The 112505-nt window shown below is 71.6% G+C and carries 103 protein-coding genes and 1 pseudogene (1 of these 104 running past the window's edge); 55 read left to right on the top strand and 49 right to left on the bottom strand.

What is annotated here, in order from left to right:
• On the top strand, positions 1-2286 hold the 3' portion of the coding sequence (locus tag FHS38_RS05545; RefSeq protein ID WP_184731363.1) for a right-handed parallel beta-helix repeat-containing protein. Its footprint begins 138 nt before the window's first position; only the last 2286 of its 2424 coding nucleotides appear in the window; the start codon falls outside the window, past its left edge; its stop codon occupies positions 2284-2286.
• Here FHS38_RS05545 and FHS38_RS05540 read toward each other — a convergent pair.
• Positions 2256-4589, bottom strand: a complete 2334-nt coding sequence (locus tag FHS38_RS05540; RefSeq protein ID WP_311775268.1) for a hypothetical protein — start codon at positions 4587-4589, stop codon at positions 2256-2258. The two genes, FHS38_RS05545 and FHS38_RS05540, sit on opposite strands and share 31 nt — an antisense overlap.
• A gap of 296 nt (positions 4590-4885) precedes the next feature.
• On the opposite strand from FHS38_RS05540, the gene FHS38_RS05535 reads away from it, so the two are divergent.
• A complete protein-coding gene (locus tag FHS38_RS05535) occupies positions 4886-5731 on the top strand; it encodes a DeoR/GlpR family DNA-binding transcription regulator (protein ID WP_184731361.1) in 846 nt (281 codons plus the stop codon).
• Between the two features lie 198 nt (positions 5732-5929).
• Entirely contained in the window at positions 5930-6424 is a 495-nt protein-coding gene (locus FHS38_RS05530; protein WP_184731359.1) for an SRPBCC family protein, read from the top strand.
• Between the two features lie 7 nt (positions 6425-6431).
• Here the strand turns inward: FHS38_RS05530 and cds1 are convergent, their stop codons facing one another.
• A complete protein-coding gene (gene cds1 / locus FHS38_RS05525) occupies positions 6432-7547 on the bottom strand; it encodes an L-cysteine desulfhydrase Cds1 (protein WP_184732183.1) in 1116 nt (371 codons plus the stop codon).
• A gap of 192 nt (positions 7548-7739) precedes the next feature.
• On the opposite strand from cds1, the gene FHS38_RS05520 reads away from it, so the two are divergent.
• Together FHS38_RS05520 and FHS38_RS05515 are read left to right on the top strand one after the other, a co-directional pair.
• Positions 7740-8069, top strand: coding sequence for a hypothetical protein (locus FHS38_RS05520; protein ID WP_184731358.1), 330 nt, complete (start codon positions 7740-7742; stop codon positions 8067-8069).
• 197 nt (positions 8070-8266) lie between these two features.
• Positions 8267-8842 (top strand): ATP-binding protein, encoded by a 576-nt coding sequence (locus FHS38_RS05515; RefSeq protein ID WP_184731356.1) that lies wholly within the window; start codon positions 8267-8269, stop codon positions 8840-8842.
• Positions 8843-8946: 104 nt separating this feature from the next.
• Here the strand turns inward: FHS38_RS05515 and FHS38_RS05510 are convergent, their stop codons facing one another.
• Together FHS38_RS05510 and FHS38_RS05505 are read right to left on the bottom strand one after the other, a co-directional pair.
• Entirely contained in the window at positions 8947-9237 is a 291-nt protein-coding gene (locus FHS38_RS05510) for an SHOCT domain-containing protein (protein ID WP_184731354.1), read from the bottom strand.
• A 142-nt stretch (positions 9238-9379) separates the two neighbouring features.
• Positions 9380-10603 carry an ROK family protein gene (locus FHS38_RS05505; RefSeq protein ID WP_184731352.1) on the bottom strand — a complete coding sequence of 408 codons (1224 nt, stop codon included), beginning with the start codon at positions 10601-10603 and terminating at the stop codon, positions 9380-9382.
• 464 nt (positions 10604-11067) lie between these two features.
• Here FHS38_RS05505 and FHS38_RS05500 point away from each other — a divergent pair, with 464 nt between their 5' ends.
• The 4 genes from FHS38_RS05500 to FHS38_RS05485 all read left to right on the top strand — a co-directional run bounded on the left by FHS38_RS05500 (position 11068) and on the right by FHS38_RS05485 (position 14910).
• Complete coding sequence (locus FHS38_RS05500) at positions 11068-11847, top strand: maleylpyruvate isomerase family mycothiol-dependent enzyme (RefSeq protein ID WP_184731350.1); 780 nt, start codon at positions 11068-11070, stop codon at positions 11845-11847.
• Between the two features lie 98 nt (positions 11848-11945).
• Positions 11946-12833: a DUF2797 domain-containing protein gene (locus FHS38_RS05495; RefSeq protein WP_184732181.1), complete on the top strand. Its 888-nt coding sequence runs from the start codon at positions 11946-11948 to the stop codon at positions 12831-12833.
• Between the two features lie 146 nt (positions 12834-12979).
• Positions 12980-13582, top strand: a complete 603-nt coding sequence (locus FHS38_RS05490) for a winged helix-turn-helix domain-containing protein (protein WP_184731348.1) — start codon at positions 12980-12982, stop codon at positions 13580-13582.
• On the top strand, positions 13579-14910 hold the full coding sequence (locus FHS38_RS05485; protein ID WP_184731346.1) for an MFS transporter: 1332 nt from the start codon (positions 13579-13581) through the stop codon (positions 14908-14910). Before FHS38_RS05490 ends, FHS38_RS05485 begins: the two co-directional genes overlap by 4 nt.
• Here the strand turns inward: FHS38_RS05485 and FHS38_RS05480 are convergent.
• The 3 genes from FHS38_RS05480 to FHS38_RS05470 form a co-directional block, all read right to left on the bottom strand.
• Entirely contained in the window at positions 14871-15533 is a 663-nt protein-coding gene (locus FHS38_RS05480; protein ID WP_184731344.1) for a response regulator, read from the bottom strand. The genes FHS38_RS05485 and FHS38_RS05480 overlap by 40 nt on opposite strands.
• A 112-nt stretch (positions 15534-15645) precedes the next feature.
• On the bottom strand, positions 15646-16869 hold the full coding sequence (locus FHS38_RS05475; protein ID WP_184731343.1) for a sensor histidine kinase: 1224 nt from the start codon (positions 16867-16869) through the stop codon (positions 15646-15648).
• Between the two features lie 401 nt (positions 16870-17270).
• Positions 17271-18503 (bottom strand): geranylgeranyl reductase family protein, encoded by a 1233-nt coding sequence (locus FHS38_RS05470; RefSeq protein ID WP_184731341.1) that lies wholly within the window; start codon positions 18501-18503, stop codon positions 17271-17273.
• Positions 18504-18680: 177 nt separating this feature from the next.
• Here FHS38_RS05470 and FHS38_RS05465 point away from each other — a divergent pair, with 177 nt between their 5' ends.
• Positions 18681-20066, top strand: coding sequence for a dipeptidase (locus FHS38_RS05465; RefSeq protein WP_184731339.1), 1386 nt, complete (start codon positions 18681-18683; stop codon positions 20064-20066).
• A 159-nt stretch (positions 20067-20225) separates the two neighbouring features.
• Here FHS38_RS05465 and FHS38_RS05460 read toward each other — a convergent pair whose 3' ends face one another.
• Together FHS38_RS05460 and FHS38_RS05455 are read right to left on the bottom strand one after the other, a co-directional pair.
• Positions 20226-21263, bottom strand: a complete 1038-nt coding sequence (locus tag FHS38_RS05460) for an NUDIX hydrolase (RefSeq protein ID WP_184731337.1) — start codon at positions 21261-21263, stop codon at positions 20226-20228.
• Between the two features lie 158 nt (positions 21264-21421).
• A complete protein-coding gene (locus FHS38_RS05455; RefSeq protein ID WP_184731336.1) occupies positions 21422-22387 on the bottom strand; it encodes an ROK family protein in 966 nt (321 codons plus the stop codon).
• Positions 22388-22574: 187 nt separating this feature from the next.
• Here FHS38_RS05455 and FHS38_RS05450 point away from each other — a divergent pair, with 187 nt between their 5' ends.
• The gene (locus FHS38_RS05450; protein WP_260420619.1) at positions 22575-23564 is read left to right on the top strand and encodes a LacI family DNA-binding transcriptional regulator; all 990 of its coding nucleotides are present in this window, start codon (positions 22575-22577) and stop codon (positions 23562-23564) included.
• Positions 23565-23603: 39 nt separating this feature from the next.
• Here the strand turns inward: FHS38_RS05450 and FHS38_RS05445 are convergent, their stop codons facing one another.
• From FHS38_RS05445 to FHS38_RS05425, 5 genes are all read right to left on the bottom strand, one after another.
• Positions 23604-24884 carry a DUF6986 family protein gene (locus FHS38_RS05445; protein ID WP_184731334.1) on the bottom strand — a complete coding sequence of 427 codons (1281 nt, stop codon included), beginning with the start codon at positions 24882-24884 and terminating at the stop codon, positions 23604-23606.
• 158 nt (positions 24885-25042) lie between these two features.
• Positions 25043-26005, bottom strand: a complete 963-nt coding sequence (locus FHS38_RS05440) for an electron transfer flavoprotein subunit alpha/FixB family protein (RefSeq protein ID WP_184731333.1) — start codon at positions 26003-26005, stop codon at positions 25043-25045.
• Between the two features lie 130 nt (positions 26006-26135).
• Entirely contained in the window at positions 26136-26921 is a 786-nt protein-coding gene (locus tag FHS38_RS05435) for an electron transfer flavoprotein subunit beta/FixA family protein (RefSeq protein ID WP_184731332.1), read from the bottom strand.
• A gap of 189 nt (positions 26922-27110) precedes the next feature.
• Positions 27111-27617: a flavin reductase family protein gene (locus FHS38_RS05430; protein ID WP_184731331.1), complete on the bottom strand. Its 507-nt coding sequence runs from the start codon at positions 27615-27617 to the stop codon at positions 27111-27113.
• Positions 27618-27819: 202 nt separating this feature from the next.
• Positions 27820-28155 (bottom strand): TlpA family protein disulfide reductase, encoded by a 336-nt coding sequence (locus tag FHS38_RS05425; protein ID WP_184731329.1) that lies wholly within the window; start codon positions 28153-28155, stop codon positions 27820-27822.
• Positions 28156-28503: 348 nt separating this feature from the next.
• Between FHS38_RS05425 and FHS38_RS05420 the strand changes: the two genes are divergently transcribed.
• Positions 28504-29235, top strand: a complete 732-nt coding sequence (locus FHS38_RS05420; RefSeq protein ID WP_184731327.1) for a lysophospholipid acyltransferase family protein — start codon at positions 28504-28506, stop codon at positions 29233-29235.
• Positions 29236-29364: 129 nt separating this feature from the next.
• Here FHS38_RS05420 and FHS38_RS05415 read toward each other — a convergent pair whose 3' ends face one another.
• The 3 genes from FHS38_RS05415 to FHS38_RS05405 are packed head-to-tail and all read right to left on the bottom strand — an operon-like array spanning position 29365 to position 32611.
• Complete coding sequence (locus FHS38_RS05415; protein WP_229822512.1) at positions 29365-30450, bottom strand: threonine aldolase family protein; 1086 nt, start codon at positions 30448-30450, stop codon at positions 29365-29367.
• Positions 30429-31190, bottom strand: a complete 762-nt coding sequence (locus FHS38_RS05410; RefSeq protein ID WP_130881888.1) for an SDR family NAD(P)-dependent oxidoreductase — start codon at positions 31188-31190, stop codon at positions 30429-30431. Before FHS38_RS05410 ends, FHS38_RS05415 begins: the two co-directional genes overlap by 22 nt.
• A gap of 26 nt (positions 31191-31216) precedes the next feature.
• The gene (locus FHS38_RS05405; RefSeq protein ID WP_184731325.1) at positions 31217-32611 is read right to left on the bottom strand and encodes a DUF6421 family protein; all 1395 of its coding nucleotides are present in this window, start codon (positions 32609-32611) and stop codon (positions 31217-31219) included.
• 349 nt (positions 32612-32960) lie between these two features.
• Between FHS38_RS05405 and FHS38_RS05400 the strand changes: the two genes are divergently transcribed.
• The 3 genes from FHS38_RS05400 to FHS38_RS05390 are packed head-to-tail and all read left to right on the top strand — an operon-like array spanning position 32961 to position 35607.
• Positions 32961-33872 (top strand): ABC transporter substrate-binding protein, encoded by a 912-nt coding sequence (locus FHS38_RS05400; protein ID WP_229822562.1) that lies wholly within the window; start codon positions 32961-32963, stop codon positions 33870-33872.
• Positions 33873-33910: 38 nt separating this feature from the next.
• Positions 33911-34825 (top strand): amino acid ABC transporter permease, encoded by a 915-nt coding sequence (locus FHS38_RS05395; protein ID WP_184732177.1) that lies wholly within the window; start codon positions 33911-33913, stop codon positions 34823-34825.
• Positions 34822-35607, top strand: coding sequence for an amino acid ABC transporter ATP-binding protein (locus tag FHS38_RS05390; protein WP_184731321.1), 786 nt, complete (start codon positions 34822-34824; stop codon positions 35605-35607). Before FHS38_RS05395 ends, FHS38_RS05390 begins: the two co-directional genes overlap by 4 nt.
• An 89-nt stretch (positions 35608-35696) precedes the next feature.
• Here FHS38_RS05390 and FHS38_RS05385 read toward each other — a convergent pair whose 3' ends face one another.
• Positions 35697-36245 carry a GNAT family N-acetyltransferase gene (locus FHS38_RS05385; RefSeq protein ID WP_184732175.1) on the bottom strand — a complete coding sequence of 183 codons (549 nt, stop codon included), beginning with the start codon at positions 36243-36245 and terminating at the stop codon, positions 35697-35699.
• A 77-nt stretch (positions 36246-36322) separates the two neighbouring features.
• Between FHS38_RS05385 and FHS38_RS05380 the strand changes: the two genes are divergently transcribed.
• The 8 genes from FHS38_RS05380 to FHS38_RS05345 all read left to right on the top strand — a co-directional run bounded on the left by FHS38_RS05380 (position 36323) and on the right by FHS38_RS05345 (position 43253).
• On the top strand, positions 36323-36715 hold the full coding sequence (locus FHS38_RS05380; RefSeq protein ID WP_184731319.1) for a VOC family protein: 393 nt from the start codon (positions 36323-36325) through the stop codon (positions 36713-36715).
• Between the two features lie 149 nt (positions 36716-36864).
• Positions 36865-37449, top strand: a complete 585-nt coding sequence (locus tag FHS38_RS05375; protein ID WP_184731318.1) for a DUF5134 domain-containing protein — start codon at positions 36865-36867, stop codon at positions 37447-37449.
• Between the two features lie 147 nt (positions 37450-37596).
• Entirely contained in the window at positions 37597-38550 is a 954-nt protein-coding gene (locus FHS38_RS05370) for a M56 family metallopeptidase (protein WP_184731317.1), read from the top strand.
• Positions 38551-38668: 118 nt separating this feature from the next.
• Complete coding sequence (locus FHS38_RS05365; RefSeq protein WP_184731316.1) at positions 38669-39400, top strand: phosphatase PAP2 family protein; 732 nt, start codon at positions 38669-38671, stop codon at positions 39398-39400.
• Between the two features lie 41 nt (positions 39401-39441).
• Complete coding sequence (locus tag FHS38_RS05360) at positions 39442-39849, top strand: tetratricopeptide repeat protein (RefSeq protein ID WP_184731315.1); 408 nt, start codon at positions 39442-39444, stop codon at positions 39847-39849.
• Positions 39850-39874: 25 nt separating this feature from the next.
• Positions 39875-40840, top strand: a complete 966-nt coding sequence (locus FHS38_RS05355) for a pirin family protein (RefSeq protein WP_184731314.1) — start codon at positions 39875-39877, stop codon at positions 40838-40840.
• A gap of 28 nt (positions 40841-40868) precedes the next feature.
• Positions 40869-41564 carry an HAD family hydrolase gene (locus FHS38_RS05350; RefSeq protein ID WP_184731313.1) on the top strand — a complete coding sequence of 232 codons (696 nt, stop codon included), beginning with the start codon at positions 40869-40871 and terminating at the stop codon, positions 41562-41564.
• A 339-nt stretch (positions 41565-41903) separates the two neighbouring features.
• On the top strand, positions 41904-43253 hold the full coding sequence (locus tag FHS38_RS05345) for an FAD-dependent oxidoreductase (RefSeq protein WP_184731312.1): 1350 nt from the start codon (positions 41904-41906) through the stop codon (positions 43251-43253).
• Between the two features lie 34 nt (positions 43254-43287).
• Here FHS38_RS05345 and FHS38_RS05340 read toward each other — a convergent pair whose 3' ends face one another.
• Positions 43288-43653, bottom strand: a complete 366-nt coding sequence (locus tag FHS38_RS05340; protein WP_229822510.1) for an ArsR/SmtB family transcription factor — start codon at positions 43651-43653, stop codon at positions 43288-43290.
• Positions 43654-43808: 155 nt separating this feature from the next.
• Here FHS38_RS05340 and FHS38_RS05335 point away from each other — a divergent pair, with 155 nt between their 5' ends.
• From FHS38_RS05335 to FHS38_RS05315, 5 genes are all read left to right on the top strand, one after another.
• The gene (locus FHS38_RS05335) at positions 43809-44903 is read left to right on the top strand and encodes an NADH:flavin oxidoreductase/NADH oxidase (RefSeq protein WP_184731311.1); all 1095 of its coding nucleotides are present in this window, start codon (positions 43809-43811) and stop codon (positions 44901-44903) included.
• Between the two features lie 227 nt (positions 44904-45130).
• Positions 45131-45808: a uracil-DNA glycosylase gene (locus tag FHS38_RS05330; RefSeq protein WP_184731309.1), complete on the top strand. Its 678-nt coding sequence runs from the start codon at positions 45131-45133 to the stop codon at positions 45806-45808.
• 23 nt (positions 45809-45831) lie between these two features.
• Positions 45832-45999 carry a hypothetical protein gene (locus FHS38_RS05325; RefSeq protein ID WP_184731307.1) on the top strand — a complete coding sequence of 56 codons (168 nt, stop codon included), beginning with the start codon at positions 45832-45834 and terminating at the stop codon, positions 45997-45999.
• Between the two features lie 4 nt (positions 46000-46003).
• Complete coding sequence (locus FHS38_RS05320) at positions 46004-47089, top strand: N-acetylglucosamine kinase (protein ID WP_184731305.1); 1086 nt, start codon at positions 46004-46006, stop codon at positions 47087-47089.
• Positions 47090-47195: 106 nt separating this feature from the next.
• Entirely contained in the window at positions 47196-48140 is a 945-nt protein-coding gene (locus FHS38_RS05315; protein WP_184731303.1) for a sirohydrochlorin chelatase family protein, read from the top strand.
• Positions 48141-48302: 162 nt separating this feature from the next.
• Here the strand turns inward: FHS38_RS05315 and FHS38_RS05310 are convergent, their stop codons facing one another.
• Positions 48303-49382: a lactonase family protein gene (locus tag FHS38_RS05310; RefSeq protein WP_184731301.1), complete on the bottom strand. Its 1080-nt coding sequence runs from the start codon at positions 49380-49382 to the stop codon at positions 48303-48305.
• Between the two features lie 103 nt (positions 49383-49485).
• Entirely contained in the window at positions 49486-50991 is a 1506-nt protein-coding gene (locus FHS38_RS05305; protein ID WP_184731299.1) for an FUSC family protein, read from the bottom strand.
• A 282-nt stretch (positions 50992-51273) separates the two neighbouring features.
• Between FHS38_RS05305 and FHS38_RS05300 the strand changes: the two genes are divergently transcribed.
• Positions 51274-51756, top strand: a complete 483-nt coding sequence (locus FHS38_RS05300) for an Lrp/AsnC family transcriptional regulator (RefSeq protein WP_130881118.1) — start codon at positions 51274-51276, stop codon at positions 51754-51756.
• A gap of 117 nt (positions 51757-51873) precedes the next feature.
• Entirely contained in the window at positions 51874-52797 is a 924-nt protein-coding gene (locus FHS38_RS05295) for a D-alanyl-D-alanine carboxypeptidase family protein (RefSeq protein WP_184731297.1), read from the top strand.
• Between the two features lie 39 nt (positions 52798-52836).
• On the opposite strand, the gene FHS38_RS05290 is transcribed toward FHS38_RS05295, so the two are convergent.
• Both FHS38_RS05290 and FHS38_RS05285 read right to left on the bottom strand, forming a co-directional pair.
• On the bottom strand, positions 52837-53259 hold the full coding sequence (locus tag FHS38_RS05290) for a YjbQ family protein (RefSeq protein WP_184731295.1): 423 nt from the start codon (positions 53257-53259) through the stop codon (positions 52837-52839).
• Positions 53260-53351: 92 nt separating this feature from the next.
• On the bottom strand, positions 53352-53996 hold the full coding sequence (locus FHS38_RS05285; protein WP_184731293.1) for a hypothetical protein: 645 nt from the start codon (positions 53994-53996) through the stop codon (positions 53352-53354).
• Between the two features lie 267 nt (positions 53997-54263).
• On the opposite strand from FHS38_RS05285, the gene FHS38_RS05280 reads away from it, so the two are divergent.
• The 7 genes from FHS38_RS05280 to FHS38_RS05250 all read left to right on the top strand — a co-directional run bounded on the left by FHS38_RS05280 (position 54264) and on the right by FHS38_RS05250 (position 64362).
• Positions 54264-55409, top strand: a complete 1146-nt coding sequence (locus FHS38_RS05280) for an NAD(P)-binding domain-containing protein (protein WP_184731291.1) — start codon at positions 54264-54266, stop codon at positions 55407-55409.
• Between the two features lie 18 nt (positions 55410-55427).
• The gene (locus FHS38_RS05275) at positions 55428-56180 is read left to right on the top strand and encodes a (Fe-S)-binding protein (protein ID WP_184731289.1); all 753 of its coding nucleotides are present in this window, start codon (positions 55428-55430) and stop codon (positions 56178-56180) included.
• Positions 56181-56230: 50 nt separating this feature from the next.
• Positions 56231-57706, top strand: a complete 1476-nt coding sequence (locus FHS38_RS05270; protein ID WP_184731287.1) for a lactate utilization protein B — start codon at positions 56231-56233, stop codon at positions 57704-57706.
• Complete coding sequence (locus tag FHS38_RS05265) at positions 57703-58392, top strand: LutC/YkgG family protein (protein ID WP_184731286.1); 690 nt, start codon at positions 57703-57705, stop codon at positions 58390-58392. The genes FHS38_RS05270 and FHS38_RS05265 overlap by 4 nt, the downstream gene beginning before the upstream one ends.
• Positions 58393-58537: 145 nt before the next feature.
• On the top strand, positions 58538-61651 hold the full coding sequence (lacZ, locus tag FHS38_RS05260; RefSeq protein ID WP_184731284.1) for a beta-galactosidase, LacZ type: 3114 nt from the start codon (positions 58538-58540) through the stop codon (positions 61649-61651).
• Positions 61652-61791: 140 nt separating this feature from the next.
• Positions 61792-63051 carry a CaiB/BaiF CoA transferase family protein gene (locus FHS38_RS05255; protein ID WP_184731281.1) on the top strand — a complete coding sequence of 420 codons (1260 nt, stop codon included), beginning with the start codon at positions 61792-61794 and terminating at the stop codon, positions 63049-63051.
• A 45-nt stretch (positions 63052-63096) separates the two neighbouring features.
• Complete coding sequence (locus FHS38_RS05250; RefSeq protein ID WP_184731280.1) at positions 63097-64362, top strand: SGNH/GDSL hydrolase family protein; 1266 nt, start codon at positions 63097-63099, stop codon at positions 64360-64362.
• Between the two features lie 7 nt (positions 64363-64369).
• Here the strand turns inward: FHS38_RS05250 and FHS38_RS05245 are convergent, their stop codons facing one another.
• Entirely contained in the window at positions 64370-66166 is a 1797-nt protein-coding gene (locus tag FHS38_RS05245; RefSeq protein WP_184731278.1) for an ABC transporter ATP-binding protein, read from the bottom strand.
• A 111-nt stretch (positions 66167-66277) separates the two neighbouring features.
• Here FHS38_RS05245 and FHS38_RS05240 point away from each other — a divergent pair, with 111 nt between their 5' ends.
• On the top strand, positions 66278-66718 hold the full coding sequence (locus FHS38_RS05240) for a MarR family winged helix-turn-helix transcriptional regulator (RefSeq protein WP_184731276.1): 441 nt from the start codon (positions 66278-66280) through the stop codon (positions 66716-66718).
• 100 nt (positions 66719-66818) lie between these two features.
• Here FHS38_RS05240 and FHS38_RS05235 read toward each other — a convergent pair whose 3' ends face one another.
• A complete protein-coding gene (locus FHS38_RS05235) occupies positions 66819-68441 on the bottom strand; it encodes a peptide-N4-asparagine amidase (RefSeq protein ID WP_184731274.1) in 1623 nt (540 codons plus the stop codon).
• A 147-nt stretch (positions 68442-68588) separates the two neighbouring features.
• On the opposite strand from FHS38_RS05235, the gene FHS38_RS05230 reads away from it, so the two are divergent.
• The gene (locus FHS38_RS05230; protein ID WP_184731272.1) at positions 68589-70394 is read left to right on the top strand and encodes an ABC transporter transmembrane domain-containing protein; all 1806 of its coding nucleotides are present in this window, start codon (positions 68589-68591) and stop codon (positions 70392-70394) included.
• Positions 70391-72172 (top strand): ABC transporter ATP-binding protein, encoded by a 1782-nt coding sequence (locus FHS38_RS05225; protein ID WP_184731270.1) that lies wholly within the window; start codon positions 70391-70393, stop codon positions 72170-72172. The genes FHS38_RS05230 and FHS38_RS05225 overlap by 4 nt, the downstream gene beginning before the upstream one ends.
• Before the next feature lie 71 nt (positions 72173-72243).
• Here the strand turns inward: FHS38_RS05225 and FHS38_RS05220 are convergent, their stop codons facing one another.
• Complete coding sequence (locus FHS38_RS05220) at positions 72244-73035, bottom strand: metal-dependent hydrolase (protein WP_184731268.1); 792 nt, start codon at positions 73033-73035, stop codon at positions 72244-72246.
• Positions 73036-73177: 142 nt separating this feature from the next.
• Between FHS38_RS05220 and FHS38_RS05215 the strand changes: the two genes are divergently transcribed.
• Both FHS38_RS05215 and FHS38_RS05210 read left to right on the top strand, forming a co-directional pair.
• Entirely contained in the window at positions 73178-75691 is a 2514-nt protein-coding gene (locus tag FHS38_RS05215) for a DEAD/DEAH box helicase (protein WP_184731266.1), read from the top strand.
• 49 nt (positions 75692-75740) lie between these two features.
• Positions 75741-76604 (top strand): acyl-CoA thioesterase, encoded by an 864-nt coding sequence (locus tag FHS38_RS05210; protein WP_184731264.1) that lies wholly within the window; start codon positions 75741-75743, stop codon positions 76602-76604.
• Positions 76605-76640: 36 nt separating this feature from the next.
• On the opposite strand, the gene FHS38_RS05205 is transcribed toward FHS38_RS05210, so the two are convergent.
• Both FHS38_RS05205 and FHS38_RS05200 read right to left on the bottom strand, forming a co-directional pair.
• Positions 76641-77597 carry a DUF6397 family protein gene (locus FHS38_RS05205; protein ID WP_184731262.1) on the bottom strand — a complete coding sequence of 319 codons (957 nt, stop codon included), beginning with the start codon at positions 77595-77597 and terminating at the stop codon, positions 76641-76643.
• A 119-nt stretch (positions 77598-77716) separates the two neighbouring features.
• Positions 77717-78139, bottom strand: a complete 423-nt coding sequence (locus FHS38_RS05200) for a roadblock/LC7 domain-containing protein (protein ID WP_184731260.1) — start codon at positions 78137-78139, stop codon at positions 77717-77719.
• Positions 78140-78267: 128 nt separating this feature from the next.
• Here FHS38_RS05200 and FHS38_RS05195 point away from each other — a divergent pair, with 128 nt between their 5' ends.
• From FHS38_RS05195 to FHS38_RS35080, 3 genes are all read left to right on the top strand, one after another.
• Entirely contained in the window at positions 78268-78696 is a 429-nt protein-coding gene (locus FHS38_RS05195; RefSeq protein ID WP_184731258.1) for a PPOX class F420-dependent oxidoreductase, read from the top strand.
• A gap of 66 nt (positions 78697-78762) precedes the next feature.
• Positions 78763-79362, top strand: coding sequence for a class I SAM-dependent methyltransferase (locus FHS38_RS05190; protein ID WP_184731256.1), 600 nt, complete (start codon positions 78763-78765; stop codon positions 79360-79362).
• Between the two features lie 214 nt (positions 79363-79576).
• Entirely contained in the window at positions 79577-79813 is a 237-nt protein-coding gene (locus tag FHS38_RS35080) for a hypothetical protein (protein WP_338933409.1), read from the top strand.
• Between the two features lie 87 nt (positions 79814-79900).
• Here FHS38_RS35080 and FHS38_RS05185 read toward each other — a convergent pair whose 3' ends face one another.
• A complete protein-coding gene (locus tag FHS38_RS05185) occupies positions 79901-80092 on the bottom strand; it encodes a tail-anchor membrane protein (protein ID WP_184731254.1) in 192 nt (63 codons plus the stop codon).
• 80 nt (positions 80093-80172) lie between these two features.
• A complete protein-coding gene (locus FHS38_RS05180; RefSeq protein ID WP_184731253.1) occupies positions 80173-81204 on the bottom strand; it encodes a fatty acid desaturase family protein in 1032 nt (343 codons plus the stop codon).
• A 285-nt stretch (positions 81205-81489) separates the two neighbouring features.
• On the opposite strand from FHS38_RS05180, the gene FHS38_RS05175 reads away from it, so the two are divergent.
• The 3 genes from FHS38_RS05175 (at position 81490) to FHS38_RS05165 (ending at position 86719) form a co-directional block, all read left to right on the top strand.
• Positions 81490-84426 carry an SCO1167/SCO6262 family helicase gene (locus FHS38_RS05175; protein ID WP_221494661.1) on the top strand — a complete coding sequence of 979 codons (2937 nt, stop codon included), beginning with the start codon at positions 81490-81492 and terminating at the stop codon, positions 84424-84426.
• On the top strand, positions 84423-85709 hold the full coding sequence (locus FHS38_RS05170; RefSeq protein ID WP_184731251.1) for an SWIM zinc finger family protein: 1287 nt from the start codon (positions 84423-84425) through the stop codon (positions 85707-85709). The genes FHS38_RS05175 and FHS38_RS05170 overlap by 4 nt, the downstream gene beginning before the upstream one ends.
• Positions 85710-85849: 140 nt before the next feature.
• Positions 85850-86719, top strand: a complete 870-nt coding sequence (locus tag FHS38_RS05165) for a YceI family protein (protein WP_184731249.1) — start codon at positions 85850-85852, stop codon at positions 86717-86719.
• A 58-nt stretch (positions 86720-86777) separates the two neighbouring features.
• Here the strand turns inward: FHS38_RS05165 and FHS38_RS05160 are convergent, their stop codons facing one another.
• On the bottom strand, positions 86778-87605 hold the full coding sequence (locus FHS38_RS05160; RefSeq protein ID WP_184731247.1) for a hypothetical protein: 828 nt from the start codon (positions 87603-87605) through the stop codon (positions 86778-86780).
• Positions 87606-87738: 133 nt separating this feature from the next.
• Here FHS38_RS05160 and FHS38_RS05155 point away from each other — a divergent pair, with 133 nt between their 5' ends.
• Positions 87739-88236 carry a hypothetical protein gene (locus FHS38_RS05155; protein ID WP_184731245.1) on the top strand — a complete coding sequence of 166 codons (498 nt, stop codon included), beginning with the start codon at positions 87739-87741 and terminating at the stop codon, positions 88234-88236.
• Here the strand turns inward: FHS38_RS05155 and FHS38_RS05150 are convergent.
• The gene (locus tag FHS38_RS05150; RefSeq protein ID WP_184731243.1) at positions 88184-89065 is read right to left on the bottom strand and encodes a phosphatidylinositol-specific phospholipase C/glycerophosphodiester phosphodiesterase family protein; all 882 of its coding nucleotides are present in this window, start codon (positions 89063-89065) and stop codon (positions 88184-88186) included. The genes FHS38_RS05155 and FHS38_RS05150 overlap by 53 nt on opposite strands.
• 218 nt (positions 89066-89283) lie before the next feature.
• On the opposite strand from FHS38_RS05150, the gene FHS38_RS05145 reads away from it, so the two are divergent.
• From FHS38_RS05145 to FHS38_RS05135, 3 genes are all read left to right on the top strand, one after another.
• Positions 89284-90504, top strand: coding sequence for a phosphodiester glycosidase family protein (locus FHS38_RS05145; RefSeq protein ID WP_184731241.1), 1221 nt, complete (start codon positions 89284-89286; stop codon positions 90502-90504).
• A 136-nt stretch (positions 90505-90640) separates the two neighbouring features.
• Positions 90641-92053: a family 2B encapsulin nanocompartment shell protein gene (locus FHS38_RS05140; protein WP_184731239.1), complete on the top strand. Its 1413-nt coding sequence runs from the start codon at positions 90641-90643 to the stop codon at positions 92051-92053.
• 96 nt (positions 92054-92149) lie between these two features.
• A complete protein-coding gene (locus FHS38_RS05135; RefSeq protein WP_184731237.1) occupies positions 92150-93559 on the top strand; it encodes a family 2B encapsulin nanocompartment shell protein in 1410 nt (469 codons plus the stop codon).
• Between the two features lie 63 nt (positions 93560-93622).
• Here FHS38_RS05135 and FHS38_RS05130 read toward each other — a convergent pair whose 3' ends face one another.
• Positions 93623-94093, bottom strand: coding sequence for a DUF2269 family protein (locus FHS38_RS05130; protein WP_184731235.1), 471 nt, complete (start codon positions 94091-94093; stop codon positions 93623-93625).
• 286 nt (positions 94094-94379) lie between these two features.
• Between FHS38_RS05130 and FHS38_RS05125 the strand changes: the two genes are divergently transcribed.
• A complete protein-coding gene (locus tag FHS38_RS05125; RefSeq protein ID WP_184731233.1) occupies positions 94380-95402 on the top strand; it encodes a GlxA family transcriptional regulator in 1023 nt (340 codons plus the stop codon).
• Here FHS38_RS05125 and FHS38_RS05120 read toward each other — a convergent pair.
• The gene (locus FHS38_RS05120; RefSeq protein WP_130881150.1) at positions 95375-95569 is read right to left on the bottom strand and encodes a hypothetical protein; all 195 of its coding nucleotides are present in this window, start codon (positions 95567-95569) and stop codon (positions 95375-95377) included. The two genes, FHS38_RS05125 and FHS38_RS05120, sit on opposite strands and share 28 nt — an antisense overlap.
• Before the next feature lie 225 nt (positions 95570-95794).
• On the opposite strand from FHS38_RS05120, the gene lysX reads away from it, so the two are divergent.
• Both lysX and FHS38_RS05110 read left to right on the top strand, forming a co-directional pair.
• Positions 95795-99154 (top strand): bifunctional lysylphosphatidylglycerol synthetase/lysine--tRNA ligase LysX, encoded by a 3360-nt coding sequence (gene lysX, locus FHS38_RS05115; RefSeq protein WP_184731231.1) that lies wholly within the window; start codon positions 95795-95797, stop codon positions 99152-99154.
• 200 nt (positions 99155-99354) lie between these two features.
• Positions 99355-99777, top strand: a complete 423-nt coding sequence (locus tag FHS38_RS05110) for a spore germination protein GerW family protein (protein WP_184731229.1) — start codon at positions 99355-99357, stop codon at positions 99775-99777.
• An 18-nt stretch (positions 99778-99795) separates the two neighbouring features.
• Here the strand turns inward: FHS38_RS05110 and FHS38_RS05105 are convergent, their stop codons facing one another.
• From FHS38_RS05105 to FHS38_RS05035, 15 genes and pseudogenes are all read right to left on the bottom strand, one after another.
• Positions 99796-100494 carry an ABC transporter ATP-binding protein gene (locus tag FHS38_RS05105; protein ID WP_184731227.1) on the bottom strand — a complete coding sequence of 233 codons (699 nt, stop codon included), beginning with the start codon at positions 100492-100494 and terminating at the stop codon, positions 99796-99798.
• Complete coding sequence (locus FHS38_RS05100) at positions 100487-101386, bottom strand: ABC transporter ATP-binding protein (protein WP_184732169.1); 900 nt, start codon at positions 101384-101386, stop codon at positions 100487-100489. The genes FHS38_RS05105 and FHS38_RS05100 overlap by 8 nt, the downstream gene beginning before the upstream one ends.
• Positions 101387-101502: 116 nt before the next feature.
• On the bottom strand, positions 101503-102465 hold the full coding sequence (locus FHS38_RS05095; RefSeq protein ID WP_184731225.1) for an ABC transporter permease: 963 nt from the start codon (positions 102463-102465) through the stop codon (positions 101503-101505).
• Positions 102458-103423 carry an ABC transporter permease gene (locus tag FHS38_RS05090; RefSeq protein ID WP_184731224.1) on the bottom strand — a complete coding sequence of 322 codons (966 nt, stop codon included), beginning with the start codon at positions 103421-103423 and terminating at the stop codon, positions 102458-102460. The genes FHS38_RS05095 and FHS38_RS05090 overlap by 8 nt, the downstream gene beginning before the upstream one ends.
• 23 nt (positions 103424-103446) lie before the next feature.
• Positions 103447-105054 carry an ABC transporter substrate-binding protein gene (locus tag FHS38_RS05085; protein WP_184731222.1) on the bottom strand — a complete coding sequence of 536 codons (1608 nt, stop codon included), beginning with the start codon at positions 105052-105054 and terminating at the stop codon, positions 103447-103449.
• 185 nt (positions 105055-105239) lie between these two features.
• Positions 105240-106412 (bottom strand): site-specific integrase, encoded by a 1173-nt coding sequence (locus tag FHS38_RS05080; protein ID WP_184731220.1) that lies wholly within the window; start codon positions 106410-106412, stop codon positions 105240-105242.
• Between the two features lie 68 nt (positions 106413-106480).
• On the bottom strand, positions 106481-106696 hold the full coding sequence (locus FHS38_RS05075) for a helix-turn-helix domain-containing protein (protein ID WP_184731218.1): 216 nt from the start codon (positions 106694-106696) through the stop codon (positions 106481-106483).
• Between the two features lie 143 nt (positions 106697-106839).
• Positions 106840-108088: pseudogene (locus FHS38_RS05070) on the bottom strand (DUF3631 domain-containing protein).
• Between the two features lie 355 nt (positions 108089-108443).
• Positions 108444-109346, bottom strand: a complete 903-nt coding sequence (locus tag FHS38_RS05065) for a bifunctional DNA primase/polymerase (RefSeq protein WP_184731216.1) — start codon at positions 109344-109346, stop codon at positions 108444-108446.
• Positions 109343-110029 (bottom strand): DNA cytosine methyltransferase, encoded by a 687-nt coding sequence (locus FHS38_RS05060; RefSeq protein ID WP_184731214.1) that lies wholly within the window; start codon positions 110027-110029, stop codon positions 109343-109345. The genes FHS38_RS05065 and FHS38_RS05060 overlap by 4 nt, the downstream gene beginning before the upstream one ends.
• An 89-nt stretch (positions 110030-110118) precedes the next feature.
• A complete protein-coding gene (locus tag FHS38_RS05055) occupies positions 110119-110733 on the bottom strand; it encodes a hypothetical protein (protein ID WP_184731212.1) in 615 nt (204 codons plus the stop codon).
• Between the two features lie 23 nt (positions 110734-110756).
• A complete protein-coding gene (locus FHS38_RS05050) occupies positions 110757-111086 on the bottom strand; it encodes a hypothetical protein (RefSeq protein ID WP_184731210.1) in 330 nt (109 codons plus the stop codon).
• Positions 111083-111244, bottom strand: coding sequence for a hypothetical protein (locus FHS38_RS05045; RefSeq protein WP_184731208.1), 162 nt, complete (start codon positions 111242-111244; stop codon positions 111083-111085). Before FHS38_RS05045 ends, FHS38_RS05050 begins: the two co-directional genes overlap by 4 nt.
• A gap of 22 nt (positions 111245-111266) precedes the next feature.
• On the bottom strand, positions 111267-111581 hold the full coding sequence (locus FHS38_RS05040; protein WP_184731206.1) for a hypothetical protein: 315 nt from the start codon (positions 111579-111581) through the stop codon (positions 111267-111269).
• A 420-nt stretch (positions 111582-112001) separates the two neighbouring features.
• A partial coding sequence (locus tag FHS38_RS05035) for a hypothetical protein (protein WP_221494659.1) occupies positions 112002-112505 on the bottom strand: 504 nt, incomplete at its 5' end.

Raw genomic sequence — 112505 nt, 5'->3', positions numbered from 1 at the left:
CGGGAGAACGTGGTCGTCGCGCGGGACGTGACCCTGCGCGGCGCCGAGGGAGCCGTCGGGCCGGTGCGGATCGCACCGGCCGAGGGCGTCGCCCTGACCGTCCGGGCCTCCGCGACGGTGATCGATCTGCACATCGAGGGCCAGGACTCGGCCGCGCCCGCCCTCGTCGTCGAGGACGGGGCGCCGGACCTGGCCGACCTGCGGATCACGACCCGTTCCGCGGTGGGCATCGAGGTGCGCGGCCGGGGCTCCCGGCCGACCGTGCGCCGCTGCGCGGTCGACAACCCGGGCGGGATCGGCATCAGCGTCCTGGACGGCGCGGGTGGCGTGTTCGAGGACTGCGAGGTGGTGGCCGCGGGGCAGTCGGGGGTGGCCGTGCACGGCGGTGGCCATCCGCGGCTGGAGCGCTGCCGGGTCCATCACACCTCGGGCGCGGGCCTGTCGCTGACCGGCGAGGGCAGCACCCTGGACGCGGTCGACTGCGAGGTGTACGAGATCAGGGGTGCCGGTGTGCAGGTGGCGGCGCGCGCCGCCGGCCGGCTCACCGGCTGCCAGGTGCACCGTACGTCCGGGGACGGCGTCGTCCTCGACACCGACGCGGTGCTCGCCCTCGACGGCTGCGACATCCACGACGTCCCGGAGAACGGGGTCGATCTGCGCTCGCGGTCCGTGCTGACGCTGACGCGCTCGACGGTGCGCCGCTTCGGGCGCAACGGGCTGTCGGTGTGGGACCCGGGCACGCGGGCGGAGGCGGAGGACTGCGAGATCCGCGACAGCACGGGCGACTATCCGGCCGTGTGGGTGAGTGACGGCGCGACCGCCGCGCTCGGCTCCTGCCGGGTCCGCGAGGTCCCGGACGCGCTGTTCGTCCTGGACCGCGGCTCGCGGCTCGACGTCGTCGACAGCGACCTCTCCCAGGTCCGCAACACCGCCGTCTCGGTGCGGGACGGGGCGACGGCGCAGCTCGAGGACTGCCGCGTCCGCGAGGCGGCGACCGGGGCCTGGTTCCGTGACCACGGCAGCGGCGGCACGCTGACGGGCTGCACCTTCGACGCGACGGCGACCGGTGTCATCGTCACCAAGGGCGCCGACCCCACCGCCCTCGGCTGCACGGTGAGTTCACCGGTGGAGGCGGGGTTCTACGTGTCGGCGGGCGGCCGGGGCACGTTCGACGACTGCCGGGTGACGGGCAGCGCCGGCTACGGCTTCCATGTCATCGACGGCTGCCGTACGACGTTGACCCGGTGCCGTACGGAACGGTGCGCGCGCGGTGGGTACCAGTTCGCCGAGGACGGCCCGGTCAGCGAGGGCTGCACGAGCGACGAGAGCGCTGTCCTGCTGGCGGGGGTCTCGCGGGCGGTGCCGGGGCCGGCGGCCACCGCCCCGGCCGTCCGCCCGTCGGTGCCGCGGGTGGCGGTGCCGGCGCAGCGCTCCCCCGAGGCGTCCGGGCCCGCGGGCGGCGCCTCCGGGTCCGTCCGCGGCTCGACGACCGTGCTGGGCGAACTCGACGCGCTGGTGGGCCTGGAGAGCGTCAAGCGTGAGGTCCGCGCGCTCACCGACATGATCGAGGTCGGGCGGCGCCGTCAGGAGGCGGGCCTCAAGGCCGCCTCCGTCCGCCGGCATCTGGTCTTCACCGGCTCCCCCGGCACCGGCAAGACCACGGTGGCCCGCCTCTACGGCGAGATCCTCGCCTCCCTGGGCGTGCTGGAGCGCGGCCATCTGGTGGAGGTGTCGCGGGTGGACCTGGTCGGCGAGCACATCGGCTCCACCGCCATCCGCACCCAGGAGGCCTTCGACCGGGCGCGCGGCGGGGTGCTGTTCATCGACGAGGCGTACGCCCTGTCGCCGGAGGACTCGGGCCGGGACTTCGGCCGGGAGGCCATCGACACCCTGGTGAAGCTGATGGAGGACCACCGGGAGGCGGTCGTGGTGATCGTCGCCGGGTACACCGCCGAGATGGAACGCTTCCTGACCGTCAACCCCGGGGTGGCCTCGCGCTTCTCACGCACCATCACCTTCGGCGACTACACGCCCCGGGAACTGCTGCGGATCGTGGAGCAGCAGGCGGACGAGCACGAGTACCGCATCGGCGAGGGTGCCGCCGATGCGCTGCTCACGTATTTCACGGCCATCCCGAAGGGGCCGGCGTTCGGCAACGGCCGGACCGCCCGGCAGACCTTCGAGGCGATGGTCGAACGGCACGCGGGCCGGGTCGCGCAGCTGCGCGACCCGAGCACCGACGACCTCACCCTGCTCTACCCGGAGGATCTGCCCGAGCTGCCCTGAGGCTGCGTCGGCATCCACATCGCCAGCCGGGCCAGCAGCATGGTGCGCTCCTGGGTGAAGGCGGGGTCCGTCTGATAGTCGGAATGGCCGAGGATCGGCGCGGGCAGCGGGTGGTCGACCGTGCGCCCGTAGGCCAGGGGGTCCTTGAGGGGGCCGCAGTCGACCTCGGTGCCCGTGCCCTCCGGGAGGCGGATCGGGCCGCCGATGGGGTCGGTGAGCCGCCACAGATTGCGCCAGCAGTGTATTTCGCCGTGCAGCGCGGTGAGTTGGGCCGGGCCGAAGTACGCCGGGAACCAGCGCCCGTAGAGCCGCTCGATGGGTGAGCCGTAGGTGAGCAGGGCCACGCACCGGCGGGTTTCGGGGTCGAGTTGCCAGACGGCGGCGGCCGCGAGGACGCTGCCCTGGGAATGCCCGGAGATGACGAGCCGGCCTCCGGTGCGCTCGGTCCAGCTCTGCATGCGCCAGGTGAGGTCGGGGACGGCGCGCTCCGCGTAGCACGGGGGTGCGAAGGGATGGGCGGCGCGCGGCCAGAACGTCCCGACGTCCCAGAGGATGCCGATGGTGCGGCGGGCGGCGGGGTCGCGGTAGGCGCGTCGGCCCCACGTGAGCAGCAGCACGAAGCCCACCCCCACGAACCACGAGCCGAGGGCCTGCACGGCCTGTGCCCCGTCCTCGACGACCCCGGGGCTGCCTTCGGCGGCCTGGCCGGGCACATCGCTGGTGAGCCAGGCGCCGGCCACGGCGCAGCCACCGAGGAGGAGGGTCAGCGCGGAGACCGCGCCGAGCACCCAGGGGGCGGAGTCGGTGAGTCCCGCGCGGGCGATGACGCTCGCGATGGTGCGCGTACGGGCGTTGTCGGGGCGCTCGCCGGGGTAGCCGTCGGGGACCGTGCGGAGCAGCCGTCGGCGCACCACGAGGGTCTGCGCGGCGAAGTAGAGCAGCAGCACGAGCAGCGCGGCGAGCAGCACCGGGATGACGGACGCCTGCCAGGAGAGCACCACCGGGGGCCCGGGCATCGGTCCCTCCCCCATGCCGGGGGTCGCGTCGCCGTCGAGCCAGTCGGCGATGCGCTGGGCCGCGCCGCCGGCCATGACGCCGCCCAGCGCGCAGGCGAGCATCGCGACGGCGGGACCGGCGAGGCCGCGCAGCGGGGTCCGTTCGACGGGGGCTGCGCGGTGCAGGCGCAGGGCGGCGAGCGACAGCAGGACGACCAGGGCGCCTTGGGTGAGGGCGATCAGGCCGAACGTCCTGTTTCCGGGCAGCATGCCGTCGGAGGTCCAGCCGGGCCGGCTCCATGCCGTGTGCAGGGCGGCGAGCAGCAGGAGGGCGAGGGCGGTGCCGGGCAGCAGCCGCGTGGTGAAGCGGTCGAGGGTGTCGTCGGCCCTGTTCTCGCTGCGGCCCCGGCGGCAGACCACGAGGACCACGCATCCGGCGGCGGCCGCCAGCGCCGCGTCGAGCGCCCAGCCCGCGGTGTCCAGCGTGGTGCTGCCGCCGGGGCGGCGGTCGTAGCGGCCGGAGGCCTGGCAGAGGACGGCGGCGATGGTCAGGAACCCGGCCGCGGTGTGGGCGGCGCGCAGCCGGGCCACGATCCGCCGGCCGTACCAGAAGCCCGGCAGGCACAGGGCGGGGCGGCCGGTCGCCCGCCGGTCGCCCTCGACGACGGTGCGGCCGGTGGGCTGCTGGGACTCGTACGCGCTCCACGTGCGGTGGGAGAGCAACCACAGCGTCGCGATCAAGGCGGTGGGGATGACGGCGGCGAGCGCGAGCCGGCGTCCCGGCCCGCTCCACCAGCCGCCGCGCCCGGCCGACATGAAGCCGAGCCATGACTTCTGCGCGGAGCACGCGCGCGTGCCCGCGCACTGCCACGCCGTCAGATCGAGGGCGACCTCGCAGACGGCGGCGGTGAGCAACACGGTGAGACTGAGCGCGATCAAGCGCACCAGCACGCCGTACACCCGCACGGTCCTGCCGCGGTCCCGTGCCGTGGGCCGCATCCAGTGCGCGAGGTTGACGACCATGAAGGGCAGGAGCAGCAGCCACAGGGCGCGCGTGCCGTTGCCGGAGGTGAGGTTGGACCAGACGTACGCCTCGCGGACCGGCTGTTCGCGGTAGTCGTGCGGCCGGTCCTCCGCGTCGCGGTCCTCGACGCGGCGGTGGATGCCGGCGATGTCGTCGCCCGCGACGCGGTCGGTGCGGGGGTCGGTCAGCATGCCCTGCGCGGTGGCGCCGCCGACGCCGTGCACGAGGAGTTCCAGCGCGAGCCGCGCGTCCGCGCACGGATCGGTCTCGGCCTCCACGTCCACGGGTTCCGCGGCGGGCGCGCGCGTGACCGCCGCGTCGGGGCGGTCCGCCCCGGCGGTCCGGCCGAGCGGGCCGCCCGTCTGTTCCTTCGCGTCCGGTTGTTCGGTCGATGCCACCGTGTCCCCCGATCCCGGTGTGGTGTCACGCTCCAAGGATTGTCCCGGCGGGCGCGGACGACACCTCGTCCGCGGGGAGCGAAGCGCAATCGTGATCGAGCGCAGCGAACGTGTCGCTGTCGGATACGCGTGGGAGGATGTGCGCGCACCGTCGGCGGCGGCTGATCGAAAGGACGGGCCGGGTGGGCGACAACCAGAATCTCCTGGCGGAACAGCGGCGCGCCCTGATCCTCGACGAGGTCAGACGGCGTGGCGGTGTGCGGGTCAACGAGCTGACGCGCAAGCTCAACGTCTCGGACATGACGGTCCGTCGCGACCTGGACGCGCTGGCCCGGCAGGGTGCCGTGGAGAAGGTGCACGGCGGCGCGGTGCCGGTCGCGGAGGCGACCACGCACGAGCCCGGTTTCGAGGCGAAGTCGACCCTGGAGCTGAGCGCCAAGGAGGACATCGCGCGGGCGGCGGCGAGGATGGCCGCGCCGGGCAGTGCGATCGCCCTGGCCGGTGGGACGACGGTGTTCGCGCTAGCGCAGCAGTTGGTCGAGGTCCCGGATCTGACGGTGGTGACCAACTCGGTCCGGGTCGCCGATGTCTTCCACAGCGCCCAGCGGTCGATGACGGCCGTCGGCCCCGCGGCCCGTCCGGGCGCGGCGACGGTGGTGCTGACGGGCGGTGTGCGGACGCCGTCGGACACGCTGGTGGGGCCGGTGGCGGACGCTGCCATCCGCTCGCTGCACTTCGATGTGCTGTTCATCGGGGTGCACGGCATATCCCCGGAAGCGGGTCTGTCGACGCCCAATCTCGCGGAGTCCGAGACCAACCGGCACTTCGTGCGGTCCGCCCGGCGGGTCGTGGTGCTCGCGGACCACACCAAGTGGGGCACGGTGGGTCTGAGCTCCTTCGCCACCCTGGAGGAGGTCGACGCGTTGGTGACGGACGCGGGGCTGCCGGCCACGGCACGCGCGGAGATCTCCGAGCGGCTTCCGGAGCTGGTAGTCGCGGGCCCTTCCGGCGACGTCACCGACATCTGAGGGCACGGGCTCGGGCAGCCCCGTCAGGCTTCGTCCCGCCCGCACCGAACCGGTCGGGGCCGAAAGCCCCGCCGCACCTCGTCGGCGAGCCGCGGAGCTCGATGACACCCATGCACGGCGCCGCAGACATCCCGCGGCGCGCGGACTAGGGTGTACGGCGCCCGCTCGATCAGCCGACCCCGCCGGGGGTGTATTGCGATGGCGCACGGACTCCGACCCGTGGGGCTGGACTTCACCGAGACCGCACCCCTGCGACTGGTCTTCGCCGCCCACGCGGCCGCGGCGCCCGGGGAGGTCTACCGCGCGCTGGCCGCCGAGGTGGAGGCGTGGCCGCAGTGGTTCCGCGCGGTGACGTGGGCGCGGCCGGTGGAGCGGGAAGGCCGGGCGGGCCGGGAGGTCCTGCTGCGGGGCGGGGGCCGGTTCCTCGAGACGGTGATAGCGGCGGAGCCCGTGACGCGGTACGCCTATCGGACCGATGAGACGAACGCGCCGGGTCTGCGCGCCCTGTTGGAGGACTGGCTGCTCATCCCCACCGGGAGCGGCACGATCGTCCGGTGGACGGTGGCCGTGGACGCCCCGGCGCCGGTACGACTCGCGCTCGGCCTGGCGCGGCCGGGGCTGGGGCACGCGTTCCGCGGGGCGGTGCGGTCACTGGACCGGCGTCTCGCGGAGGCCCGGAGGCGTGCGGGTTGATCCCGTGTCAGTCCGGCCAGCGGCCGGTCGCCAGGAAGCGGCTGATCGCCATGGCGTAGGGGGTGATGTCCAGGCCCTGCTCGGCGAGCCACGCGTCGGAGTAGTACTTGTCGAGGTAGCGGTCGCCCGGGTCGCAGATGAGGGTGACGACGCTGCCCGCGCGCCCCTGGTCGGCCATCTCCGCGACGATCTTGAGCGCGGCCCACAGACCGGTGCCGGTGGAGCCGCCCGCCTTGCGGCCGATCGCCGCCTCCAGGGCGCGGACGGCCGCGACGCTCGCCGCGTCCGGGACCTTCATCATGCGGTCGATCGCGCCCGTCACGAAGCTCGGTTCCATCCGCGGCCGCCCGATGCCCTCGATGCGGGAACCCCGCTCGCTGCTCGCGGCCGGGTCGCGGTCCTTCCAGCCGTCGAAGAAGCAGGAGTTCTCGGGGTCGGCGACGCAGACCCGGGTGTCGTGCTGCATGTAGCGCACGTAGCGGGCGATGGTCGCCGAGGTGCCGCCCGTACCGGCGGTGGCGACGATCCACGCGGGCTCCGGGTGGCGTTCGAGGCGGAGCTGGTGGTGGATCGATTCGGCGATGTTGTTGTTGCCCCGCCAGTCCGTGGCCCGCTCGGCGTAGGTGAACTGGTCCATGTAGTGGCCCCCGGACCGCGCGGCGAGGGCGGCCGCCTCCTCGTAGATCTTCCGCGAGTCGTCCACGAAGTGGCACTGCCCGCCGTGGAACTCGATGAGCCGGCACTTCTCGCGACTGGTCGTGCGCGGCATGACGGCGATGAACGGCACGCCGACGAGTTTGGCGAAGTACGCCTCGGAGACGGCCGTGGAGCCGCTGGACGCCTCGACGACGGGGGCTTCGGGGCGGACCCAGCCGTTGCACAGCCCGTACAGGAACAACGAGCGGGCGAGACGGTGCTTGAGGCTTCCCGTCGGATGGGTGGACTCGTCCTTCAGGTAGAGGTCGACGCCCCACTCGTCCGGCAGCGGGAACCGGAGCAGATGGGTGTCCGCGGAGCGGTTCGCGTCGGCCTGGACCTTGCGGACCGCCTCCTTGAGCCAGGCGCGGTAGGGCGGGTCGCTGCGGTCCACGTCGACGGTCGGGACGGCGGCGCCCGCCGGCATCCGCCCCTTGGGTCCGTCCCCCGCGTTCGTCGCCCCCGTGTTCGCTGTGCTGTTCACGCCGCTCCTCACGATGTCCCTCGGGCCGATGCGGAGCACTCGGACGTTTCGATCATAAATGGGCACTGGTGCCGGGGCCGCCTCACGGGCAGACTGCGCACCAGACAGACAATTCGGCCGGGAAGGCGGTGCGTCGTGGCGGAAACGGAGTTCAACGCGACAGGGGTGCGGATCGAGCGGTTTCTGCGCTCGCTCACCCGGGCCGGCCAGGTGAAGATCAAGGACGGCAGGTTCGAGCTGCTGACCAGCTACGGCCGGGAGATCGACAGTGCGCCCGTCGATTCGGTCCATGCGAGCAAGCCCTGGTTCGCCGCCCGGGACCGGGCCCTGGCGACGGTGAACGGCACCCGCTACGTACTCACCCTGGGCCAGCGCGACCCCGCCGCCCGGGACTCCGGAGCAGCCGCCGTCCGCCGCTTCCTGGACGCGGTCCGTTCCGCGCACGGCAGCGACGCAAGGGGCTGAAGGTACAGGAGTTGCGCATTCGGTCGCAGGAGTCGACCCTGGACTCGTACCAGCTTCACCGAGGGTTCATCGGCGGTTACGCACTGATCTGTATCCGCCGGCCGGCTCGAGCAGCCACCGTCGCTGGACCGGAACAGACGCGTATCGAGACGCGTATCTGCATCAGGCTAGCCCTACTTCTTCAGGGAGTCGCAGCCGTGATCAGCCGAATGAACAAGCACTGCACCGTAGAGCTCCAAGCTCTCCCCCCGCGCATCGGCCAGGTCCGCAGAATCGTATCTGCGCAACTGCGCTACTGGCATCTCGACCCTCTCATCGATCCCGCGGCGCTCGGCGTCACCGAGCTCCTGACCAACGTGCACCAACACGCGGAACCCGACAAACGCTGCACCGTGGAGATCGACCTCGTGGTGGACCGGCTCACGGTCTCGGTGCGGGACCACGATCCGCGCCTTCCGCGCGTTCTCGAACCCGACGTCGCCAGCACCCACGGGCGCGGTCTCGCCCTCGTCGCCGCCGTCAGCGCGAGCTGGGGCGTCGAGGAGCGCCTCGACGGCGGGAAAGTCGTCTGGTTTACGCTCCCCGTGCCCCAGTGCGCCCCCGCTGCCTCCCCTCGGCTTGTAAGGGCCTCGGAAACCACCGCCGTCTTCGAACAGTCCGTCCTCGAACTGTCGGCGCTGGAGAAGCATCCGCTCTTCGGCGGACCCCACCCGACCCGGCGGCCGGCCGCGCTGCGCGAGCCCGCCCCGGCCCGGTCCGCCGCCCTCGGCTGACCGCCCCGGGCGCGCCCGGGGCGGGTACGGCGGTGCGGGAGGCACCGAAGGCCTTTGCCCGCACCGACGCCCCGGGCCGGACGGCCGGCCCGAGGAGGCCGCTGTCATGTCGCCGCGCCCTTACCGCCGGTGCCGAAGCGTTCCTCCAGGACGGACAGGCGCCGCCGGTACTCGTCCTCGTCGATCTCGCCGGCCGCGAACCGGCGGCCGAGGAGCGTCAGCGGTGCGTGCTCGGACCGCTCGGCGCGGGCCTGCCAGGGGTTGCGGCCGTGGCGCCACACGGTGCGGCGCAGGACGATGACGACGCCGATGACGACGACGGCCCAGAACAGCGGGAAGAGCAGGATCCAGGGGCCGGGTCCACCGTCGGCCCAGGTCTGCGCGAGGGTGTTCATGAGGGTTCAGCTCCTCGGTGGTGACGTTCGTTCCGGTCACCACCGAGCCTCGTCGTCGTGACGCCCCGGGTCGTCGTCCGCCCGGCGGCCGTTCGAGTACCGCGCGGAGAGTACGCGGCGGCGGTGGAGCGGGCGCGGCTGGTCAGCCGAGTGTGGCCAAGGGGTCGTCGAGGACCGGCTGCCAGGCCGCTTCGGCCGCCCCGACGAGGCTGTTGTGGTCGAGGCTCGCGGCCAGGATCGGCACGCTGCCGCTGCGGCCCCAGAGGCTGCGGTCCGCGACGACGGCCCGCAGCCGCTCCGGATCGGCGTCCAGCAGCTCGCGGTGGAGTCCGCCCAGGACCACCCGGTCCGGGTTGAGGATGTTGACCAGGCCGGCGAGACCGAGGCCGAGCCGATCGACGATCAGATCGGCGGCGGCACGGACGGTCGGGTCCGCGTACTCCGAACGGAGCAGGTCGCGGGACTGCTGGAGGAGGGAGACCTCCGGGCCCGGCTCACGGCCGGCGGCGGTGAGGAAGGCGAGGGGGTCGGTCTCGACGTCGAGGCAGCCGCGGCTGCCGCAGTGACAGGGCAGACCCGCGGGGTTGACGGTGAGATGGCCGACCTCCAGCGCGAGACCGGAGCTGCCGGTGTGCAGCCGGCCGTCGAGGACGAGCGCGCCGCCGACGCCGCGGTGGCCGGTGGCGACGCACAGCAGGTGCTGGGCACCGCGGCCGGCGCCGTGGCGGTGCTCGGCGAGGGCGGCGAGGTTGACGTCGTTGCCGGCGACACCGCTGACGGGGCTGCCGTCCGGGCCGTGGACGCCCGACTTGGCGAGGGCCTCGACGAAGAGCGCGCGGACCGGCGCGCCCGCCGGCCAGGACAGGTGCAGCGGGTTCAGAGCCGTACCGTCCGGCTCGGCCACGGCCGAGGGAACGGCGAGACCCGCGCCGAGGCAGCGACGGCCGGTCTCGCGCAGCAGACCGGCCCCGGCCTCCACGACGGCGTCGATGATGTGGGCGGGGTCGGCGGGCACCGTCATGCAGCCGGGGGCGGTGGCGACCATCCGGCCACCGAGCCCGACGAGGGCGGCCCGGAATCCGTCGGCGTGGATCTGCGCGGCGAGGACGACAGGGCCGTCGGGGGCGATGGCGAGCCGGTGCGAGGGGCGCCCCTGGGAGCCGGCGGGCGCCGCGGGGCGCGCGTCGACCTGGATCAACCCGAGCGCCTCGAGCTCGGCGGCCACGGCGCCGGCGGTCGCGCGGGTCACGCCGAGTTCGGCGGTGAGCACGGCACGGGTGGGGGCACGGCCGGTGTGTACGAGCGCCAAGGCCGGGCCGAGGGCGCTCCGGCCCCGCTCCAGGCGGGGAGTCCGAGTCTGGGTCACATACCTATTCTGACTTTGTGCCGACGCTGAACAAAACGGGATCGGTCAATTCCGGGAACAGTACCCGCCTCCGGCCGCTCCACGGCGCCGCGCCGGTCACCGTTCACCGTCGCGCCCTCGGAGGCTTCCGCCCGGTCGGCACCATGCGCCGCCACGAGCGGGGGCGGGCGGCGGGCGGCACGACGCCCTGCCGACGGATCCGCTCCCGCGTCCCGGCCGGGGCCCCGTCACGCGACTACCGCACCTCGTGGACCTTCGGCGAACGCGGCGATCCGCTCATCGGAGAGGTGCCCGGCCGGGTCCGCGTCGCCGGTCATGCCGACGAGGCGTCTGCCTCGTGCCCGTGCCCGCGCGGAGCCGCCCCTGGACGTGGGCCGGCCCGTGCAGCAGCCTCGTGCCCGCGCGGAGCCGAAGTCGGCGCCTGTGAAGCCGCGTTGTCAGTGGTGGCTGCCACACTTCGGGACATGGATACTTCCGATCTCATCACCGCTCTCGACCGCGACGGACAGCTGCTCGCGGAGGCCGCCGCGCGGGCCGGCCTCGACACCCCCGTGCCGACCTGTCCGGAGTGGCGGGTGCGCGAGTTGGTCACCCATACCGGGGCCGTGCACCGGTGGGCGGCCCGGATCGTCGGAGAATCGCTCACCGAGCCGATCGGGCTGCCGGCGGCCCCCGAGGGGGACGGGCCGGAGCTCGTCGAATGGTTCCGGGAAGGCCACCGTCAGCTGGTCAAGACGCTGACCACCGCCGAGCCGGACCTGAGGTGCTGGACCTTCATGCCGGCCCCCTCACCCCTCTCCTTCTGGATCCGGCGCCAGGCCCACGAGACCGCGGTGCACCGTGTCGACGCCGAGGCCGCGCTCGATGGAGGCGGCGCCTCCGCCGCGGGCTCCTCCTCTGACTCCTCAGCGGGCTTCTCCCCCATCGACGCCGAGTTCGCCGCGGACGGTGTGGAGGAACTGCTCGTGAAGTTCCACGGCGGAGAGCGGAGCCGGGTGCGCACGGACACCCCTCGGACGCTGCGCGTGCGGGCCACGGACTCCGGCGCGGTGTGGACGGTCCGCCTGTCGGACGGGCCGCCGCGCACCGAGCGCACAGCCGAGGGCCCGGCGGACTGCGAGCTGGCGGGTCCGGTGTCCGACCTGTATCTGGCCCTGTGGAACCGACTGCCCCTCGACGCGTTGGGCAGCACGGGTGACGCCTCGCTCGCACGACTGTGGCGGGAGCGGTCGGTCATCGGGTGAGACGAGGCAGGCAGGCCCCCGGGCGCTCGCGCGGGGCGGGAGCGCCCGGGGAAGGATGATGCGAAGCGACGGGACAGGACGGGACGGGACGGGTGAGCGTGTCGGGTGACAGCTGGCAGTGCGCCGGGCTGCGGTGGAGCCATGCGGGGCCGGCGCTGGCCTGGCTGCATCCGGTGCATGGCGCCCGCACCTCGCCCTTGCCCCCGGGGCGGGCCCTGGCCTTCACGACGGGGACCCGGCGGGCTTGCGTCGGGGTGCGCAGAGGCGGTCGGCACACCGCGTGCCCGCTGGGCGCGGAGGTGCCGGGCACAGCGGTCTCCGCCCAGTGCCCCGACTGCGCGCGGCTGGACCGCTCGCACTCCGTGGCCGCCGACACCGCCCTGGACGACCCGCGCCCCTACGACGTCTATCTGGCCTGGTTCGGGCCGGGAGTGATCAAGGTCGGCATCACGGCCGCGGAGCGCGAGGGTGTCCGGCTGCTCGAGCAGGCGGCGCTGTCGTACGCGCTGCTCGGGCGGGGCCCGCTGATGGCAGCACGTCGCGCGGAGGCCGTGCTGGGCGCGGCCCTCGACGTCCCGGACCGCTTCCCGTACGCGGCCAAGCGCGCCGCCCGGTACCCGCTGCCGCCCCAGGCGCTGCGGACCGCCGAACTCGCCGCATTGCACGAACGGGCCCGTGGACTCGACGGGCTGCCCGACTCGCTGGCCGTGCGGGACTTCGCGCCCGTCCACCACGACGAGGCCTTCCATCTCGACCGGCTCCGCCCGGGTCACGGCCTCGTCGGGCTCTCCCCCGGCCGCACGATATCGGGCCGGGTGACGGCCGTAGCCGGACCGGACCTGTATCTCGGCGCGCCGGACGGGCGACTGCTGCTGGTCGACACGCGGCAGTTGGCCGGCTGGGCCCTTTCGGCGGCCGCGCCGGGGGCGGAGACGACAGCGGCCGTACGCCCACCGGAAGTGGCGGGACCCGAGGCGCTGTTCTGACCGACGGCCGGCCGACCGTTCCTCCGGTGACGGCCCACCACTCGCTGCCGAGGAGCCCGTCCAGCGGGGGAGCGGGTGACGGGTGACAGGTGACCATGGTGCAGAGAACCCTATGCAAAGAGTTCTCTGCACCATAGGTTGGCCCGATGACCAAGGAAACTGAGGGCACTCCTGCGACCAAACCCACGCGGCGCATCGACGCACGCAGCCTGCGGGGACTGGCCCACCCCCTGCGGATGGCCATCCTGGAGGCGTTGAGCCTGGACGGCCCCGCCACGGCCACCCTCCTGTCCCGGCGGCTGGGCGAAAGCACCGGGACCGTCAGCTGGCATCTGCGCCACCTGGCCGAGCACGGTTACATCGAGGAGGAGACCGGGCGCGGCACCAAGCGCGAGCGCTGGTGGCGGGCCGTCAACGACGCGAAACTGCTCAACCCCGCCGAGTTCCGGGACGATCCCGACACCCGGGACGCGCTCGCCGTCTACCTGCACCAGCTGGCACAGCAGTTCTTCAGCCGAACGGTGACGTTCCTGGGTGAGGACTGGGACGGCGCGTGGCAGCAAGCCGCCACCTTCTCCGACTGGCGCGACCTTCGGCTGACGCCCGCCCAGCTCGCTCGGCTCAACCAGGACTTGATGGCCGTCGTCGCCCGCCACACCCCCGCGCCGGGCGAGGAACCGGCCTCCGACGCACTGCCCGTCATCGTGCAGATCCAGTCCTTCCCGCGCCAGGAACCGGACGGCGCATGAACCGGCTGACACACGGTGGCCTGCTGCGGCGCCACCGGGACTTCCGGCTGCTGTGGTGCGGCGAGACCACCGGCAAGTTCGGCGCGTCCGTCACCAGCGTGGCCATGCCGCTCGCCGCCGTCACCACCCTGGACGCCGACACCTTCACGGTCGGGCTGCTGAGTGCCTGCGCCTGGCTGCCCTGGCTGATCGTGGGCCTGCCGGTCGGCGTCTGGGCGGACCGGTTCCGTCGCAGGCCGATCATGCTGGCCGCCGCGGCGGCGTCCTTCCTGCTGTTCGCCTGCGTCCCGGTCGTCACCTGGCTCGGCGGACTGAGCACGGGCTTCCTGCTGGTGGTCACCCTGCTGACCGGCACGGCGGCGGTGTTCTTCCAGACGGCCTACAGCGCGTACCTTCCCAGCCTGCTCGAACCCGCGGACCAGGCCGAGGGCAACGCCAAACTGCAGGGAAGCGCGTCCGCCGCGCAGATCGTAGGCCGGGGATCCGGTGGTCTTATAGCCCAGTTGGCCGGTGCGGTGAACGCGATGTTCGCCAACGCCGCGACCTTCCTGGTCTCGCTGCTCTGTCTGGTGGCCATCCGGCACCGTGAGCCGCGTGTCAGCGGGTCCGTCCGTCGGCACACCTCGATGGCGAGCGACGTCACAGCCGGTCTGCGGCTGGTCGCCGGCGACCGGTGGCTGCGGACGCTGGCATTGTTCGGCGCCGTCTCCAACCTGGGGCTGATGGGATACCAGTCGATCCTGGTGGTCTTCCTGGTGCGGGACGTCGGTCTGAACTCCGGGACGGTCGGCGTCCTGATCGCCGTCGCCGGGGCGGGCGGTGTCGTCGGGGCCTTCCTCGCCCGCCGGGTCGCCGGACGGGTCGGCACCGCGCGGGCGACGCTGTTGTTCGAACTCGTCCTGGCCGTACCGGCGCTGCTCATCCCGCTCACCACCGACGGCGCGGGGGCGCTCCTCTACGTGACCGGTGGCTTCTGCGTGTCCGCCGGGGTGGTCGCCGGCAACGTCATCAAGGCGGGCTTCCAGCAGAGCTACTGCCCGCCCCGCCTCCTCGGCCGCCTCACCGCCGGCACGGCGTTCCTGAACTACGGCACGCTTCCCGTCGGCGCGCTGCTCGGTGGCGCGCTCGGTAGCGCCTTCGGACTCCGCGAGGCGATGTGGATCACCACGGCGGGGGTCCCGCTGGCCGGGCTGATCCTTCTCTTCTCCCCGCTCCGCAGGACCCGGGACCTGCCGACAGTCGCCCTCCACGACGAGCGGACCGGTCCGCGTCGGCCGACGGCGCGCCCTCAGCCCAGCCAGCCGGGACGCACGAGCCCGGACTCATAGGCGAGGACGACGAGTTGGGCCCGGTCGCGGGCGCCGAGTTTGATCATGGTGCGGCTGACGTGCGTCTTCGCGGTGAGCGGGCTGACGACGAGCCGACGGGCGATCTCCTCGTTGGACAGCCCCATGCCGACGAGTGCCATCACCTCACGCTCGCGGTCGGTCAGCTCGGTGAGGCCGGGCGTCGCGGGCTCCTTGGAGCGGGCGGCGAACTCGGCGATGAGACGGCGCGTCACTCCGGGGGAGAGCAGCGCGTCACCGGCGACCACGGCCCGTACGGCGCGGAGCAGTTCTTCCGGTTCGGTGTCCTTGACGAGGAATCCGGACGCCCCGGAGCGAAGGGCCTCGAAGACGTATTCGTCGAGTTCGAAGGTGGTGAGCATGACCACCTTCACCTCCGCCAGGTCCGGGTCCTCGGTGATCCGCCGGGTCGCGGCGAGGCCGTCGAGGACGGGCATCCGGATGTCCATGAGGACGGTGTCGGGGCGCAGCTCGCGTACCAGGGCCACGGCCTGTTCGCCGTCGGCCGCCTCGCCGACGACCTCGATGTCGGGCTGTGCGTCCAACAGCGCGCGGAATCCGGCGCGGACGAGGAGCTGGTCGTCGGCGAGCAGGACGCTGATCACGGTGTCTCCTCCCTCGCTTCCCCGCCCGTTCGGCGCGGAAGTACGGGCACGTCGAAAGCGGGGGCGTCGGAAGCAGGAGCGCCTGGCCGGTCCGGCGGCGGGTCGCCGGTGTTCACCGCGTCTCCCGGCGCCCGGTCGTGCGGGGCAGCCGGACCTGCACGCGGAAGCCGCCGTCGGGCCGGGGGCCCGCTTCGACGGTACCGCCGAGGGCGGCGGCCCGCTCCCGCATGCCGACCAGGCCGTTGCCCCCGCTGGTGAGGCTGTCCGCGGTGGCGGGACCGTCGTCGTCGACCCGCAGTTCGAGGGCGTCGGGCACGTAGCGCAGCCGGACCCGCGCGACGCGCGACCCCGAGTGGCGCACGACGTTGGTGAGCGCCTCCTGGACGATGCGGAAGGCGGCGAGGTCGGCGCCGGGCGGCAGTTCGGTCCGTGCCCCCTCGGTCTCGATCTCCACGCGGAGACCGGCTCCGGCGGCCTGTTCGGTCAGTTCGTCGAGGCGGTCGAGGCCGGGTGCGGGAGAGCGCGGCGCGGCCCCGGGGGCGCGCAGGGTGTCGAGGACCTGGCGGACCTCGCCGAGCGCCTCCTTGCTGGCGGCCTTGATGGTGGTGAGGGCGGTGCGGGCCTGTTCGGGGTGGTCGTCGAGGAGGGCGAGGCCGACGCCGGCCTGGACGTTGATGACCGAGATGCTGTGCGCGAGGACGTCGTGCAGCTCACGGGCGATGCGCAGCCGCTCCTCGTCACCGCGGCGGCGCTCGGCGGCCGCCCGCTCGGCCCGCTCGCGGGCCCAGCTCTCCCGGCGCACGCGCGCCAGCTCGGATCCGGCGACGACGGCCACGGCCCAGGCGGCGGGCGCCCACTCCTCGTTCCACGCACCCGGGCCGTCGCCCGTAGGCGGCAGCCAGCGGTAGAGCCAGTGGGCGATGAGCAGGTGTCCCGCCCACAGCGTGCCGACGGCGCCCCACGCGGCGACGCGGTGCCCCGCGACGACGGCGGCGAAGCAGGCGACGACGACGCTGAGGAAGACCGGGCCGTAGGCGTAGCCACCACCGAGGTAGAGCGCGGTCGTGGCGCAGGTGCCGAAGACGGCGGTCCGCGGGTAGCGGTGGCGAAGCAGCAGGAACGCGGGGCCGATCAGCAGCAACAGCCGGGCGAAGGTGTCGAGCGGCGCCCGGTCCGGCTGGTTCAGCGCGGCGAAGTGCCCGCCGACCTGCTGGATCACGGCGACGACGAGGGACGAGCGCCAGGGCACACGCCCCGCCCGGCCGGCGGACCAGCGCTCCCACGGCGGCGCCGCACCCCGCTCGCGCGCCCACGACACGCGTCTGTCCCTGCCCATACGGCAACGCTAGCCGTCGAGGACGCGGACGGCGTCCGCCGCGCGTGGTGCCCGCGACTACTCCCCGGGGAGTAGCCCGACTGTTGTCGGGTGCACGGCGGCGGCGCTCGCCGGGCGCCGCGGTGGACGAGCCGAACAGCTCCGGCCGTCCCCCGGTGGCACCCGCCGGTCACGACACAGCGCGCCCCGCACGACCGGACGGGCTCCCGCCCGCCGACCCGATCGGATCCGAGCCGCCCAGGGCCCGTCCGGTGATTCTCGTGGATCGGCGAGCGGCGTCCGGTGCGTGCGCTCGCACGGCAAAGGACCGCCCTCGCACCGGGCGTACTCGGGCGGGCCCGGCAACGCGGCGAATGCGCGTGCCGGGCGTCGGGAGCCCGCGAAGGTCCGCCGGACAGGCCCTAGGAGCGGTCCATCGCGGACAGCACCCGCCGCGCCACCGGGTGCGTCCGTACGATCTCGGCCAGTGTCGTCGTACCGCGGGTGATCTTCGCGAACGCGTGCCACGCCGGGCGGAAGCCCGTGACCGCGGCGTGGATCAGCCCGGGGCGGCGCTCGAAGAGCGTGAGCATGCGGCGCCCGACGCCCATCTCCACGCCGAGTCCGGCCTTGATGGCGAAGGCGTAGTTCAACGCCTGGCGGCGGGCGTCCACCGCGTCCTGCGCCTCGGCGATCCGGACGGCCCACTCCCCCGCCAGGCGCCCGGAGCGCAGGGCGAAGGAGATGCCCTCCCGTGTCCAGGGCTCCAGCAGTCCCGCCGCGTCGCCGCAGACGAGCACCCGGCCCCGGGAGAGCGGGGAGTCGTCGGACCGGCAGCGGGTCAGATGGCCGGAGGAGACGCTCGGCTCGAAGCCCGCCAGGCCGAGCCGCGCGATGAAGTCCTCCAGATAGCGCTTGGTGCCGGCGCCCTCGCCGCGCGCCGAGATCACCCCGACGGTCAGGGTGTCCCCCTTGGGGAAGACCCAGCCGTAACTGCCGGGGATCGGGCCCCAGTCGATGAGCACCCGGCCCGCCCAGTCCTCGGCGACCGTCGCGGGCACCGGGATCTCGGCCTCCAGGCCCAGGTCCACCTGGTCGAGCTTCACCCCGACATGTGCCCCTATCCGGCCGGCGCTGCCGTCGGCACCGACGACCGCGCGGGCCAGGAGCGTCCGGCCGTCGCCGAGCACGATGGCGACGGTCCGCCGGTCGGGCACGGCCGAGCCGTGCTGCTCGACCCGCGAGACGGTCACCCCGGTGCGCACCTCGGCGCCCGCCTTCTTGGCGACCTCGACGAGACCGGCGTCGAACTCGGGACGGTTGATGAGACCGAAGAGCATCCGCTTGGAGCGACGGGTGCGCGTCAGTTTCCCGTTGAGGGAGAAGGTGACGGCGTGCACCCGGTCACGCAAGGGAAGTTCGAAGCCGGGGGGAAGCGCATCGCGCGTGGGGCCGATGATGCCACCGCCACACGTCTTGTAGCGCGGGAGTTCGGCCTTCTCCAGAAGCAGGACCTTACGTCCCGTCGATGCCGCGGCGTAGGCGGCCGAGGCTCCGGCGGGACCCGCTCCCACCACCACGACGTCCCATACCGGCTCCCCGTCCCCGGGTACGTCCCGGCCCGCTTCTTCCTGGGCCGCGTTGTCGCTGCTCACCTGTGGTTCTACTCCTGCTCGATCACCGGCTACCGCTACCGCCCGCATCCTACGGCCAGCCGCCCGGCCCACCCGCTGCGGGAAGGGGCCCGGGAAGAGCCCGGCAGGACATGGGAGGATCAGGATCACCATCGCCCGTATGTACGGACTTAACGCCGCGCCCACAAGGAGCGTTCCATGGAATCGTCCTCGACCCGCCAGCAGGCCCAGGCCGCGCTCGCGGCGACCGTCGCCTCGCTGCAGTCCCGCGCCTGGACCGAGCTGGCCGAGCTGGTGGCCTTCAAGTCCGTCGCGGACGAGGCACAGTTCCCCAGGAGCGAGTGCGAGGCAGCCGCGAACTGGGTGGCCGGAGCACTGCGGACCGAGGGCTTCGAGGATGTCGCCCTGCTCGACACCCCCGACGGCACCCAGTCCGTCTACGGCTACCTCCCCGGCCCGGCCGGTGCCCCGACCGTGCTGCTCTACGCCCACTACGACGTGCAGCCGCCGCTGGACGAGGCGTCCTGGGTCTCGCCGCCGTTCGAGCTGACCGAGCGGAACGGCCGCTGGTACGGGCGCGGCGCCGCCGACTGCAAGGGCGGTCTGATCATGCACCTGAGCGCGCTGCGGGCGCTCAAGGCGAACGGTGGCGTCCCCGTCCATGTGAAGGTGATCGTCGAGGGCTCGGAGGAGCAGGGCACCGGTGGTCTGGAGCGCTACGCCGAGGCGCACCCCGAGCTGCTGGCGGCCGACGCGATCGTCATCGGCGACGCCGGCAACTTCCGCCTGGGGCTGCCGACCGTGACGGCGACGCTGCGCGGCATGACCCTGGTCCGGGTCCAGGTGGACACCTTGGAGGGCAACCTGCACTCGGGCATGTTCGGCGGCGCCGCGCCGGACGCGCTGGCAGCGCTGATCCGCGTCCTCGACTCCCTGCGCGCCGAGGACGGCTCGACCACCGTGGACGGCCTGGAGGACCAGGGCGTCTGGGACGGACTGCAGTACCCCGTCGAGAACTTCCGCGAGGACGCGAAGGTCCTCGACGGTGTCTCCCTGATCGGCTCCGGCACGGTGGCCGACCGTCTGTGGGCCCGTCCGGCCGTCACCGTGCTCGGCATCGACTGCCCGCCGGTCATCGGCGCCACCCCGTCCGTGCACGCGAGCGCGCGGGCGCTGATCAGCCTGCGGGTCCCGCCGGGCATGGACGCCGCCGAGGCCACGAAGCTGCTGAACGCGCACCTGGAGAAGGCCACCCCCTGGAACGCCCGTGTCGCGGTCGAGCAGGTCGGCCAGGGCCAGCCGTTCCGCGCCGACACCGACAGCCCCGCGTACGCGTCGATGGCCGAGGCGATGCGGATCGCCTACCCGGGTGAGGAGATGCAGACGGCCGGCATGGGCGGCTCGATCCCGCTGTGCAACACCCTCGCCGCGCTCTACCCCGACACCGAGATCCTGCTCATCGGCCTGAGCGAGCCGGAGGCACAGATCCACGCGGTGAACGAGAGCGTCTCGCCGGAGGAGCTGGAGCGGCTCTCCCTCGCCGAGGCCCTGTTCCTGGGCAACTACGCCGAGAGCAAGCGCTGACACCTGGCAGCCGACCGGGGGAACAAGCGCCCCCGGGACGCGTGATGTCACCTCAGGCCGGCCCGGGAACTCCTCCCGGGCCGGCCGGGGGTCCGGCTCGGGTCCCTGAGCCGGCCCGGAAGCCGTCACCCGTACCGGGCAACCGTCACCGCGCAACCGTCACCCGACAGGGACCCCCGCTTCGAGGTTGAGCGGGCGTCCCCGCTCGCGGGCGCGCAGCGCCCAGCGCAGCCTGCTCAGCCGGACCGGTGGCAGCAGGGACGACGCCTCGTCCTCGGTGACGAAGCGCCAGCCGCGCAGTTCGGAGCCGGGCAGCAGCAGCCGACGGGCGTCGGCCCCGGTCAGCCGGCCGCCGTCGAAGAGGAACCGCAGGCCGCCGAAGCCGGGCGGCTTCGGCGGCTCCCAGTCGACGACCAGCAGCCGTGGCACCGTGGCGAGTTCGATGCCGATCTCCTCGGCGACCTCGCGCATGCCCGCACGGGCGGGCGCCTCCCCCGGTTCGACGACCCCGCCGGGGAACTCCCAGCCGGGCTTGTAGGTGGGGTCGACGAGCAGCACCCGGTCCTCCTCGTCGAAGAGCAGCACCCCCGCGGCCAGCGTCTCGGCCTTCGGCTGAGGGGTCTGGACGATCGGGCAGATGTCCGCGGCACCGGTGCGGACGGCCTCCGCGACCCGCTCGGCCACCTCGCGCGGCGTCAGCGCGCCCGTATCGACGGCGAACGCGTCGGCTTCCAGCCAGGACAGCGCCTCGCGGTAGGGGGCGATGTGGTCCCGTGCCCACTGACGGACGGACTCGCTGCGCTCCGGGTCGTCCTCGTACTCCTCGCGGCCCGCTATACGGGCCCGGAGTATCGTTTCATCTGCGGTGAGCAGCACATGGCGCACCCGGATCCGCCGGGAGGCGAGCGCTCCGAAGATCTCGTCCCGGTAGTCCTGTCGCAGCAGCGTCATGGGCACCACGAGCACCCCGCCGACCTCCGCGAGCAGTGCCGCCGCCGTGTCCGCGACCAGCCGCCGCCAGATCGGCAGGTCCTGGACGTCGCCGACCTCGCCCAGCCGCTTCGGCGGGAGCAGATGGTGCAGTGCCCCGCCGATCACCTCGGGGTCGAAGAGGGTGCTGCCCGGGATCAGCTCGGTCAGCTCCCTGCCCGTGCTGGTCTTTCCCCCACTGAACGCACCGTTCAGCCAGACGATCACGGTTCCCCCTTCTCCGTAGCCCCCTGCGAAGTGCCCGGACTGTGACGCTGCCCGGAACACCCTGCCACGAAAACGCGTGCGAGCGGCATGGCGCACGCCGGGCCCTCAGCGGCCGAATACAGCGCCACGCCGGATTCGGCGGGGCTCTGCCCGGGGGCTCAGCGCCCCACCGCCACCGCCCACAGCCCCAGTTGCTGGGCCGCCGCCGCTGCCGCCCCGACGAGGCCCGCGTCCGAGCCGAGGCGGGCGGGGAGCACCTCCACCGAGGACGCGAAGGACAACGTCGCGTAGTCGCGCAGGCGTTCACGCAGCGGGGCGAAGAGCACCTCGCCCGCTCCCGCGACACCGCCGCCTACGACGGCGACCTCGATCTCGACGAGCGTCGCGGTCGCGGCGATGCCCGCGGCCAGCGCCTGCGCCGCCCGGGCGAAGGAGGCGAGGGCGACCGGATCGCCCGCTTCGGCGGCCGCGGCGACGGCCGCGGCACTCGGGTCGCCGTCCGGACCCGGGCGCCAGCCGGCGTCCAGCGCGCGGCGGGCGATGTTGGGGCCACTGGCGATGCGTTCGACGCAGCCACGAGCCCCGCACGGGCACGCGTCACCGTCGAAGTCGACACTGATGTGCCCGATGTGGCCCGCATTGCCCGTGGGGCCGGTGTGGAGACGGCCGCCCAGGACCAGTCCACCACCGACGCCGGTGGACACCACCATGCACAGCGCGTTGGCCCGCCCCCGGGCCGCGCCCTGCCAGTGCTCCGCGGCAGTCATCGCGACCCCGTCGCCGACGAGGACCACCGGCCGTCCGCCGACCAGCCCCGCCACCTCGGCGACCAGCGGAAAGTCCCGCCATCCGGGCACATTGACCGGACTGACCGTCCCCGTGGAGGCGTCGACGGGCCCGGCGCTGCCGATGCCCACGGCCCGGACGCGCGACCAGTGCGCGGTCCGCAGGAGTTCGCCGAGCACCGCCGCCACCGCGCCCATCACCGTCGCGCCGTCCTCCCGCGCGGGCGTGGGCCGCCGCGCGCGCACGAGCAGCCGCCCCCGGCCGTCCACGAGCGCACCGGCGATCTTGGTGCCGCCGATGTCGAGGGCGGCGACGAGGTCGTCGGATGCGGTGCGCATGGGGGGCTGTCTCTCCTGGTACACGGGCGGCAGGGGGGTGGCGGAAGGTCAGTCTCGCCGGTGTTGACAACGTTGTCCAGGCTCTATGCTCGACGTCACCCGCCGCACGGCGGACCCCGACGAAGGACAAGCCACCGTGGCCGACACCGCCAGCCGCCCGCAGCCCCGCTACGGCACCCGTCCGACCATGAAGGACGTGGCGGCCCGTGCCGGGGTGGGGCTGAAGACCGTCTCCCGGGTCGTGAACGGCGAGCCCGGCGTCACCCCCGACACCGAGCAGCGGGTCCAGGACGCGATCACCGCGCTCGGCTTCCGCCGCAACGACGGCGCCCGCATCCTGCGCAAGGGCCGCACCGCCTCCATCGGCCTCGTCCTGGAGGACCTCGCCGACCCCTTCTACGCACCGCTCAACCGGGCCGTCGAAGAGGTCGCGCGCGCCCATGGCGCGCTGCTCATCAGCGGCTCCAGCGCCGAGGACCCGGACCGCGAGCGCGAGCTGGCCCTCGCCCTCTGCGCCCGTAGGGTCGACGGTCTGATCGTCATCCCGGCCGGCCACGACCACCGCTACCTCGAACCGGAGATCGCGGCGGGTGTCGCGACCGTGTTCGTCGACCGTCCCGCCGGGCTGATAGACGCCGACGTGGTGCTCTCGGACAGCTTCGGCGGCGCCCGCGACGGGGTCGCCCATCTCATCGCCCACGGCCACCGCCGCATCGGTTTCATCGGCGACCGGCCGGGCATCCACACCGCCACCGAGCGGCTGCGCGGCTACCGGGCCGCGATGGCGGACGCCGGACTTCCCGTCGACGACGCCTGGCTGTCGCTGGGCCCCACCGCCCCCGAGCGGGTACGCACCGAGGCGGTCCGGATGCTCGCCGGCCCCCGGCCGGTCACCGCCCTGTTCGCGGGGAACAACCGGGTGACAGCCACCGTCGTCCGCGTCATAGCCGGCCGGCCCCGTCCCGTCGCACTCGTCGGCTTCGACGACCTCGAGCTGGCCGACCTGCTCTCCCCCGGACTCACCGTGATCGCCCAGGACGCCGTGCGCCTCGGCCGTACGGCCGCCGAGCGGCTGTTCCGACGGCTGGACGGGGTCGACGAACCACCGCGGCGCGTGGAACTGCCGACCCGCCTCGTCGTGCGGGGCTCGGGCGAACTCCCGCCCGCCGAGGACTGATCCACCGGGGCCGCGGCCTCGCGCCCCCTCCCCTTGGGCTCACTTCCGCGGCACGCGCCCCGCGAGGCCGTCGAGGTCGGCGCGCGTCAGCCCGGTCAGCCGGGCGACCTCCTCCGTGTCGAGGGCACCGCAGTCCAGGCCGCGCAGCAGATAGCCGCTCAGCGCCCTGGCCGTGGCGGGCTCGTCCATCACATCGCCGCCGGCCCGGCCGACGTAGGCGACCAGCCGGGCGGCGGCCCTCTCCAGGCCCTCGCGGTAGAAGGCGTAGACGGCGGCGTAACGCGTCGGCAGCTGAGCGGGGTGCATGTCCCAGCCCTGGTAGTACGCGCGGGCCAGGGACCGGCGTACGAGGCGGTGATGGAGCCGCCAGGCGTCGTGCACCCGCTCGGCCGGGCCGACGGGCAGGACATTGGTCGAACCGTCCGAGAGACGGACCCCCGTGCCCGCCGCCGCGACCTGCATGACGGCCTTCGCGTGGTCGGCCACCGGATGGTCGGGGGCCTGGTGGGCGGCGGCGACCCCGCAGGCGGCGCTGTAGTCGAAGGTGCCGTAGTGCAGGGAGGTGGCGCGGCCCCGGGCGGCGTCGATCAGACGGGCGACCGTGGCGCGGCCGTCGGCGCCCAGGATCGCCTGGGTGGTCTCGATCTGGATCTCGAAGCCGACGCGCCCCGCGTCGAGGCCGTGCGCCTTCTCGAACTCCTCGGCCAGGCACGCCATCGCGGTGACCTGCTCGGGGTAGCTGACCTTGGGAAGCGTCAGGAGGAGCCCGTCGGGCAGGCCCCCAGCCTCCATCAGCCCGGTGAGGAAGATGTCGAGGGTCCGGATGCCCCGGTCGCGGACGGCCGCCTCCATGCACTTCATCCGGATGCCCGCGTAGGGGGTCCCCGTGCCGTCCGCGTGGGCGGCGGCCAGGAGCCGCGCCGCGCGGGCTGCCGCGGCGTCCTCCTCGGCGTCGGGGCGCGGACCGTAGCCGTCCTCGAAGTCGACGCGGAGGTCTTCGACGGGCTCGCGTGACAGTTTGTCGCGAACGCGCTCGTAAACCTCCTCGGCGAGGTCGTCGCGCAGTCCGAGGACGGCGGCGAACGCGGCGGCGTCGGGAGCGTGTTCGTCGAGGGCCGCGAGCGCCTGGTCGCCCCAGGAGCGGACGGTGTCGGCGGCGAAGGCGTCGGCGGGGACGTAGACGGTGTGGACGGGCTGCCGGGTGCCCGGATCGCCCGGGTAGCGGCGCGCGAGTTCCGCGTCGACCTCCGCGAGCGATGCGCCGACGGCCTCGCGCACCGAGGCCGCGAAGGTCGTGGCCACCGTCTCGTGCTGCCCCATTGCACACCCTCCGGCTGTCAGCTTTCCGCTTTACGGAATCAACTATCCGTGGCGGGAAGCTATCGGCGCCCCGGCCGATGGTCAACACCCCGGACACGCGTGAGGTCCCCGTGCGCGGCGCGCACGGGGACCTCACCAGCGGACCGAGAGCGGAAGGGTCAGCCCTTGCGGGACTTGACCTCGTCCGTCAGCTGCGGGACGACCTCGAAGAGGTCGCCGACCACGCCGTAGTCGACCAGCTCGAAGATCGGGGCCTCGGCGTCCTTGTTGATGGCGACGATCGTCTTCGAGGTCTGCATGCCGGCCCGGTGCTGGATGGCACCGGAGATGCCCGCCGCGATGTACAGCTGCGGAGAGACCGACTTGCCGGTCTGGCCGACCTGGTTGGTGTGCGGGTACCAGCCGGCGTCGACGGCGGCACGCGAAGCGCCGACGGCCGCGCCGAGCGAGTCGGCCAGCGCCTCGATGACGGGGAAGTTCTCGGCGCCGTTGACGCCACGGCCGCCGGAGACCACGATCGCGGCCTCGGTCAGCTCCGGGCGGCCGGTCGACTCGCGCGGCGTGCGGGAGACGACCTTGGTGCCGGTCGACAGCTCGCCGAAGGTGACGGCCACCTGCTCGACGGTGCCCGCGGCCGGGGCGGCCTCGGGGGCGGCGGAGTTGGGCTTCACGGTGATGACCGGGGTGCCCGTGGTGACGCGGGACTTGGTGGAGTACGAGGCCGCGAAGACGGACTGCGTGGCCACCGGACCCTCGTCGCCGGCCTCCAGGTCGACGGCGTCGGTGATGATGCCGGAGCCGATGCGGACCGCGAGGCGGGCCGCGATCTCCTTGCCCTCCGCGGAGGACGGCACGAGCACCGCGGCCGGGGAGACGGCCTTGTACGCGGCGGCCAGCGCGTCCACCTTCGGTACGACGAGGTAGTCGGCGAACTCGGGGGCGTCGGCGGTGAGGACCTTGACCGCGCCGTACTCGGCGAGCACCGGCGCGGCGGCGTCGGCACCGGCACCGAGGTGCACGGCGACGGGCTCGCCGATGCGGCGGGCGAGGGTGAGCAGCTCAAGGGTGGGCTTGCGGACGGCACCGTCCACGTGGTCGACGTAAACGAGGACTTCAGCCATGGGGTGTTCTCCTGCGAGAAAAAGAGGGGCGGGTGACGGTTCGTACGGACCGGGGGAAGCTCGACCGCGTTGCGTCCCGGGGGCTGTGGCGTCGGCGGGCGACGCCGTGGTGCCCCCGGGGCTCAAGCGGTCAGATGAACTTCTGGCCCGCGAGGAACTCGGCGAGCTGCTTGCCGCCCTCGCCCTCGTCCTTGACGATCGTGCCGGCCGTGCGGGCCGGGCGCTCCGTGGCCTCGTCGACCTTGCTCCAGGCGCCGTCGAGGCCGACCTCGTCCGCCTCGAGGCCGAGGTCGGAGAGGTCCAGGGACTCCACCGGCTTCTTCTTGGCGGCCATGATGCCCTTGAAGGACGGGTAACGGGCCTCGCCGGACTGGTCGGTCACGGACACGACGGCCGGGAGGGAGGCCTCCAGCTGCTCGCTGGCGGCGTCGCCGTCGCGGCGGCCGGTCACCTTGCCGTCGGCGACGGCGACCTCGGAGAGCAGGGTCACCTGCGGAACGCCCAGACGCTCGGCGAGCATCGCCGGGACGACGCCCATGCCGCCGTCGGTGGAGGCCATGCCGGAGATGACCAGGTCGTAGCCGACGTGCTCGAGGGCCTTGGCGAGCACCAGCGAGGTGCCGAGGGCGTCGGTGCCGTGCAGGTCGTCGTCCTCGACGTGGACGGCCTTGTCGGCACCCATGGACAGCGCCTTGCGCAGCGCGTCCTTGGCGTCCTCGGGGCCCACGGTCAGCACGGTGATCTCGGCGTCGTCCGCCTCGTCGGCGATCTGCAGCGCCTGCTCGACCGCGTACTCGTCGAGCTCCGAGAGCAGGCCGTCCACGTCGTCGCGGTCGACGGTCAGGTCCTCGGCGAAGTGCCGGTCGCCGGTGGCGTCGGGCACGTACTTCACACAGACAACGATCCTCAAGCTCACGCCGGCTCTCCTACTGCATCGTCTCTTCGTAGCTGCCTTGTGCAGGCAGCATAGGCGCCTTGTGGGGCGGATTCCGGCTGGATCGGGCTCCGCTCCCACCAGAATGTTACTCGTCAGTACATCGAGCGCGTTCCACGAGCGCAAGGCCGCTGAACTGTGATCTGTCCAACGCGGGAAACGCGGGACGTCTCAGTCCCGCAGACCGTTGAAGCGCCCCTGGTGGTAGAGGAGCGGGCGGCCCGCCCCGGCGGGGTCGCCGACGACCGCCTCGGCGAGCACGATCCGGTGGTCGCCGGCGGGCACCCTGGCCACGATGCGGCACACCAGCCAGGCCAGTACGCCGTCGAGCAGCGGCACCCCCTCGGGGCCGGTGCGCCACTGGGTGGGCGGGGCGAACCGGTCGGCGCCGCTGCGGGCGAAGGTGCCGGCCAGCTCGCGCTGGTGCTCGCCGAGTATGTGCACCCCGACGTGCTCGGCCTCGGCGATGACGGGCCAGCTGGAGGAGCCGGTGCCGATCCCGAAGGAGACGACCGGGGGTTCGGCGGCCACGGAGGTGAGGGAGGTGGCGGTGAAGCCGACCGGACGCGGGCCGGGCGCGGTGATCACGGCGACGCCGGCCGCGTGCCGCCGGAAGACGGAGCGCAGCAGTTCGGGGGTGGCGAGGTGGGCGGTGCCCAGTCCGGATGGGGCCGTCATGGAGCTGTCCTTCTGCTGGAGGTTCGAGCCGGGAGCGTGCGGTCGAGGCTGCTCACGGGCTCGGACAGCGCGCGCTCGAGGTCCGCGAGAGATCCACGTGCGCACGTCCGTAGAGGCGGGTTCCAGGCCACATAGCGTCACAGTGACGATTCGGAGCACGGAGCGTCAAGGGCGGCCGGGCAGATGGGAGGCGGATCACGGGTCAGACGGCTTCGCCGAGGGCGGCGATGACATCGGCCTTACGCGGCTGACCGGCGGCGCGGCGCACGACGTGGCCGTCCGCGTCGAGGACGAAGACGGTCGGCGTGCCGGTGATCCGCAGGGCGCGTACGAGTTCGAGCCGCGCCTCCGCGTCGATCTCGACGTGCGCCACCCCGTCGACCATGTCCGCGACCTCGGCGAGGGTGCGCCGGGTCGCCCTGCACGGTTGGCAGAAGGCGCTCGCGAACTGGACGAGCGTGGCCCGCTCCCCCAGCTCGGCGCCGATGTCCGCGGCGCTCAGCCGCTCCCGCTCGCCCTCGTGGCCCCGCCCGCGCACCCGCGTCCCTCCGTCGTCGCCGTCCGGTCACCGTCCGGACCTGTGTCCGATCTCCCGTGTGCAGCACCGTAGGGCCCGGAGAAATTTCCCGCCCGGGCGACGGGTCCGGCGGGCGGACGCCGGGGCACGAACGGCCGGGTTCGGCACGGGCGGTGTCCGCGCCGGATCCCCGGTGTACCTTCGGCTGTACCGGATTCCGGCCGACGTGATGAGAATCTCCCGTTCTGCGGGGCATCCTCGCTGGCCGACAGGCCGGGCATTCAGGCACGATCTGCCGGAAGCCGAGAACCTACGGCCGCGTAACTTCAGCCGGGACACCCCTCCCCAGGCCCAGAAGGATTCCCCGATATGGCAGAACTCGTCTACCCCCCGGTGATCGGCGTCGCCCGCACCATGTTCAAGGCGCTCGATCTGCGCTTCGACATCCAGGGCAGCGAACACATTCCGCAGCGCGGTGGGGCGGTCCTGGTGAGCAACCACATCGGATACCTCGACTTCGTCTTCTGCGGGCTGGCCGCCCGCCCGGCCAAGCGCCTGGTGCGGTTCATGGCCAAGGAGTCCGTCTTCCGGCACAAGGTGTCGGGCCCGCTGATGCGGGCGATGAAGCACATCCCCGTGGACCGCGCGGCGGGCATGGACGCGTACAAGCACGCCCTCAAGGCGCTGCGCTCGGGCGAGATCATCGGGGTCTTCCCGGAGGCGACGATCTCCCAGTCGTTCACGCTGAAGAACTTCAAGTCGGGGGCGGCGCGGCTGGCCCAGGAGGCCGGGGTTCCGGTGCTGCCGATGGCCGTGTGGGGTACACAGCGGCTCTGGACCAAGGGTCACAAGCGTGACCTGGGCCGTCATCACATCCCGATCACGATGCGGGTGGGCGAGCCGATCGCGGCCGACCCCGCCGAGCACGCGGACACCGTCACCGAGCGCGTGCGGGCCCGGGTGCAGGACCTGCTGGAAGCGGCCCAGCGCGCCTATCCCGTCCGTCCCAAGGGGCCGGACGACACCTGGTGGATACCGTCCCACCTCGGTGGCACGGCCCCGAGCCCGGCGGAGGCCGCGGCGCTGGACCGGCGGCGCTAGCCGGCCGACGGCTCACCGACGTCCGTGTGCCCCGGGCAGCCGCCCGGGGCACACGGTGGAACGACTCAAGGCCCCCGGCCGTCTGCGCGACGGCCGGGGGCCTTGGTCATGCGTGCGTGAGGTACGCCGCTACTTGGCCATCTCCTCCGCGACCGCCGCGACGAAGGCGTCCACGTCGGCCTCGGTGGTGTCGAAGGAGCACATCCAGCGGACGACGCCGGCCGGCTCGTCCCAGAAGTAGAAGCGGTAGCGCTTCTGCAGACGCACGGCCACGTCGTGCGGCAGCCGGGCGAAGACGCCGTTGGCCTGCACCGGGTGCAGGAGCTCGACGCCGTCCACGGCCCGTACGCCCTCGGCCAGGCGCGTGGCCATGGCGTTGGCGTGCGAGGCGCTGCGCAGCCAGAGGTCGCCCGTGAGCAGGGCCTCGAACTGGGCCGAGACGAAGCGCATCTTGGAGGCCAGCTGCATCGACATCTTGCGCAGGTGCTTCATCGCCCGCACCGCGTCCGGGTTGAGGACGACGACGCACTCGCCGAACACCAGGCCGTTCTTGGTGCCGCCGAAGGAGAGCAGGTCCACTCCGGCGTCGGTGGTGAAGGCCCGCAGCGGAAGGCCGAGCGTGGCCGCCGCGTTGGCTATGCGCGAGCCGTCCAGGAAGACCTTCATACCGCGCTCGTGGGCGTGGTCGCAGATCTCCCGGATCTCCTCGGGGGTGTAGCAGGTGCCCAGCTCGGTGGTCTGGGTGATGGCGACGAGCTGGGGCTGGGCCCGGTGCTCGTCGTCCCAGCCGAACGCCTCACGGTCGATCAGCTCAGGCGTGAGCTTGCCGTGCTCGGTCGGCACGGTGAGCAGCTTGAGGCCGCCCACCCGCTCGGGCGCGCCGCACTCGTCGACGTGGAGGTGGGCGCTCTCGGCACAGATCACCGCGCCCCACCGCTCGGTCGCCGCCTGGAGGGCGACGACGTTGGCGCCCGTCCCGTTGAAGACCGGGAAGGTCTCGGCGGTCGGCCCGAAGTGGGCGCGCATCACGTCCTGGAGATGGGCGGTGTAGTCGTCCTCTCCGTAGGAGACCTGATGACCGCCGTTGGCCAGGGCGAGCGCCGCGAGGATCTCCGGGTGCGCGCCCGCGTAGTTGTCGCTCGCGAAGCCGCGCAGCTCGGTGTCGTGCCGACGGACGGCGTCGGTCACCGGGGTCACGATTGCGGAGTCAGCCACAGACGGGTTCCGTTCACTTCCTGGGCGGGCTTGGACCAGACGTCGACGATGGCCTCGGCCAGGTCGGTGACGTCCGTGAAGCCCGCGAACTTCGCGTTGGGACGCTCGGCGCGCATGGCGTCGTGCACCAGCGCCTTGACCACCAGAATGGCAGCCGCGGCCGACGGGCCCTCCTCGCCCCCCGCCTTGCGGAAGGCGTCGCCGAGGGCGAGCGTCCAGGCCTCGGCGGCGGCCTTGGAGGCGGAGTAGGCGGCGTTGCCCGCGGTGGGCCGGCTGGCACCCGCGGCGCTGATGAGGAGGTACCGGCCGTTGCCGCTGCGTGCCAGCGGGGCCTCGAAGGCCAGGGAGGTGTGCTGCACCGTGCGGATGAGCAGCTTCTCCAGGAGGTCCCAGTCGGCGATGTCGGTCTCGGCGAAGGTGGCGGAGCCGCGCCAGCCGCCCACCAGGTGGACGAGACCGTCGATGCGGCCGAACTCCTTCTCGGTGCGGTCGGCCCAGGCGCGGGTCGCCTCGAGGTCGAGCAGGTCCACGGTGTCGCCGGTGACGGTGGCGCCGCCGTGGGCGTAACGGGCGGCGTCGACGGCCTCGGCGAGGCGTGCGGCGTCCGCGTCGGAGGCGACGACGGTCGCCCCGGCCTCGGCCAGGCGCAGCAGGGCGGCGCGGCCCGCCGGGCCGGCGGCTCCCGCCACCGCCACGACGGCCCCGTCCAGCCGGCCATTGCCGTTCGTCGGAGTGCTCATGGTCGTCGCCTCACTCTCGAGCTTGCTCACGCGGCCACCTGCTCGCGCGTCGCGGTGATCCCCTTGGTCGAGGCGATCACGCCGCGCAGCTTCTTGGCAAGGGCCTCATAGAACATGCTGAGCGGGAACTCGTCGGGAAGCACGTCGTCCACGAGCTTGCGCGGCGGCTGGGTGAGGTCCAGGGCGTCGGGGCCCTTGGCCCATACGGAGCCGGGGTGCGGGGAGAGGTAGGTCGAGACCAGGTCGTAGGCGGCGAACCAGTGGACGAGCTTGGGGCGGTCGATCCCGTCGCGGTAGAGCTTCTCGATCTCGGCGCACAGCTGGTTGGTGACCTGCGGGGCGCGCTGCCAGTCGATGTGGAGGGTGTTGTCCGTCCAGCGTACGACGTCGTGCTTGTGGAGGTAGGCGAAGAGCAGCTGCCCGCCGAGGCCGTCGTAGTTGCGGACCCGGTCACCGGAGAGGGGGAAACGGAACATCCGGTCGAAGAGCACGGCGTACTGCACGTCGCGGCCCTGGGAGACGCCGTCGGCCTCCAGCTTCACGGCCTCCTTGAAGGCGGTGAGGTCGCAGCGCAGCTCCTCCAGCCCGTACATCCAGAACGGCTGCCGCTGCTTGATCATGAAGGGGTCGAAGGGCAGGTCACCGTGGCTGTGGGTGCGGTCGTGGACCATGTCCCACAGGACGAACGCCTCCTCGCAGCGGTGCTGGTCGCCGACCATGTCCTGGATGTCGGCCGGCAGCTCAAGGCCGAGGGTGGCGACGGCCGCCTCGGTGACGGCGCGGAAGCGGGCCGCCTCGCGGTCACAGAAGATCCCGCCCCAGGTGAAGCGCTCGGGGGCCTCGCGGACGGCGATGGTCTCCGGGAAGAGGACCGCGGAGTTGGTGTCGTAGCCCGAGGTGAAGTCCTCGAAGGTGATGCCGAGGAAGAGCGGGTTGTCGTAGCGGGTGCGCTCCAGCTCGGAGAGCCACTCCGGCCATACGACGCGCAGGGCGACGGCCTCGAAGTTGCGGTCGGGGTTGCCGTTCTGCGTGTACATGGGGAAGACCACGAGGTGCTGGAGGCCGTCGGCGCGGTGCGCGGCGGGCTGGAAGGCCAGCAGGGAGTCGAGGAAGTCCGGCACGCCGAAGCCCGTGTCGGCCCAGCGGCGCAGGTCCGCGGCGAGAGCGGCGTGGTACTCGGCGTCGTGGGGCACGAGCGGGGAGAGCTCCCCGACGGCCGCGATGACGCGGTCGACCTCGGCCCGGACGATCTCGCCCGGCGGTGCGCCCTCGGCCGCGAGGTCGATGGAGCCGTCCGCGGACTGCCAAGGCCGAATAGCCTCTACGGCGTCCTTGAGCGTGGCCCAGGCCGGGTGGCCCACCACACGCTCCGCGGACAAAATGTTGGCCTCCGCCGCTATCGGCGCAAGGATTTCCGTCATGGCTACCCCTCCTCAGAAGAACCTGGTGTTAAGACACCGTATCTGTGTCAGGTTCTTCACCTCAAGGGGAGTGGCGATAAATTATCCTGCCGACCCCCCGGTCGGGCCGCTAATTTTCCTGCCGCCCGTCGCCCGGCGCGCCCCATGGACAGGATCCTGTCCCTTCCGGCACACCGGCCACGGTGACCGTACCGGTGCTTTTTCGGCCATGGTCCAGCCCTCCCCCCGGACGTCTACCCCGGCCCGGCCGAGTTCATGAACGTTCATGAATCGGCAACAGTCTTCCGCTATTCGGACCGTTCGTGGCATGACCTGGACAGATGACCTCGCGCGCTGCCAGTCTCCCGCCATGCCCGTCGCCAACCAGCACCGATACGCCCGCCGCCCCAGGCTCCTGGCAGCCACCGCCGCCCTTCTGTGCGCGGCGGCCGCCGGCTGCGCCCCTCAGGACGACTCCGACTCCGCGAAGTCCCCCGGCACGGCGTCCGGCGCCGCGCCCGCCAAAGGTTCCTGCGTGAAGGGGAAGCTGGCCACCGAGACCGCCGGAAAGCTGACGGTGGGCACGGACAAGCCCGCGTACGCCCCCTGGTTCCAGGACGACGACCCCTCGAACGGCAAGGGCTTCGAGTCGGCCGTCGCGTACGCCGTCGCCGAGCGGCTCGGCTACGGCCGGTCCGACGTGGTCTGGCAGACCGTGCCCTTCCAGAACTCCTTCGCGCCGGGGGAGAAGAAGTTCGACTTCGACCTCAATCAGATCTCCATCAGCGACGAGCGCCGCCGGGCCGTGGACTTCTCCCCGGGCTACTACGACGTGCGCCAGGCCGTCATCGCGCTCAAGGACTCCCCCGCGGCGAAGGCCACGTCCGTCGCCGACCTCAAGCGCGTCAAGCTCGGCGCCCAGGTGGGCAGCACGAGCCTCGACGTCCTCGACGACGTCATCAAGCCCGACCAGCGGCCCGCGGTCTTCCAGAAGAACGACTTCGCCAAGACCGCGCTCAAGAACGGCCAGGTCGACGCGATCATCGTCGACCTGCCCACGGCCTTCTACATCACCTCGGCGGAGGTGACGGAAGCGAAGATCGTCGGCCAGTTCGACGCCAAGGGCGGCAAGGCCGAACAGTTCGGCCTCGTCCTCGACAAGGGCAGCGCTCTCACGGCCTGCGTCGGCGACGCCGTCGACGCGCTGCGCAAGGACGGCACCCTGACCCGCCTGGAGAAGAAGTGGCTCTCCGAGGCCGCAGACGCCCCGGTGCTCAAGTGACGGTCAAGGACACGGTGCCGGAGGACCCGGCACACGGGATGTTCGACAAGGCCCTCGACAAGGACTCCGGTGCGTCGGAAAGGGCGGACGGGACGGACCCGGCCGACGGCTACGTGCCGTCCGCGCGGCGCGTCGAGCGCGAGCGGTTCAAGCGGACCCGGGCCCGCCGGGCCACGGCCATCGCGGCAGGGAGCACCCTGGTCACGGGCGTCGCGCTCTTCCTCCTCGTCGTCAACTCCCCCGGCTGGCCCCGCACCCGCGAGACGTTCTTCAGCGCCCACTACGCCCGCGAGGCGCTGCCGAAGGTCCTCGAGGGACTGCTGCTCAACCTCCGCCTGCTGCTCGTCTGCGGCGCGGCGGTCCTCGTCCTCGGTCTGCTGATCGCCGTCGCCCGCACCCTGCGCGGCCCGGTGTTCTTCCCGCTGCGCGCGCTCGCCACCGCCTATACGGACTTCTTCCGCGGGCTGCCGCTCATCATCTGCCTGCTGATGGTCGTCTTCGGCGTGCCGGCGCTGCGGCTGCAAGGGGTGACGACCGACCCCGTCCTCCTGGGCGGTACGGCGCTGGTGCTGACGTACTCGGCGTACGTCGCCGAGGTGTTCCGCGCCGGCATCGAGTCCGTGCATCCCAGCCAGCGCGCGGCGGCCCGCTCGCTGGGCCTGACGGGGCGCCAGACACTCCGGTTCGTCATCCTGCCCCAGGCGGTGCGCCGGGTCGTACCGCCGCTCCTCAACGACCTCGTCTCGCTCCAGAAGGACACCGGGCTCGTCTCGATCGCCGGCGCGGTCGACGCGGTCTACGCGGCGCAGATCATCTCCAGCAAGAGCTTCAACTACACGCCGTACGTGCTCGCAGGGCTGATCTTCGTGGCCCTCACCATCCCCATGACCCGCTTCACCGACTGGATCACCGCGCGGATGGACCGCCGCCGGGCACAGGGAGGGATCGTATGAGCGGGACCGACACCACTACCGACACCGGCCTCGGCACCGACGCCGTGCTGCGGCTGGAGTCCGTCCGGAAGACCTTCGGCCGGTCGGTCGTACTGCGCGACGTGGACCTGGAGGTGGCCCCGCACACCGTGACCGCGCTCATCGGCGCGTCCGGCTCGGGCAAGTCGACACTGCTGCGCTGCGCGAACCTCCTGGAGGAGATCGACGACGGCGCGATCTTCCTCGACGGTGAGGACATCACGGATCCCCGCGTGGACCCGGACACGGTGCGCCGCCGGATCGGCGTCGTCTTCCAGGCCTACAACCTCTTCCCGCACATGACCGTGCTGGAGAACGTCACCCTCGCCCCGCGCCGGGTGCACGGGGTGCCGCGCGCGGAGGCGGAGGAACGGGCGCACGAGTTGCTGGGGAGGCTGGGGCTCGACGGCAAGGCGGGCGAGTACCCGGACCGGCTCAGCGGCGGTCAGCAGCAGCGCGTCGCGATCGTACGGGCCCTGGCCGGCCGGCCCCGGCTGCTGCTGCTCGACGAGATCACCGCGGCGCTCGACCCGGAGCTGGTGGGCGAGGTGCTGAGCGTCGTGCGTGACCTCAAGGAGGAGGGCATGACCATGGTCCTGGCCACCCACGAGATGGGGTTCGCCCGGGACGTCGCCGATCAGGTGTGCTTCCTGGACGGCGGGGTGGTGCTGGAGCGCGGTACCCCCGCGGAGGTGTTCGGCGAGCCGCGGCAGGAGCGCACGCGGCGCTTCCTGCGACGGCTCGTGGAGGCCGGACGGCTGTGACGAAAGGGGCGGCCGGCCCGGGCGGGTGTCATGCACCCCCATCGGGCCGGCCGCCCTTCGTCATACGGGCCCGTGCACCGGCAGGAGCCTTACGGCAGTTCCTTGACCAGCAGCTCGAACTCGAGGTCGTCGCGCTGGGGGATGCCGAAGCGGTCGTCGCCGTAGGGGAAGGGGGACATCCGGCCGGTGCGCCGGTAGCCGCGGCGCTCGTACCAGGCGATGAGCTCGTCGCGCTGCCGGATGACCGTCATGTGCATCTCCCGGGCGCCCCACTCGGCCCGGACGACCCGCTCGGCCTCCGCCATGATCACTTTGCCGAGCCCGGAGCCCTGCAGCGAAGGACGGACCGCGAACATCCCGAAGTAGGCGTGGGTGCCACGGTGTTCGAGCTGGCAGCAGGCGACGATCTCGCTGTCCCGCTCCACCACGAGCAGGATGCTGGACTCGTCGGTCACCACGGCCAGGACCCCGTCGGGGTCGGTCCGCTGACCGTCCAGCAGGTCGGCCTCGGTCGTCCAGCCCGCCCGGCTGTCGTCACCGCGGTAGGCCGACTCGACCAGCTCGACCAGGGCGGGCACATCCGCGGCGGTGGCCGCCCGGAAGGTCGGCTCGGCGGTGCGGCTGCCGGCGGTTTCCATCATGTCCCGGGGTCCTCTCCGTACGGTTGTCTGCCCTTATGACCCTAACCCGGTGAGGTGTGCGTACAGTCGCGGGCATGGTGCACGTACTGAGCAGCAGAGTGCTTCTGAGGCCGACCGACCCCGAGCGTTCGCGGGTCTTCTACGGGCGGACGCTGGGCCTCGCGGTCTACCGCGAATTCGGTACCGGCCCCGAGCGCGGCACCGTCTACTTCCTCGGGGGCGGATTCCTGGAGGTCTCCGGTCGCGCCAGCGACCCGCCCGCCCCCGGCCTGGAGCTGTGGTTGCAGGTCGCGGACGCGGAGGCCGCGCACGAGGAGTTCCGGCGGCAGGGAGTCGCGGTGCTGGAGCCGCCGGAGCGGAAGCCGTGGGGGCTGGTGGAGATGTGGATCGCCGATCCGGACAGGGTGCGCATCGCGGTCGTGGAGGTCCCGGAGGACCACCCCATGCGCTATCGCCCGGGGATCTGACGCGGTCGGCCGGGGCGTCCGTGCGCCGGCGCTGCGCGGGCGCACGGCCTTCCCTCGCCGTGCTCCTCTATTTGCGCCCGTGCGCTCCCGTGTGATGCGGCCTCAGTGGGCATTCTCCGGAGGTAAGTGTGCGTCCATGGAGGTGTGCCGTGCACGGACCGCCGCTGGTCGGGTGGTTGATGGTGGCGTTGTGCGCCGCGACGGGCGCGTACTGCCTCCTGAGCGTGCGGGCCGGCGCAGCGGGGGAGCGCCGGGCCGCACGCGGGGACGCGTTGATGGGGCTGGGCATGGCGGCCATGGCGGTGCCGGCCGCGGCGCTGGACACCAGGCCGTGGGGGGCACCGCTGTTCGCCGTGGTGTTCGCGACCGGCGGGCTGCGTGCGCTGCTGCTGGCCCGGGAGCGCGCCGAGGCCCATCATCTGCACCATGCCGTGGGCGCGTTCGCGATGGTCTATATGGCGCTCGCGATGGCGGGCGCCCCCGTCGGCGGGCACGCGGGCACCTCGCACGAACCGGCGGGGACTCCCCTGCTGACCGGGCTGCTGCTGGTGTATTTCGCGGTGTACGTCGTACGGGCGGTGGCCGGGCTCGTCCCGGTGATGGCCGGACCGGCCGGCGAGGCCGCGTGGGCCGACGGGCAGCTGCGACCGGGCTGGCAGTGGCGGCCCGAGCTGACCAACGCCTGTCGGCTGACCATGGGCATAGGCATGCTGACGATGCTGCTCACGCTGTGACGCTGCCGAGGGGGCTCACGGGGCCGCCTGGACGGTCCGGGCCGGGGCGGGGCGGGGGCGGCCCGCCCCGCTGTGGCACGCGTGGCGTGCGTCACTTCGTTCGCGGGACGTACCCCGGGGCGGCCGCGCGCTCATAGGCTGACCGGCATGATGGTCCCGCTCGCGCTGCTGGTCCTCGCCGGGCTGGCCGCGGCAATGGCGCCGCGCCTGCTGACCCGTGCCGACTGGCCCGACCGTGAACCCGTCGTGGCGCTGTGGGTGTGGCAATGCGTCGTCGCGGCCGTACTCCTGTGCTGCGGGCTCGCCATGGCGCTGAGCGCCGCCGCGGCCTGGCAGGCCGTGCGCGGCCATGTCTTCGCCCTGGCGCCGCACGGTGTCATGGAGGCGTACGCCCTGACCGCCTACGGGTCGTGGGCGGCTCCCATGGCCGTCGCCCTCGCGTGCGGCGCGGTATGGACGGCCGCGATGCTCACCCGCGAGGTCCATTGGGCGCGTCTGCGGCACCGGCGGCGGCGCGCGGAGCTGCTCGTGCGTTCCCCCCTGCTGCCCGGTGAGGAGCCCTGCGCGGACCAGCTCATGGTGCTGGAGGGCGACCGGCCCGACGCATGGTGGCTGCGAGGTCGCACCACGCCGCAACTGGTGATCACGACGGGTGCGCTGCGGCGGCTCAAGGGTTCACGGCTGGACGCGGTGCTGGCCCATGAGCAGGGGCACGCGCGCGCCCGGCACGACTGGCTGCTGCACTGCTCTTCGGCGCTGGCGAACGGCTTTCCGCAGGTGCCGGTCTTCGCGGCGTTCCGCGACCAGGTCCACCACCTGGTCGAGTTGGCCGCGGACGACGCCGCCTCACGCAGGTTCGGCCGGCTGACGACCGCTCTGGCACTCGTCGAACTCAACGAGGAAAGCGGGGTGTTCGGCCCCTGTCCGTCCCACCTCTCCCAGGTGCCCGGCCGGGTCCACCGGCTGCTGGAGCCCACGCCCCGGCTGACGGCGGCGAGGCGGCTGCGGCTCACGGCCGCGGCGGCGCTGGTGCCGGCCGTGCCGCTGCTGGTGACCTTCGCGCCGGGACTCAGCGCGCTCGGGCTCGGCACGCCGGGCTGAGGCCGCGTTCCGGTTCCTGCCCGGTTCCTGCCCGGTTCCTGCTCCTGATTCCCGTTCCTGCCGCCCGGTCCACGTTCCGGGCTGGTTTCGCGGCGCCCTGATGGGCGACGATCTGATCATGCAGGTTCCCACGCGCCTCTCCGCTCCGCCCGCCGCCCCGGCCCGCCCCACGCGCTCGGTGTGGCTGCGTTCCGGGGCCGTGCTCTGTGCCCTGTTCATCGTCCTGCTGGTGCTGGTCGGCAGTGGCTGGCAGCCTTTGGACTCGCTGGACCGGCGGGTCGCGAACGACCTGCACCCGGTGGCGGTGACGCACGAGGGGTGGACGCACGTCATGCGCCTGCTGTCGGACTGGCTGTGGGACCCGTGGACGATGCGCGCGGCGCTCGCCGTCGCCGCGCTCTGGCTCCTGTGGCGGCGCCAACGGCTGCTCGCGCTCTGGATCGTCGTCACCTCGGCGCTGGGGACGGCGCTGCAGCAAGGCCTCAAGGCGGCGGTCGGACGGAACCGTCCGCACTGGCCGGACCCGCTGGCCACCCCCCACTACCAGGCATTCCCGTCCGGACACGCACTGACGGCGACGGTGGCGTGCGGGCTGCTGGTGTGGCTGCTGTGGTTGCACGGGGTGGAGCGGCGCCGCGTGCGTGCCGCGCTGGTGGTGAGCGTGGTGTCGGTGCTCGGCGTCGGCTTCACGCGCGTCTATCTGGGGGTGCACTGGCTGTCGGACGTCGTGGGCGGTGCGCTGCTGGGAGCGGCCCTGGTGGCCGCCTCGGCCTGGACGTACGCCCGGGTGCCGCAGTGGCGGGCGCGCCGCGCCGGGCAGTCGGCAGCGTCCGACAGCACCCCGGAATAGTTCAACATTCACCCATGTTGGCGGAGGAGAAAGGAGCGACCATGACCGCCTTCAGGCCCTTCTCCCCCACCGCCGAACTGCCCGACACGCCGTACCCGCTCGCGGAGGAGTACACACGCGCGCAGCTCTTCTTCGAGGCCAGGGACTACACCGAGGCCGCCCGCATCCTCGCCCCCGTCGTGGAGGCCGAACCGGGGCACCTGGCGGCCCGGCTGCTGCTCGCGCGCTCCTACTACCACTCCGCCCAGCTGAAGCGCGCCGAGGCCGAACTGCGGCGCGTGCTGGAGCGGGATCCGGCGGAGACGTACGCCTATCTGATGCTCGGCCGCACCCTGGAGCGGCAGAACCGGCCGGCCGACGCCGCACCCTATCTGCGGCTGGCCGCCGCCATGAACGGCGAGGCCGAGCCCGCCCCGCGGCGGGTCGTCCACAGGCGCGCCGATGACTGACGGGCCCGGGTGGCAGAGTGCCGCCATGAGCAATCTCGATCTCCGGCCCGCCCCGGCCGTGTGCGGTGGCCGTCAGGACGTCACCGCCCGGCCGGTGCGCGATCTGCTGCCCGGCAAGACCGTTCCGCTCGGGGAGAGCACCGTCGTCCGCCGACTGCTGCCCAACCTCGGGCGGCGCATGGTGGGAGCATGGGCCTTCGTCGACCATTACGGTCCCGACGACATCGCCCGGGAGCCGGGCATGCAGGTCCCGCCGCATCCGCACATGGGCCTGCAGACGGTCAGCTGGCTGCACGACGGTGAGGTGCTGCACCGCGACAGTCTCGGCAGCCTCCAGACGCTGCGGCCGGGCGAGTTGGGCCTGATGACCTCGGGGCGCGCGATCTCCCACTCCGAGGAGTCCCCGCGCGAGCACGCGCCCGTACTGCACGGCGCACAGCTGTGGGTGGCCCTGCCGGACGCCCACCGGCACACGGATCCGACGTGGGAGCACCACGCCGAGCTGCCGCACGTCACCGGCGGCGGGATCGAAGCCACCGTCATCATGGGCGAGTTGGCGGGCACCACCTCGCCCGCCACCACGTTCACCCCGCTGGTCGGCGCGGACATCGCGCTGGCCGCGGGCTCCTCGGCCCGGCTCCCGGTCCTGCCGGACTTCGAGTACGCGGCGCTCACGATGTCGGGCGAAGCGGAGGTCGACGGGGTGCGCCTGGCGCCGGGGTCGATGCTCTACCTCGGCTGCGGCCGTTCCGAACTGCCGCTGCGCGCTGACGTCGACAGCTCTTTCATGCTGCTGGGCGGCGAACCGTTCGAGGAACGGATCGTCATGTGGTGGAACTTCGTCGGCCGCACCGGCGAGGAGATCGCCGAGGCACGGGAGGCGTGGACGGCCGGGGAGCGCTTCGGCACGGTGCGCGGCTACGACGGTGACCGGCTGGCCGCGCCGGCCCTGCCGCCCGTACCGCTCAAGGCGCGGGGGCGGCAGCGCTGAGCGGGGCCCACCGGGGAGACTGGGCGCCATGACCGTCAAAGGTGTTCTCTTCGACTTCTCCGGAACCCTGTTCCGCATCGAATCCACCGCGTCCTGGCTGCGGTCCGTGCTCGACCGGGCCCGGATCCCGCTGGACGGGGCCGAGTTCGAGCGGCTGACCCGTGGCCTGGAGGCCGTCGGCGCTCTGCCCGGCGGCGGCGCCCCGCGCGCGGTGCCGGCGCATCTCACCGAGGTGTGGGCGGAGCGCGACCGCACCGCGGCGCAGCACCGTGCCGCGTACACCGGGATGGCGCGCGAGGTCCCGCTACCGCGGCCCGAGCTCTACGACGCGTTGTACGCCCGTCACATGGAGCCCGCCGCCTGGCGCCCGTACGCCGACGCGGGCGACGTGCTGGCCGAGTTGCGGCGGCGCGGCGTGCGCACCGCCGTGGTGAGCAACATCGGCTGGGATCCGCGGCCGGTTTTCCGGGAGCACGGTCTCGACGCATGGGTCGACGCGTACGTACTCTCCTACGAGCACGGCGTCCAGAAGCCGGATCCACGGTTGTTCCGGGCGGCGTGCGAGGTGCTCGATCTGGCGCCCGAAGACGTGCTGATGGTCGGGGACGACCGGCGCGCGGACGCGGGCGCCGCCGAGGTGGGCTGCGCGGTGCACCTGGTCGACCATCTGCCGGTCGAGGAACGTCCCGACGCGCTGCGTCCGGTGCTCGAACTGGCCGGCTGACGCGTCGCCCGGCCCATGTCGTCCACTGACTTTGGGCGATCCCCCGCGTCGCCCAAAATCAGCGGACACACCGGAGCCCGCCCTGTCCAGCGGGGCGGGACAACCGTAGACCTGCTGAACAGACCGGCCCGAGGGCCGGTCGCCGCAGGAGTTACAGCATGTCCCCGCGCACCGCGTCGGTCAATGAGACGCCGCGCCCGGCCCTGCCCGGCGGTGCCCCGCCGGGCAGGGCGGATCCGGGGAGGCATCGGCACCGCCGCCACGCCGCTCCCTGTCCGCCTCTCCCGTATCCGGGCTCCCGGTGCGATCCTGGACGCACCCGCGGGAAGGAGTTCCGCCGTGCTTCGCGTCGCAGTGGTCGGATCGGGACCGAGTGGGATCTTCACCGCCCAGGCCCTGGTGCAGCAGCAAGGCGTCCCCGGTGTGACGGTCGATGTGCTGGACCGGCTGCCCTGCCCGTACGGGCTCGTGCGCTACGGGGTGGCCCCCGACCACGAGAAGATCAAATCGCTGCAGAACAATCTGCGCGCCGCCCTCGAACACCCGGCCATCTCCTTCCTCGGCAACGTCCGGGTGGGGGACGAGGCAGGAGGGTTGGCGCCGCGGCGGCTGCTGGACCTCTACCACGCGGTCGTCTACTGCGTCGGCGCCGCGACCGACCGGCGCCTCGCCGTCCCCGGGGAGGATCTGCCGGGCAGCTTCTCGGCCACGGAGTTCGTCTCCTGGTACAGCGCCCACCCGGACGCGGCGCCGGGCGGGTTCGTGCTGGGGGCGCGCTCGGCGGTCGTCATCGGGGTCGGCAATGTGGCGGTCGACGTGGCCCGGGTGCTGGCGCGCGGCGCGGACGAGCTGCGGGCGACCGATGTGCCGGACGCGGCGCTGGCCGCGCTCGCCGACAGCCGGGTGGCGGACATTCACATGGTGGGCCGACGCGGTCCGGGACAGGCGAAGTTCACCACGAAGGAACTGCGGGAGCTGGGTGCCCTGCCGGGGGCGGAGGTGCTCGTGGGGGCCGAGGAGGCGGCCCTGGACCCGGCGTGGGCCGACTCCTCCGGGCTGCCGGCGGTCGGCCGGCGCAATGTGGAGGTGCTGCGGGGCTGGGCCGCGGAGCCGGCCCGGGGCCTCGCGCGCCGGATCCGGCTGCGGTTCTTCCTGCGGCCCGTCGCCCTGCTCGGGGAGGACGCCGTGCGTGCGGTGCGCTTCGAGCGGACCGTGCCGGACGAACACGGCGGGGTGATCGGCACAGGGCGGTTCGAGGACATCGAGGCCCAGTTGGTCCTGCGGTCGGTCGGCTACCGCGGGGTGCCGATCCCGGGGCTGCCGTTCGACCCGGAACGCGGAACCGTGCCGCACACCGGGGGACGGGTCCTGCGGGACGGCATGCCGTCGTGCGGCGAGTACGTCGCGGGCTGGATCAAGCGCGGGCCGACCGGTGTCATCGGCACCAATCGCTCGTGCGCCAAGGAGACGGTGACCTCGCTGCTGGCCGACGCCGAGACCCTCATGACACGACGGCCGGCGGGTGACCCGTACTCCGCGCTGCGGTCGGCGGGGCAGGATCCGGTGCGGTGGCCGGGCTGGCTGGGGATCGAGGCTGCGGAGGCCGCCCTCGGCCGGCGGCTGGGCCGCGGGCCGGTGAAGATCCCGGACTGGGAAGGCCTGCTCGCCGCGGCACGCGACCAGCCCTGACCGGGCCGGACCCGTCACCGGGGGGCGTCGCGCCTCAGCGGTCCTCGCCGGGGCGCTCGGCCTGCCGGTCGGCCGCTGTGAGGACGCTGTCGAGGAGTCCCGGGAACAGCGCCTCCAGATCGTCCCGGCGCAGGGCGTTCATCTTCGCCGTGCCCCGGTAGATCTGGCTGACCACGCCGCACTCGCGGAGCACGCGGAAGTGGTGGGTGGTCGTCGACTTGCTGATGGGGAGGTCCAGGACGGAGCAGGACTGTTCGGTCCCGGCCGCCGCCAGGGACCGTACGACCAGCAGGCGCATGGGGTCCGACAGGGCGTGCAGCACGCTCTCGAGCCGGATGTCCTCGCGAGCGGGGTGCTCGAGGACGCGGCTGGTCGAGGCGGTTGCGGACGGCGTCTGCACGGCTGCTCCTCAGGGTCGCTGCGCTGCGAGGACCCAGTATACGAGAGTCGTACGAGGATTCTCGTAGTTCGAAGTATCTCGTAGTTTGACATCTCCCGTAGTACGACAGGTAGCGTACGAGCCGTACCTCGGCCCATCACGAGAAGGAGCCTGTCGTGAGTTCCCTGTTCGAGCCTTACACCCTGCGGTCGCTGACCATCCCCAACCGTGCCTGGATGGCGCCGATGTGCCAGTACTCCGCCGAGGTCTTCGGGCCGAACGCGGGTGTCGCAAACGACTGGCACTTCCAGCACTACGCCGCCCGCGCGGCCGGCGGCACCGGGCTGATCCTGGTCGAGGCCACCGCGGTCAGCCCCGAGGGCCGGATCAGCCCGGCCGACCTCGGCCTGTGGAACGACACCCAGACCGAGGCGCTCCGCCGCGTGGCGGCCTTCCTCAAGGAGCAGGGCACCGTTCCCGGCATCCAGATATCCCACGCGGGACGCAAGGCCGCGACGGACCGTCCGTGGCGCGGCGACGGCCCGGCGAGCCCGGAGGAGAGCTGGCAGGCGGTCGGCCCGAGCCCGCTGCCGTACGCGGACGGCCACCAGGTTCCCGTGGAACTGACGGTGGAGCAGATCAAGGAGATCGTCGGCCGGTTCGCGGACGCGGCGCGGCGGGCCCTGGCGGCCGGCTTCGAGGTCGTCGAGGTGCACGGCGCGCATGGCTACCTCATCCACGAGTTCCTCTCCCCGCACAGCAACCGCCGCACCGACGAGTACGGCGGCTCGTTCGACAACCGCGTCCGGTTCGCGCTGGAGGTCGTGGACGCGGTGCGCGCGGTGTGGCCCGAGGACAAGCCCGTGTTCTTCCGCGTCTCCGCGACCGACTGGCTGACGGAGAACCCCGAGGACGAGCGCGAGGGCTGGACGGGGGACGACACCGTGCGCTTCGCACGGGAGCTCCTCGCCCACGGCGTCGACCTGCTGGACGTCTCCACCGGGGCCATCGCTCCGGGTGCGCACATCCCGGTCGGCCCCGGCTACCAGGTGCCGTTCGCCCGGCGCGTGAAGGAGGAGACCGATCTGCCCGTCGCGGCGGTGGGACTGATCACCGACCCCCAGCAGGCCGAGAAGATCATCGCCAATGGGGAGGCGGACGCGGTGCTGCTGGCCCGTGAGCTGCTGCGCGACCCCTTCTGGGTGCGCCGTGCGGCGACCGTACTGGGCGGCGACCGACGCATCCCCGACCCGTACGGCTGGGCCGTCTGACCTGCGGTAATCCCACTCCCCGGGGCCGCTGCCGGTACGGGTCCGCAGAACTGCCCGCACCGGCGGCGGCCGCCGCCGGCTCCCGCCCCGCACGGGGGAAGACCCGCGCACGGCGGGACCTCCGCCGACGGCGGCCACACGGGCAACACGAGCGTGCGCCGGGCTTCGTGGGTGCGATCACGCTCCCGTTCGTACCGGCACAGGCTGAGCCAGTAGAGTGACGCCCCGTGGCTGCACGACCATTGAACGAGATCGTCGAACCGGGCTGGGCCAAGGCACTTGAGCCGGTCGCCGGGCGTATCACCGCGATGGGCGACTTCCTGCGCGCCGAGATCGCGGCAGGCCGGACCTATCTGCCCTCGGGTGCGAATGTGCTGCGTGCGTTCCAGCAGCCGTTCGACGACATACGGGTCCTGATCGTGGGTCAGGACCCGTACCCGACGCCCGGCCATGCCGTGGGACTGAGCTTCTCCGTCGCGCCCGAGGTGCGGCCGCTGCCCGGCAGCCTGGAGAACATCTTCCGCGAGATGCACACCGACCTCGGGCTGCCCCGGCCGTCCAACGGCGATCTGACCCCCTGGACGCAGCAGGGCGTCCTGCTGCTCAACAGGGCACTGACCACGGCCCCGCGCAAGCCCGCCGCGCACCGGGGCAAGGGCTGGGAAGAGGTCACCGAGCAGGCGATCCGCGCGCTGGTCGCGCGCGGTCGGCCGATGGTGGCGATCCTGTGGGGCCGCGACGCCCGCAATCTGCGTCCGCTGCTCGGCGGGGTGCCGTGCGTCGAGTCCGCTCACCCCTCCCCCATGTCCGCCGATCGCGGTTTCTTCGGCTCCCGGCCGTTCAGCCGGGCCAACGACCTTCTCGCCCAGCAGGGATCGGCTCCCGTCAACTGGCAGCTTCCGTGATCTTGGGCGGTAAGGTGCCCGCCATGACCACCGCAACGGACGTCTCGGACGGCCCGCGTCGGGCGGGCGACCGACGGCGGACGCGCGCCAGGACGGCGCCGCTGCCGGGCGCGAGCGCCGTCCTGGCGGGCGCGCACGCGGCGCCCACCGGCGCCTCGACGAGCGAGCGCGCCGTGCGCGGCTCCGGCTGATCCCGTGGACGTCACGCCCGGGAACCCCCCGGCCGACCGTACGCGGCACGGTCACTCCCACGTCCTGGGGGTCGACTCGGGCGGCTCGGGCGTCAGGATCGCCCTCACACCCGTCCGGGGTGAGGGCCCGGCTCTCACCTGGTCCTCCCCGGACCCCGCCGTCATGGGCGAGCGGGGTATCGACGCGCAAAGCCTCCTCGACCGGGTGCTGCCCGCCGCCGCACGTCTCCTGCGCGAGGCGGGCGCGGAGCTCTGCGAGGCCGTCTGCGTGGGCGCCTCCGGCATGGCCACGCTCGGCGACGATCTCCGTGCCGTGCTGCCCGACGCGCTGCGCGACGCACTCGGAGCACGTCGGCTGGCCCTGGCATCGGACGCGGTGACCGCGTACGCGGGCGCGTTGGGGCAGCGACCGGGCGCGGTCGTCGCCGTCGGCACCGGACTGGTGGCGCTCGGCACCGACCTGACCCCGGAAGGCGGCTGGCGGCGCGCGGACGGCTGGGGCCATCTCCTCGGCGACTGCGGCAGCGGAGCCTGGATCGGCCGCGCCGGGCTCGAGGCGGCGATGCGCGCGTACGACGGCCGTGAGGGCGCCTCACCCGCCCTGCTCGCCCGGCTGGAGGCCCTGCTCGGCCCCGCGCCGGAACTGCCGGGAAAGCTGTACCCGCGCGCGGACCGGCCCGCGCTGCTGGCGTCGTTCGCACCCGAGGTCGGCCGGTGCGCCGGGACCGACCCGGTCGCCTCCCGCATTCTCCGCGAGGCCGCCCGCCATATCGCCGGGGCAGCGGCGGCGGTGTGCCCACGCCCGGACCGGGAATCACGGCCGGCACATCCGACACATCCGAGGCGGCCTACATATCCGACGCTTCCCCCCGGCCGGACCCGGCTGGTGGCCCTCACCGGCGGACTGCTCCGTATGGGCGAACCGCTCCTGACGCCACTCCATCGAGAGTTGCAATTGCAACTCCCTCATGCGCACCTGATCGCCGCTGCGGGCGACCCACTGAGCGGGGCGTCGCTCGTGGCAGCGGCACTGGCGACGGACAAATTGCGACTACCCACCGAAGCCGGATTACTACGGATCATTTGCTGAACACATCTCCACTGATCGTATGAACCACCGAATAAATCCGGACAGACGTCACCTAGTTGCCCCCACCCGAACGGCCCAGTCCTCCGAACGACTAACATGCGGCGCCATGAGCTCCCCCACAGGGCCCGTGTCCGGCCTACCTGTACGAATGCCGCGTCCCCGCCAGCCTGGACGGCACCGGCGGCCGGAGCCCGCGGCTGCTCCAGCGGGTGCGCCCCCGCTGGTCCTCGCCGTACCCGGGACACCCGACCCCGCCACGCGCCTCCTCGCCGAGGAGATCCTCAGCATCGCGCGCGCCGAGCTCCCGGGGCTCGACGCGCGCATCGGCTACGTGGACGCCGACGGCGGCAGCGAGGGCTATCCCTCCCTGGACGCCGTCCTCGGCTACGCCACGGCCCAGCACGCCGCTCGCGCGAGCGAAGCCCGTGAAGAGGCCGCCGCGGACGAGAACGCCGACGTGTGGGCCGCAGGGCCCGCCGCCGCCGTCGTGCCGCTGCTCGCAGGACCCGACAGCGCCCTGCTGCGCCGCATACGCCAGTCCGTCATGAGCAGCGGCTCCGTCGTCGAGCTGACCGACGCGCTCGGCCCGCACCCGCTGCTCGCCGAAGCACTGCACGTGCGCCTCTCCGAGGCCGGCCTGGCCCGCGCCGACCGCGCACGACTGTTCACAGTTGCAACGGCCGCGGACGGCATCATTCTGGCCACGATCGGTGGCGAGGAAGCCGTGCAGGCCGCGGGCATCACCGGCATGCTGCTCTCCGCACGTCTCGCCGTCCCGGTGATGGCCGCCGCGCTGGACGAGGAGGGCGCGATCGCCCGTACCGCCGAGCGACTGCGTGGCTCCGGTTCCCGGAACCTGGCGCTGGCGCCCTGCCTGATCGGTCCCGAGGTGGCCGAGACCCTCCCGGCCGTGGCCGCTCAGGAGGCGGGCTGCGCGGCGGCCGAGCCGCTGGGCGCCTACCCGGCGATCGGCAAGCTGGCCCTGGCCAAGTACGCGGCCGCGCTGGGCATCGCGCCCGAGGCGTCCCTTCAGGGCGCGCCCGTCCGCTGATACTCGTTCGGGCGTCCGGACGGACGCCTCGCTGTTCGGAGGGGCCCTCAGGGGCCCCTCCGGTCGTTTACGGGCCTGATCGCTTCCGGCCTGCTGGTTCCGGTTCCGATCGATCGGAACCGGCCATGCGGCCCCGCCTGCGGGGCCGGCCGTTCTTTCGCTTCAGGCAAAGACCACGCAGGACGCGGCGGGCATCTCGATCGACCCCGCGCGGCGCGGCAGGCCGGTGTCGGGCTCGACGGTGAACCAGGTGACATCGCCGGAGCGCTCGTTGGCGGCGTACAGCAGGTGCCCGCCCGGGTGCGCCGACAGATCACGCGGCCAGTGGCCGCCGCAGTCGACTGCGGCGCGGAAGTCGAGGGCGTCACCCGAGGCGTCGAGGGCCAGCGTGGCGATGGTGTCGTGTCCGCGGTTCGCGACCCACAGGAACCGGCCGTCGGGCGAGACCACGGGCGCCGAGGGGAAATTGGGTACCGCCGCGTTGCCACCCGGGCGCTCGCCAGGGACGACAGGTGTCTCACCGACCGGCTTCAGGGCCCCGGCCGACGCGTCCCAGCGGCAGACCGTGACGGTCGACTCCAGCTCGTTGAGGACGTAGGCGCGGTCACCGCGCGGGTGGAAGACGAGATGCCGGGGGCCGGTCCCGGGGCGGAGCGGTGTCTCGCCGTGGGGCCTCGGGACACCCGTCGCCGGGTCGAGGGCGTAGGTCCACACGGAGTCCGTGCCGAGGTCGACGGCGAGCACCCAGCGTCCGGACGGGTCGGGCACCACGGCGTGTGCGTGCGGGCCCTCCTGCCGCTCCGCCACGGGACCGCCTCCCCGGTGCGGCAGGACGACCGAGGGTGCCTCGAGGCCGCCGTCGGCACGCACCGGCAGGGCGCTGACGCTGCCCGAACCGTAGTTGGCGGTGAGCAGATGCGCTCCGGCGGGCGCGAGGTGCGTGGGGGAGGCGCCACGGACGGGGACGGGCGCGCCGAGCGGCTCGGGCCGGGCCCGATCGACGAGGGAGAAGGCGACGGCGGCTCCCTCCGCGGTCTCGCTCACCGCGTACAGCACGTCGGCGGCGGGCGAGAGCGCGAGGAAGGACGGGTTCGCCACGGCGTCGGTGGCGTAGACGGGCGTCAGCGTGCCTGTGGCGGTGTCGACGTCCGCGACCGTGAGGCCGCGCCCGCCCGCCTGCGTGAACGATCCGATGTACGCCCGCTGCCCCCGCCGACGCCCCTGCTGTCCCGTACCGGCCACCGCGCCGCCTCCCCGTCGAGCCACTGTCCGCCCGACGCTACACCGGGGCACCGACAGCGGCCGGGGCGCGTCCCGGCCGCTGTCGGTGCCCCGGCATCGCGGCTCAGGCTTCGGCGAAGACGCCGCGCGGGTTGCTGCGCAGGGGCGCGGCGAGCGAGATGAGCGTCGCTTCCAGGTCGTGCAGGTGGGCGAGGGCGCGCTCGGCGCCGGGGTGGTGGTGCGGAACGGCGTCGAACGCGGCGGCGGCCACGGGTGCGCCGCCCCCGCCGGGCGCGACCAGGGCGTACAGCGCGGTCTCGACCCGCTGGCAGGCCGCGGTCAGCCGGGCGTCGTGCGAGGCGGCGGGGTCGGCGGCGACCGCCGCCAGGCCCCGCGCCTGACGGGCGCAGTCGTCGAGGAAGACCATGACCTCCCGGGCCCGGGCCTTGCGCGCCCGCAGCGGGCTGAGCGGGTGCAGCAGCGGCGCGAGGGAGACGCGCACCTTGCCGAGGAGCAGCTCCAGCTCGGCGACGTGCGGAGTGGGGTCGGCGGACTCGTCACCGGCGAGTCGGCGGGCCGACTCCGCGGTGCAGTGCCGTACGGCCAGCAGGGCGCGCTGGATCCAGGCGTCGGTGGCGGCGTGCGTGGTGACGGGCAGGACGACGGCGACGGCGAGGGCCGCGCCGAGGGCGCCGACGGCCGTCTGCTCGAAGCGCAGCGCCAGCAGCCCCGGGTGGAGCACGCCCAGGAGTCCGTAGAGCAGCCCGGCCATGACGGTCACGAAGAACATCATCCAGCTGTAGGACGGCGCGGCGGTGTAGAAGATGCCGAAGACGCAGACGGCGACGAGCACCGCGGTGGGCGCGGGCGCGCCGTGCAGCGGCACGGCCACGAGGAGCCCGACGACGATCCCGGTCACGGTGCCGACGACGCGGCGGAAGCCACGGACGAGGGTCTCACCGCGCGAGGCGGTGTTGACGAAGATCCACCAGGCGGTGCCGACGGCCCAGTACCAGCGCTCGTCGGAGACGAGCTGCCCGACGGCGAGGGCGACACCGCAGGCGAAGGTGGCCTGGAACGCCTGACGGGTGGTGGGTCGCGCCAGCCCACGCGCCGCGAGGGGGGCGGGCTGGGCGGGCGGCGGGGTCCGGCGTTCGATGCACCAGAACCCGAAGCGGACGAGACCGGACGCGGCGAGGGCCATCGCCACGGCTTGGTACAGCTCCGGCAGCTGAGCCGGTACGGCGTGCAGGAACTGCGTGGCGAAGAACATCATGAAGGCGAATATCCCGAGCGCGTGGCCACGCGGGCCCCAGCGCCGGGCGTAGACGCCGCAGAAGACCACCATGAGGAACACGGTGTCGCGCAGCAGCGGCACGCCGTGCAGGGCCGTCGCGAGGGCGAGCACGGGGAAGCCGACGGCCGGCAGCAGGGCGGTGCTGACCGCCTGGCGCCGCACGGTCGGGTCACCGACGGTGAAGAGCGCGAGGAGCGCCGCGAGCCCGCCCGTGATGGAGGCGGGCAGCGACAGACCGCAGAGCTCCGCCGCGGCGACCGCGAGGCTCACGCCGATGACGGCACGGACACCGGTGCGGAGCCTGAGCCGGCCCGGGTCCGGAGCCACGAACATCCTCTTCAGAGCGGCCGCCCCCTTCTCCCCAAGTAACGAATGTGTACGGATGAATCCGCGGATGCGCACGGACGTCGACGTCGCATGAGCGCTTTCCGGCACGACAAAGGCGCTGCGGGGGTTCGGAAGCGGCTTCCTCGCCGCCCGACGCAGCCCAGCGCAACGCCATCAGTAGGTAGAGGAAAACATCTGGAGCCTCAATGGCTCAACAGCTCCTCGGATGACTGAACCATTGGTACAGTGCCAAGCCCGGAGCATTGACCATAAGGAGGCCGTTGGCCCATGGCGGTGGACGCGCTGGACGCGAAGATCTTGCGGCTGCTGCTGGAGCAGCCACGGACGAGCGTGCGGGAGTACGCGCGCGTGCTGGGCATCGCGCGCGGCACGCTTCAGGCCCGGCTCGACCGGCTGGAGCGCGAGGGCGTGATCACCGGCACCGGGCCGCGGCTGTCCCCCGCGGCGCTCGGTCATCCCATGCTGGCGTTCGTCCACATAGAGGTCACTCAGGGCCATCTGGACACGGTGGCGAACGCGCTCGCCGAGGTGCCGGAGATCATCGAGGCGTTCTCGATCACCGGTGGCGGGGATCTGATGACGCGGGTCGTCGCGCGCGACGCGGCGCACCTGGAGGACGTGATCCAGCTGCTGGTCCAGTTGCCGGGGGTGGTCCGCACGCGCACCGAGGTGGTGCTGCGCGAGCGCGTGCCCTACCGGATGGTGCCGCTGGTGGAATCGGTGGGACGGGCAGCTCAGCGGTCTCCCTGACCAGGGCTGCCTGACGGGCCGCCAATCACCCGTAGGGCGCCCCCAATGTCTCCCCGCCCACAGATAGGTGGGATTATCTGCTCGCTCATCTCAACAAGCGAGGACAAGGGGACGTACATGGATCGAATTGGGGGAAGACCGGTCCGCCGGTGGGGAACGGCGCTCGTCGCGTCGACCGCGGCGATCGCCGTCGTACTCCCGGCGACGACCGCCGAGGCCGCCAGCGGTCCGTCGGGAGTCACCGCCCAGGGCGCGTTCCTGCTCGACACCGGCAAGAACAGCCGACTGTGGTCCAAGAACGCCGACACCAAGCGTCAGATGGCCAGCACCACCAAGGTCATGACGGCGGCCGTGGTCCTGGACACCAGTGGCGTCAATCTCAACAAGCTGGTCACCATCAAGCAGTCGTACCGCGACTACGTCGCGCGTAACGGCGCGAGCACGGCAGACCTGCGCGTGGGTGACAAGCTGACCGTGCGGCAGCTGCTGTACGGCCTGATGCTCCCCTCCGGGTGCGATGCCGCATACGCGCTCGCCGACACCTTCGGCAGCGGCAGCACCGAGGCCGCGCGCACGAAGTCGTTCATCGGCAAGATGAACAAGAAGGCCGCCGCCCTTGGCATGAAGAACACCAAGTACGACTCCTTCGACGGCATCTCGGCGGCGGGCGCCAACTACACGACGCCGCGCGACACGGCGAAGCTGGCCGGGCACGCGATGGCCAACAGCACGTTCGGCACGGTCGTCAAGTCGACCAGCACCCAGCAGAAGGCCGCGAACATCAATCGCACCTACTACTGGGACAACACGAACAAGCTGCTCGGGTCGTACAAGGGCGCGATAGGCATCAAGACCGGCACGGGCTCCGTGGCCGGGCCGTGCCTGGTGTTCGCCGCCCAGCGCAACGGGCGCACCGTCGTGGGCGTCATCCTCAACGCCGGCAACCGCTACGCGGACGCCACGAAGATGCTCGACTGGGCTTACAACACCAAGACCCCGGTGAAGCTGCGCCAGCTGCCCGCATCGGCTCAGAAGGACTGACACCCCGGCTGAACCCGAGGCCGACCGACCGCCAGGCGGTCAGCCGAGGAAGGTCAGCCGCACCTGGCGGTCCGGGTTGTCCCGGTTGGTATCCACGAGACACACGGACTGCCAGGTGCCCAGCTCCAGCCGCCCGCCGAGGACGGGGAGCGTCGCGTGCGGCGGCACGAGCGCCGGAAGGACATGGTCCCGGCCATGGCCGGGGCTCCCGTGCCGGTGCCGCCAGCGGTCGTCCGCCGGCAGCAGATCCCGCAGGGCGGCGAGCAGGTCGTCGTCACTGCCCGCGCCCGTCTCCAGAACCGCCACTCCGGCGGTGGCATGCGGGACGAAGACATTGAGCAGGCCGTCGCGGCCCGCGGCCACGGCGCGCAAGAACGTCTCACAGTCTCGCGTGAGGTCGTACACGGCCTCCGAAGTGCCGGTGGAGACGTCGAGGACGTGCGTACGGAACGTTTCGGTCATGTTCCCATCTTGCCCGGCGGCGGGCACGCGGCCCGGCTCCGGGACCGGCGCGAGGAACGGGAAGGCCAAGCGCTCACCGCCGACGTCTCACGCTATTCCCACAGCACCACCTTGATCGTGACCGCATCGGGCAGGGGCAGGTTGGCGGACACCATGCTGAAAGCCGCAGTACGCCCCTCGGTGGTGGTGAAACAGTACGTTCCGGAGACCCCGTTGCTGCGGGTCAGAGGGACAGACACCGGATTCTGCGTCACGCCGGGCGGCAACCGCTTCTCACAGTCCGAACGGCGCAGATCGCCGGCATCCCCCGGCGCTTCCGCCGCGCGACCGGTCATGACCATGACGGCGGCCGACGCGCTGTAGTCCCCGCGCAGATCGTCGTCCACCCCCACGAGTCGCCCCGGATCCTTGCCGTCGAAGTCCGCCCCGACATCGGAATTCGCGTTGAGAGTGAGCGGAAGAGTGACGGTGCCCTTCCAGCGCGCCTTGGAGGAAGGTGGCATCGACTTCTCTCCCCCGCTGACTGAGGGCGTTGGCTTCGGGGTGGTGGGAGTGACGCCTGCCCGCGTGGGTTCGTCGGGCGTGGACTTCTCGCTTGCCTCTGCGGAAGCCGAAGTTCCTCCCTGGGCGCCCGCCGACACGGAGCTGTCCTTGTTGCCCGATCCATTCGATTTCGACGAGGGCGAAAAAATCGCCCCGATGACCGCGGCGATGATGACGGCGACTGCGCCGATCACCGCTGGCCCGTACCGATTCCCGGGTGGGCTCGGTTGCCCACCGCCGGCCCCGCTGCTCATGCTCGTCCCCCGATCCACCCGAGCGCACGAAAGTCCCGCCATTCCACCGTAGGACTCCTGAAAGGTGAGGGGCAGGCGATGGGGCGGACGAGGTGAACACAGGGCTCCTTCTGGCCGCGCAAGCCCCGGCCGCACCCCTTGTCGGAGGACGCGGGCGAGTCTCGGAGGAGCGGGAAGGCCACGCGCCCCGCCACTGTTAGTGGAATCATGAACAAAACGGGGCCGCGTGAGGTCGAGGTCGTCGTCGTGGGCGCCGGGCAGGCGGGACTGTCCAGCGCGTACCACCTGCGCCGGGCGGGATACGAGCCGGACCGGGATTTCGTCGTTCTGGATCACTCACCGCGCCCGGGCGGTGCCTGGCAATTCCGCTGGCCGTCGCTGACCTACGGCAAGGTGCACGGTATGCACGCGCTGCCGGGCAGGGAGCTGACGGGGGCGGACGACTCCCTGCCCTCCTCCGAGGTGATCGGCGCGTACTTCGCGGAGTACGAGGACGCCTTCGGCCTGCGCGTGCATCGTCCGGTCGAGGTGAGCGCGGTGCGCGAGGGACCACGTGGACGGCTGTGGGTCGAGTCGTCCGAGGGCATGTGGGCGGCGCGGGCCCTGATCAACGCGACCGGCACGTGGGACCGCCCGTTCTGGCCCCGCTACCCCGGCCAGGAGACCTTTCGCGGCCGTCAGCTGCACACGGCCGACTACCCGGGTCCGCTGGAGTTCGCCGGGCAGCGTGTCGTGGTGGTCGGGGGCGGCACGTCGGGCGTGCAACATCTGATGGAGATCGCCGAGGTGGCCGCGGAGACGACGTGGGTGACCCGACGCCCTCCGCTCTTCCGCGAGGGCCCCTTCGACGCGGCCCGGGGGAGGGAAGCCGTCGCGCGCGTCGAGGAGCGGGTACGGCGGGGACTGCCGCCGCAAAGTGTGGTGTCCGTGACCGGGCTGCCCATGACCGCGGCCATGGAACGAGCCCGGGCGACGGGCGTTCTCGAGCGGCTGCCGATGTTCGACCGCATCACCCCCGCCGGCGTGACATGGGCCGACGGCCGCGGCGTCGACGCCGACGTCATCGTCTGGGCCACCGGCTTCCGCGCCGCCATCGACCACCTGGCGCCGCTGCGGCTGCGCGAGTCGGGCGGCGGCATCCGCGTCGAGGGCACGCGCGCGGCCCGCGACCCACGCGTGCACCTGGTCGGGTACGGACCTTCGGCGAGCACCATCGGCGCGAACCGGGCGGGCCGGGAGGCCGTACGGGAGATCCGGACGCTGTTGACCGAGCCCGGTGACGGAATCACCGGCGGGCCGGGGAGCCACCACGTGGACAGTCCTTCACAGCACGCGGTCGCTGCGGCAGTATGAGCCGCGCGAGGAGGAATCATGCGTGTGGGGCTGTTCGTCACCTGCGTCAATGACACGCTCTACCCGCGCACCGGTCAGGCCGTCGTCACCCTGCTGGAGCGGCTCGGCGTTCAGGTCGACTTCCCCATGACGCAGAGCTGCTGCGGTCAACCGCAGTTCAACACGGGCTACCGCCACCAGGCGGAGCCGTTGATGCGCCGCTACGCCACCGCCTTCCAGGACTTCGACCACGTGGTCACCCCGTCCGCTTCCTGTACCGCAATGATCCGCGACAACTACCCGCGGATCGCCGCCAAGGCGGCCGCCGAGGGGCGGGGCGGCACGATGTCCGAGGCGGCGGCGGGCGCGGTGGCCAAGACCTATGAGCTGACCGAGTTCCTGGTCGACGTCCTCGGGGTGACGGACGTCGGGGCGTACTTTCCCCACACCGTCACCTACCACCCGACCTGCCACGGGCTGCGGGTACTGGGCCTCGGCGACCGGCCGCTACGGCTCCTGGAGAAGGTGCGGGGCATCGAACTGCGGAAGCCTGCCGGGGCCGAGGAGTGCTGCGGCTTCGGTGGCACCTTCGCCGTCAAGAACCCCGCCGTGTCCGCCGCGATGGGTGCCGACAAGGCCCGCGCGCTCACGGAGACCGGTGCGACGGCCGTGTGCGCGGTCGACAATTCCTGTCTCCTGCACATCGGCGGCACGCTCGCCCGCGATGGCTCCGCCGTCCGCCCTGTCCATATCGCGGAGATCCTCGCCTGTACGGAAGGCAGCGCCCTGTGAGCGGCGCCGTGAGCCCTACGGGCGGCTCCGCCCACGCGACTTACCTGGGCATGCCCGCCTTTCCACGAGCCGCCGCCGTCTCGACCCGGGACAGCGGACTGCGCGCCAACCTCCGGCGCGCGACGCACACCATCCGCGCCAAGCGCGCCGCGGCCGTCGCCGAGCTGGACGACTGGGAGCGGCTGCGCGCCGCCGGAGCCGCCATCAAGGACCGGACCCTGCGTCACCTCGACCACTATCTGGTCCGGTTGGAGGAGAACGTGACCCGGGCCGGGGGCACCGTCCACTGGGCGGCGGATGCCGCCGAGGCGAACCGCATCGTGACCGAACTCGTGCGTGCCACGGGCGAGCGCGAAGTCGTCAAGGTCAAATCCATGGTCACCCAGGAGATCGGCCTCAACGCGGCCCTCTCGGAGGCGGGGATCCGGGCGTACGAGACCGACCTCGCCGAGCTGATCGTGCAGCTCGGCGACGATCTGCCGTCACACATCCTGGTCCCCGCGATCCACCGCAACCGCGGCGAGATCCGCGACATCTTCCGCGACCGGATGGCGCAGTGGGGGCGCCCGGCGCCGGAAGGGCTGACCGACCGTCCCGCCGATCTCGCCGAGGCCGCTCGGCTGCACCTGCGCGAGAAGTTCCTGAGCATCAACGTCGCGATTTCGGGTGCCAACTTCATGGTCGCCGAGACCGGCACCCTCGTGGTCGTGGAATCGGAGGGCAACGGCCGGATGTGCCTCACCCTCCCGGAGACCCTGATCTCGGTCGTCGGCATCGAGAAGACCGTGCCGACCTGGCAGGACCTTGAAGTCTTCCTCCAACTGCTCCCCCGCTCCTCGACAGCCGAGCGCATGAACCCGTACACCTCGATGTGGACGGGGACCACCGCCGAGGACGGCCCACGCGCCTTCCATCTCGTGCTGCTCGACAACGGCCGCACCGACACGCTCGCCGATCGGACCGGCCGCCAGGCGCTGCGCTGCATCCGCTGTTCGGCCTGCCTGAACGTCTGCCCCGTGTACGAGCGGGCCGGCGGGCACGCGTACGGCTCGCCCTACCCGGGGCCGATCGGCGCGATCCTCACACCGCAGTTGCGCGGCCTCACCTCCGCGTTGGAGGAGTCGCTTCCCTTTGCCTCCTCTCTGTGCGGCGCCTGCTACGAGGTCTGCCCGGTCGCCATCGACATCCCGGAGGTCCTCGTCCACCTGCGCGAGCGGGTCGTGGAGGGTGGAGAGGTGACCGTCCGCGGCACGAGGACCGTCATCAAACCGGCCAAGAGGCACGCCGCCGAGCGTGCGCTGATGCGTACCGCCGGCTGGGTCCTGGACCACCCCGCCGCGCTCCGCCACGGTCAGCGCCTTGCCGCCCGCACCCGCCGCTTCCACCCGCGACGGCTGCCCGGGCCGGGCCGCGCCTGGACGGATACCCGCGAGCTGCCCCGGATGCCCGCCGAGTCGTTCCGGGACTGGTGGGCCCGCACCCGGGGCGGACCGGCGGGCACCCGGTCCCGGGAGCAGGCGTCATGAGTGCGGCTTCCGGCGATGTCGGCGGCGACGCGAGCAGGGAACGGATCCTCGGGCGGATCCGGCGCGCACTGGCGGATGTGCCGCGGTACGAGCGCCCGCGCGATCACCCCGTCGTCCGCGACTATCTCCGCGCGCACGGTGAGCGGACACCCGCCGAATCCGTCGACCTCCTCGCCGAGAATCTCGCGGACTACCGCGCCGTCGTGCACCGCACGGACACGGCCGGACTGCCTCCGCTCCTGGGGCGGCTGCTCGCGTCGCGTGGCGCCCGCCGCGTGGTCGTACCGACCGGGCTGCCGGGCGGATGGCTTGCCGGAGCCCGAGTGGACCTGGTGACGGACTCCGTGGCTCTGACGCCGCGGGAGCTGGACGGCGCGGACAGCGTCGTCACCGGATGCGCGCTGGCCATCGCCGAGACCGGCACGGTGGTCCTCGACTCGGGCCCGGACCAGGGTCGCCGTCGCATCTCACTCGTGCCCGACCATCATCTGTGCGTGGTGCGGATCGCGGACCAGATCGTGGACTCGGTGCCGCAGGCCCTCGAACGGCTGGCTCCCGGGCGGCCGTTGACCTGGATCTCGGGTCCGTCCGCGACCAGCGACATCGAACTGGACCGGGTCGAGGGCGTCCATGGTCCGCGCACCCTCGAAGTGATCCTGGTGGACGGCGATCCTCGGTCGATGTGAGCCTCGCCGGGCGCGGGGCTTGTGAGGTGCGGGCGTCCTGTCCGATCCTGGCCCTTCGTGCTCTTCGGCGGTTTTCCACCGTATGTCGCTGCCGTGTCCCGTCCCCGCGTCCTCTTCTCCCGACGTCCCTCACTGGAGCTGACGTATGCGCGCACGACGACCGAACCCTCCGAACCGCCCCCTCCCGGCCGTCACGGGCGAGGAGTGGCAGGCAGGTCCCGAGACCTTCCAGGTGAACCGGGAGCCCGCCCGCGCCCGTCTCATCCCTTTCGCCGACCTCCGTTCCGCACTCGTCGGCGTCTCCGCCGACTCGCCGTACTACCGATCGCTCAACGGTGTCTGGCGGTTCAACTGGTCCCCGAACCCCTCCGAGCGCCCGTCGGGGATCGCCGAGGACGACTTCGACGACGGCGGCTGGGACCACGTCACCGTGCCCGGCAACTGGGAGATGCAGGGCTACCCGGAACCGGTCTACCTCAACGTCAGGTACCCGTGGGTCGGCTATGAGCAGCCCACTCCCCCGCACGTGCCCACCGTGTTCAACCCGGTCGGCTCCTACCGCCGTACCTTCACCGTCCCGCGCGACTGGGCCGGGCGCCGCGTCCTGATCTCCTTCCAGGGCGTCAAATCCGCGTTCTTCGTCTGGGTCAACGGCCGACGGGTCGGCTACAGCGAGGACAGCTACACGCCCGCCGAATTCGATGTGAGCCCCTTTCTGCGCCCGGGAGAGAACACCCTGGCCGTCGAGGTCCACCGCTGGTGCAACGGGAGCTGGCTGGAGGACCAGGACATGATCGACCTGTCCGGCATCTTCCGCGACGTGTATCTCTACTCCGTCCCCCGCGTGCACGTGCACGACCTGTTCGTCCGAACCGAGCTGGACTGCGCATTCCGCGACGCGGACCTCAAGGTGTCCGCGACGCTGCGGTCCGCGGAACCGGAGCTCCACTCCGACGACCATCACGTCCGGGTCACCCTCCACGACGCCGAGGGCTCTCCTGTCCTGTCCCGGTCCGCACCCGCCCGCTTCGACGAGTCCGGTGAGGTGACGGCCGAGCTGTGCGCCCGGGTCACCCGCCCCTCTCTGTGGTCGGCCGAACGCCCCTGCCTGTACGTCCTGACCCTTGAGCTGATCGATGCGCAGGGCGACACCATCGACATCCGACGCACCCGAGTCGGCTTCCGCGCCATCGGCTACGGCCCCGGTGAGCTGACGGTCAATGGCAGGCCCGTCGTCTTCCGCGGGGTCAACCGCCACGAGTGGGACCCCGACCACGGCCAAGCGGTCCCCGAGCAGCGGATGATCGAGGACATCCGCATCATGAAGCAGCACAACATCAACGCCGTCCGCACCTCGCACTACCCCAACCATCCGCGCTGGCTGGAGCTGTGCGACGAGTACGGCCTGTACGTGATCGACGAGGCCAACCTGGAGACGCACGATCTGCGCGACTCCCTGCCTGCGAGCCTCCCCGAGTGGACCGACGCCTGTGTCGACCGGCTCCGCAGCATGGTGGAGCGCGACAAGAACCATCCCTGCGTCGTGATCTGGTCGCTGGGCAACGAGGCCGGCCAAGGCGAAAACTTTCAGATCATGGCCGACTGGGTGCACGACCGCGACCCGTCCCGGCCCGTGCACTACGAGGGTATGAACGCGGTCGCCGACATCGAGTCGCGTATGTACGCGGACCCGGCCGCCGTCGAGGCGTACGGACAGTCCGGGAACCCCAAGCCGTACATCCTGTGCGAGTACGCGCACTCCATGGGCAACAGCACGGGAAATCTCCGCGAGTACTGGGACGTCGTCGACGCCCACCCGAATCTGCACGGCGGGTTCATCTGGGACTTCGCCGACCAGGCGATCCGTCTCCCCGTGCCGGGTGAGCCCGGCCGTACGTACCTCTCCTACGGCGGCGACTGGCATCCGGGCCACCCCGACGACGGCAACTTCAGCTGTAACGGTCTCGTCGCCGCGGACCGCACCCCGCACCCGGCTCTGCACGAGGTGAAGAAGGTCTACCAGGCGGTGCGGGTCTCGGCCGCGGACTTGGCGGCCGGGACGGTGAAGGTGACCAATCTCCAGCTGTTCACGGGGCTTGAGGCGTACGACCTGCGGTGGGAGGTCACCCGCGACGGCGAGCCCGTCCAGCACGGCACGCTCGTCGCGCCCAGGGCCCAAGCGGGCGAGTCGACGACCGTCCGGTTGCCGTGGGAGCGGCCCGAGAAGCCGGAGCCCGGCGCGGAGTACTGGCTCAATGTCTCCTTCGTCCTCCGCGAGGCGACCCGCTGGGCCGACGCCGGCCACATCGTCGCCGCGGAGCAGCTCGCGCTCCCTTGGCACTCCCCGGCACCCGCCGAGCGGGATGTGGCCGAACTGCCCGCCCTCCGGGTCGTACGGACCCCTCGCGCGGTCACGGTCACCGGGTCCGATCTCGAACTCGTCCTGGACGCGGCAGCCGGCACCCTCAGCACCTATCGGTACCGCGGCCGAACTCTGCTGGTCGAGGGGCCGGTCCCGAACTTCTGGCGCGCGCCGACCGACAACGACATCGGCTGGGGCGCCCAGGTCTCGTCCCGTACCTGGCGCGACGCGGGGGCGAGGCGTACGGTCACATCGCTCGACGTCGCGCAGCCGGCACCCGCCGAGGTGGTCCTCACCGTCGTCGCCGCCCTGCCCACCTCTCCTTCCCCTTCCCGGTGGACGACCGTCCTCACCGTGCGCGGTGACGGCGAGGTGCGTGTCCGGCACACTCTCACGCCGGGCCCGGGGCTCCCGGATCTGCCGGTGGTGGGCGCGCTGCTGACCGTGCCGGGTGGCTTCGGGACGCTCGGCTGGTACGGACGCGGGCCGCACGAGAACTATCAGGACCGCCGCGGCAGCGCGTTCGTAGGCCGATACAGCCGCTCGATGGACGCGTCGGCAGTGCCGTACGCGCGCCCTCAAGCCGTCGGCAACGCCACGGATGTACGCAGCGTCTCGCTGACCGGCCAGGACGGCACGGGCCTGTCCGTGCTGGCCGAACCCGGCGATGGCGGCGAACTGCTGGAGACCAGTGCTCTTCATTGCATCCCTTTCGACCTCGAAGGCCCGCGACACCCGCATGAGATGACGTGGCGCGATGACACGACCCTGAGCGTCAACCACCGTCAGATGGGCGTGGGCGGCAACGACTCCTGGGGGGCTCGGCCCTTGGAGCGGTATCTGCTGCATGCCGACCGCGACTACAGCTACGCCTACCGGCTACGACCGGCCCGATAGCTTCGGCCACGGTTTCCGTCAACGCCCCTTGGGCGGTGGTTCCTTTGTTCCCATGAGCGCCAGAGTAGGAGGCCCGAGTCCTGCGGGTGGTGAACTGTCCACAGGCCCGGTCATATGATCACGCCGATGAAGGAGGAGTGATGGAACTGCCCCTGCACGGCATCACCGTCGTCGCCCTTGAGCAGGCCGTCGCCGCGCCTTTCGCCACCCGTCAGCTCGCGGACCTCGGCGCGCGCGTGATCAAAATCGAACGACCGGGTCGAGGTGACTTCGCCCGCGGATACGACCGAAGCGTCAAGGGGCTCTCCGCCTATTTCGTCTGGATCAATCGGGGCAAGGAGAGTGTTGCCCTCGACCTCAAGGACCCCACGGACCGCTCGCTGCTCGACCGTCTCCTGGCTCGCGCCGACATCTTCATCCAGAACCTCGGCCCCGGCGCGGCCGACCGGCTGGGCCTCGGCGCCGAGACGCTGCGCGCCCGTGATCCGCGCTTGATCACCTGCGATGTCTCCGGATACGGCCCCGAAGGCCCGTATCGCGACAAGAAGGCCTACGACCTGCTGATCCAGTGCGAGGTCGGGCTGGTGTCGATCACCGGCAGCCCCGACGCCCCGGCCCGTCCGGGCATTTCCGTCGCGGACATCGCCGGTGGGATGTACGCCTACACGGGCCTGCTGACCGCGCTGTACGAACGCGAGCGCACAGGCCAGGGCTCGGCGCTGTCGGTCTCCCTCTTCGACGCGCTCGCCGAGTGGATGGGGCACCCGTACTTCGCCCAGGCGTACGGAGGTGCGCCCATCGCCCGCAGCGGGGCCCGTCACCCGTCCATCTCCCCGTACGGGCACTACGCGTGCGGCGACGGCGCACGCGTGTTCCTGAGCGTGCAGAACGACCGCGAGTGGGTGGCTCTCTGTTCACAGGTGCTGGGCCGGCCCGCACTCATCCGTGACCCGCGTTTCGCCGACAATCCGCTACGCCGGGCACACGACGACGAACTGACGGCCGTCATGGAGGCGGACTTCGCCCGCCATACGGCGGACGGGCTCCTCGCCCTCCTCGACGGTGCCGGCATCGCCAACGCTCGCTTGCGGACCGTCGGGGAGTTCGCCGACCACCCGCAGTTGACGGCGCGCGAGCGCTGGCGTGACTTCGGCTCGCCCGCAGGGCCGCTGCGCGGCTTGTTGCCACCGGTCGAGGTGCGGGGCAGGGAAGCGGCCATGGGCGCGGTGCCCGCCGCCGGGGAGCATACGGCCGCGATCCGGGCCGAGTTCGCGACGTCTTCGATGCTTGGCCCGCACGAGCGACGCGCGTCGGCGCATCTCGGTGAAGGTGACCCTGCCAGTGGTACGCACCGGGTGCGTATCAAGCGGAGAGGTCTGGGTGGGGCGATCTTCGAGTAGCAGGCTTTTCCTCAGCACCGCACATCACGCGAGGAAGGCTTGATCATGACCGTTCAGGGACAGCACTCCGTCCAGGAGCACGACTTCACGACCTCGGTACTCGGCGAGGCCCGGGGCCGGACCCACGACCGGACTCAGGGCCGCACGGCCACGGCGGCCCGGTGGTCTGCGGGCTGGTCGGTGCCGGTCCAGCGGCCCAGCAGCGGCTTCGAGGAGAACTGGTCGGAGACCGGGTTCGCTCAGCAGTCCGTGCGCCAGATCGTCCGCGTCACCGGAAAGGGCACGGCGGCCCGCATCCGACTGTCGAACCGGTTCGGCACCGAGCCGCTGACCGTCAGCGCCGCGACTCTCGCGCTGACCGACGAGGGCGCGGCAACCCGGCCCGGCACCATGAGGGAGCTGTCGTTCGACGGGGCTTCATCGGTGACGATCCCCGTCGGTGGCGAGACCGTCGGCGACGCGACGGAACTGCCGGTGGAACCGTTCGACTCGGTGACCGTGACCCTGTATTTCGAGGAGCCGACCGGGCCCTCGACGTTCCACTCGCAGGCGTACGCCAACAGCTACCGCGCCACCGGCGACCGCACCGCCGACGTCGGCGGCGAGCGTTTCGGCGAGGTCACCCATTCCTGGTACTACCTCTCCGACGTCGAGCTGTCGGGGAACACCGTCCCCTTCGAGACGGTGGTGGCTTTCGGGGACTCCATCACGGACGGCTACGGATCCACCGTGGGGGCGAACCGCCGCTACCCCGACGCACTCGCCGAGCGCCTCACCGCCGCGGGCCGCCCGCTGGCCGTCGTCAACGCGGGGATCGGTGGAAACCTCATGCTCAACGACTCCGCCTGGTACGGCGACCGGGCCGTGGACCGCTTCGGACGCGATGTTCTCGACAAGCCTGGTGTCCGCTCCGTGTTGGTGTTCGCCGGGCTCAACGACATCGGTTTCAGCGAGGTGGACCTGCCGACGTACAAGCCCAACCCGGAGGTGACGGTGGCTGAGTTGATAGCCGGATACCGAAGGCTGATCAAGCAGGCTCACCACCGCGGCGTCAAGGTCATCGGGGCGACCATCCTGCCGTTCAAGGGGGCGGAGTACCACACTCCGTCGGCCGAGGCGAAGCGCGTCGCGCTCAACGACTGGATCCGCACCTCCGGTGAGTACGACGGGGTCGCCGACTTCGACCGGGCTCTGGCCTCGCCCGACGACCCCCAGGTGCTCGAACCGGCCTACGACAGTGGTGACCGCAAGCACCCCAACGACGCCGGTTACCGGATCATGGCCGAGGCCGTCGACCTCGAGACTCTCTGAGGGAGGATCAGACCCTTGCCGTGAGCCGCGTATCGCGCCGGACAAGGGCGGCATACGGGCCCGCACCCGCGAGGAGTTCCTGATGGGTTCCGCGCTCGGCGATGCGACCGCCGTCAAGGACGATGATCTGGTCGGCGTCGCGGACCGTGGAGAGCCGGTGCGCGATGGTGATCGTCGTCCGCCCCTCGGACAAGGCGTCGAGGGCCTTCTGCACGGCGTACTCGGTGCGGGTGTCCAGCGCGCTGGTCGCCTCGTCCAGGACGAGCACGGGCGGGTCGCGCAGGATCGTCCGGGCTATGGCCAGACGCTGCTTCTCGCCGCCGGAAAAGCGATAACCGCGTTCTCCCACGAGAGTGTCGTAGCCGTCGGGCAGGGAGGCGATGTGGTCGTGGATCTGCGCCGCCCGCGCGGCGGCCCTGATCTCGTCGTCCGTCGCATCGGGCTTGGCGAAGCGGAGATTGTCGGCGACGGAAGCATGGAAGAGATAGGTCTCCTGCGAGACCACCCCGACCGCGCGGGCGAGCGTGTCGAAGTCGAGGTCGCGGACGTCGACCCCGTCGATCAGCACCCGGCCGCCGGTGACGTCGTAGAGCCGGGGGACGAGATAGCTGAGCGTGCTCTTGCCCGAGCCGGTCGGCCCCACGACGGCCAGGCTGCTGCCGGCCGGGACGGACAGGTCGATGCCCGAGAGGGTCTCCGTCGACGGGTCGTAGGAGAAGGAGACGGAGTCGAAGCGGACCTCGCCGCGGATCTTCTCCAGCCGCACCGGCTTCTCGGGCTCGGCGATGTCCACGGGCAGATCGAGGTACTCGAAGATGCGGTGGAAGAGGGCCAGGGAGACCTGCATCTGCACACCGGTGGACAGCAGGCTGACCGTGGGCCGGAAGAGCCCCTGCTGGAGGGAGACGAAGGCGACGAGCGTACCGATCGAGATGTCGGGCCCGCCCGTCCGCAGGGCCATTCCGGCGGCCCAGTAGATAACGGCTGGCATGGCGGCCATGACGATGCCGATGACGGACATCTTCCACCGCCCGGCCATGTTCGCCCGCACTTCGAGCCCGACCAGCCGCTCGGATTCTTTCTCGAAGGTCTTGGTCAGGGAGTCGGCACGGCCCATCGTGCGGCCGAGCAGGATCCCGCTGACGGACAGCGATTCCGTGACCATGGCAGCCATGGCCGCCATCTGTTTCTGACGCTGGGAGGTGATCTTCTTGCGCTCGCTGCCGACGCGGCGGCTGATCCACACGAACACCGGCAGGAGAAGGAGCGAGACGACGGTCAGGCGCCAGTCCAGGGCGAGCATCGCCACGACCGTGGCGACCACGCTGGTGAGGTTGGAGACCAGGGAGGTGGCGGTGGACGTCACCGTCGCCTGCATGCCACCGATGTCATTGGCGATACGGGACTGCACCTCGCCGGTGCGGGTCTTGGTGAAGAAGGCCAGCGGCATGCTCTGGAGCCGGCCGTAGACCGCGGTCCGCAGATCGTGCATGACGCGCTGGCCGACCGTGGTGGAGATGAGGGTCTGCAGAACGCCGAAGACGCTGTTCACGACCGCTGCGGCGATCATGCCGAGCGCCAGCAGGCTCAGCAGACCGGTACGGCCGTCGGGAATGGCGACGTCGAGGACCTCCCGCAGCAGGAACGGCGAGGCCACCGAGACGAGCGAAGAGGCGGCGACGAGCAGGCCGACGAGGGCGAGACGGCCGCGGTAGGGGCGGAAGAGACGGAGGATACGGCGCAGTTGCGCGGGTTGCTCCGGGTCTGCGGGCGGGGGCGTCCAGTCCGGTTCGTCGTGACGCATGGGCTCCTTCAGAGGGATCGGGACAGCGAAGGTGAATCCAACACCGCTCACCGAGCATAGCTCACTGTTACCTATACTCACAATGTACTGGGTCCTGGTATTCTCTTGATCATGACCGCTCCCGATCCGTCCGGGCAGCTCGCCGAGCAGCTGCTGCGCCTCACCCGTCGGCTCCACCGCGCGCAGAAGCGTTACCTCGACCCGGTCGGCATCACGCCCGCCCAGTCCCGGCTGCTCCGCACCGTCTCGCACTACGAGGAACCACCGCGCATGGCGGATCTGGCGCAGCGCCTCGAGGTCGTGCCCCGGGCGGTCACCACGCTGGTCGACGCGTTGGAGGCCAACGGCGCGGTGCGCCGGGTGCCGGACCCTTCCAATCGCCGGGTCATCCGGATCGAGATCACCGACCAGGGCCGGTCGACGCTGCGTGCGCTGCGCGAGGCGCGGCGCACGGCCGTGGAGGACATACTCGCCCCGCTGAGCACCGAACAGCGTGTCGTGCTCGGCAGCCTGCTGGACGAGCTCATGGCGGGCCCGGAGCGCGGCTGCTGACGCACGCCGGACAGCACGGCGCCGGGGGCCGTCGCCCCGTAAACGCGCAGGGCGGGCCCGCGAGGCGCTCCGGCCCCGCGAACCCGCCCCGGGTGGGCGGTCAGCAGCCCTGCCGGTCCTCCGTCAGGTCCCCTTGTGCCGTGGCCAGGCTCCGGTCGTAACAGACTCCCGGGCCGTACAGGCGGTAGCGCTCACGCGAGACGCCCGTCGCATGCCGCTGGTCGCGCGGCACGTTCTGGTTGTAGGCCGCGTCACCCGTGTAGGTGTCGTCCAGCCGGGACCATCCCACCCGTTGACGGCCACGCAGCGTGACCGTGTCCGCCCGGTCGCCCATGGTCATCACCGTGCGCAGCCGGTCCCCCGTGCCGATGGTGATCTCACCGTCCATGCTGTACGCGCGGTGGGCCCTGGTCGTGGTCGCGGGGCCGCGTCCGTCGACGGTCACCGTTTCGTCGTCGCTCCAACGGGCCCGCAGCGCGTCCGTCGACTCGCCGTCGGTCCAGCGGTGGACGGAGGTACCGGCGACCTTGCGGGCAACGGTCGTCGTGACCCGGCCGTGCGAGGTGTCCACGTAACCCGCGACCGTGAGGGAATGCCCGCCCTCGGAGGTCAACCGGTGCTCCGCGCCGGGCTTGTACCCCGTGGTGTTTGCGAGGTCCCCCACCGTGTGTGCGGTGAGCGCGCCCGTGACCCGGGTGGCTTTCGCGTCCTGCCAGACCAGGATGTTGGTGGGGGTGCTCCAGCCGCTCTGGCCCTCGGGCACTCCGGCGACCGAGATGGCGACGCGGTGCGGCTTGCCGTCGTTCAGCAGGCCGGCGAAGGGCGTGAGGTCGTACTCCACAGGCCGGACGTCAAAGGCGCGCGGTCCGGGAATCACGTACCAGAGGAAGGGGTTGGACCAGCCGCCGGTCCACACGGTCGGGTAGGGCGCGGCGATCCCGGCGAGCCGGCCGTCCACCGAGACCTGCACCTCTCGGTACGGACCGTTCTTGGCCTTGCACGAGTAGGGGGCCTCGTCCGGCACGGTGAGGTACCAGAATTCCTCACAGCCTCCGCCCGAGCCGGTGGCGTACACCTCGGCCACGATCCGCTCGCTGTTGCGCGGTGTGGTCAACCGCCCTTCGTGGACGCCGCCTTCGGTGCGCGCCCCGTCCAGGGTCAGGACCTTGTCGGGGGCGAGGGCCGGCTTCACCCGGCCCTCGGCCGCGTAGAAGGTCAGGGTCACCTTGACCTTGATGACCCCGGTGTATGTGTCGTTCACGAGGTTGCCGATGAGCATCTCGACGGGCTGGTCGGAGCGCAGGGTGGCCGCGTAACGGGTGACGTCCTTCTCCACGTTCCAGGCGATGCCCTGGGGTGAGGGTTCCGGTGTGGAGGTGCGCAGGACCTCCACACCGCCTATCTGGAGGTAGCCCAGACGGTCGTACTGCCGTCCTGCGACGGATCCTTCGAGCCGTAGGACGACCTTGTTCCAGCGGTCGCCACATCCCTTGGGGGGCGTGTAGGTGCTCTTGTAGGGCGTGTAGTCGCGGAACTCGGTCTCGGCGACGGTCACTTTGCACGAGGTGGTGTCCGGGGTGGCCACGGGCGGCGTGGCGGTGACCGGGTCGTGCCAGTCGGTGCCGAACTCTGGAGGCGGTTCCGCGGCCGCGGCGGGGCTCACACCCAACGTCAGGCCGACGGCCGCGGCGCACAGCGCGAGAAGCAGTCGTCTCGGTCTCATGGGGCAGGAGTGAAGCGTGTCGTACCGCAGCGCGCCAGAGCCTCTTTGGCCCGATCCATCGACTGCGCGAAAAACCAGTTGAATTCGGCACTCCTGGAGGGCGAACCTTTCATTTCCCCCGCCACGCCACCCCGACCCTGGGACGTCATGCAGATTCGCGACCTTCCGTATACCGATCCCGGCAGCCCTGACGTCAGATCAGGCCCGCGCTTCCTCCTGTGGCTCGGGCGGAATCAACTTTCCGGCCAAGTGAAGGCCATGCTGTGGGGTGTTCTGCACATGGCAGCGGTCGCCGTGTTCCCCGTGGCCGTGGGCTTCGCGGTGCAGGCCGTCGTCGACCGGTCCGGCGCCCGTCTGGCGGTGGCCGGCGGTCTGATGGCGCTCCTTGGGGTACTCACCGCGCTGGGCGACACCATGCTGCATCGCACGGCCGTGACCAACTGGATCACGGCCGCGGCGCGGGTGCAGCAGCTACTGGCCCGCAAGACGGCCGAGTTGGGGTCGGCGCTGACCCGGCGCGTCGCGGCGGGCGAGGTCGTCGCGGTATCGACGGGCGATGTCGAGAAGATCGGCTGGTTCGTGGAGGCCCTGTCGCGCTTCGCCTCCGCGGCGGTCACGACGCTCGCGGTGTGCGTGGCCTTGGTGATCTACCAGCCCGCGCTCGGTGTGGTGATCGCGATCGGTGTGCCCGTGCTGACGCTGGCGGTGCTGCCCCTGCTGCCGCACGCGACGAAGCGGGCCGACGAGCAGCGTGAGAAGGCGGGCCGGGCCACCGAGCTGGCGTCGGACACGGTGGCGGGGCTGCGGGTGCTGCGCGGCATCGGCGGCGAGGAGCTGTTCCTCACCCGCTACCGCCGTGCCTCGCAAGAGGTACGCAAGGCGGCGGTGCGCAGCGCCCGGATGTGGGCGCTGATCGCGGCGGTACAGGTGGCACTGCCGGGGCTGCTGCTGATCGCGGTGGTCTGGTACGGGGTCGGGCTGGCCCAGGACGGCCGCATCGGCGTCGGCGAGCTGGTGACGGTCTACGGCGTCGTGACGTTCCTGCTCTTCCCTCTGCGCCAGTTCGAGGAGATCGCCATGGCGTACTCCTTCTCACGGCCGTCCGCGCAGCGCGCCGCCCGGGTCCTGGCCCTGCGGCGTACCGATCCCTCGACGGACGACGGAGCTCGGGGCGTGGTGCTCGCCGGCGACCTGTACGACCCCGAGAGCGGACTCCTCGCTCCCGCCGGGCTGCTGACCACGGTGGTGTGCGGCGATCCGGACGTCGCCGGACGGCTCGCCGACCGGCTGGGCGGACACGCGGCCGAGCGCGTGGAGGGGGTGCCTTCGGCGTTGCTCGGCGGGGTGGCGCTGGACGAGGTGCCGCTGGACGAGGCCCGTGCCGCGGTGCTCGTCCAGGACAAGGATCCCGTACTGATGTCCGGAACCCTCGCGGAGTTGCTGGACGTGCCCTCCTCGGGGGCGGTCGACGCCGACGCGGCGCTGACCGCCGCGCAGTGCGGGGATGTACTGGCCGCCCTCGCACAGGCCTCGGTGGACGACTCCGGCGACCCGATGCGGACACGGATCACCGAGCGGGGCCGCTCGCTGTCCGGCGGACAACGGCAGCGGTTGGCGCTGGCCCGGTCATTGGTGACCGACCCTGAGGTGCTGGTGCTGGACGAGCCGACCTCGGCGGTCGACTCGCATACCGAAGCACGCATCGCGGACGGGGTGCGGGGCTTGCGGGAGGGGCGCACCACGGTGGTGTTCTCCTCCAGCCCGCTGCTGCTCGACCGGGCCGACCGCGTGGTGTTCGTCCGCGACGGCCGGGCCGCCGCGGTGGGCACGCACCGCGAACTACTGCGGGACGACTCCGCGTACCGCGCCGTCGTCACCCGTGAGACGGACGAAGAGCTGGGCGTGGAGCTCGCAGAGCTGAAGAAGACCGAGCACATCGAGGAGTCGGCATGATCGGCGTGGCGCCACCGGCGCACGACCCGGCCGCACCGGAGTCGGCGACGACCCTGCCGGTCGGCAGACCCGCGACGGTGCGGGCGTATGTGAGCGGCCTGCTCCGCAGGCATCGGACGGCGTTCGTCCTGTTGGTGTCGGTCAACGCGATCGCCGTGATCGCCTCCATGGTCGGGCCGTACCTGTTGGGCGGGCTGGTGGAGGACCTGTCATCGGGTGAGGACGATCTGCATCTGGGCCGCGTCGTCTCACTCTTCGCGGTCGCGCTGGCCGTCCAGACGCTGTTCGTACGCATGGTGCGGCTGCGTGGGGCGGTGTTGGGCGAGCGGATGCTGGCGGATCTGCGCGAGGACTTCCTCGTGCGGTCGGTGGCACTGCCGCCGAGCGTGCTGGAGCGGGCGGGGACCGGAGACCTGCTGTCGCGGATCACCACCGACATCGACCGGCTCGCGAACGCCATGCGCGAGGCCGTGCCCCAGCTGGCGGTGGGCTTCGTGTGGGTCGCGTTGCTGCTGGGCGCGCTGACCTTGACCGCACCGCCGCTCGCGCTGTGTGTGCTGGTCGCGCTGCCGTTGCTGCTCGTCGGCTGCCGCTGGTACTTCCGGCGGGCTCCCGGTGCCTACCGCTCCGAGGCCGCGGGGTATGCCGCGGTCGCGGCGTCCCTCGCGGAGACCGTGGACGCGGGGCGGACCATCGAGGCCCACCGGCTCGGGCAGCGTCGGGTCGCCCTCTCCGACCAGCGGATTTCGGAGTGGACCCAATGGGAGCGCTACACCCTGTGGCTGCGCTCGGTCCTCTTTCCCGTGATCAATGTGACGCACGCCCTGCTCTTCGGCTCGGTGCTGATCATCGGTGGCGTCTTCGTCCTGGAGGGCTGGATCTCGGTCGGTCAGCTGACGACGGGAGCGCTCTTCGCCCAGATGCTCATCGATCCGATCGGGCTGATCCTGCGCTGGTACGACGAGCTGCAGGTCGCCCAGGTGTCGCTGGCGCGCCTGGTGGGGGTACGGGAGATCGAGCCGGAGGACGCGGACGAGCGGGTGAGCCCGGTGGGCCGGGACGTCAAGGCGGACGAGGTGCGCTTCGGCTACTCGGCGGGCAGGGATGTCCTGCACGGCGTGTCCCTCGATGTCCCGCCCGGCAGTCGGGTGGCGCTGGTCGGGCCGTCCGGTGCGGGCAAGTCGACCCTGGGCCGGCTGCTGGCGGGGATCTACGCGCCGCGCTCCGGCGCGGTGACGCTCGGCGGCGCCGAACTGGCCCGGATGCCCACGGAGCGGGTGCGCAGGCATGTGGCCCTGGTCAACCAGGAGCACCACGTCTTCGTGGGCTCGCTGCGCGACAACCTGCTGCTGGCCCGTACGACGGCGGAGGACGGCGAGCTGTGGGCGGCGCTCGGCGCGGTGGACGCCGACGACTGGGTACGGGCCCTGGAGGAGGGGCTCGACACGGAGGTCGGGTCGGGTGGTCTGACGCTCACCCCGGCCCAGGCACAGCAGATCGCGCTGGCCCGGCTGGTCCTCGCCGATCCGCACACCCTGGTGCTGGACGAGGCGACTTCGCTGCTGGACCCGCGCGCGGCCCGGCACCTGGAGCGGTCGCTGGCGAAGGTGCTGGAAGGACGGACGGTCGTGGCCATCGCGCACCGGCTGCACACCGCGCATGACGCGGATGTGATCGTGGTGGCGGAGGACGGCCGGATCAGCGAGCTCGGCAGCCACGACGAGCTGGTCGCGGCCGATGGCGCGTACGCGGCGCTGTGGCGCTCCTGGCACCAGTAGCCACACAGTGACGATGCGGCTCCCCGGCCACATGGACGGGGAGCCGCATCGGAGCCGGTGGCCGGGGACGCTCAGATATAGCCCAGGGCGCCGAGTCCGCCGAACCCGCCGAGCACCATGAAGGCGGGCATGAGCACCTTCAACTCCACCCAGCTGCCGGCCCGGAAACGCATGGCCTTCGGCGGTCCGAGCGGGTACCAGCGCTTGCGGCCTATGGGGATGGGCCACAGGATCGGGCAGCCCGAGACGGTGAGCGCGTCCCCGATGTCGTGCACGAGCGCGCCGAGGATGATCGGCAGACCGAGCCACATGTACTCCTGGCCCGGAGCGGTGAACAGCCAGTCGGCGCCGTTGCCCGGCTCGTTGAGGACACCGGCGAGGATCCAGGCGCTGGTCGCGCCGAGCAGCCAGACCAGGACGTCGCTGGAGGTCCGGGCCATCCGCCACAGGAGTCCCTCGACGGCGAGCACCAGGTGGACGAAGAGGATGCCGAGCACGGCCCAGCGGCCACCGGTCATCGCCAGCGCCGAGGCGCCGACCCCTATCAGTACCGCCCACAGCCAGGTGTGGGTGAGGGTGCGGTGGCCGCCGTTGCGACGTGGGTCGCCCTGTGTCCTGGTGGCCTTGTAGACGGCGTGCGAGAGCTTGTCGATGATCTCGCAGAGCCAGCGCGAGATCGGGCCGAACGCACGGGATATCGTGGCGGATTTGTGGTCGAGGTCGGGGGCGAGCGCCGCACCCGCGCAGATCAGCGCGCCGGCGACGAGCACCGGCCAGGGCATCGGGTGGCCGGCCCCGGCCACCGCGGCACCCACTCCCAGCCAGGCGGCGGCTCCCGAAAGCGAGTGCGCCGGTCCCATCATGGTCGTTCCACCTCAATTGGCCCTCTGATTGGCGACGTCTCGCATTCCTGACGCCCGGTCGGCCACTCAGCGTAGCGCCCGGATGATCACCGTTCGACCGGCCGGTTCCCTGATCCGGTCCGGGGCCAGGCAGTATGGAGGCGTGACCCTTATCGATCAGATGCCGAGCAATGCCGATCCCGATGCCCTCTTCGAAGCTTTCTCGACCTGGGCCGAGGAGCGGGGCATCTCGCTGTACCCCGCGCAGGAGGAGGCGCTGATCGAGGTGGTCTCCGGGGCAAATGTGATCTTGTCTACGCCCACCGGCTCGGGCAAGAGCCTCGTCGCGGCCGGGGCGCACTTCACCGCGCTCGCCAACGACCAGGTGACCTTCTACACCGCGCCCATCAAGGCCCTCGTCTCGGAGAAGTTCTTCGACCTGTGCAAGCTCTTCGGCACGGAGAACGTCGGCATGCTCACGGGTGACGCCTCGGTCAACGCCGACGCGCCCGTCATCTGCTGCACGGCCGAGGTGCTCGCCTCCATCGCGCTGCGGGACGGCAAGGACGCCGACATCGGCCAGGTCGTCATGGACGAGTTCCACTTCTACGCGGAGCCGGACCGGGGCTGGGCGTGGCAGATCCCGCTGCTGGAGCTTCCGCAGGCGCAGTTCATTCTGATGTCGGCGACGCTCGGTGACGTGTCCCGGTTCGAGGAGGACCTGACCCGGCGCACGGGTCGGCCCACCTCGGTCGTCCGCTCCGCGACCCGGCCGGTGCCGCTGTCCTACGAGTACCGCACGACACCGCTGACCGAGACGCTGACCGAGCTGCTGCAGACGCAGCAGGCACCGGTGTACATCGTGCACTTCACGCAGGCGGCGGCCGTGGAGCGGGCTCAGGCGCTGATGAGCATCAACATGTGCTCGCGCGAGGAGAAGGACGAGATCGCCAAGCTGATCGGCAATTTCCGCTTCACCACCAAATTCGGCCGGAACCTCTCGCGCTATGTGCGCCACGGCATCGGCGTGCACCACGCCGGGATGCTGCCGAAGTACCGGCGACTGGTGGAACGGCTGGCGCAGGCGGGTCTGCTGAAGGTCATCTGCGGTACGGACACGCTCGGCGTCGGGGTCAACGTGCCGATCCGCACCGTGCTGTTCACCGCGCTCACCAAGTACGACGGCCAGCGGGTGCGGACGCTGCGGGCCCGGGAGTTCCACCAGATCGCGGGGCGGGCCGGGCGGGCCGGCTTCGACACGGCCGGTTTCGTCGTGGCACAGGCTCCCGAGCACGTGGTCGAGAACGAGAAGGCCCTGGCCAAGGCCGGGGACGACCCGAAGAAGCGCCGCAAGGTGGTCCGTAAGAAGGCACCCGAGGGCTTCGTCAACTGGGGCGAGAACACCTTCGAGAAGCTGATCGTCTCGGAGCCCGAGCAGCTCACCTCCCGCTTCCGGGTGACGCACACGATGCTCCTGTCGGTCATCGCACGGCCCGGCAACGCCTTCGAGGCGATGCGCCGTCTGCTGGAGGACAACCACGAGCCCCGCAGGAATCAGCTGCGGCACATTCGCCGCACCATCGCGATCTACCGTTCGCTGCTGGACGGCGGTGTCGTCGAACAGCTCGACCAGCCCGACGCCGAGGGCCGGACCGTGCGGCTGACAGTGGACCTGCAGTCGGATTTCGCCCTCAACCAGCCGCTGTCGACCTTCGCGCTCGCCTCCTTCGAGCTTCTCGACCCCGAGTCGCCCTCGTACGCGCTGGACATGGTCTCGGTGGTCGAGTCGACGCTGGACGACCCGCGGCAGATCCTGGCGGCGCAGCAGAACAAGGCACGCGGCGAAGCGGTCGCCGCGATGAAGGCGGACGGCGTCGAGTACGAGGACCGCATGGAGCGGCTCATGGACGTCACCTACCCCAAGCCCCTGGACGAGCTGCTGTCCCACGCCTACGACGTCTACCGCAAGAGCCACCCGTGGGTCGGGGACCACCCGCTCTCGCCGAAGTCGGTCATCCGTGACATGTACGAGCGCGCGATGACGTTCACCGAATTCACCTCCTTCTACGACCTGGCGCGGACCGAGGGCATCGTGCTGCGCTACCTCGCCAGCGCGTACAAGGCGCTGGACCACACCGTCCCGGACGACCTCAAGTCCGACGACTTCGAGGACCTGATCGCCTGGCTCGGCGAGATGGTGCGCCAGGTCGACTCCAGCCTGCTGGACGAGTGGGAGCAGCTGGCCAACCCCGAGAACGAGACCGCCGAGGAGGCGCAGGAGCGCGCCGACCAGGTCAAGCCGGTCACCGCCAACGCGCGCGCGTTCCGGGTGCTGGTGCGCAACGCGATGTTCCGCCGCGTCGAGCTGGCCGCTCTCGACAAGGTCGGCGAGCTGGGTGAGATGGACGCCGAGGCCGGCTGGGACGAGGACCGCTGGGCCGACGCCATGGACGCCTATTGGGACGAGTACGAGGATCTGGGTACCGGTCCCGACGCGCGCGGCCCGAAGCTGCTGCGGATCGAGGAGAAGCCGGAGGACGGGCTGTGGCGCGTCCGGCAGACCTTCGCCGACCCCAACGGCGACCATGACTGGGGCATCTCCGCGGAGGTGGATCTCGCGGCCTCCGACGAGGAGGGCCGCGCGGTGGTGCGGGTGATGGAGGTCGGTCAGCTGTAGCCTCCGAGGCGCCGCCCGTGTGGCGCGCCCTGGAAGCGAAGGAGCACCGATGTCCAGTCCCGCCGACCGGCTGGTCGATCTGCTCGACCTGGAGCAGATCGACCTGAACATCTTCCGGGGCCGAAGCCCGGACGAGTCGCTCCAACGCGTGTTCGGCGGGCAGGTGGCCGGGCAGGCGCTGGTCGCGGCCGGCCGGACCACCGACGGTGAGCGCCCGGTCCACTCCCTCCACGCGTACTTCCTGCGACCGGGGCAGCCCGGCGTGCCGATCGTGTACCAGGTGGAACGGGTGCGCGACGGACGTTCCTTCACCACGCGGCGCGTGGTGGCCGTCCAGCAGGGCCGTACGATCTTCAACCTCACCGCCTCCTTCCATCAGTCCGAGCCGGGCTTCGAGCATCAGGTGGCGATGCCGGCGGTGCCCGGTCCCGAGGAGCTGCCGAGGCTCGCGGACGAGATCCGCGAGCACCTCGGGGAACTGCCGAGCGCCCTGCGCCACATGGAGCGCCGACTGGCTTTCGACATCCGGTACGTGGACCGGCTGCGCTGGACCGCCCGGGAGCTCGCCGAAGCGCAGCCGCGCAGCGCCGTGTGGATGCGGACGGTGGGGCCGCTCGGCGACGACCCACTCGTCCACAACTGCGCTGTCACCTACGCCAGCGACATGACGCTTCTGGACGCGGTGCGCATCCCGGTCGAGCCGCTTTGGGGACCACGTGGCTTCGACATGGCCTCACTCGACCACGCGATGTGGTTCCACCGTCCGTTCCTCGCCGATGAGTGGTTCCTCTACCAGCAGGAGTCGCCCATCGCGACGGGCGCCAGGGGCCTGGCCCGGGGGCAGATCTTCGACCGCGAGGGCAGGCTCGCCGTGTCCGTGATGCAGGAGGGGTTGTTCCGCAAGGTCACCTGAGCCACCGCCGGGGGCACCCCGGATGCGCGGAGCAGCTCATGTGCGGCGGCGCAGCCGAGCCCACAGCCCTCGTGGGCGGACTCGTTCGGTGCGCTTCGTCACGGCTTCCGCAGCCGAGACGGTATTCATCTCCGCCAGGGCTTCGGTACCCGCCAGGGCTTCGGTGCCCGTCATCGGCGCCGCGGGCGACACCATCGGCCCGGGTGGGACGTCCCGGGCGGGAGCGGGTCGGACCGCGCGGGCCTGCGCCAACGCGGCGGTCAAGCGGTGGCGGTGCCATTCGATCTCGTCCGGATCCTCCGCCAGGATCACCGATTCGATCACCTCGTGGGTGGCCATCGCGTCCGGTCGCGCGGGGACGAGGGGCGGGCGCAGCACGGTCACATAGGCCCGTTCGTCCTGGTCCGGCACACCGGCGGCCAGGTCTTCGGGGGTGAGCGCGGACGCGGCGACCGCCGCCCGCTCCCATGGGTCCTCGGTCTGGGCCAGCAACTGATCGAGCCTGCGGGCGCGCCAGGATCGCCCGCGACGGTCCTCGCGCTCCTCCAGCGCCGTGCGCAAGAGGGAAGGCGTACGGCCGGTCAGGAGCTCGGGGTTACGGTCGGCGAAGTCCACGAGATCCGCGGCCAGGTAGTGCCAGACGACGGCTCGGTATCTGTTGACGTAGAAGCGCACGGGTGCGAAGCAACCACCCCGGGCGAGTCGCCCGAAGCGGGCGGGGCTGACCCCCATGAGTTCGGCGCCCTCGGCGGTGCCGACCACCCACAACCGTGAGCGCAGTCCTTCAGGGAATCCGTCGGCGCTCCGGTGGCGTTCGATCTCCGCCCGAGTGACCCTTCGCCGACGACCGGGGCCGGAGTCCACTGTCCTTACATCCCCGAGCTGCACCGCGAGCTCGAACTCGCGCGGCTTGAGCTCCAGCTCGCGTGCCGCCCTTCCGAAGGCGACGCTCTCCTCGGTCGCGCCCCGCACCTCGCGCTGTTGTACCGCCATGACATCCTCCCCGCCACCGGTCCATCACTGACAGTGACGACGATAGTGGCGGGGTGCGACATCGCGCCTTCCCTGTGGATAACTCCGATCCGGGCTTGGGCCGGGCTCGGCGTCGCACGTCAGCGAACGCGGCCGGGGGCCTCGCCCCTGCCGTCCTGCTGCCGCGACGCGACGCTCAGGTGCTCACCGACACGATTGACGAGCAGAGTCATCTCATAGGCGACCTGGCCGATGTCGGCATCGGCGTCACCGAGGACACACAGACAACTCCCGTCGCCCGCGGCCGTCACGAACAGCACACCTTCATCGAACTCGACCATCGTCTGCCGGACCTTGCCCGCCCGGAAGTGGCGCCCGGTGCCCTTCGCCAGGCTGTGCAGCCCTGATGCGACCGCCGCCAAGTGCTCGGCGTCCTCTCGCTCGAGATCGGCACTCGCGCCCGTCACCAGCCCGTCATTGGACAGCACCAGCGCATGGCGTATTTGCTCCACCCGCTTGGTCAGGTCGTCCAGCAGCCAGTCGAGTCCCTTGGCCATTGCCATAATGCCCCGCCTCCCCGTTCCGTGTTTTCCCCGTAACTGCCGTGCCAGCCTTGCTCACCTGCGCCCCGTCGGCAACCCGCCCGGCCCGTCGGCACGCGCCTGTTGGTCAGTTGGCACAAGATGAGGACATGGCACAGAGAATGAGCAAGGAACAGTGGCGGGCCTTCCTTTCCGAAGGCACCCGTACCGGAAAACTCTCCACGGTGCGCGCCGACGGCAGTCCGCACATCGCACCCATTTGGTTCCTGCTCGACGGGGACGACCTCATCTTCAATACCGGAGAGAACACGGTCAAGGGCCGTAATCTCGCCCGGGACGGCCGCGTGGCGCTCTGCGTGGACGACGACAGGCCGCCGTTCTCCTTCGTCACCCTGCAAGGACGCGCCGAGCTGAGTGACGATCTGAACGAGGTCCGGTCCGCGGCCACCAGGATCGCCGCCCGTTACATGGGCGACGATGCGGCCGAGGAGTACGGGGCGCGCAACGGCGTCCCGGGGGAGTTGCTGGTTCGCGTCCGCATCGACAAAGTAGTGGCGCTGGCCGACATCGCCGAGTAACCGGCGCCATCGGTGCGCGTCCCCCGCGCGCCGAGCGGTCGATCGCGGCACGGAAGGAGTCATCGCGTGAGCAACGACCCGGCCCGGGTGAGGGAATTCTTCACGACGCGGGCCGACGGCTGGGACGCCCGGTTCCCCGGTGACGGGCCCGCGTACGACGCGGCCGTCGCCGACCTCGGCCTGCGCGACGGCGACACGGTGCTGGACGCCGGGTGCGGCACGGGGCGGGCGCTGTCGGCGCTGCGTTCGGCCGTCGGACCGCAGGGGACGGTGCTGGGCGCGGACCTCACCCCCGCGATGCTGAAGGCGGCCGTCCGGGCGGGTCGGCACCACCACGGCCTGCTGATGATCGCGGATGCCGGCCGGTTGCCGGTACGCGACGGTGCGGTCGATGCGGTCTTCGCCGCCGGGCTCATCGCTCATCTCGCCGACGCCACGGCGGGCCTTCGGGAGCTGGCCCGGGTCGTACGGCCAGGCGGCCGGCTCGCGCTCTTCCATCCCATCGGCCGTGCCGCGCTCGCGGCCCGCCACGGCCGCGCGCTGACGCCGGAGGACCAGCGCGCCGAGCCCCGTCTCCGCCCGTTGCTGGCGGACGGCGGCTGGGATCTCGTCTCCTACACGGATGAGGACACGCGCTTCCTCGCGCTCGCCGTCCGCCGGGGTTGATCGGGGCCCGAACCGGCCATGAGCACTCCGGCGGATGCGGCGGATCGCGGTTTCGGCGGCTTCGCCGGGCGCTCTCCCCCGTATTCGCCGGAGGTTCAACTCCGCTTTGGGCGGGCACACTTGAACGACGCAGGACTAGCCGCTCACGGGGCAGGTGATCCGCGTGTTCCATAAACTCCGCAAGCGCCTCGAAGAAGTCCGCCGACCGGCCCCTGTGCCACCGCCGGCGAATCGGCAGCGCAATCTCTTCGAGGCGGCGGCCACTTATGTGGCCGCATGTGCCGAGAACGATCTCGACGGGAGTGCGGAGGCGGCTCGCTGGGTTTCACCGGAGGCCCTCAGCTTCGGGGTGAACGAGCTGGCCTGCCGTGCTGTCATTGCGCTCGCTCGTGAACACGGTGAGTCACCGCGCACCGTGGCCCGGGCGCTTCTCGGGTTGCCCGCCGGCTGACCCCGGGCTCGCTCCCCCGGCACACGCCTGGCCGACGGGTGCGACGGCGGTGATCACATGCCGATCCGCGGTGCTCGACGGCGAGTGCTAGCGGTGCAGTTCCTTACGGGACACCCGGCGCAGCCTCTTGCGCTGCGAAGGGTCCAGAAGCAGATACGCCCCCACCGGGACACCGACCATCACCAGCAGCGCCACCCAGAAGGCCCCTGAAGGCAGCAGCAACAGCAGGATCAGCCCCGCCACCACTCCGCCGACGGCCAGTTTCGCCCTATTGGTCATTGCCGCACCTCTCTCGCGATGCCTGCCGCTCTGCTCGTAGAACGACCGGAAAGCGGGCCCTGTTCCACGCGCGGCGTTGCTCACCCGGTCCGCAGTGGAGCGCCGACGTCGTGCATGTGACCGAGCGCTTGTCGATAGGAGTCGACGAGCCCGGTTTCCGCGTACGACAGACCGACCGCTCGGCAGTACGCGCGGACGATCGGTTGGGCACGCCGGAGGTGGGGACGCGGCATGTTCGGGAAGAGATGGTGCTCGATCTGATAGTTCAGCCCGCCCAGGAACCAGTCGGTCAGAGGGCCGCCGCGCACATTCCGTGAGGTGAGGACCTGGCGGCGCAGGTGCCCCCACCGCTCTCCGTGCGGGTCCGGCATCTCCATGCCCTTGTGATTGGGCGCGAAGACCATGCCGAGGTGGAGCCCGAAGAGGGCGTGGTGAAGGAGAGCGAAGACGAGGGCCTTGCCGAGGGACATGGAGGACAGCAGCAGCGTGGTGTAGCCCACCAGATGCAAGGTGAGGAGCGTCGCTTCGACTCGTCGCTCTCCGGCCTTTTGCCGTTTGAGGTCCCGCAGGCTTGAAACCTTCAGATTGAGGCCTTCGAGAAGCAGCATCGGAAAGAAGAGCCGGGCCTGATGACGGGTGAGCCAGCGGGCGAAGCCTTCCCGCTGCGCGGCCTGTCGCCGGGTCCAGACCAGTGCGCCGACACCGACGTCCGGGTCCTTGTCGATGTGGTTGGGGTTGGCGTGGTGGCGGTTGTGTTTGTCGTTCCACCAGGCGTAACTCATTCCGAGCAGCAGATCGGAATGGATGAGGCCGAGAACGCGGTGGGTCCTCCGGGTGCCCGCTATCTGGGCGTGGCCGCTGTCGTGGCCGACGAAGGCGGTCCGGGCACCGAAGAGCGCCATGGGTACGGCCATGAACAGCGTCCACCACGAGTCGCCCGTGAGCACGATCCCGGTGCCCGTGGCGGCCAGGGCCAGCGCATTGGCGGCGATGGTCAGGGCATACCAGCCCCGTCGTCTTTCGAGGAGCCCCTCCGCGCGGATCCGGCGCAGGAGCGGGGCGAAGTCGCTGCCCGCCGCGGGTTCCGCGAGCAGGGCACTGGCCTGAGGCATGTGGTCTCCGGAGAGTTTCGACGGACGGCCGACGGGCGGCCGGGCGGCCGGCGGCGGACGGGCCGCGGGTTTGATGACCGACCCCAGGAAACGTACGGACCGCAGGCCCGGGAGGGCCATGGAGTCACCACCCTGACCAGCCGGGGGACAACCCCCGAACCGCGCAGGGGGGTTGAGTGCACCCCCCGTCGACGGCATGACGCTCATCACAGGCCGGATGCCCTCATCGCCCGTTCGCGTCCTGTACCCTCGGGCGCTCCGGAGCCCACTAGTCAAATTTGAGGAATGCGCATCCCTGTGACACCACCCCCTGCCGCAACCCCCACCGAGATCGCCCGGCTGGCCCGTTGCTCGGCGGTCTTCCTCCCCAAAGACCCGTCCCGTACCGGACGTGTCGCCTTTTGGCAGCCGGACGAGCAGGACGGCGCGCCCCTCGTCGTCTCGGGCGTCGTCGAGGAACTGACGATCGCAGTCGCGGACGGCGCGGCCGTCACCACCACGACCGTACGCGCCACCACGCTGCCCGTACGCGAGGCACTGCCGGCCCTCACCCGTGCCCGCGCCGCACGGGGAGAGGGGTCGGCCGCGTTCTGGGGTGCCGCGGCGTTGCTCGCACTGCAGTTGGCCGCTCGCGGCCGACTGCTGCCGGGGCTGACCTCGACCGATCACGACGCCTGGCGCGTCGGCCCGCTCACCCAGGACGATCTGCACCGGGTGCGGGAGTTGGCCGCCGCGATGCCGCCGGCCGCGCACGCCGTACCACTGCCGGACAGCGACCCGCTGCTGCTGCCCGAGCCCGAGCGGCTCGTGCGCGCCTTCCTGGACGCCGTGGCCGACGGACTGCCGCGCTCCCCCGCCGCGGCGCTGGCCGCGGGTGGTCTCGCCTTCGCCGCCCCCGAGCCGCGCCGCCTGCCCGAACAGCGCGCCTGGGCCGACGAGGTCGCCGCCGGGCACGACGCGGGCGTACGGCTCTCGCTGCGCGTCGAGGTACTGGGCCTGACGGAGACCGCACCCGGGGGCGGGGAGGCCGATCAGGACGCCCGCCCGCGTTTCCGCGCCGTCCTCCAGGTGCACAGCCTCACCGACCCGGCGCTGATCGCGGACGCGGCCGAGGTCTGGGCGGGCGACTCGCCCGTGGCCGCCTCGCTCGGCCGGGCAGCGCGCATGAACGCCCTGCTCGCGCTGCGACGCGCCGCGCACGCCTGGCCCGCACTCACGCCGCTGCTCTCGGCAGCGGCGCCCGACGCCATCGACCTCGCCGACGAGGAGTTGGGCGAGCTCCTGGGCACGGCGTCGAGCGCTTTGGACGCCGCCGGGGTCGAGGTCCACTGGCCGAAGGAGCTGGCCCGTAAGCTCACCGCGCGCGCCGTCGTCGGGCCGCCCGACGGCGCCGGCACACAGGATGACGGGCGGTCCGGCATGCCGTCCCTGCTCTCGGCGGACGCGCTGCTTACCTTCAGCTGGCGGTTCGCCGTCGGCGACCTGGAGCTGACCAAGGAGGAACTGGACCGGCTGGCCGAGGCGAGCCGCCCAGCCGTGCGCCTACGGGACCAGTGGGTGCTCGTCGACCCGGAGGCGGTGCGCCGCGCCCGGGAGCGGCAGGACCGCAAGATCACGCCCGTCGAGGCGCTGGGAGCCGCCCTCACCGGCCGCACCCACGCCGAGGAGCGTGGCGACGAGGACGCCGGGGAGACGGTCGACGTACAGGCCACTGGCTGGCTCGCGGCCCTGCGCGACCGCATCGCCGACCCCGGCTCCTCCCGTGAGCCCGTCGGCCAGCCCGCCGCTCTCGCCGCCACCCTGCGCGACTACCAACTGCGCGGCCTCGACTGGCTGAACCGGATGACCTCGCTCGGCCTGGGCGGCTGTCTCGCCGACGACATGGGGCTCGGCAAGACCGTCACCCTGATCGCCCTCCATCTGCACCGCCAGGCTCAGCCCGGGGCGGCCGGTCCGACCCTGGTGATCTGTCCGACGTCCCTGATGGGCAACTGGCAGCGGGAGATCGAGAAGTTCGCGCCCGGGACGCCCGTACGCCGCTTCCACGGCTCGTCACGGAGCCTGGACGCCCTGGCCGACGGGGAGTTCGTCCTCACCACCTACGGCACGATGCGGCTGGACGCGTCGCGCCTGGCGGAGACCGACTGGGGCCTGGTCGTCACCGACGAGGCGCAGCACGTCAAGAACCCGTACTCCGCGACGGCCAAGCAGCTGCGCACCATCGGCGCGAAGGCCCGGGTCGCCCTGTCCGGCACGCCCGTCGAGAACAACCTGTCCGAGCTGTGGGCGATCCTCGACTGGACGACGCCCGGCCTCCTCGGCTCGCTGGGCAGATTCCGCCGACGTTACGCGCGGTCGGTCGAGGACGGTGCCGATCCCGCGGCCGCCGAGCGCCTCGCGGCACTCATCCGCCCGTTCCTGTTGCGGCGCCGCAAGTCCGACCCGGGCATCGCGCCCGAGCTGCCGCCCAAGACCGAGACGGATCACGCGGTCACGCTCACCAAGGAGCAGGCGGGGCTGTACGAAGCCGTGGTGCGCGAGATCCTCGCCGAGGTCGAGGGCACGGACGGCTTCGAACGGCGCGGGCTGATCGTGAAGCTCCTCACGGGGCTCAAGCAGATCTGCAACCATCCGGCGCAGTTCTTGAAGGAGCACGACCTCAAGGAGGGCAGCAGCCCGAGGATCGCGGGCCGTTCCGGCAAGGTGGAGCTCCTCGACGAACTGCTGGACACGATCCTCGCCGAAGAAGCGAGCGTGCTCGTGTTCACCCAGTACGTGCAGATGGCACGGCTCCTGGAACAGCATCTGGCCGCACGCGGGGTGCCGACGCAGTTCCTGCACGGGGGCACGCCCGTGCCGCGGCGCGAGGAGATGGTCCGCCGCTTCCAGGACGGCGAGGTCCCGGTCTTCCTGCTGTCGTTGAAGGCGGCCGGTACGGGGCTGAACCTCACCCGCGCCGGGCACGTCGTGCACTTCGACCGCTGGTGGAACCCGGCCGTCGAGGCCCAGGCCACCGACCGTGCCTACCGCATCGGCCAGACCCAGCCCGTGCAGGTGCACCGGCTCATCGCCGAGGGCACGATCGAGGACCGGATCGCGCAGATGCTCACCCGCAAGCAGGCTCTCGCGGACGCGGTGCTGCACGCCGGGGAGACGGCGCTGACGGAACTCACCGACGCCGAGCTGGCTGATCTCGTCGAACTGAGGGGGACCGGACGATGACCGGAAATGACGTTCACGCGCGTGTGGAGCGCACCTTCGATGCCCTGCCACCCATGCGCGGGCGGGGATTCGCCGACACGTGGTGGGGCCAGGCGTGGCTCCGGGCGCTCGAGGACACGGCGCTGGACGGCCAGCAGGTGAAGGCGGGCAACAGGCACGCGCGCGCGGGGGCCGTCGGCGCGGTGTCCGTACGGCCGGGACGGATCACGGCACTCGTCCGTGACCGGGACGGCACGCGATACCGCTCCGATGTGCTGATACAGGAGCTCTCCGGGGCCGACTGGGATCGGCTGCTGGACCTGGTCGCCGACCGGGCAGGGCATATCGCGGCGCTGTTGGACCGCGACATGCCGCCGCATCTGGTCGAGGACGCGGCCGCGGCGGGGGTGGATCTACTGCCGGGCATCGGGGATCTGGAACCCGAGTGCGCCTGCGAGGCATGGGATCACTGCCCGCACACGGCGGCGCTGTGCCATCAGGTGGCCAGGCTGCTCGACCAGGATCCCTTTGTGCTGTTGCTGATGCGCGGGCGGGGAGAGCGCGAGCTGTTGGACGAATTGCAGGCCCGCAGTGTCTCCCGCGCCGCCTCGCAGGAGATGCGGGAGAGTGCCGAGGTACCCGCGGCTGCGGGCATCCCGGCGAGTGAGGCGTTCGCGGCGCGGGATCTCATACCACCGCTGCCCGATACCCCGCCCTCGACGGACACCGCGGGGCGCCCGCCCGTTCTCACCGGGGACACTCCTCCCGGACCCGGCCTCGACGTCGGTGCGCTGGAGTTCCTCGTCGCGGACACGGCCGTCCGGGCCCGGCAGCTGCTGGCCGAGGCCCTGGCGGCCGGCCATGAGCGGACTTCCGTGGCGGACGCGCTGACGGTGCGGCAGGACGCAGTACGGCTGGCCGCCGCAGGGCCACCCGAGCGGATCACCGCCCGGCTCGCGGCGGGCTGTGGCTACGGACGGGCGGAGCTGGCCCGCGCCGTCCGCGCCTGGGGCCACGGCGGGGCCGCGGCACTGGCCGTGCTGGAGGAGGAGTGGACACCCGAACCGGAGGATCTCGCCCGCGTTCGCGCCCGGCTGGCGGCCGCCTGGGAGGACGACGACACAGCGCCCCGACTGCGGGCCACGCGCAATCGGTGGACGGTGGTGGGCACCGACATCCAGCTGCGCTACGGGCGGGACGGACGCTGGTGGCCGTACCGCAAGGAAGGCGGTCGCTGGGAGCCCGCCGGGGCGTGCGACCTCGATCCGGCGGCGGCCCTCGCGGGTGTCCTCACAGAAGAGTGACGGATGAATTAAAGGCACAGAACCACCATCAGTTAGTTTTCCAAGGCAATGGAGGGCAACAGGGGAGCTTCCAAGCCCTAGTGACAGAATGTGGTGATCTACCGTTCAATCACCTTCTGGACACGGAAAGGCATTTTGGGATGACTTTCGCCCTGCTGCGCCGTTACAAGCGTTCTCTTCACCGGGAGAGCGCACCGATTCCGTACGGCGCGGGGGCTCTCGACTGTGTCGTCGTCGACCCCGTGCACCTTCCACTGCACAGAGCGGAAGTGTCCGTCCGGGATGCGAAGGGCCACGAGGTGGTGCACGGGCAGACCGACCCGCACGGCCGGTTCGCCACGAACGTGGCACCGGGCGAGTACAGCGTCGCGGTGACCGCCGAGGGGTATCAGCCCGTGCGCCAGGCGTGCGAATCGACGGAGGGCACACGGACCGACCTCGGGACGGTGCCCATGGAGCCGGCGCCCACCCCGGCCATGCCGGCCCCGGGCGCCTGGCGCATCGATCCGGACCACACGGCGGTGCGCTTCATCGCCCGGCACATCGGGCTCGCCGAGGTGCACGGCCGGTTCAACCAGTTCCAGGGCACCCTGTGGATCGGCGAGCGCATGGAGGAATCCAGCCTCGACGTCGTGATCGAGACCGCGAGCATCGACACCGGCGTCGAGCAGCGCGACGCACACCTGCGCTCCCCGGACTTCCTGGGCGTCGACAAGTACCCGTACATGCAGTTCGTCAGCGAGCGCTTCGTGCACCGCGGCGGCTCCCGGTGGGCCGTCCAGGGGGTGCTCAATCTCCACGGTGTCAGCAGGAACGTCTCGCTCGACACCCGCTACCTCGGCCTCGGCACCGGCATCGTGGGCGAAACCCGCGCCGCCTGCTCGGCCTCCGCCGAACTGCACCGCGAGGACTTCACCCTGGACTGGCGGTCCATGCTCTCGCGTGGCATCGCGATGATCGGGGCGACGATCAAGATCGAACTCGATATCCAGGCCGTTCCCGCGGAGTGACCAACGGGTCCGGCCTCTCCTCGCCCCCGGCAGCGGCCGCCACCGCCCTGCCGGGGCGTCAGGAGAGCGGCTTCGTCAGCTTCCGACCACTGCCCGTACCGCCCTCCTCGGCGGTCAGGCTGCAGGTGATGGAACGAATGCCCAGTCGGTAGCCCTGCAACTTCGGGTACTGCACCAGCGTGCCGCGCGCGGTGCCGGCGGGCTGCTTCAGGCTGCGACCACGCATCGGCTGCCGGCACAGCTCCGCGGCCTCGTCCTTCAAGGCGCTCTCACTGTCGTACGTACCCGACAGCCTGGGCGTGGCGACCACCTCCCCGTCATGGGGCGCGAAGCACGAGCGCTTGACCAGCCGCCCCCCGGGGCCGCCGGCGGGCAGATCGAAGCAGTCCCCCGAGGCCAGCGCGAAGTAGTACGGCTTGTCGTCGGTGGGCGTCGGGAGGACGCTCTCGACGCTCCGCGCGGTCGGCACACCGAGCAGCCCACTGGGGAACCCGCTCGGCAGGCTCGTGGGGAAGCCCGACGGCAGGCTCGTGGGAAGGCCGCTGGGCAGACCCGACGGAAGGCCGCTCGGGAGACTGGTGGGCAGACTGAAGGAAGGCGAAGGCACATCGGTCGGACTGCCGGACGGCTTTCTCTCACCGGGCTTCGCATCGTCACCGTCCCCGATGACCAACACCGCGCCCAGCGCCACCGCGGCGACGGCCACCAGCGCGGTGACCGCGATGGCGATCCGCTTGCCCCCGCCGCCGTCGGGCCGGGGAGGCTCCGGCGGCCAGGGCGGTCCCCCCGGACCGAAGCCGCCCGGTGGAGGCCAGGACGGCGGTGGCGGCGGGCCCGAGGGCGGTCCGAGTGGGTTTCCGGGTGGCGGTCCAGGTGGGGTTGCCATACGGTCCAGCGTCCCCACGCGCGCCCGCCCGTGACCGCGTGGTGACCGTACCGCTACACCTTCCGCCCTGGATCGCGACATTCCACTGCGTGGCGCTCCCCACGGAATGATCCACTAACAGTACTATTTTCCGGTGACCGCCGAGATTTCCCATATACGCGTGAACGAGGCGAAGGCGAGGGCAGCACGCCTCCTCCTGGCCTTCCGGCACGGCAATCAGCAGGCGTTCGACGCTGCCCTGCCGGAGACCATGACGGCCGACGAGGCCAAGGACGTCGTGTCCGCACTCTCCTGGATCGCCAACGAAGCCGTACGCAAGGCGTATCAGCCCGACGTCGCCGACCGGGTGTTGCGACACCTCGTCAGGCGCACGCCGGACGAGACAGGTTGGGTCGAGACGGACGAGGAGGCCGCACCGGATGTCGCAGTGCTGCTCGAGTCCGTTCGACGCGGAGACAGGGAGAGGGTGCGGGAGCTCGTGCGCGCGACGCCCGACACCACCTTCGTGCTCGGCAAGCTGGTGCACGCCGTCGCGCTGCTACTGCCGTCCGTTCCCGAACCCCACTTCCACGAGGTGCTCAGCGAGCTGCGCGGAGAAACGCCTCGAGTCCTGCCAGATCATCCGTGTTGAGGTAGTCCGCACCGGCGTCCAGCAGCTCGCGCCAGAGCGCGTGGCGGGCCGGGCCCGGCTCGTCGGGTGTGGCCCAGAAACGCACATGTTGACCCACCGAATGGGCGGCGGCGACGATCCGCCGAAGGGCCGCCCGCTCTCGCTCCGGCATCGGCCCGTCGCCCCGCCATGTGAAGTTCAGGCCCCAGTTGTCACTGATGAGCGAGGTGAAGGAGGCGGGAACGCCATTGCCGAGGTCCACGAGGCGACCGTCGTAGAAGGCGTACCGCACCCGCTCCGCCTCCATGGGGGTGCGGGCGCCCCGGTCGCCGGAGACGACAGCGGTGACCGCGCCGCGCCACACCCGGCCTTCGGCACAGACGCTGAGCATCGACCGGTAGCGGCGCAGACGTCTGGAGAGTGCGCGGTAGGTGGGGTCGCCCGCGGTCTTGATGTCGATGAGCAGCTGCACGGAGAGTCCGTAGCCGCGGTAGACGCGGCCGTGGTTGGCAGTGACACGGCGCAGCAGCGGGTCGAGGTAGAGCGATTCGAGGGTGCGGGTCGGATCGAGTTCGGACGCGTCGTGTGCGACGAGGAGTTGATCGCCTACAAGCCAGATGTCGGCCTCCACGCTGCCGAATCCGTGGGAGAGGGCGTCGGCGAGCGGGCGGGGGTGCGCGTAGTCGTTGTGCGCGTGGGCCCGGCGCAGCGGCGGCTTGCCGCGCCACGGCGAGGCATCGCGGGCGCCCGCACGCGAGTCCGGTGCGGCGGCACGGGCGGGGGACGCGAGGGATCCCGCGAAGGCGGCTCCGAGAGTGACGACGGCTGCGCGGCGCGTGCGCGGGTGCATGGTGCCTCCCGAATCTCTGGACGGATATCGACGGGTCACACGTACTGACAGCTGTGAGTATCGGGGCCCGCAGGGCCGATGGGCAGGGAAGCGCCGAGAGTTGCCCGCGTCGATGCCGTGGCGTTCCTTGTCGTTCGTTCGGGGCATGGTGAACTCCCTTGCGCCGTGGCAGAGTTGATGGGACCTCTGGGGAGACTGTGAGAAGACGTACTGACCGCGTGCGCGCGGTACTGACGGTGTTGGTGGCGTGGGTCTCATTGGTAGGTGGCGGAGGGACCGCCTGGGCTGAAACGGAAGCACTGCCGACCCTGCGGCTCGGCGGTCAGGCCGGCGTCGCGCCGGGGGTCACCTATCGGAAGTTCTCACTCTCGGGCTCGCACGGGCCGGCCTTCGGGCATGTGCTCACCGTCGATCTGCGCCATCCGCAGGTGTCGTTGGACCTGTTGCACCCGGGCCGGGTCGCCGCACGGGCGACGGTGTCCCGCCTGGCCGAATCCCGAGGCGCGGTCGGCGCCGTCAACGGGGACTTCTACAACATCACGGAGACCCAGCACCCGGGAGTCGAGGCGACGGGCGCGCCGGTGGGCCCGTCCATCGCGAGCGGGCACCGACTGAGCGCGGCCGTGCCGAACGGTCAGCGCTTCGGGCCCGCGATGCCGCAAGGGGTCACCACGAGGGACGTCATCGGCGTCGGGACGGACGGGGTGGCCCGGCTGGACCGGCTCACCCTGGTGGGGGCCGTGCGGACCGCGGACGGAAAGCTGGCGCTGCGCGGCCTCAATCAGTACGCCCTGCCCGTCGGCGGCATCGGCGCGTACACCCCCGCGTGGGGAGCCGTCTCGCGCCTGCGCGCCACCTGCGGGACCGACACGCAACGGGCGGCGCCGTGCAGCTCCGAGACCTACGAGCTGACCGTGCGCCGGGGCCGGGTGGCCTCCGTGGCCAAGGAGCCGGGGCGGGGCCAGATCGCGTCCGACACGGTGGTGCTGGTGGGGCGTGAGGCAGGGGCCCGGGAGCTGCGCAAGCTGCGGGTAGGCGACCGGGTTCAGGTGAACGAGCGCCTGCGGTCCGCACATCGCGGGGCGTTGCGGTTCGCGCTGGGCGGCTTCCCGGTGCTGCGCGACGGCCGCCCGCTGAGCGGCCTGGACGCGGCGACTTCAGCCGTACGGACCTCGGCCGGGCTGGCCGACGGGGGCCGGCGGCTCTACCTTCTGGCACTGGACGGAGGACCCTCCTACCGCACGGGCCTGACCGTTGCCGAACTGGCCGACCTCATGCGGGATCTCGGGTCCGAGGACGCCGTGAACCTGGACGGCGGCGGGTCGAGCACCCTGGTCACCCGCACTCCCGGCGAACGGCAGGCCGTCGTGCGCAACCACCCTTCGGGCGGAGCCGAACGAACCGTGCCGAACGGTATCGGCATTTTTATCCGACGTTAACATCGTCAATTAATCCACCCTTTAGGGTGACTGCACCCACGGAGGCCCGCCGCTAACCTCGAAGAAGCATCGACGAGAGCTTATCGACGGTTCCGCAGCAGCCAGTTCCATAAATGAAATGGGTGGGCATTCCCGTATGACGACGTCATTGGAGTCCGGTTCCGACACCGAGAATTCATCCGGCCGACTGAGTCTCGGCACCGCGGCCGCCCGGAATCTGGCGACCACGACCAAATCCGTACCGCAGATGCAGGGCATTACGTCGCGGTGGCTGCTGCGCATGCTGTCCTGGGTCCAGGTGTCCGGCGGTACGTATCGGGTCAACCGGCGATTGACGCACACGCTGGGCGACGGCCGGGTCGAATTCGTCTCCACCGGGGCGGAGGTGCGCGTGATCCCGGCGGAGCTGGGCGAGCTGCCGCTCTTGCGCGGCTTCACCGACGCCACGGTGCTCGACGCCCTCGCCGGCCGCTTCACGCAGCGCGAGTTCCAGCCCGGTGACGTGCTGGTCGAAGCGGGCCGACCCGCCGATCAGGTCGTCCTGATCGCCCACGGCAAGGTCAGCAAGGTGCACGCCGGGGAGTACGGCGATCCCGCCGTGCTCGGCGTGCTGGCCGGCGGCGAGTATTTCGGCGACCGAGCCCTCGCGGCGGCCGAGGGCGGCAACTGGGATTTCACCGTACGGGCGATGACGGCCTGCACGGTGCTGACCTTGCCGCGGCAGGATTTCGAGGAGCTCCTCGAGCAGTCGCAGGGGCTGCGCGACCATGTCCAGGCCTTCCGCGCCGACACCGGGCGCCCGCAGAACGAGTACGGCGAGTCGGCCATCGACATCGCCTCCGGACACGCCGGTGAGCCGGCCCTTCCCGGTGTCTTCGCCGACTACGAACTGACCCCGCGCGAGTTCGGCCTCAGCGTCGCCCAGACGGTGTTGCGCGTGCACACCCGCGTCGCCGACCTCTACAACGAACCGATGAACCAGGTCGAACAACAGCTCCGCCTCACCATCGAAGCACTACGCGAACGCCAGGAACACGAGCTCGTCAACAACCGCGAATTCGGCCTCCTCCACAACGCCGACCTCAAGCAGCGCATCCACACTCGCACCGGCCCACCCACCCCCGACGACCTCGACGAACTGCTGGCGACCGTCTGGAAGGACCCCGGTTTCCTTCTGGCACACCCGCGTGCCATCGCGGCGATCGGGCGCGAGTTCAACAGCCGAGGCGTGTACCCGGACAGCGTCGATGTGAGCGGCCACGCCGTCCCCGCCTGGCGCGGTGTGCCGATTTTCCCCTGCAACAAGATCCCGGTCACCGAAACCGGCGTCAGCTCGATTCTGCTGATGCGCACCGGTGAGGAATCGCAGGGCGTCGTCGGTCTCCACCGGACGGGAATCCAGGACGAGTACCAGCCCAGCCTTTCCGTGCGCTTCATGGGCATCAGCGAGCAAGCGATCATGTCCTATCTGGTGAGCGCCTACTACTCCGCCGCCGTGCTCGTTCCCGACGCTCTCGGAATTCTCGAGAACGTCGAAGTCGGGCACTGACAGACCCGGTCGGGCAAGGCCACTCCTTGCCGTATTCGCACCACGTCGCTTCAGGTATCGCGTCAGCTATCGCATACAGATGGGTGAAGACCAGTAATGACCACGTCAGTGGAGCAAGGGCAGACCGCGCGGGCGAGCGATTCACAGCAGAGCCTCGACACCTCAGCGGCACGCCAGCTCGCGACGACGACCAAATCCGTACCCCAGATGCAGGGGATCTCCTCCCGGTGGCTGCTGCGGGTGCTGCCTTGGGTGCAGGTGTCCGCGGGTACGTACCGGGTCAACCGAAGGCTGACCTACGAGATCGGGGACGGCCGCGTCGAGTTCATCACCACCGGCTCGGAGGTCCGGGTCATCCCGCCGGAGCTGGGTGAGCTGCCGCTGCTCCGGGGCTTCGACGACAGTGCCGTACTGGAGGCGCTGGCGGGCGGGTTCGTCCAGCGGGAGTACGCGGCCGGTGACGCCCTGGTCGAGTCGGGCCAGCCCGCCGACCAGGTCTTCCTGATCGCCCATGGCAAGCTCAACAAGACGGGCGTCGGCAAGTACGGGGACGACACCGTGCTCGGTGTGCTGGCCGACGGCGACTATTTCGGCGAGCACGTACCCCTGGAGCCGGACGGCGTCTGGAACTTCACCGTACGGGCGGTGACACGCTGCACCGTCCTCGCGCTCTCCCGCCAGGCCTTCCAGGAGCTGGCCGACCGCTCCGAGTCACTGCGCGACCATGTCGCGGGCTTCGCCTCCCGGCCCACACCCCCGCAGAACAAGCGCGGCGAGGCCGACATCGCGGTGGCCTCCGGACACGTCGGCGAGCCGGCCCTTCCCGGCACCTTCGTCGACTACGAGCCGTCCCCGCGCGAGTACGAACTGAGTGTCGCCCAGACGGTGTTGCGCGTGCACACCCGCGTCGCCGACCTCTACAACGAACCGATGAACCAGGTCGAACAACAGCTCCGCCTCACCATCGAAGCACTACGCGAACGCCAGGAACACGAACTCGTCAACAACCGCGAATTCGGCCTCCTCCACAACGCCGACCTCAAGCAGCGCATCCACACCCGCACCGGCCCACCCACCCCCGACGACCTCGACGAACTGCTGTCACGGCGTCGCAAGACCCAGTACCTGCTGGCTCACCCACGGACCATCGCGGCCTTCGGCCGGGAGTGCAGCAACCGTGGCCTCTACCCACAGAACCTCGAGGTCCTGGGCTCGTCGGTGCGCGCCTGGCGTGGAGTGCCGATCCTCCCGTGCAACAAGATCCCGATCAGCGAGACCGGCACCAGCTCGATCCTCGCGATGCGAACCGGTGAGGAAGACCAGGGAGTCGTGGGTCTGCACCAGACCGGCATCCCCGACGAGTACCAGCCCAGCCTGAATGTGCGCTTCATGGGCATCAACGAGCAAGCGGTCACGTCATATTTGGTGAGCGCTTACTACTCGGCGGCGATCCTGGTGCCGGACGCGCTCGGTGTCCTGGAGGACGTCGAGATCGGACGGGCGTAGGCGGCTGACGGATAGATCCGGCACCGCTCCGGGCCGCGGTCACCCTTCGCGTCACGCCCCTGTTCAGGCTCCTGTCGTCGAGCCAGGGCGGACGATCATAAGAACGGTGACCACGGCCCAGAGCAGATTGAACGCTCCGGTGTACATGGCCAGCCGACGGGTGGTGGCGGAGGTGTCGGAGCCCTTGTCGAGCGCGGCCAGGGCTGCTGACTGTCCCGGGAGGACGAGTGCCGCCAGGATCACGGCCGCGATCAGCGTGAGGACGATCGAGACGATCAGCCAGGGGTCGCCGAGGACGTGCAGGCTGTTGGCCGTCGCGAACCCGAAGACGGGGACGACGACGCCCACGACGGCATAGACGCGACAGATCCGGTGCAGGGACTGCGGGACCGATGCCGAATGCCGGTCACCGGAAGAGGCCGACGAGGCCGAGGCCCGGCGGGTGACGGCGGGGAACATACTGGCCGCCACCGTCACGGGGCCGATGGCGATGATCGCGGCGAGGACATGAATGCTCAGGAGAAGCTTCGTCACGGAAGGAGGTGTCTTTCGGCCGGTGAGTCTGACTGCGGGGCTGGCGGTCACGGCGGATCAGGCCGCGTGCGGCTCCGACGGTAGGCGGCATCCGGCGCGCACAGAAGTGGCGGTATTGCCATAGGTCAACGGATTCTCGCCAGCGGGCGCCAACCCGCGTCAGCGGGTTCCGTGGCCATCGTCCAAGCAGGTTCCGGGGGCCTGCCCCTCCCCACCCCTCCCCTTCTGGCCCCTCGCTCTCACCGTAGGCGTTGGCGGGATTCAGGCATCGGGCTACGATCCCGCCATGCACACCGTCGCTGTTCTCGCCCTGGACGGGGTGGTGGGCTTCGACCTGGCGACGCCGGTCGAGGTCTTCACCCGTGCTCGGCTGCCCGGCGGTCGGGCCGCCTATCAGGTGCGGGTCTGCTCGGCCGGCGGAGACGTCGACGCGGGCGCCTTCACCCTGCGGGCACCGTGGGGCCTGGAGACACTGGCGGAGGCGGACACCATCGTCGTGCCCGGTGTCGCCGACCCCCTCGCGCCCGTTCCCGACGAGATCCTGGACGCCCTGCGCTCGGCGGCCGGCCAGGGCACCCGGATCGCGTCGATCTGCGTGGGGGCGTTCGTCCTCGCCGCCACGGGGCTTCTGGACGGGCTCCGTGCCACCACCCACTGGCTCGGCACCAGGGAGCTGGCGCGGCGGTATCCCGATGTCCACGTCGACCCGGACGTGCTCTACATCGACAACGGCCAGTTGCTCACCTCGGCCGGCGCGGCGGCCGGGCTCGATCTGTGTCTGCACATCGTCCGGCGCGATCACGGCTCGGCCGTCGCCGCCGACGCCGCCCGCCTCTCGGTGATGCCGTTGGAACGCGACGGCGGACAGGCACAGTTCATCGTGCACGAGCCCCCGGCCCCCGACGGGGCGACGCTCGAACCGCTGCTGCGCTGGATGGAGGAGAACGCGGGGCGCGAGCTCACACTCGACGGCATCGCCGCGCGGGCCCGGCTGAGCACCCGTACCCTGAACCGGCGTTTCCGCGAGCAGACCGGCACCACACCACTCCAGTGGCTGCACCGGGCCCGGATCCGCCGGGCGCAGTATCTGTTGGAGACCACTGCGCACTCGGTCGACCGTATCGCCGCTCAGGTCGGGTTCGGCTCCCCCACCGCGTTTCGTGATCGCTTCAAGCGGCTCATCGGCACCAGCCCGCATGCCTATCGCCGGGCGTTCCAGGGCCCCGAGGCCCGCCGAGCGCTCAACGGGTCTCAGGAAGCCGGCGGGGTTCTCCCGTCAGATCAGGGGCGCACTCCGCTGACCAGCTGAGCCGTGGCCGAAATGCCGTTGGCGATGGTCGGCGCCACACTGGTGCTCGCGAGCACGAAGCCGAGCAGGACACAGACCAGCGCGTGCGAGACGCGGAGTGCTCCACTGCGCAGGAACACCACCGCCAGCACCAGAAGCATCAGGACCACGGAGATCGAAACGACCACGGCTTACCTCCTCGGCTGAGCGGTGAGTATGCGCCAGTCTCGCTCATCACACCGGCCCGGCCCGTGCCGCGCGTGTACTCCATACAGGTACGGATTCAGCGGTCGGGACGGGACCGGACCGTCCCGGCCTCGTCGGCCTCGCGTGACCGTTCGGACCCGCGCCCACGGGACGGACGGGCCGTGGTTCGACAGGCGTCGGGGCAGTGGCGTGCCTAGGCTGGCGGAATGAGCCGCACAGTCCCGGACACCGAGCCCGCCACGGTGAGGGAGGGGGCGCCGGAGGCACGGGAGGGCGGCGAGCGGGAATCCGCCTGGCGGCGGCTGTTGCACCGGGTGCCCAACGGATTCGCGATCTTCTTCGGTCTGCTCGGGCTCTTCTGCGCGCTCACCTCCCTCATCTCGCCGCTGCGGCGGGTGGCGGCCCCGCTGACCGACGCGCTGGACACCCTGACCGTTCCCACCGCCCCGAACCTCGCCTACGCCGTCTTCCTGCTGCTCCTCGCCGCAGCGATGGCGGCACGCAAGCGGGTCACGCTCTGGTTCGTCCTCGGCTATCTGGCCCTGCTGCTGCTCGCGGACGTGCTGTTGCTGGCCGTGGGGTACTGGGAGGCGATCCCCTCCCTGGTGCTGTGCGTGGCGGCGATGGCGCTGCTGGTCCTGGCCCGGCGGGAGTTCTACGCGGCCTCACGGCGCGGTGCGTTCCTGCACGCCCTTCTGGTGCTCGTCGGGGGTCTCGCCGTCGCCGTCCTGGTGGGCTGGGGCCTCGTCTCCCTCTTCCCCGGATCGTTGGAGCCCGGCGGTGGGAACCGGCTGCTGTTCGTCGTCAACAAGGTGTGCGGCGGCCTGGTCAGCGGTCGGCACTTCGTCGGCCACCCGCCGCACTGGCTCTTCTTCCTCCTCGGCCTGCTCGGCGCGCTGGCACTGCTCAACGCCACCATGTCGCTCTTCCGCTCCCAGCGGCTGGAGGCGGCCCTGCACGACGACGAGGAGCCGCGCCTCCGCGCGCTCCTCGGCCGCTACGGCGGCCGGGACTCCCTCGGCTACTTCGCGACCCGCCGGGACAAGGCCGTCGTCTTCTCGCCCAGCGGGAAGGCCGCCGTCACCTACCGGGTCGAGGCCGGGGTCTGTCTGGCCTCCGGCGACCCGCTGGGCGACCCCGAGGCCTGGACCCCGGCGATCGAAACCTGGCTGGCGGTCGCGGGGCGGTACGGCTGGCAGCCCGCCGTCATGGGCGCGAGCGAGGCCGGCGCCAAGGCGTACGCGCGTTCGGGGTTGGGTGCGCTGCAGCTGGGCGACGAGGCCATCCTCCAGGTCGCCGCCTTCGACCTGGACGGCCGCGAGATGCGGGTGACCCGCCAGGCCGTCAACCGGGTGGAGCGGACGGGCGCGAGCACCCGCATCCGGCGGCACGCCGAGCTCTCCGACGAGGAGATGGGCGAGGTCATCCATCGCGCGGACGCCTGGCGCGACACCGAGACCGAGCGGGGCTTCTCGATGGCGCTGGGGCGCCTCGGCGACCCCGCCGACGGCGACTGTCTACTGATCGAGGCGTTCGACAGCGAGGGCAAGATGATCGCGCTGCTGTCGTTCGTGCCCTGGGGACGCGACGGGGTCTCGCTGGACGTGATGCGCCGCGACCGTGCCGCGCCCAACGGCGTCATGGAGTTCATGGTCGCCCAACTGTGCTCCCAGGCCGGGCGGTTCGGCATCAAGCACATCTCGCTGAACTTCGCCGTCTTCCGCTCGGCGTTCGAGGAGGGCGCCCGCATCGGCGCCGGCCCGGTGTTGCGGCTGTGGCGCAAGCTGCTGCTGTTTTTCTCCCGGTGGTGGCAGCTGGAAGCGCTCTACCGGTCGAACGTCAAGTACAACCCCGAGTGGCATCCGCGGTTCCTGTGCTACGCCGACGCGGGCGCCCTCGCGCGGATCGGGCTGGCCGCGGGCATCGCGGAGGGCTTCGTCGCGGTGCCGAGCCTCGGCAAGCTGTGGAGCCGGGGGCGGGCGCGCGGCGTCTCCAGCCCGGCGACCACGGCCGGGCTGCCCTCGCTCACCGAGCTCGGCTTCGGCAGCGGCGCCGGTGAGCCCGGTGCGGCGGACGAACTCGCCGGGCTGCCCGAGCAGGTGCGGGTACGGCGGGCGAAGCTGGACCGGTTGCGCGCGGCCGGCGTCGATCCCTACCCGGTCGACGCCGACCGCACCCACACCCTCGCCGCGATCCGTGCGGCGCACGCCGGGCTCGCGCCCTCGTCCCGTACGGGCGAGCGGGCGACCGTCGCCGGGCGGGTCCTGCTGGTCCGCAACCACGGTGGGGTCGTCTTCGCCGTGCTGCGCGACTGGTCCGGCGACCTGCAGCTCACCCTCACCCGCGACGGCTCCGGCCCGGAGTGCCTGCGGCGTTTCACCGACCACATCGACCTCGGTGACCACATCGAGGCCGAGGGCGAGATCGGTGCCACCGACCGTGGTGAGCTGACCGTCTTCGTGACCCGTACCCGGATGATCGCCAAGTGCCTGCGTCCGTTGCCCGACAAGCGCCACGGTCTGAGCGACCCCGAGGCCCGGGTGCGGATGCGCTACGTGGACCTCGCGGTGTCGACGGAGGCCCGGCGGACCGTACGGGCGCGCAGCGCCGCCGTGCAGGCGCTGCGCCAGGGATTGCTCGACCGGGGCTATCTGGAGGTCGAGACGCCGATGCTCCAGCAGATCCACGGCGGCGCGAACGCCCGGCCCTTCACCACGCACATCAACGCCTACGACCTCGATCTGTACTTGCGGATCGCACCCGAGCTGTATCTGAAGCGGCTGTGTGTGGGCGGCATGGAGAAGGTCTTCGAGATGGGCCGGACGTTCCGCAACGAGGGCGTCTCGTACAAGCACAACCCCGAGTTCACGATGCTGGAGGCGTATCAGGCCTGCGCCGACTACGACGTGATGCTGGACCTGACGCGCGAACTGGTCCAGGGCGCTGCCGTCGCGGCCCACGGTTCGGCGGTCGCGTTGCGGGCGGACGGCCAGGGCAAGCTCGTCGAGCACGACATCTCGGGACGGTGGCCGGTGAAGACCGTCTACGGGGCGATCTCCGAGGCGCTCGGCGCGGAGGTCGACGCGGACACCCCGGTCGAGGCACTGCGCCGCCACTGTGACGCGACGGGCGTACCGCACAAGCCGGAGCACTCCCGTGGGGACATCGTGCTGGAGATGTACGAGCGGCTCGTCGAGGAGCGGACCGGAACGCCCGTCTTCTACAAGGACTTCCCCACCGATGTCTCGCCGCTCACCCGCCCGCACCGCCACGATCCGCGGCTCGCCGAGCGCTGGGACCTGGTGGCGTTCGGCACCGAACTGGGCACGGCGTATTCGGAGCTGATCGATCCCGTCGAGCAGCGCCGCCGCCTCACCGCCCAGTCGCTGCTGGCGGCGGGCGGCGACCCCGAGGCGATGGAGGTGGACGAGGACTTCCTGCGCGCCCTCGAGTACGCGATGCCGCCGACGGGCGGGCTGGGGATCGGCGTGGACCGGCTGGTGATGTTCCTGACGGGCTTGTCGATTCGCGAGACGCTGCCGTTTCCTCTGGTACGGCATCGCTGACCGCTGGGTTCGGCACGGGGGTCCGTGTGGCGGAGGGTGCGGCCGGGACGGTCCACAACGCCGTTGCCCGCACCGGCAGAGGTCGGCAGAATGGCGGGCATGGCCGAGCCCTCTGTCATACGGCTGCTGTGCGACGTCACGCCTGCGGATGACGGGGCTGCGGGCGGCACCGCGTTACGCGACGCCCTCGGAGGCACCCGATGACCGCCCCGGACGAGACAGCCCTGCCCATCCCGTCGGCGAACATGACCGCCGCCCACGCCTCCGTCGCCATGATGGAGCGTCTGGCCAACGGGGTCGGCAGCCGGGCCTCGGTGACGGTCGTCTACGGCGAGCCCGTCACCGCGGCGGGTGTCACCGTCATCCCGGTCGCCAAGGTCGGCTTCGGCTTCGGTGGTGGTACGGGAAGCGAGGCCGGAGCTGCCAAGGCGAGCGACGGCGGCGGAGGAGGCGGAAAAGCCAGCGCTCGGCCCTGCGGCTTCATCGAGATCAAGAACGGCTCCGCCACCTACAAACCACTCCGGAATCCCTGGCTGGATGTCCTCGTACCGCTCGCCGCTCTCGTGGCGGGCACCGCCGTCCCAGGACTCGCACGCCGCCTTGCCGAGCGCCGCCTCAAGTGAGCAGGCGCCACGCCGAGCTCAGGCGCCGGACGGCTTGTTCTTCGGCGGGCTCGGGTTTTCGGCCTGGGTGAGCTCGGTCCAGTGGACCGTGCGGTCGCACCAGCGGTTCAGCAGCGTGCGGTCGTGGCCGACGGTGAGGAGGCCCGCGCCGCTCTCGCGGCGGTAGTCCTCGACGGCGGCGACCAGGGCGGCGGTCGTGGAGGCGTCCAGCATCGCCGTCATCTCGTCGCAGATCAGCCAGCGCGGGCGCAGGACGAGGGCCCTGGCCAGGCAGGCCCGTTGCAGCTGGCCGTCGCTGACCTCGTGCGGCCGGCGGCCGAGCAGTTCCGCCGAGAGTCCGACCCGCCCGGCCAGCTCGACCACCCTCTCCTCGGCGCCCGTCCGCCGCCCGGCCGCACGCAGCGGCTCGGCGATCAGGTCGGTGAGTCGCAGCCGCGGATCGGCGGCTTGGCGCGGCTGCTGGAACACCACGCCGAAGGCGGTGCGCTGCTCGCGCGGGGCCCGGTGCCGCCAGGCCCGGACACTCTCGCCGTCGATGAGATACGTGCCGGAGTCGGGCCGGTGCACCAGGGAGGCGACCCGAGCCAGGGTGGACTTGCCGCAGCCGCTGGGGCCGAGCAGCCCCACGGCCTCCCCCGGCTCGACGGTCAGCGAGACGTCCCGGACCACGGGTGCGCGCCGGTCGTACCCGGCGGTGATGCGGTGGAGTTCAAGCACGCGTCGGCTCCTGCGGGTGGTGGCAGGCCGTGCCGTTCCGCAACGCGGGGACGGTCTCGCAGGTCGTCGTCGCGTGCCCGCAGCGGGCGGCGAAGGCGCAGCCCGTGGGCAGCGCGCCGAGTTCCGGGGGCATGCCGGGGATGGGGGTGAAGGCGCGCTCGGGCAGGGCGTCGAGCAGGCCGCGGGCGTAGGGGTGGCGGGGGCCGGGCTCGCCGAAGAAGGCGGGTGCGTCGGTGAGTTCGACGATGCGGCCCGCGTACATCACGGCGACGCGGTCGGCGATCCGTTCGGCCGCCGCGAGGTCGTGGGTGATCATCAGCAGCGCGTGGCCCGCGTCCGCGTGGCGGCGCAGCTCGTCGACCGTGCGGTCGACGAGATCGCGGTCGAGGCCGGTGGTCGGTTCGTCGGCGAGCAGCAAGGGGGCGTCGCCGACGAGGGCGAGCGCGGTGGCGGCGCGCTGGGCGAGGCCGCCGGAGAGCTGGTGGGGGTAGCGGTCGAGGTGGTCGGCGGGGAACGCCGCCCGCTCGGCGGCGGCCTCGGCCCGGGCCCGCAGCCCGCTCCCGCGGGCGCCGGTCAGCTCCCGGACGGTCTCCTGGAGTTGCGAGCGCACGGTGCGCACGGGGGTGAGGTGCGCGGAGGGGCTCTGCGGTACGAGGCCGACGCGGCGGCCCCGGACCGTGCGGGCGAGCGTCCGCTCGTCGGCCGCGAGGAGGTCGAGGCCGCCGACGACGGCCCGGCCCGCGGTCTGCGCGTTCGCGGGCAGCAGCCCGAGCAGCGCGGACGCGAGGACGGACTTGCCGCAGCCGCTCTCGCCGACGAGCGCGAGGCACTCGCCCCGCCGGAGCCGGAACGACGCGTCGGTGACGGCGGCGATCTGCCGGCCTCCCCGCATGCGGAACCGTACGGACAGACCGCTGACGTCCAGTACGGGGTCGTCCGCGGCGGGAAGGGGAGCGCCCGCCCCGCCCTCTCGCCGCGTGTCCTCGCACGCCGGACGGGATGACGTCGTCACAGCATCAGCTCCGATCGGCGGCGCGGGTTGAGCCGTTCGCGCCAGGCGCCGGCCAGGCCCGCTATCGCGAGGGTGGGGATGATGATGAACAGTCCCGGGAACAGGGTCGGCCACCAGTCGCCCGCGAGCAGGGAGCCGCGTGCGGCCTGGACCATGTTGCCGAGGCTGGCCTCGTGGGTGGGCAGGCCCAGGCCGAGGAAGGACAGCGCGGACTCGTGCCAGATGGCGTGCGGGATCATCAGCACCGCCGCGAGTCCGGCCTGGGGCAGGACCCCGGGCAGCAGATGCCGGACGGTGATCCGCAGGCGGGAGGAGCCGCCGGAGATCGCCGCGTCGATGTACGGGCGGGAGCGCAGCGACAGCACCTCGGCCCGTACGATCCGGGCCGTGGACAGCCAGTGGGTGAGCGCCACCGACGCGACCACGGGCCACAGGCCGGGCCGGAACATCGCCACGATGAAGACGCCCAGCAGCAGGTGCGGGACGGACGAGAAGACGTCGACGAGGCGCATCACGACCCGGTCGGCCCAGCCGCCGAGCGCACCCGCGAGGGCGCCGACCACGGTGCCGACGACGGTCGCGGCGAGCCCGGCCACGACGCCGACGAGCAGCGAGATCCGCAGCCCGTAGACGCAGCGCAGCAGCAGGTCCCGGCCGACCTCGTCGGTGCCGAACGGGTGTGACCACGACGGTGGCAGGAGCTTCGAGCCCAGGTCCACGGCCTGCTCGTCGAGCGGCACCAGCGCGGGTACGGCGAGGACGGTGAGGACGACCACGGCGACGAGGACGGCGGAGGTACGCGTGCGCAGCGCGCGCGTACCGCGCCGGGCGGCCCCGCCCCGGGCCCGGGTCCCGGCACCGGGCGAACGCCAGACGGTCGGCACCTCGGGTACCGATCCGGTCGCCGCGTCCGGCGGCGGCTTCGTCGCCCCCTCGGGCGTGCTTCCCGTCTCAGCCATCGAATCCCACCCTCGGGTCGGCCAGTCCGTACAGCAGGTCGGACAGCAGGTTGCCCACCAGGACCGCGGCCGTGGCCAGCACGGTCAGGGCGGCCAGCAGCGGGAAGTCGACGCTCGTGGCGGCCTGCACGGTCGCGGCGGCGATGCCGGGCCAGCTGAAGACGGTCTCGACGAGCAGCGCACCGGTGATCAGCTCGGGTACGCGGGAGCCGACGAGGGTGAGGACCGGCAGCAGTCCCGAGCGCAGTGCGTGGCCGAGCAGGACGGTGCGTTCGCGCAGCCCACGCGCGCGTGCCCCGCGCACCGGGTCCTCTTCCAGGGCGTCGCCGACGCCTTGGCGCACGTACAGCACGAACCAGGGCAGTTGGGAGACGGCGAGCACCACGGCGGGCAGGACGACGTGCGAGGCGACCTGCCCGGCCGTGGCGACGTCGCTGCCGGTGTCGGTGAGACCGCCGGCCGGGAGGGCGCCGAGCTTGAGGGCGAAGAACCAGATCGCGAGCAGTCCGAGCCAGAACGGCGGTGCCGCCTCCAGCGTGTACGAAAGGGACGTCACGATCCGGTCCAGGAGTCCGCCGCGGCGGCGCGCGGCGAGCACGCCCAGTGCCGTGCCCACGGTGACGGCCAGCGCGAAGGCGACGGCGCACAGCAGGACGGACCAGCCGATGCGTTCGCCGATGACGTCGGCGACGGGCTGGCGCAGGGTGCTGGAGTCGCCGAGGTCACCGGTCACGGCGGAGGTGACCCAGTCCCACCAGCGGGCGACGAACGGCCGGTCGGCGCCGAGGTTCTCGCGCAGCTGGTCGAAGACGTCCTGGCCGGCGCCGAGACCGGCCGATCCGGCGTACGCCTTGGCGGGGTCGAACGGCGAGGCGGCGGCGATCGCGAAGACACCGAAGGTCACGACGGCGAGCACGGGGACGGCGAGCAGCAGCCGCCGTCCCGCCATGCGTGCCATCGGCCCCCAGGGAAGCCGGGAGGTCACTTCTTCGGCTGCCAGTCCTCGACGTTCCACCAGGGCCCCGCGCCGAGGCCGTGGTCGTGCGGCTCGACCTGGGTGGTGAGGCCCTGCCAGCCGTCGTTCATGACGTAGAGGTGGTCGACGTGGGTGAGGAAGACGTAGCCGGGGTCGGCGGCGAGGTCGCGCTGGACCTTGTCGTACGCGGCCTTGCGGGCACCCTTGTCGCCGCTGCGACGGCCGTCCTCCAGGGCCTTGTCGACGTCGGGGTTGTCGTAGGCGGCCATGTTGTTGAAGCCGTCGAGGGCGAGCGAGGAGTGCAGCAGGTTGTAGAGGTCGAAGTCGGGGTCGGCGGGGTTGCCGCCGCCGGCGAGGACCGCGTCGTTCTTCATGCGCGGCTCGATGACCTCCCAGGTGCCGCTCTGCACCTCGGCCTTGATGCCGGCCTTCTTGGCGTCCGAGGCGAAGGCGAGGGCGTGCTCCTGGCGGAGCTTGTCACCGGCGGGGAACCAGAGGGTGAACTTGGCGGGCTGCCCGTCCTTCTCCCGGATGCCTTCGTCGCCGGGGGTCCAGCCCGCGTCGTCGAGCAGCTTCTTGGCCTTGTCCAGGTCGTGCCGGCGCTCGGTGCCCTTGGCGAACCACTCGCTGTCGGTGGGGACCGGGCCGTAGCCGGCCTTGCCCGCGCCTTCGAGGAGCTTGTCGACCATGGCCTCGCGGTCGACGGCGAGGTCGAGGGCGCGGCGGACGGCCACGTCGCCGGTGACCTTGTTCGCGGTGGGCAGGGTGACGCCGCGGAAGTCGGTGGTGCGGGCGGTGACGGTCCGCTTGGACTTGTCGCCCTTGAAGCCCTTGACGAGGTTGGGCGGCAGGATCGCGCCGTCGAGGTCGCCGGTCCGCAGCCGGGTGGCGCGGATGTCGTCGTCCTTGATGATCGCCATGGTGAGCTTCTTGATCTTCGGCTCACCGCCCCAGTAGCCGGGGTTGGCCTTGAAGCTCAGCTTCTCGCCCTTGCTCCAGCCGGTGAGGACGTAGGGGCCGGTGCCGATCGGCCGGGTGTTGAAGGAGCCGGAGTTGACGTCCTGGCCCTTGGCCGCGTGCTCGGGCGCGATGGGCAGGACGGTGCGCTCGGCGAAGGGCGCGTAGGGGTATTTGAGCGTGAAGACGACGGTGTCGTCGCCGTCGGCGGTGACGCGGTCGATGGCGTCGAGTTCGCCCTTGGCGGCGTTGTTGGTCTTCTCGTCGAGAATGGTCCGGTAGGTGAAGACGACGTCCTTGGCGGAGAAGGGCTTGCCGTCGCTGAACTTCACGCCCGTGCGGAGCTTGTACGTGTACGTACGCCCGTCGTCGGTGATCTTCGGCAGCTCGGCGGCGAGAGCCGGCTGGAGCTTCATGGCGGCATCCCGGCGGAGCAGCCCGTCGAAGATCTTGGAATTGCCGTCCTTGCCGTAGCCGAGGAGGGGGCTGAGCGTCTCGGGTTCGTTGGCGAGGCCGACGACCAGGGAGTCCTTGCCTCCCTTGGCACCGTCACTTCCGCCGTCGCCACCGCCGGGCGTCGAGCAGGCCGCCGCGCCGGCCGTCAGTACCGCTGCCATGGCCGTGGCGGCCACTCCCCGAATGGACCGGGCCGTCATGCCCATACCTCTACTCACGCACTCTCACGTACTCAAGATCAACCGCTATTGCGAATTCCTCGCAATTAAACAGCACGTAGAAGAGCGGGGCTCCCCCGCCTAGCCATCAGCGCACGTCACAGGGCTGGACGCAGCATCGTGCCGGAGCGCAGGGAGCCAAACGGGGAGCCACAGAGGTACTGGCGCTACGGAGCGCCCGCAGCGTCCTCAGCCCCTCCGAAGATCTCGTCCATCACCTCTGCACCCTCTGTGATCACCGGACGTAGCTGCTTGCGATAGACCCGCTCTGTAGTGCTGCTGCCACTGTGTCCCACGACGCGGGCGATGGCCTCGATCGGGGTGCCGTGGTCCGACAGGATGGATACCAGGCTTGTCCGTAGCTCCCGCGTGGTCCAGTCATTCGGCTTCTCGAACCCCGCGTCCGTCAGCAGTTCCCTGAAGTGCCGAAGGACGTTGATGGCGTCGCGCTGCTCGCCGGTCTCGTTCGGGAAGACCAGGCTTTCCTCGCTCCAGGGCCCTTCGTGTTCTTGCATCTGCTGCCGCTTGTACGCCTTCATCACAGAGGCGGCCCGGTGCGGCATGCGGAGTGACCGGCGGCTCTTCCTCGTCTTTGTGTCACCGTGCCGGCGGACGGAGCGCCACACATCGACGTGCGGCGGTACTCCGTCCAGTCCGGCGAAGTGCACGTGCCTCCACATCAGAGGCCTCTCCTCTTCCGTCCGCACGCCGACGAGGAGCGCCAGGACAACGTAGGCGTGGATCCAGGTCCCTTCCCTGGCGCGAAGGACTGCCTCCGCCTGTTCCAGGCTCAGCGACTTACTCGGACGCCCTGGCCGTCCCTTGGGTAGTTCGACAAGTTCGGCAACGTTTCGGAGCACCTTCTTTCTGCGCTGGGCATGGCGGATCGAGCGGCGCAGGATCGAGAGCAGCATTTTCAGCGACTGGTCGGCGAGAACCTCGGCCTGGGCTTCCAGCCACTCGTCCAGGTCCTCCACCTCCAGTCCACGTAACTTGGCTTTGCCCAGATCCGGTATGAGGTGGTTGCGCGAGAGACTCCGATAGGTCTTGATACTGCGCTCTTCCCGTCCCTTCAGCCCGTTGGTGAACCATGCCTCTACCGCCTGCTCGACGGTGTAGTTGGCGGAGGGCTTAACGTCCGCTTCCAGATCCTTTTTGAGGTCCTTGAGCTTGCGGCGCACTTCCGTCTTGGTCTTGCCGGAGACCTTGGCGCGGCTACGTTTACCAGCCGCGGTGTAGCCGAGCGATATAGCGCCCACATAGCGGTTCTTGGACTTGTCCCAATAGATCGAGTCTTCCCCGTTGCCGGCTCTACGGGTCCGCTCAGGAACCTCGGTCATGCGATGCCTTTCCATGAGGAGCGGGGCCACACCTAGCGTGTGGCCCCGCGGTGCTGCGAGTTATCCGGTCAGACAGCCGCTTCAGCCTCGTTCTTGAGGAGTGCGACGTACTCGTCGATGTACTCGGTCGGTACAAGTCGACGCCGGCCGATACGAACAGTGCGGAGTCGCCCGAGGCGGATTTCCTCGTAGGCGGTGGACCGCTTCACCCCGAGGAGCAAGGCGGCGGCTTCGACGCAGTGAAGGCGGCAGGGAATCGTGGAGGCGGCAGGGGCCGTGTCCATGTGGCTGTATCTCTCCCTCGTTACGCTGGGGTTGGGGGCCAGGCACTCTTCTCCCAAGTCCGCTACATCCGCTACATCCGCTACAGAGCAGGTCAGGGGCCTGTTTGTGTAGCGGATGCGTGGGGTGTAGTGGATAGGGAGTGCTACGCGGTGCGGGCGGCGGTAGCGGCTTCGGCAGGGATGTAGCGGATGCCGGGAAGCTCATCCGCTACATCTGCACCGTGCGTGACCTGGGGTGTAGCGGGTGTAGCGGATGTAGCGGACTTCTCAGGGGGTGGTGGGCAGTACCGGGCCCACGCGTCGGTGAGGTCCTCGGCGTAGTAGCCCCGGGGGACGCCGGCTGCTGTGCGGATCGGGCGCGGCTTGATCGGTTTGTTGGCCTCGGTGACATAGAGGCTGAGCATTCGGGACAGGCCCCGGGAGGTCAGCGGTTTGCCGTTGTAGTCGCCCCACGGGGCGTCGTCCATGCCGTTGAGGCATTCGAGGATGACGGCCGTCGGCATCCGGTCAGCGCCGCAGAAGACGACGTCGCGGAGATCGGTGAGCAGCCGGATTCCGAGGGAGGCTTTGTCGTCCTCGGATGCTGCGGTGACCAGTTCGAGGCACGCGGCGCGGGCCCGTACAGGCCATGCGCCACCCGCGGCGTCGGCGACGGCGAGCAGTGGCTCCCATACGTCGGCGGGCCGGTCGGTGACGCCCTCCGGCATGGTCGGCCACGTGTCCTCGACGAACGGGCGGGCGGCGTCTGCCCAGCGGGCGAGTCGGTCGCGTAGGGCGTGGCCTTGCTTCTCGTGGATCCGCTGGCGGAACGGTTCAACCTTCTCGTTCCGGGCCCGGCGGCGCATGCGGATGATCACGGAGCGGGTCAGGATCGTGTCCGGCAAGGACCCCAGTCCGGCCATGGCGACAGCACAGTAGGAGGGGAATGCCTGGACTGTCTGGTTGGAGCCGTCGCCGACGCACCGGTAGGTGACGCCGGAGCGGCGGTGGCCGGCGTTGAGGAAGCCACGTAGTTCTTCGTTGTCCCCGGCCTTGGGGCCGAAGACGGTGTCGATCTCGTCGAAGAGGATCGTGGGGCGTCCGTCCGTGCGGGACACGGCCCGGAACAGGGCGGCGGCGGAGGCGTTGACGGCCACCATGGGGTAGGGGACGAGGGTTTCGACGATCTCCAGGGCCCGGCTCTTGCCGCTGCCCGGTTCCGGGGAGAGGAAGGCGAGCCGGGGGGGTGGAGTCGAAGCAGTCCAGCAGGTGTGCGTGCGCGTCCCACAGGACTACGGCGACGTAGGCCGCTTCGAGAGGGAAGACGTTGAAGCGGCGGTGGAACTTCTCGATCTCATCGAGCAGCGCGGCCCCGTCGATGTCGGGTGCGCCGGGCTTGTCGGGTGTGGTCACGCGGCGGCCCTCCGATGGGGTGCGGTGGTGGTCGCGAGGCGGTGGGGACAGTCGCCTACTCGGGCGCGGGCGGCCAGATCAGCGACTGCGGCACGGCCACGGGCGCGTTCGTGATGTCCGCAAGCACAGAGCCAGTCCGCGATGGGCACGCGTTCGAGCATGTCGCGGACGTGTAAGCCCGGTCGGATGCCAGTCACCGTGACCGTCAGCGGGTCAGGGCGAAGAGCTGAAAGGGCGCCCTGTCGGGCGGCGACCTTCGGCGCCCCACTCCCGTCGGGGGCCGAACTCTGTTTGGCGGGGCTGGGGTGGTCGGTGGGGGGTGTGGGGCTCTTAAGGGGGGGACGGGCGGGGGCGGTCATGCGGTCGGCCCGGGGTTGTGGGTGATGGACCAGTCCAGGGCGTTGGCGATGGCCGGCGTGCAGTCGCGCTCGGACAGCCCGGCCGCCTCCCCCGCCTCCTTAAGAGCGTCTTGGACCGTGCCGCGGTCGAGGTCTCCGGAGGCGACGAACCTCCCCAAGGCGCGGGCGGCCCGTACGAGGGTCAGGTTCCGGGTGCCCTCCCATGCCCCTGCAACGGCCGCTGCTTCGTTGCGCAGCGCGGCTGCGACGTAGGCGGGCACGTTGCGCGGAACGTGGACCGTGGGCGGGGTCTGCGGTGTGCGGGCGGGGTTGAGGAGGGAGGCCAGCCATGCGGGGAGCGGTCCGACGGGGGCGGGGTCGTCGATCTCGTACGCGCCCTGCGGGGTGATGCTGCCGGAGGCGACGACGTATCCGCCCCATGCCCGGGTGTCGATGAGGGCACCGAGCGTGCCCGCGGTGTTGCCGAGCCGGGCCCCCTCCGGGGAGCGGAAGTACAGGTGCGACCCGCCGGAGGGGGTCCGCACGGTGTGGGTGGTGGGGACGGGCTGTCCGGCGCGCTCGCAGAGCGCCGTGAAGGTCGTCATGCCGCACGGCATGTCCTTCATGCCCTTGTCGTTCTTGGGTACGTCCAGGTCGACGACGACGAGTCCGGCGGGGCCGGTGGCGATCCCTGCGTTGAACGGGCCGGTTTCCCAGCACCGGCGGATCTGTTCGGGGTCGGTGGTGGCGCGGTCCTCCCACTTGGCGTGGCCGTCCGCGCAGGCGCCGGTCCGCGGGCACCGGCTCTCGCCGTGCAGGGCGGGTCGCTTGCTGCCGGGGCGGAGCGGGAAGACGGGCCAGCCGTTCGCGGCGGCGTGCAGGGCACCCAGCCACGGGGAGTCGAAGGTGCTGGTGTTCATGCGGCGGCCCTCTTCTCGTGGGAGAGGTACTGGGTGGCGATCCAGTGGGTATAGGCCGGGGGGATCGCTTCGGCGATCTCCTTGCGGACGTCCGTCCAGTCGATGCCCATCGCGGCCTGCCATTCCGGGACGGTGCCCTTGCCGCCGCCGTCTCCGTAGACGGGGTAGTACGGGCCGTCGTAGTACCGGCCGTGCCGGTAGCCGCGGGTACGGCCCCGGTGCGGGAGATGAACCGGCGGGGTGAACGACCAGCCGGACGTCTCGAACTTGCGGTGCCGGGTGACACCGAGCCCGAACATCTCGCCGCACAGGACGACGTCGCGGCGGATCGGTGCGGGCATGACGTTCTCGATCGCCCACGGCCGCCCGGTGGACTCCATCGCGGCCCGGCCGGCGGGGATGAGGTCCGGGTACTCCCGGCCCTTGTTCGTGCCCTTGGTCAACGTGCTGTGGTGCTGGCAGGGCCACGAGGAGTGGATGAAGTCGAAGTCCGCGCCGTGCTCGCGTACGAACTCCACCGCGTCGGCCTGCACGAAGGGGAAGGGGTAGTTCGGCTGCGGGGCGATGTCGACACCGAGAACATCGAATCCGGCCCGGTGATAGCCGACCGCGGCGCCGCCGGCACCGCAACAGGCGTCCAGAACTCGCGGGCGGGATCGCCGTAAGAGGGCGTGTTGGGTCATGCTGGGGTTCTCCTGTTCCTTCGGGAACGGGGGGTAGGGACCGGGGCGGTCGCACGTCTTTGGCGAGAGGGCGGCCGCCCCGGGCACAGCTAGAAGTCCGGCTTGGGGTGCGCCGGGCACGGGCCCTCGGTGACCTCGTCGCAGGTGCAGTGCCACAGACGGTCGTGTCCGTGGCGGCGCCAAGCGGCGTATTCCTGGCGGACGTACTCCCGGTATGCGCCCTGCTGGTAGGCGACCTCAGGGGGCATGGGGCCTGCGCCGAAGCCGTCGAGGTGGTCAGCGGAGGTGAATGTCACCGCCGCTTCCTCGGCAACCCACTCGGCGTCGGCTCCTACCTCCGGGGCCCACGGCTCGCCCTCACTCAGCGCGACCCGGTCGAGCAGCACCGCCTTCCGGAGCCTGTATTCGCGGTCGATGACCGGGGCGTATCCATCGGAGGCCGGGCGGTACCGGTCGCCCTGGTGGAGGCGCAAGGCCAGGGTCAGGACATCGGCCATCTCCGCCACGATGGGCGGCGCGTCGGCGTACGGCTCTTCCGCGGTGGACGGCGTGGTGTCGGGTCGGTGGTCGGCGGTGACGTACAGGCGAACCCGTCGTCCGTCGCGGGTGCGCTGGCGCACGGTGCTGGTGGTGAAGGCGGCGTTCAGAGCCTTGGCGATCTCGGGGGCGTCGGGTTCGGTGCAGATGACGCGGATCTCGAACACGGCTTTCCTCTCGGGGATCGGGGTTAGAACGGCGGTTCGTCGGAGTAGACGGAGCGCCGCATGCGGCGCGCGTGGAGGAGCGGTCGCGCCCAGCCCGGTGTCTTCGGGAGCCAGACCTTGGCGAGAGGCAGGAACGGGGCGCAGTCGCAGTCGTCGAAGTCCGGCTCATCCGAGTAGGGGGTGCCGCTCAGCACTTGGCCCTTGCCGCCGCAGTTGGCGCAGTGCGGGTCGGGCAGCCGGTGCAGGGCCAGGATCGGGCGCGGGCCGATGGATCGGCCGCTACGGCTGGTGGAGACCCAGCCGGACCAGCAGCGGACCGCGAGACGGTGACGGGCGAGCGTACGGCGGATCACGCGGCGCCCTCCTGTGCGATGGCGGTCTCCTCCGCCATGCCGTCGAGGATCAGGAGCAGGTCTCCGAGCTGGCGGAGGGTGATCTCGCGGGAGTAGGGCGCGGACCAGTGCCCGCAGTCCAGCTCTACGGTGACGACTTCTTCCAAGTCGGTGCTCACGTCAGTTCTCCGTTCGAGGCGCTTACTTGGACTTGGGGTTGAAGAGCTTGAGGCCGAGGCCGAGCGTGATCGGTCCGGAGAGGGAGCCGATGACCGCGGCGGTTCGCACCGCGAACTCGAAGAGGGCCAGGGCAGCGGCGACCATGCCCATGGCGGCGAAGGCGACGGCCAGGCCGATCAGGACCGGGCCGAGGTGGGACCGCGCCGGGCGGGCAGGGTCGGCGGTCTGGACGATGACGATCGGGCGTCCGTCGGCTTGTGCCTGGCGGAAGACGTCGGTGGGGATGTGCGGGGCCATCGGCCCTAACCGCCCGTCGGGCGGGGGTTCGTGGCGCATGCGGGTCTCCCTCGGTTGGGTGGTGCGGGGTTCAGGCGCCGAGCTTGCTGAGCGCGGACGCGCAGGCGAGCAGGAAGCGGTTGACCGTCGGGGCAGCGCCGGTGGAGGCGAGGCAGAACCCGAGCAACAGGGCGGCGAGACCGGGCCCGAAGTGGAGGCGTCCGGAGCGCAGGAGGACGACGACTCACGGTCACTGGGCGTGAGATTCGGTGGTGGGGCGTGTGGGGGTCCCACAGGCCCGGGGAAGACGGCCGGGTTCGGCCCGGGGGCGGCTACAGAGGGCTTTGGGGCGGGTTCCTGTGTGGGACCCCCACGCCCTCACATGCAGGTCAGTGCCTCCCCACGGCCGTGTGGTGGCCCACAGGCTGTGGGAGGCGCCGTGGTGGGCTCGTGTGGGGGTCTCCCCCACACGGCTGATGGCTACTGTCCGTTGCGGTACTGGGTGATGGCTTCGGCGAGGGTCTCGGCGAGGTAACCGGGTTTCGGCTCGCTGCCAGCTCCGGCGCGGACGGTGCCCTTGCCGGGCCGTTCGACTCCGACGGCGCGCAGGAGGCGCCCGAGTTCGGTGCCGAGGGCGGTGGCCTCCAGGCCGAGGCGGTCAGCGAGATCAGCGGTGTGCATCCGTCCGCCGGCGGCCAGGACGGCGTCGTGTGCGTCGCGCAGGAGTTGCGGGACGGGGTCGGGACGGTCGGCGGGTCCGCCGGTCTGCTCGATGACCGCGCCGAACTTCGCGCGGATCACGTTGCTCTCATCCGCCGCGCCGCTGGCCGGGGCCTGGCCGTTGCCGCCGGGGGTGGGTGGGGTGGTGCGGGTGGCGGCGAACATGGCCGCGAGGGCGTCTGCGCCGAACCGGCCGTTCGCGTCGGTGACGATGCCACGGTCTGCGCTGCCACCCGTACCCCCGGCCGGGGTGGCGGGAGCCGG

This window comes from Streptomyces netropsis (assembly GCF_014203545.1).
Taxonomy (GTDB): domain Bacteria; phylum Actinomycetota; class Actinomycetes; order Streptomycetales; family Streptomycetaceae; genus Streptomyces; species Streptomyces netropsis.
The sequence above is the reverse complement of the archived record's forward strand: the minus strand, read 5'-3'. Positions and strand labels throughout refer to the sequence as shown.

What these genes read in the sequence shown, in the direction of transcription:
- FHS38_RS05530 (WP_184731359.1), top strand. Translation starts at nt 5,930, where the DNA reads ATGGCGCACGGACTCCGACCCGTGGGGCTGGACTTCACCGAGACCGCA.
- cds1 (WP_184732183.1), bottom strand. Translation starts at nt 7,547, where the DNA reads ATGCCGGCGGGCGCCGCCGTCCCGACCGTCGACGTGGACCGCAGCGAC.
- FHS38_RS05510 (WP_184731354.1), bottom strand. Translation starts at nt 9,237, where the DNA reads ATGAACACCCTCGCGCAGACCTGGGCCGACGGTGGACCCGGCCCCTGG.
- FHS38_RS05500 (WP_184731350.1), top strand. Translation starts at nt 11,068, where the DNA reads ATGGATACTTCCGATCTCATCACCGCTCTCGACCGCGACGGACAGCTG.
- FHS38_RS05490 (WP_184731348.1), top strand. Translation starts at nt 12,980, where the DNA reads ATGACCAAGGAAACTGAGGGCACTCCTGCGACCAAACCCACGCGGCGC.
- FHS38_RS05485 (WP_184731346.1), top strand. Translation starts at nt 13,579, where the DNA reads ATGAACCGGCTGACACACGGTGGCCTGCTGCGGCGCCACCGGGACTTC.
- FHS38_RS05475 (WP_184731343.1), bottom strand. Translation starts at nt 16,869, where the DNA reads ATGGGCAGGGACAGACGCGTGTCGTGGGCGCGCGAGCGGGGTGCGGCG.
- FHS38_RS05465 (WP_184731339.1), top strand. Translation starts at nt 18,681, where the DNA reads ATGGAATCGTCCTCGACCCGCCAGCAGGCCCAGGCCGCGCTCGCGGCG.
- FHS38_RS05455 (WP_184731336.1), bottom strand. Translation starts at nt 22,387, where the DNA reads ATGCGCACCGCATCCGACGACCTCGTCGCCGCCCTCGACATCGGCGGC.
- FHS38_RS05450 (WP_260420619.1), top strand. Translation starts at nt 22,575, where the DNA reads ATGAAGGACGTGGCGGCCCGTGCCGGGGTGGGGCTGAAGACCGTCTCC.
- FHS38_RS05445 (WP_184731334.1), bottom strand. Translation starts at nt 24,884, where the DNA reads ATGGGGCAGCACGAGACGGTGGCCACGACCTTCGCGGCCTCGGTGCGC.
- FHS38_RS05440 (WP_184731333.1), bottom strand. Translation starts at nt 26,005, where the DNA reads ATGGCTGAAGTCCTCGTTTACGTCGACCACGTGGACGGTGCCGTCCGC.
- FHS38_RS05430 (WP_184731331.1), bottom strand. Translation starts at nt 27,617, where the DNA reads ATGACGGCCCCATCCGGACTGGGCACCGCCCACCTCGCCACCCCCGAA.
- FHS38_RS05420 (WP_184731327.1), top strand. Translation starts at nt 28,504, where the DNA reads ATGGCAGAACTCGTCTACCCCCCGGTGATCGGCGTCGCCCGCACCATG.
- FHS38_RS05410 (WP_130881888.1), bottom strand. Translation starts at nt 31,190, where the DNA reads ATGAGCACTCCGACGAACGGCAATGGCCGGCTGGACGGGGCCGTCGTG.
- FHS38_RS05405 (WP_184731325.1), bottom strand. Translation starts at nt 32,611, where the DNA reads ATGACGGAAATCCTTGCGCCGATAGCGGCGGAGGCCAACATTTTGTCC.
- FHS38_RS05400 (WP_229822562.1), top strand. Translation starts at nt 32,961, where the DNA reads ATGCCCGTCGCCAACCAGCACCGATACGCCCGCCGCCCCAGGCTCCTG.
- FHS38_RS05395 (WP_184732177.1), top strand. Translation starts at nt 33,911, where the DNA reads ATGTTCGACAAGGCCCTCGACAAGGACTCCGGTGCGTCGGAAAGGGCG.
- FHS38_RS05390 (WP_184731321.1), top strand. Translation starts at nt 34,822, where the DNA reads ATGAGCGGGACCGACACCACTACCGACACCGGCCTCGGCACCGACGCC.
- FHS38_RS05385 (WP_184732175.1), bottom strand. Translation starts at nt 36,245, where the DNA reads ATGGAAACCGCCGGCAGCCGCACCGCCGAGCCGACCTTCCGGGCGGCC.
- FHS38_RS05380 (WP_184731319.1), top strand. Translation starts at nt 36,323, where the DNA reads ATGGTGCACGTACTGAGCAGCAGAGTGCTTCTGAGGCCGACCGACCCC.
- FHS38_RS05370 (WP_184731317.1), top strand. Translation starts at nt 37,597, where the DNA reads ATGATGGTCCCGCTCGCGCTGCTGGTCCTCGCCGGGCTGGCCGCGGCA.
- FHS38_RS05365 (WP_184731316.1), top strand. Translation starts at nt 38,669, where the DNA reads ATGCAGGTTCCCACGCGCCTCTCCGCTCCGCCCGCCGCCCCGGCCCGC.
- FHS38_RS05360 (WP_184731315.1), top strand. Translation starts at nt 39,442, where the DNA reads ATGACCGCCTTCAGGCCCTTCTCCCCCACCGCCGAACTGCCCGACACG.
- FHS38_RS05355 (WP_184731314.1), top strand. Translation starts at nt 39,875, where the DNA reads ATGAGCAATCTCGATCTCCGGCCCGCCCCGGCCGTGTGCGGTGGCCGT.
- FHS38_RS05350 (WP_184731313.1), top strand. Translation starts at nt 40,869, where the DNA reads ATGACCGTCAAAGGTGTTCTCTTCGACTTCTCCGGAACCCTGTTCCGC.
- FHS38_RS05325 (WP_184731307.1), top strand. Translation starts at nt 45,832, where the DNA reads ATGACCACCGCAACGGACGTCTCGGACGGCCCGCGTCGGGCGGGCGAC.
- FHS38_RS05315 (WP_184731303.1), top strand. Translation starts at nt 47,196, where the DNA reads ATGAGCTCCCCCACAGGGCCCGTGTCCGGCCTACCTGTACGAATGCCG.
- FHS38_RS05305 (WP_184731299.1), bottom strand. Translation starts at nt 50,991, where the DNA reads ATGTTCGTGGCTCCGGACCCGGGCCGGCTCAGGCTCCGCACCGGTGTC.
- FHS38_RS05300 (WP_130881118.1), top strand. Translation starts at nt 51,274, where the DNA reads ATGGCGGTGGACGCGCTGGACGCGAAGATCTTGCGGCTGCTGCTGGAG.
- FHS38_RS05295 (WP_184731297.1), top strand. Translation starts at nt 51,874, where the DNA reads ATGGATCGAATTGGGGGAAGACCGGTCCGCCGGTGGGGAACGGCGCTC.
- FHS38_RS05290 (WP_184731295.1), bottom strand. Translation starts at nt 53,259, where the DNA reads ATGACCGAAACGTTCCGTACGCACGTCCTCGACGTCTCCACCGGCACT.
- FHS38_RS05280 (WP_184731291.1), top strand. Translation starts at nt 54,264, where the DNA reads ATGAACAAAACGGGGCCGCGTGAGGTCGAGGTCGTCGTCGTGGGCGCC.
- FHS38_RS05275 (WP_184731289.1), top strand. Translation starts at nt 55,428, where the DNA reads ATGCGTGTGGGGCTGTTCGTCACCTGCGTCAATGACACGCTCTACCCG.
- FHS38_RS05270 (WP_184731287.1), top strand. Translation starts at nt 56,231, where the DNA reads ATGCCCGCCTTTCCACGAGCCGCCGCCGTCTCGACCCGGGACAGCGGA.
- FHS38_RS05265 (WP_184731286.1), top strand. Translation starts at nt 57,703, where the DNA reads ATGAGTGCGGCTTCCGGCGATGTCGGCGGCGACGCGAGCAGGGAACGG.
- lacZ (WP_184731284.1), top strand. Translation starts at nt 58,538, where the DNA reads ATGCGCGCACGACGACCGAACCCTCCGAACCGCCCCCTCCCGGCCGTC.
- FHS38_RS05255 (WP_184731281.1), top strand. Translation starts at nt 61,792, where the DNA reads ATGGAACTGCCCCTGCACGGCATCACCGTCGTCGCCCTTGAGCAGGCC.
- FHS38_RS05250 (WP_184731280.1), top strand. Translation starts at nt 63,097, where the DNA reads ATGACCGTTCAGGGACAGCACTCCGTCCAGGAGCACGACTTCACGACC.
- FHS38_RS05245 (WP_184731278.1), bottom strand. Translation starts at nt 66,166, where the DNA reads ATGCGTCACGACGAACCGGACTGGACGCCCCCGCCCGCAGACCCGGAG.
- FHS38_RS05240 (WP_184731276.1), top strand. Translation starts at nt 66,278, where the DNA reads ATGACCGCTCCCGATCCGTCCGGGCAGCTCGCCGAGCAGCTGCTGCGC.
- FHS38_RS05235 (WP_184731274.1), bottom strand. Translation starts at nt 68,441, where the DNA reads ATGAGACCGAGACGACTGCTTCTCGCGCTGTGCGCCGCGGCCGTCGGC.
- FHS38_RS05230 (WP_184731272.1), top strand. Translation starts at nt 68,589, where the DNA reads ATGCAGATTCGCGACCTTCCGTATACCGATCCCGGCAGCCCTGACGTC.
- FHS38_RS05225 (WP_184731270.1), top strand. Translation starts at nt 70,391, where the DNA reads ATGATCGGCGTGGCGCCACCGGCGCACGACCCGGCCGCACCGGAGTCG.
- FHS38_RS05220 (WP_184731268.1), bottom strand. Translation starts at nt 73,035, where the DNA reads ATGATGGGACCGGCGCACTCGCTTTCGGGAGCCGCCGCCTGGCTGGGA.
- FHS38_RS05210 (WP_184731264.1), top strand. Translation starts at nt 75,741, where the DNA reads ATGTCCAGTCCCGCCGACCGGCTGGTCGATCTGCTCGACCTGGAGCAG.
- FHS38_RS05205 (WP_184731262.1), bottom strand. Translation starts at nt 77,597, where the DNA reads ATGGCGGTACAACAGCGCGAGGTGCGGGGCGCGACCGAGGAGAGCGTC.
- FHS38_RS05200 (WP_184731260.1), bottom strand. Translation starts at nt 78,139, where the DNA reads ATGGCAATGGCCAAGGGACTCGACTGGCTGCTGGACGACCTGACCAAG.
- FHS38_RS05195 (WP_184731258.1), top strand. Translation starts at nt 78,268, where the DNA reads ATGGCACAGAGAATGAGCAAGGAACAGTGGCGGGCCTTCCTTTCCGAA.
- FHS38_RS05185 (WP_184731254.1), bottom strand. Translation starts at nt 80,092, where the DNA reads ATGACCAATAGGGCGAAACTGGCCGTCGGCGGAGTGGTGGCGGGGCTG.
- FHS38_RS05180 (WP_184731253.1), bottom strand. Translation starts at nt 81,204, where the DNA reads ATGCCTCAGGCCAGTGCCCTGCTCGCGGAACCCGCGGCGGGCAGCGAC.
- FHS38_RS05175 (WP_221494661.1), top strand. Translation starts at nt 81,490, where the DNA reads ATGCGCATCCCTGTGACACCACCCCCTGCCGCAACCCCCACCGAGATC.
- FHS38_RS05170 (WP_184731251.1), top strand. Translation starts at nt 84,423, where the DNA reads ATGACCGGAAATGACGTTCACGCGCGTGTGGAGCGCACCTTCGATGCC.
- FHS38_RS05165 (WP_184731249.1), top strand. Translation starts at nt 85,850, where the DNA reads ATGACTTTCGCCCTGCTGCGCCGTTACAAGCGTTCTCTTCACCGGGAG.
- FHS38_RS05160 (WP_184731247.1), bottom strand. Translation starts at nt 87,605, where the DNA reads ATGGCAACCCCACCTGGACCGCCACCCGGAAACCCACTCGGACCGCCC.
- FHS38_RS05150 (WP_184731243.1), bottom strand. Translation starts at nt 89,065, where the DNA reads ATGCACCCGCGCACGCGCCGCGCAGCCGTCGTCACTCTCGGAGCCGCC.
- FHS38_RS05140 (WP_184731239.1), top strand. Translation starts at nt 90,641, where the DNA reads ATGACGACGTCATTGGAGTCCGGTTCCGACACCGAGAATTCATCCGGC.
- FHS38_RS05135 (WP_184731237.1), top strand. Translation starts at nt 92,150, where the DNA reads ATGACCACGTCAGTGGAGCAAGGGCAGACCGCGCGGGCGAGCGATTCA.
- FHS38_RS05125 (WP_184731233.1), top strand. Translation starts at nt 94,380, where the DNA reads ATGCACACCGTCGCTGTTCTCGCCCTGGACGGGGTGGTGGGCTTCGAC.
- lysX (WP_184731231.1), top strand. Translation starts at nt 95,795, where the DNA reads ATGAGCCGCACAGTCCCGGACACCGAGCCCGCCACGGTGAGGGAGGGG.
- FHS38_RS05110 (WP_184731229.1), top strand. Translation starts at nt 99,355, where the DNA reads ATGACCGCCCCGGACGAGACAGCCCTGCCCATCCCGTCGGCGAACATG.
- FHS38_RS05100 (WP_184732169.1), bottom strand. Translation starts at nt 101,386, where the DNA reads ATGCGGGGAGGCCGGCAGATCGCCGCCGTCACCGACGCGTCGTTCCGG.
- FHS38_RS05095 (WP_184731225.1), bottom strand. Translation starts at nt 102,465, where the DNA reads ATGGCTGAGACGGGAAGCACGCCCGAGGGGGCGACGAAGCCGCCGCCG.
- FHS38_RS05090 (WP_184731224.1), bottom strand. Translation starts at nt 103,423, where the DNA reads ATGGCACGCATGGCGGGACGGCGGCTGCTGCTCGCCGTCCCCGTGCTC.
- FHS38_RS05085 (WP_184731222.1), bottom strand. Translation starts at nt 105,054, where the DNA reads ATGACGGCCCGGTCCATTCGGGGAGTGGCCGCCACGGCCATGGCAGCG.
- FHS38_RS05080 (WP_184731220.1), bottom strand. Translation starts at nt 106,412, where the DNA reads ATGACCGAGGTTCCTGAGCGGACCCGTAGAGCCGGCAACGGGGAAGAC.
- FHS38_RS05075 (WP_184731218.1), bottom strand. Translation starts at nt 106,696, where the DNA reads ATGGACACGGCCCCTGCCGCCTCCACGATTCCCTGCCGCCTTCACTGC.
- FHS38_RS05065 (WP_184731216.1), bottom strand. Translation starts at nt 109,346, where the DNA reads ATGAACACCAGCACCTTCGACTCCCCGTGGCTGGGTGCCCTGCACGCC.
- FHS38_RS05060 (WP_184731214.1), bottom strand. Translation starts at nt 110,029, where the DNA reads ATGACCCAACACGCCCTCTTACGGCGATCCCGCCCGCGAGTTCTGGAC.
- FHS38_RS05040 (WP_184731206.1), bottom strand. Translation starts at nt 111,581, where the DNA reads ATGCGCCACGAACCCCCGCCCGACGGGCGGTTAGGGCCGATGGCCCCG.